Source organism: Paenibacillus vandeheii, from assembly GCF_030433635.1.
Taxonomy (GTDB): Bacteria; Bacillota; Bacilli; order Paenibacillales; family Paenibacillaceae; genus Paenibacillus; species Paenibacillus vandeheii.
Window position 1 is genome coordinate 403,700 of sequence record NZ_JAROCD010000004.1, and the last position, 106,325, is coordinate 510,024.

Below are 106,325 nucleotides of genomic sequence, written 5' to 3' on the forward strand. Positions count from 1 at the left end.
ACAGTGCAATCATATTATGAATGAGCCAGAAAATAATGATACTGCTGAAGAACAGCGCAATGCCGTACTTGCCGTTAACATACCGAATTACAGCCGCAATCGATAGCAGGAGCAGGAAGATATGCGGAAGTGCATATAACAGAGCAGACATCCATTTCCGACCGCTCGCTCTGCTTTTGTTCGTAACCTTGAATTTTTTCTCGCGAATACCCAGGGTTTCGAGGAGAACCGGCCAGATCAGATAAGGCATAAATATGGTATCTATGACCTGACTCCAGCGCTGATTCCGAATATTGCTGGACAGATAACGCATCGATACGCTGTAGAAGAAATAGGACGGAAGCCAGAATATAAGGATCTGCCAGAAGGTTGTGTTTACAATCTTAAAATCAAATAAGGCAAACAAAATTGGCGCCAAAATGAATATCAACCGGTTAAAGAAAGACCACCAGTATAAGAAACTGCTTATATAGGTCACCCTCGTCCAGAAAGGAAGCTTGTCGGATAGAGGAGCACGCGTATTCTGCAGGCTCTGAATAATACCCCTTGCCCAGCGAATTCGCTGCTTAATCATGCTCGGGACAGTTGTTGTCGTCTGTCCTGCAGCTTGAACCTCTTGAGTCGCATAGGTAATATAGCCTTCCTGCTGTAAACGAATGCTTGTCTCAAAGTCCTCGGTGATCGTATTCAATGGAAAACCGCCGATGTCTTTCATACCCTGCCGGGAAATAATCGTGTTGCTTCCTGTATAGGCTACCGCATTGGAGGCATTGCGCAGGATGTTAACTTCTCTGGAGAAGAAATCCTGTTCATTGGGAATTCCTTGCTCTGCATAGAGGTTGAACTGGAATAGATCCGGATTGTAGAAGCTCTGAGGGGTCTGTACCAGCCCCAGCTTGAACTTTTTGTCCATTTCATCCTCACGGCGAAGCCGCCATTGCCCGTTCTCTTCTATAAATGTGGAGAGCAGGAAATACGGGACGGTTTTCATTAGAAAGGTGTGTTGCGGAATCATATCGGCATCAAAGGTCGCAATGAGTGGGGAAGAGGTTTTGCTCAAGGCATTATTCAGGTTGCCTGATTTGGCATGCTTGTTACCGGGGAACCCCAGATATCCAACACCAAACTGTTTCGCAAGCTCCTCCACCTCAGGTCTTCCGCCATCGTCACATATATAGATATGGACCTTTTGCTTGTCCGGATAATCCATGAACGTACAGGCATTTACCGTTTTATACAACAGATCGACCGGCTCGTTATGCGTGGCAATGAACACATCCACATCCGGATAATATTCCGGAGGAACGATGGGAAAGTCGAGCTGCGTACGTTCCTTTTGCATCTTTTGAAAAAACAATTCAAAGGTGGTTAGTACGGTTACCGTCTCAGCCACAATTAAAAGGATACCGAAGATGACGTTTAATACACCTTCTCCCCATGGCAATGTAAAAAACATCCGCCATAACAAATAAATCGACATCAGGATCATGGTGATGACAAAGAAAATATGTTGCCTTTTTTCGTTTTGCACTACAGCTGCTTCCTCCTTGCTGCAAATACCCATCTTCGCTGCAATTGAAAACTGAGCAGGAACAGCAAGGCATCACAGACAAATTTCGCAATTTTCTCATCCACGAAGAAAATCGTATGGAACAAATATACCCCTGTACTGGAAAGCACAATCACCACTCCGCACAACGTCAAATAGCGCCATAGGCTGCCCTGACTATCTTCTTTGCGGAATACAAAATGCCTGTTCAGTACATAGTTGACGACAATGGAAATAACTCTCGCAATCACGGTTGCGAGCAAAATTCTTAGATAATCCTGCTGACCCAAGATGGGCCGCAAAAAGTCGATCAAAAACCATGCAATTCCCAAATCGACAACAGAACTCACAACTGACGAGGAAATAAAACGCAGGAAGTTGGAGAACAAGACACCCATTACCCGAGCACTGTCTTGAATCGCTTTGAAGTGGGTTCCGGCATTTCCATTTTCATAAATGACTTGAATCGGCACCGTATGAATCGGGATGCCGGATTGAATACACGAGATGAGCATCTGCAGCTCGTATTCAAACCGGGTGCCACGAACATCTTGCATAAACGCAAGCAGCCCGGGGCCAAAGGCACGAAGCCCAGTCTGGGTATCTGACAGTTTTTTCCCGTAAAGCATAGCAAAAATAAAGGACGTCATCCGATTGCCCAGCAAAGACTTCGGCGGTATTCCTCCCTCGCTGAAGTTCCTTACTCCGAAAAACAACGCATCAGGATCGCGCCTGGCTTCTTTGGCGAGCCTATATACATCCTCTGCAGCGTGCTGTCCATCTGAATCAGCAGTGACAATGAAGGAAGAGGACGCATCGAACTGCTGTCCGATATATTGAAATCCCGTCTTGAGTGCGGCACCCTTTCCCCGATTTTCCGTATGCCGCAGCAGGACACACCCGCTCTCACGCAGCTCATCGAAAATCGACTGGTATGCCTCGCCAGATCCGTCGTCCACAATAACAATATGGGTCAAACCATATTTTCGCAATTGCCGCACATAGGACAGAAGTCTCTCATCTGGCTCAAGCGATGGAATGAGGATAATCGTTTCGCCGTCCTTAGGTATATCCATAATCATCCTATTAAGCCTCAATTCGACATATTTTCACAAATTCCTTTTTGAATATTGTGAGTATAACACCGAAAGGGTAGACAGTAAACGAACAACTTGTATATATTTTGGTAAAAAAGTTGTATTCGCATTTGTGCTATTTTATAGGCGAATAATACTAGGAATAGGGCTGTAGTATACACAACGAAAAACTCGCCATAGTAATGACGAGCTAGTGTTAAATGAATCTATAGGATTACTAATCTATTCGAATTGCCTCGATATAAAGTTCGATGCTCACTTCATGTCCAACGACAATTCCACCCGTTTCCAGAGGCGAGTTGAAGCTCAAGCCATATTCATTACGATCGATACGGGCAGTCGAATGAAATCCCACACGTTCCCGGCCACGAGGGTCTTTGTTAAACCCTTCAAAAACGGTATGAAAAATGACGGGTTTTGTTACTCCATGCAGAGTTAGATTGCCCATTAGTTCATACTGCCGTTCGTTAGCAGGGACGCAACTGGTGCTTTGAAACGTAATGGCAGGATACTTGGCAGCATGAAAGAAGTCATCGCTCCTCAGGTGTTCATCTCGTTGCCGCTGGCGAGTTGTGATACTATTTGTGTCGATAGAAGCCTGAATACCCAGGGTTGTTACATCGTTAGGGTCGAAACTTAAGATCGCTTCGAATTGCTCAAATACTCCTTTGATTTGATTAATCATTAAATGCGTCACCGAAAACTCAACGGAGCTGTGATCCGGATCTACTTCCCAATTAACATTGCTCATGAAAATTCCACCTCAATAATAGATTTTGAAGAAAAGGTTTCCCTATCTCCAATGCACTGCGCTCTTCGCATGCTCCTAATATACAAAAACGCTACTGACAACGTAATGTCAGTAGCGTTTTGGGTTTCGCTAGACGTAGAATTAGCCCCTTCCATCTCAGGATGGCAAGGGGTTTTTGCTGTTTCTCGGCAAAGCTTGGAGCAATCGGAAGGCGTCGCGGGGAATCCCCCTCCGCCACTTGGGGTTCGAGTATCTTTTCAGTAGACCTCTGCCAATGAGGAATGCTAAGGAGGGTAAGCAGAAGCATGGGCCGCAAAAACATATCGAGAGGCTACCGCTATTCTCCGCCACGGATACGAACGGCTCAATGACTATGCCACTCTTGCCAGGACGTCGTGTCGGACGCGCGGCTCCGCTGATGCCGTGGCGTGGCTGCACACAGCCGCTGCACTGTGGGTGCTGACAGGCTCGGTGTCGTTCAAGCGTACTGCTCCGTATGGGGCCGGCTAAAAAAGACTTACAGATAGATATTGATTAATCAATTACTTTGATGCAAAAATAAATAACCTCGAACGGTTATTTACTTTCGTTGAACTCAAATAGCTCGGGAAGATCCAAAAAGTACGAAATGTTGCACATCATGCCCATGGCGATAAAAATCGTTGCGTTTCTTTCTGCATCGGGCATGCCTGCTGCTTTAAACTCTTTCAGGACATAAGTTCTGATGCGGGATAACCCCTCTTTGGTTGCCACCTGAATTGCTTCTTCGGTGATGCCAATACCGATCACCAGCAAAGCAATCTCATTGGGATATTGGGCCGACAATTCTTCATAAGCTTTGAGCATGTCGTTGTCCAACTGATCCGGACTCGACTCGACATTTTTAAACGTTTGGAGTATCCGGTCGAACGCCCGATTTAAAACGGTGATGAACAGTTCCTCCTTCGTCGGAAAGAAACGAAACACATAAGGCTGAGAGATCCCGGCCTTCTCTGCGATATGGGCAGTCGTGGTGTTATAGTATCCCCGTTGGGCAAATAACTCCAAGCCTGCCTCAAGGATTTCCTGCTTGCGATCCTGTCCTTTTGACCTAATCATAGCAAACCTCTTTCGTTAGTAATTGATCAATCACATTATATCCGTCATTTATCCCCGACGCAAGGGGAAGCCCTATACCCTGAATCGGTACGATGTCTTCTCCCTTGGAATCTGGAATCTGGAAAAGCTGCGTCTAATAGTCTTCAATCAAATCCTCGGGTCGCTGAATTAATGCTCTTTTTTCTTTCCCATTAAAATAGAAATCACTGTAAATACAGTCGCAAGTATGACGATTAAACCACCAACCCAGCCGATCGATGACAAGGTTAACCGCTCTACAACGACTCCGCCCAAGCCTGCACCTAGGGCAACACCAAGGTGGAAGGCGGATGAGTTCAAGCTCAATATAATTTCGGCTGATTTAGGAGCCATAGTTACCAGATAGAACTGTTGTGCAGGAGCAGTTGTCCAAGCTCCAAGCATCCAGAGTGCAAGAATAAACATGGCACCTCCAAAGGTAACTGCAGCCAACGGGAGGAAGAACAAGGCAATAGCATGAATCAACAGACTGACAATCAGTGTTCGAGCAATCCCCCATTTATCAGCGCCGTAGCCTCCAACACGCGCCCCAACAACAGCCATTAAACCCATGCCAAGCAAGACGAGACTAATTGTATTGCTATTGAGGCCAGCGTTTTCGCGTAGTAACGGCGCAATGTACGTGGAAACAACAGAGTAGCCGGTAATAAAGAATAAGGAAGCTAATATACCGCTGATTACTTTGAAATCTTTGAGAATAGCCAATTGCTTGGATAAAGGAATCGTTTCTTGCCCAGACATTTTAGGTATCGCTTTTACAATCGCAATAATAGGAATGATCGTGATTATTCCAAGAATTGCGAAGATCCAGCGCCACCCCATATATTCACCGATTAACGTTCCTAAAGGAAGGCCGACAACGAGCGCAAGACTCGTACCCATCAAGATCGTGCCAATCGCACTTCCTCTTTTCTCTGGAGGAGCAATTTGTGCTGCAATTCCCAGAGCCACTACTGCGAATACCCCAGCGCTCACACCCAAAATAACACGAGATATCATCAATATCGTAAAGTTAGGACTCAGAACAGCGATGATATTACCGATAATGAACGTAAGAAGTGCTATGAACAGCAGCTTTTTTCGATCCGTTTTTGAAGTAATCGCAATCAGAATTGGCGTTCCTACCGCGTAGGCTATAGAATACATGGACACCAATTGTCCAGCCAAGCCAATAGAGACATTTATATCCGTGGCAACCATGTCTAGAATACCTGTAATAATTGATTCGGCCGTACCGACCACGGTTGCACCTAATGCAAGCAAATATATAATCCATTTGTAGTTTTTCATGAAAAAATTGGTCCCCTAATCTATTGTTTTATTATTTGAAATAATACATTTTCTTCTTTTGGATCACTTCTAACCTATGGGAATCCATGCCTAAAACATCCGACCGCAAAAATGAATATCACCCCCTTCTTGTATATTTATCGAACGATCGATCAAAAACATTCAAAAAAATATATTGAACGATCGATCAATTTAGAGTAAAAAAAGAGCTGATTATACTTTGATAGCATCCCAGCTCATTTGAATCATTTTATCAATATTTGTTGGACTGAACTCATACGCCCCATTTAGATACTCTTTTCCCATTTCGACAAAAGGTAAACAGGAGTATGTAACCAACAGATTCGTTTCCAAATCCTTAAACAAACCTTCCTCAATTCCCCTTTCAAACAAAGGGTACATCGGCTTAAACACACCGCCATTTTGATCCTTACACTTTTTACGTATAAAGGGTGAGCCAATAAACTGTTCCATTAACAAAAAGCTGTCCTTATTATTCAAGATGTAATTTGAATAATTTCGCAGAATTTTCTCAAACCCGACTTTTACGGGTGTACTCTCTGTTACACCATGAAACATGAGCTGGTGCATTTGATCCTTGAGCAAAAAATACAACTTGATCAGCATATCCTCTTTGCTTTCAAAATAAAAATAAATGATCGAGGAAGAGATCTTCGCCCTTTTAGCAATTTTTGATATGGATATTTCAGAAAGGCCATTTTCATTGAGAAGTTCAATCGTAGCCTGATAAATAAGGTCCACTTTGCTTTCGGATTTAGTTTTCATACCCAAAATATAATCGAACGATCGATCAATGTCAATAAACGATTCGACTTTTGCAATCGCATCCTTAAACTCACGTTTATATAGGACACCACAATCACTCGTGATATCGCATAAGTTTTCAAGCAAACAATCCTCATCCTGTATCCTTTTCAGCCTAAAAACTTATGATTTGGATTTATTATATTTAACTCATCGTATCAGTTAAGCTCTGTGTCAACAATACTTCTACTTTTACGAAGCCCTCGAAAGTGTCTAGCGGCCTGGGGCTGTAAAACTCTGTGCCATTATCGTGCCCATTTCTTTTTTACTTTCATTCTATTCGTGACAACGATGATCCTTACCATCTCCATTCACAACAGTCATCCACTTGGCATGACAGTGTAATATAAAAAGCAAGACAAAAACCCCTTCTTGTGGAAAGGGGTACTCATAAAAACCACCGGATGTTATTCAAGTCAGTGCTCAGCAATTTTCACCCACGATCTCAGGAGGTTTCAGTTCAGGATTACTCCTTGTTCGCTATTTGCTCCTGAGCAAGACGGATCAATTCCCTAACCATGGAACCGCCAATTTTGCCGCCGACATGGCCTGCTGATTCCGTTGTCAATTGACCATTGTTGCCTGGGTGAAGAGGTACACCAAGCTCCTTCGCCACTTCGTATTTTACGTCGTCTGGTTGATTCGGATTTACGGCATATCCTTCGCGCTTCATTACCTCTGCTTTGAAAGCTTGCATTCCCTGTTCAACCCCTGGCACCGCATATTTTCTCCTTCTTCTTGCCATCATGCAACACTCCCCTCGATGTTATTCCCTAACATGCCCGGAAGCACAAAATTTCATCCCTATTCCCCGATCAAAGAACTTTTGATTTTTATACTAAAGACGAAGAAGCTGTTTTTGCTCTCAATTTAGCCAGGTTCTCCCCATGAAATCCCTTCACAATTAACCAGACTGCCAAGCTCATCTCGTAAACGCCCACAGGAAGCGCCATCAATACTTTTACCGCCGAATAGGGTCCGATGATCCCAAACATTTGCAGCAAACCCGCTAAAAATACCATAACCGCTGTAATCATTCCGAAAATCGCTAACGGTTTAGGCACATAGCCTGTTCGATAAAGCAAATAGACAATAAATATATTTGCTGATGGGCGCATGCTATACTTGCCTACAAAACTTGATATAAGGAGTAATTATGGACCATAACGAAGTCATCGAACGTGCTTTGATCCATATCGAGGGCCATTTACAACAGTCCTTAACCTTAGAATCCGTTGCCAATACCTTCAACATGTCTAAATACTATTTTCATCGGCTGTTTTCTGCTATGATGAGCTGTTCGTTAAACCAATACATTCTATCCCGAAGATTGAATGCATCTTTAACCTTTATTCAAAACAAAAACAGCTCTCTAACCGATATTGCTTATCAGCTCAACTTCGGTACGCAAGCCTCATTCACTCGTGCTTTCAAACGAAAATACGCGTAGCTCCAAGTTCTTTAAAAACAGGACTTACAACCATCCCCCCTGTCCCCATACCTACAGTGGTGAAGAGACCTTTTAAAAACATGAACGGTGATATCGTCACGGATTTCATCCTGACTGAGTTCAAGGAGAACCGAATCAGTGGGATCGCTTTTGAAGTGGATTTAGCCAATGATGATTACAAGGAGAAGATTCGCGCACATTCAGAAATGCTGTTGAGTCATATTGATGAAACCATAAATGGTCCCTGTTATGTCATTTATTCAAACTGTCAACCCGATTCAACTCGGTTTAAGGTGCTGTTTGGGATCCCAAGCAGCATTGAAATTGATAAACCTTATTTTTTCACGGTTGATGTGCCACAGATTTTTTGTGCAAGTTTCAACTATTGTGGCGAAATACTTGACATTGGAGATGTCCTGGAAAGCGACTATGCCAGATTTCTAAAGATTTCCAAACAGGAAACGGCAGAAACCGATATTGAACTCATTCAAGCTTTTGATGACGTCCATTATCTGGATTCGAACTACCATATCTATGCCCCTATCAAAAAACTCCCTACCGATTCTGATTTGTAAGATCGCGGCTTGCTTGTCATTCTGTCTGCTCCTTTCTTTACTCAAATTTGATCATTCCTTTTCTGCAAATAAAATAACATAACGGGTTTCGCTCGACTTTCCACATCTTGCTGTAATTAGGAACGAAAAAATGCATCTCTCTCGAGATGCACCCTGTTTTGGCTCTTGGATCTGTTGCTTTCGACATTGAGCCACGAATTTGAAAACGTTGGAACTCAGAATGGTTCGTGAATGGATTGGTATCCAATGAAATTGCCGAAGTTTATAAGAAATATTACATTGTTCCTAGGATGTTTTTATAAAGGACCCTTTGCAGCCGTTTGCCATATTTTTCGCCGTCACTTATGGTACGGTTCTCCGTATCACTCTAACGGTGAAAAATGGCACCCAGATGGTGCATTTAATAATGGAGCGATAAGGAGTAACTGCCTTCACTAATGAAAGAACGAACAACTTTCCATTCACTTCACCGTTAGCCAAAGCATGATTGTCACCTGCGACGATAACGTCAACAGGGGAATCTGCCGGCAAAGCTTTTGCTAAATCAGCCGCTTCTCCAGTGGTTACGCCTTCTTTGGTGGATGCTGGATCATGTGCTAAGACGATGATCGTTTCTACACCCTTATCTTGCAATTCTTTTGCATTTTATTAACTGCTTCAACTTCTTCTTCTGCGCTTAAGAAACGCACACCAGCTGTCCCAGATGGGGATACTTTGGCAGGTGTGGATTTAGTCACTAATCCGATGAATCCGATTTTCACTCCGCCAACTTCTTTAATTACATATGGCTTTATTAATGTTTTGCCAGTGGCAGTTTCAATGACGTTTGCATTGACATAATCAAATTTTGCACCAGCATGAGTAACTTTGCCTTCTTTTGGATCAAGACCACCAAAGATTTGTGCTTTTAATGCAGCGATACCTTGGTCGAATTCATGATTGCCAAGTGAAGCTACATCGAAGCCCATCATATTCATCCATTCCATCGTAGGCTCGTCACGATCCAGAGATGAAACTGGAGCAGATGCACCGACAGAGTCTCCATTATGGAAGAGTAGGGAGTGTTCATATTTTGCTTGAGCTTCTTTTAGATAGGTTGCTAGTATCGGAGCAGATCCCGCCTTTTTATCACTAACCATCGATGTCGTGTCTAACTGACCATGCAGGTCATTGATTCCGATCAAGTGTACTTCTACATCTGTGCCTGCGGCAGAAACAGAACTCCAATTTTAGATCCTGAAATATTTTACCATAGTTCAATTCATAAATATCGTAAAATATATAAAATGGATAAAATTGAAAGATTAATAGAGAAGGAACGCAGTTTCTTATCCTTAATATTCAATTTACAAGAGACATGCATTAAAAAAAGCCCCAAAAATCCAATTGGGGCTCTAGCGGATTTTCTTCGCTAGGTGACAGATTAGCTAGATCATACTCAGGTTGATTTGGTCCATATCGGGTTAATTTTTGGTGTATTTTTCTTACATTTGAATCGCCAAAAGCCTACGGAATGAATCCCGTAGGCTTTCGATTATATAAAAATTCAAGAAGGAAATGTAGAATTAGCTTAATGCTTTTACTAAAGCTTCTCCAAATTCTTTAGCGCCATCTGGACCATCACCAGTGATAATATCATCATGAGCAACAACATGTTTTTCAACATATGTTACTTTATTCGCTTTTAATTGGTCTTTTTGTACATCTACTGGATAGCAAGTAGCCTCTCTTCCGGTAAGTAAACCGGTTTTAGCTACAGTAACCGCACCTGCACAAATTCCTGTTACAAGAACTTTATCAGTGTACGCTTGTTTCAAGTAATCTTGTAATTCTTGATTCCCCCATAGATGATCGTTCGTACCAGATCCACCAATAACGGATACAACATCATAATCAGAAGCAATAACGTCTGAGAAAATGACCTCAGCAGTTGCTTTACCTTCATAATCCCCTATGATTTCACCTGTTTTTGTACTTGCAATTGTCACATCAATTCCGTTGCTTTCCAATTCGGCTTTTGGTTGAAATAATTCGTCCTCATTGAAACGTTCTGGTGGTATAATAAAGAGTGCTTTTTTACTCATTTGTAGTTCCTCCTAATTAGTGAAAAAGATTTGCCGGTAAGACGACTATTTCATTCTACTGCTTGTTTTCTTCACTGTGAAGAATGCACTTTTGTGTAAGAAGGTTACCGACAGGTTACAATTGATACGAATAAGGAGGTAAGAGCTTATGCCAGATACTTTTAGAGATGAAGTTAAAGAAAAGATCATAAATGGTGATTATAATTGTGAAAAAGAACTTACCTTATCCATTCTAAGTGGTAAATGGAAAATTGTTATTTTATGGCATTTGGGTGTAGAAGGACCCTATCGATTCAGTGATCTTCAAAGGCTTTTCCCAAAAATATCTCATAAAATATTAACGAATCAATTAAGAGAACTGATGGAAGATGGAATAGTTCATCGCGAGGTTTATCCAGAAGTTCCGCCCAAAGTGGAATATTCCATGACTGAATTGGGGATGACTTTACTTCCTATCGTTGAAATGATGTATGAATGGGGAAAAAATCGGATCGCAGAAATCATAAAAGAAATGGATATTCCGGAATCAAACAATTAAGCCTCTACTCTTCGACAGCTTCTTGAATACACTCTGAGACCTTTTGCTTCGTTACCACTGCTTTATGAGCAATCGTTCCTTCCTTTATAGGATCTCCGGCGCTACTTTTCAAATCAATTCGTTTAATTGGCCAATAGTAGATATATTCTTTTGTATTAGAACAGCAATCGAAATTTCATCCGAAATAATTTACTAATGACCTCTAGCAGTGAACTTAAGGTTATATCTTCTATACTATTAACACTTCATTCACCTCTATATTAAACTAAAATTCACTTACCTTAAGACCTTAAGGCTAATAGTGATCATTTCAATATAGTACTAATAAAGGGCATACTAATAAGGAAAGGATGTGGTTCATCATGACTACAATGAAGGCGGTAGGATTAACTCGTTACCTTCCAATAGACGATCCCCAAAGTCTGGTGGACGTAGTTGTAGAAAAACCAAAAGCAACGGGTCGTGACATTTTGGTCAAAGTTGCGGCCATATCGGTCAATCCTGTTGATACAAAGGTACGAGCTCCTAAGGAAAGAGTTGAGGAAGTTCCTAAAATTCTAGGTTGGGATGTAGCAGGAGTCGTCGAAGAGACAGGACCGGACTGTTCATTGTTTCGTCCGGGAGATGAAGTTTTTTATGCTGGCAGTATTGCACGACAAGGCGGAAATAGTGAATACCATCTGGTCGATGAACGAATCGTTGGGCGCAAACCTGTTTCCTTAAGTTTTGTGGAAGCCGCAGCTCTTCCCCTAACCTCCATTACAGCTTGGGAAGCGTTATTTACCCGAATGTCTATTTCCCAAGATCCGGGCTCCAACAAAGGAAAGGCTCTGCTGATCATTGGTGCAGCCGGGGGTGTAGGTTCCATTGCCACTCAGCTTGCAAAACAAGCGGGACTTACTGTAATCGGGACTGCTTCCAGATCGGAAACGGTTAGCTGGGTTAAATCAATGGGCGCCGACTATACCATTAATCACCATGACCCGTTCCTTCCACAACTTCAAGCAATTGGATTTACACACGTTCCGTACATTTTTTGCCTGAATGCTTTGGAAAAACACTGGGCCGGTATTAGCGAAGCTATTTCTCCGCAAGGAGTTGTATGCGCAATTGATGATCCAACCTCTCCGCTGGACCTCAAATTGCTTAAGCAAAAAAGCGTCACCTTCGTGTGGGAGTTTATGTTTACTCGCCCTGTTTACGAAACAGATGATATGATTGAGCAGCATCTATTGCTTAATCGTATTGCTGATGCTGTGGACCATCAAAAATTAAAGACAACGCTGGCCGAGGTCCTTGGACCCATCTCAGCAGAAAATCTCCGTCAAGCCCACGAATTTTTGGAGAGCAATAGGACGATTGGTAAAATTGTACTAGAAGGCTTTATTTAAAAACCTGTTTGCAGAGAGTATAAAAAACTGAGGTTTCCCGATAAACCGGTGATGCGATAATTGCAATTGGATATAAATATAAATCCGACTGCTGATCGCAGCCTGATTTATATACACAAAGAAACTTGCCGTTACTTATGATATGGTTCCCCTTATCACTCTAACAGCGAAAATCAAGTGATGCATAAAAATGACCCTGAACTCCACGTCTGTGGTGTCAGGGTCTTCTTCAGTCTGCAGAAATGGTTGGATTATTGAACCTCTTTAAACGTACTCGCAGCCTTCATGAACATGTCGCGTTTTTCGTCCATGCGGGTTTGAAGAGTCCAGAATAGCTATTGAGTAAAGTTGCCGTCCGTTTCTACAAGTCTTACCAGGTAGCTAATTTTAATTTTGTCGATTTCGCCGTTTAACTCGAATTGTACGGCTGGCTGTCCATTGATTTGAATTTTTTCAGGTTCTGTTTGGGTGGTATTGATTAAAGTTTGAGACATTGATTCATTAATCACGTTATAATAATCAGTCAAAGTGAAGGTTTCGCTAAAATCATCACGTGACGCGGGATTGGAATTACCTTCATAATTTACTTTCACGTGAATCTTTCCGTCTCTTCCGTCTCCTTTCTTGTTCTTAGGCGCTCCGGGGCTGTCGAAAATACATTACATCGAATGTATAATCCTCACTCTCCAATTCCATAATAGATACATTCGTGCAAATTCAAAGCATGTCATTACAGGAGGGCGATTATGAAGGCTGTAACATTCAATGGAATGAAGAACATGCAAGTGACGCAAGTCCCGGATCCGACGATTCAGAAAAAAGACGGGATTATCGTCAGGGTCACCTCGACCGCCATATGCGGTTCCGATCTTCATATATACCAGGGGGCGATTCAAGCCCAACCCGGATACGTGGTCGGACATGAGCCGATGGGCATTGTCGAAGAAGTGGGCCCCGAGGTGACAAAAGTCAAAAAAGGGGACCGGGTCGTGCTCCCGTTCAATATCTCGTGTGGGAGCTGTCATTACTGCCAGCATGAAATGGAGAGCCAATGCGACAACTCCAACCCCAATCCCCAAGTGGATACGGGAGCTTACTTTGGGTTTACCGAACGTTACGGGAATTATTCGGGCGGACAAGCCGAATTGCTGTACGTGCCGTACGGCAATTTCATGCCCTTCGTTATTCCGGAGTCATGCGAATTGGAGGATGAGAAGCTCCTCTTCCTATCCGACGTGCTGCCGACGGCCTATTGGAGCGTGGACAATGGCGGCGTGAAGCAGGGAGATACGGTGGTGGTGCTCGGCTGCGGCCCCGTCGGCTTGATGGCACAAAAATTCGCCTGGATGAAAGGGGCCAAACGGGTCATTGCGGTCGACAATCTTCCGTACCGGCTGAACCATGCCAAAAAAATGAATAACGTCGAAATTTTCAACTTTGAAGATTTCGAAGACATGGGGCTGCATATAAAAGAAATAACGAGCGGGGGTGCGGATGTCGTCATCGATTGCGTCGGAATGGACGGCAAGAAGACCCCATTGGAGGAGGAAGAGCAGAAGGCCAAGCTGGTTGGCGGAACGCTCAGCCCGATCAACATCGCGATGAATGCGGTACGGAAATTCGGCACGATTCAGATTACGGGGGTATACGGTTCTAAATACAACCAGTTTATGTTCGGAAACATTTGGGAACGAAACGTAAAGCTGACCATGGGACAGGCGCCCGTGATCCATTACATGCCGATGCTGTATCAAAAAATTGTGGCAGGCGAGTTCGATCCAACGGAGATCATCACGCATAAAGTGCCGCTCGATCAGGCGCATAATGCGTACAACACTTTCTATAACCATGCGGACGAGTGCATTAAATTCATCCTGAAGCCTTAAAAGATGGCATGAAAAGAGGGGCTGTTCCACGGGGCATTGTACTCTGATGGACAGCTCCACTTGTACTCATAACGGGTCTGTACCTTTCTTTATTGCTTGCCAAGAACGGCTCCTTGGAGACCGTTCTTTTTTTCTGATCTATAGATATCGCTGGACAACAATAGCTTATTCGGGATTATTTTTTACTTTAATTTGATCGTAAACTGCTATTATACGCCTCAATTTGGGGCTCTCCTTTTTTCCTTAACTTCCCTTCTTCTCTCAAATGTTGCAATACTTCAACATTTATTGACTTGAGAGCAATCAAACCTGAAACGTAATGCGGTTTGAAATGCAAATTGCCGGTTGTATAATTTTCCGATTACAGAGCAAGATAACACGACATGATTTCGATTACTTTAAGGAAGGAGAAGAAGACTATGGTAGAACAATACGACCCCCAAATGAAAAATCATCAAATGTCCACATGGCTTGATAAATTAAAAGAGAAATTAAACCATATGGATGATGCCGAAGTCGTTGAGCACAGAATGGGTCCGAGTGCTTCAGTCCATCTTTTATACATAAAAACGTTAATCAATCAAGAGCGTTTAAACGAGGCGATTATTCAGCCACTTCATCGATGTGCCGGCAATTCGCTTTCTTCATGCTTAACCAATTCCAAAGTTTCAGAAGTTATATCGATCGAAGATGCAGAACAAAAAATAATGCAAGGATTCATTCTTCTAAATGATTCAGTCAACGATCAATGGTTATGCGTCCAACTGGAAAACCCTCTTGGTCGGGCAGTTCAACCTTCCGAAACGGAAACGGTTATATATGGAGCGAAAGACAGCTTCAGCGAACAAATCGATAAAAACATTACAATGTTGCGCAGGCGTTTACCTATAACGACATTAAAAACCGAAAGCTTCACTATCGGTTCACTAAGTAAATCGAAAGTTGTGTTAATGTACATAGACGGATTAACTAATCCAGAATTTGTTTCCCTTGCAAGAAAGAAAATTAAAAGTGTGGATTTCGATCAATTTTTAGACTCCTCTCAGCTTGCAGCTTTTATTGAAGATCATAATCATACGGTCTTTCCGCAGTTTCTACAAACGGATCGGCCCGATTCCTGCGCCTACGCCTTAGGTGAGGGAAAGCTGACGCTATTGGTCTCCAATTCACCGTTTGCCTTAATTGCTCCCATTACTTTTTTTCATCTACTCCAATCGCCGGAAGACTACTTCCTTCGTTGGCCGGTAGCCAGTTTTTTACGTTTAATCCGGTATGGAAGTTTTATTGTTTCTTTGACGATGATTCCTTTTTATGTTGCGTTAACGACATTTCATTACCAAATGATTCCGCTGCCACTTCTTTTCGTATTATTGGAATCGAGAAGCAAATTGCCCTTTACTCCGTTTGCAGAAGGATTATTCATGATCGTAACGCTGGAAATCATCAAAGAAGCAAGTTTGCGAATGCCGACCAAAACCAGTCAAACGTTAGGGGTTATCGGTGGTATCGTCATTGGACAAGCGGCTGTAGAAGCAGGCTTTGCAAGTAAAGTATTGATTGTATTGATGGGTATATCCGCTATTGCTTTCTTTTTAGTTCCCAATTACCAAATGACAAAATCCATGGTGCTGACGCAAGTTCTTCTTCTTATCCTTGCATCGTTTCTTGGGTTGCCGGGAATCGTGATCGGGCTGATCGGGATTCTTGCACATCTCCATGGATTAACGTCATTAGGTCAACCTTATTTAGCGCCGATTGCTCCTTTTTATGGGAAGGATTGGATCGACCTCTTTATCCGCGGCCCTTTAATTTGGATGAAAACGCGTCCGAAATACCTAAAACCACTGCGGAAATCGCGGAAGGAGATGAAGAAGTGAAGAGTTTATCTTTATACAATCGAACTTCCACCCTTGGCGGCATCTATTTCCTTTTCTTAGTGAATCGCATGCAAATGCATTATTTTATTTTAATCATGCCGGTTTATTTGGTTCATTCGTATATGGTTTGGGGAATTGTCGTGATGGGGCTGCTGTCCCAACTTAATTTGATGATGATGTCCAAATGGTTTACTTCCAGTTATGCAGCGAAAGGCTATCAAGGATTTTTACAGCTTTTCGGGAAACGGGCGGTTCAAGTTTTCGCAATACTTGGTTTTTTGATAATATTGTTAAAAATTTCAATCATCACACTGGGATACGTTGAAATGCTCCATAGTTTTATTTATCCATCAATGAATAAAAAATGGCTGATCCTAATGATTCTTTTGATCAGCTTATTTGTGGCTTCACATGGAATGGAGAACACATTGCGTTTTGTCATCATCGCCTTTCTTTGCGGGGCTTGGATCGCAATCGTGTTTATTCCTTTTTTCTTTCCGTCGATTGCAAATTACCGCGATTTGTATCCTCTCATACCCACCGAATGGTCAGGACAATCATGGCAGGGTTTGTTGTTTATTTGGTCGGCATTTTCCGGTCCAGTATATTTGGTCTTTATGGTTCCATGGTTAAGCTCCAATAAAAAAATATCGAAATATCTGGTCATTGGAAACATGCTGACGATTTTGGAATATTCATTATTGTTCATTGCTTCGGTATTGTTTTACGGTTCGAACTTCTTAAGCAAGATCAACTTTCCGGTAGTATATATGGGAAGCTACCTTCAAATGAGCGGTTTAGAACGAATCGAATACATCCTTATCTCTTTCCATATGTTTAATTATGTATTTGACATTTCAATTCTTCTGTTGTGTTTTTATGGAGCCGGAAGAGTCTTTATGAGAAAAATGAACGAACGTACGACTCGGATCGGATTATTGTCGAGTTGGTTCGTTATTTTGATAAGCATCATCATAATGGATCAATGGTTATGGCAAACGGTTCCGGGTCAAAAGATGTTACTGAACATTCAAATCTGGCTCGGCGCATTCATTTATTTACTTGTTCCTACGATCCTTTTCACTGTGATTAAACGAAAGGAGAGTATGTAGGCATGGTACCATACAAGCATTATGGTTTATTGGCGATTGTAAGCCTTATGTGGATGGCCGGTTGTTCTTCTCCATATGTCGAGAACAATATGATCGAAGAGATCGCTCCGGTCGTTTTCTGGTCGGTTGACAAGGGGACGGAAGGAAAGTTTAAAATCAGCACTTTAGTACCACCACTCATCAAAGAAAAAAAACGCTTTCTCTCCAAGGAAGTTGATCTGTTAAAGCAGGGAGGCAAGGAGTTTAATTTAATTTATTATCGGGAATTAAAGCAGGGGCAGCTGCGAATGTTATTAATCAATGAGGAGCTGGCAAAAAAAGGAGGCATTGAAAAGCTGATCAATACGATATTGGTTGATCCCGATATTTCAATGCGTGTCTATTTATTGATTGTCAGAGGCGATTTTGATGAATACATAAAAAATCAATTGACGAAGCAAGAAAACCAAGATTATTTTCTTTATCGGATGTTAAAGCATTACGAGGAGCATAACCAAGGTGAAATGAGCATCGTCAATATTCATCAATTTATGAAGATGTTATATTCCCCTCTTAAGGATCCGATCCTGCCAGTTTTTCATGCGGATAAGAACAATTTCAATTACGTAGGAACGGCCCTCTTCCGAAATGATAAAGAAGTAATGGTCACTCAAGACGTAAGCGATGAAATTTTTCAACTTCTGGATAACGATCATTTCTTAAAAGTCTTGGCCATTCCAAAGTTATCTATCAGTTTAGGACGTATTCGATCCAATATTCGCATGAAACTATCGAGTGATTATTCATCCTTGTCTTTACATGTGGGATTGAAAGGAAGAATTGAGGAATACCAGGGAGAAAAGAATATTCAAAGCGAGGAACAATTGGAACATTTAATTCATGAGATTGAGGTCTACCTTGAGGAACAAACGTCAGAATTATTAAAAAGTATGCAACGGTTGAAAGTGGATCCCTTAGGGGTCGGAACACATTCGCTTAAGCCGTTTTCTAAACAAATAACGGAAGAGCAATGGTTGAAATATTGGGGAAATATGAAAATTAATGTTGACTACGACATCAAAATACATCCTTTAATAAAGGAGCGGTTGAAGTGAGGTAGCCGCCGATGCTACTAACCTTCTCCCCGCTACTTCGCAGTGTCTGGGAATGGAAAGAAGCTTTCACTGCTACACGGAATCGTAACCGCTCCAAAGACTGCATTCAGCACCGCCTGTTGCTCTAAATCGTCAAGCACTGATTTTAAGGTTGAGTCGTTTTTAGAGTCTTATTTTTACGCAATAGGAGTACCGTTGGGTATTTCAGTATCCGGCTTTAATAGAATAACATCTCCTTTTTCCGGGACTCCTCCCAAAACTAATACCTCCGATTTGAATCCCGCAATGCGCCGAGGAGGAAAATTGACGATTCCTATAATTTGCTTTCCTACAATCTCCTCAACCTTGTAACGCTTAGTTATTTGTGCACTTGAGGATTTCATCCCGATCTCCGGTCCAAAATCAATCTTAAGCTTTATCGCAGGGATCTTTGCTTCTTCAAAAAACTCCGCTTCCTTAATCGTTCCGACACGAATATCTAGTGCTGCAAAATCATCGATCGTTGCCACCGTTTTACCTCCTCCACTAAAGTCTTTAACTGCTCACGAAAATATTTCTCACGCTTTCCGGCAGAACTTAATGAGTTCCGCTCGGTGTTGCGTTTTACTGCGCTGGGCGGAACGGCTGCAGGAGTCGAATCCCTTCCTCAATGGATCCCTCCATCAGTTCTAAGAGCTTGGGCACCAGTTCCTGCATCCGGGGGGCGCTCAGGTGCCGATCGAGAGCATCCCGGTTTTCCCAGCGCTCGTAGATGATGAATGTTCCTGGCTGGCCTTCTACCTCGTGAGCCTCGTAGTCAATGTTGCCCAGGTCGTTGCGCGACGGGGTGACAGCAGCAGTCATGAATGCCTTCATCTCGGCTTCTCTCCCTGCCTTAGCTCTCGCCTCCCAGAGTACAGTAACGTAACGGTTCTTTGTATCGTTCATGCTAATTCCTCCTAATTTATAAATACTTCGTATTTTTTGTTTTACCGTCTTCTCAAATGGGCAAATTCCACGTTTATGCTTGAAATTCCAATGTATCAATGGCTTAGTTAAATGCTGTTATAATCGTCCAAAAGAACGATTAAAGCCTTGGCCCCCAAGAACATCTTGACGAACCACATCTAAACGACGTGTTTGGTATTCACCCAAAGCTTTTGTTATCGAATTCGGATAATGTTTAATGGCGTCCATAATGGCAACCGTATCATCAAGTGAGTCATTAAAGCCTGCTCCCGTCATCGGTGACATGGTATGAGCTGCGTCGCCGATGATGGCTATTCTTCCTTTTGTCAATACAGTAGGAAGGTATTCATTAACAGGTGCCCCGATTAAACTGCGGTCCCTAATTGCGATTTGCAAAATTGCATCATCTTCTTTATTCCAATTTGCTTGGCTGGTTTGTGATAGTTCTTCTAGCAGCGACTCCGGAATAGCTTCACCGTATAAGGAGTGCTGGGCAATCCCGCCCTTTAATACACCTAATTCAGACAGCAAATGATTATGCGAATGATCAAACCAGCAGAAGCCAATCCATCGCTGGCCAGGATTGGTTCCCCCCTCTCTACCTGGCATCACCGCAGTTGTCAATGTACCAGCAGCACTATTGTTGAAATAAGCGCTCGAAAGTTTCCGTTTTTTCCAGTCTTTCTTTGGCAGCAGTTCTTCGTCCACCTTCCCTACCCAAACCAGATAGCCAGCATAATCTGCAAATGGTTTATCAGGGTCTAAATAGCGGCGGACAATACTGCGATATCCATCTGCGCCAATCAAAAAGTCTCCTTTAAACGTCTGCTCCTCTTCACTGGTAGCCCAAGCAGATGATTCATTTTGCCCAACACTAACAATTCGTGTATGGTGCTGAAGGGTAATACCAGGTTCTTGAGCAACCGCATTGCGCAACCGTTCTTGAATGGCTGACCAGGCTTCAACATTGTTGTTACCATTGGATGCCAAGTGTCTTAATTCTCGTTCAATTTCACTATTACGATAAGGCTTTGTGTGTAAACGAATAAAAGCACCATTTCTTAATGATGAATCTGCACGTTCAAGAATGGTAACTGTATAACCAGAACGAGATAACGCAAGCCCCATCATTAGACCACCTAAAGATCCACCTACAATAATGGCATGTTCAAACTTGTTTTGTGGCATATTTCATTCCCCCATTTTAGCTTTCTGTCCAAGAGGATTCGTGAAACTGCCCATTACTGCAGCTTCATCTGGCTGCGGAGCATCCGGTCGAGGAGTTTGTCTGGGAGAATACGGACCAGTCGGGTCAGCAGTGCTGAATCACGACCGGCCGTATAGCGGGTGCGTGGCTTTCTTTCGTGGATTGCGCGTGAAATCACTGCTGCCACTTTCTCAGGGCGGATACCGTCCTTTGCCCACGTTTCAGCCTGAGCCTTCACGGCGTCAAAAAGACGATCATGGCGTCGGTGCTGGTCCGGCGTCATCAACTTGGCCAGCCGCTCCGCTGTCGTAATCCCTTGCTCCGACAGGCCAGTGCTGACACCACCCGGCGTGATCATGATTACCTTGAGGCCAAACGAGGCCATCTCCCTCCGGAGGCTGTCATTGATTGCTTCCATGGCAAACTTTGCTGCCGAATATATCCCGAAACCAGGCATGGAGACCTTGCCGCCAACGGAGCCGATATTAACTACGCGTCCGCCGCTGTTCAGCAAGGCCGGTGTGAGCGCCTGAATAACCGCGACCTGTCCGATCACGCTGACTTCGATCTGGCGGCGAAATTCATCGAGCGGAACCATCTCAAGAGGTGCATTAACTGCGATGCCGGCATTGTTGACCACTGCCCGCAAAGGGCGACCAAGCGGATCTTTCTCCACCCGTTCGGCCAGCGCCTTTAGTGTGTCGATATTGGTAACATCGACGATCACCGGCTCGATATTTGTGCGTTTGATTTTGTCGGCGTCTTCCTGACGACGAACCCCCGCCAAAACGTGAAATCCTTCAGCGGCGAGCTGCTCCGCGGTAGCCCTACCGATGCCGCTGGACGTACCTGTGACGACGACCAGTTCTTGAGTTTTGAATGACATAGTAACCCTCCTGAGTTTTGTAAAATATGGATCACTGTATAGCGCTGTTATACGGTTATTATAGCACCGCTATACAGAGCTGTCTATAGCGGTGCTATACATTTTGCAAAGTGTTGTCCTCCTGCGGCCTGGAAATCATTTTGGCGAGCGCTGCGTGATGTACTTCGGCGCTCACGAGATACCGTGGCGTGAGGAATGAGATCATCGAATCCCTCTGAAAATGAAAAAGATCGCCATCCTGCTTGGATAGGCGATCTCTCTTATTTGCCACTATTTGTGGACCTTCATCTTTACCATAAAACAAAACAAAGCCCACATTGGGGCCTTGTCTGGAGTCTCCAGGCTCTGTCATCGAATCCCTTATTTTGAATCGGCGTCCGGCCTTTGGATCAAAATGATCTGCATTACGCTTTCCCGAATGAGATCAACGACGTCGGGTTGGGGTGGGGGGGCTTTACGAATCTGGGCCGTCACGTACAGCCAGGAGGCCGTATTGGCGGAAGCCCAGACCAGATCTGCCGCAGCTTCGGCTGACACTGCCAATTTGCCTTCGGCAGCGACTCTCTGAATATTTTGTACCAGTGCTTGATACGACTGATTTGCCGCCTCAATATGGGCGCCCTCGAGCAACCGCCCCATCATTGCCGCATAAATCCGAGGACGGGCTGCCGCGAAGCGGACATAGTCATCCCACCCTTGACGAAGGGCCATCTCTGGAATGGTCGACTCCACTGCGGCAATCTTGCTTTCAAATAACTGTTTGAACGCTTCCACTATAGCTGCACTCAGAAGTCCATCGGCATTGCCGAAATGGTGGTAGAGCGTAGGAGCTGTAACCTGGGCGATCGCAGTTACGGCTCTCGTTGAAAATTGGGCTCCACCCCCCTCTTCGAGTACCTTAAGTGCAGCTGCCAATATTTTGTCATATGTGTTCATACGCCCATTATAGCAGTGCTATATGCGTATGTCCATGACGAAGGTTGTACACCTGTGTCCATAATCCCTGTAGCCAAAAAAGGTACTGAGCATTTTTCTTTCAGATTAACTTCCTCATTGTACAGAAGAGATGAAGCTACTGTCGTGGATATTTTAAGTTGGGCAGAGCCAAACCTAGTAGTGAAATCGCAATAAAATTGTTCGCCCTACTTGTGATACGGTTCACCGTATCATTCTAGAGGCGAAAGTCTTTAAAAAGTCTTCGGTGTTATCAGGCGGTGTTTGTCCAGTCCATCTCAATCGGGCTTGATAATACCAGAAGGCTCGCCTTTGAAGAGCGGAAGGGCTATTTTCCCATTTTCCCATGACTCCATCAACCTGTCCTCTGTCGGCGTGGCGAAGGAGATTGCTGTCCTCTATGTGGACTGATTGGTTGGGTTTACACGGTAGACTTCATTAAGAAAAAGAAGATTGTCAAGGAGAATAGAAATTCTCATCCTGTCGCCCTTGCAAAAACATGAATTGGTCAATGTGATTTTTAGGCTAACCAATTGGCTTTAATGAAGTAGTTTAGCCAGGTTCGTGTTATAATGGTGTTTACCTGATTAACATTCATCATTCTGCCGAGATGGCGATGATTAAGGAGATTGAACTTTGACGAACAACCATGATATTGGAGCAATTAACGAACTACCGGAAAACTTTGAAGAGCTCAAACGAGCGGCTAATCGGACGGCAAGCTGGAGAGAAAGACTGAATGCGGTGAACGAATTGGGGAACTGGGATACAGCCCCTACCATTAAGTTGCTGCAGCATATTTTGACAAGTGATCAAGTGTTCCAGGTTCGCGAAGCCGCATATTTCAAGCTGAAGCAGTTGGATGAAGATGTACAAATGCCTGCCAAAAACAAAGGTGAGCTGTTTAAAGGTCTTAACAAAATTTTGCTACGGATTAAAAAAAGCCTTCCTGAAGATCACACATTTGAGCAATTTAAGGAAAAACTGCAAAAGACACGTCTGGATATTTATGATACTTACGAGGGCGACAAAGATGCTGAATTCGACTCCTGGCTCAATGGAATTTGGGAGACACTAGGTAGAAAATAGCCGCCGTACAAGCTACAAAGTAGTCTTTGCACAGTCTCCATCGGGCTGATTTAACATTGTAACTTTAACTCGCCCCTTTGCTTTATCACGATCGCTATTATACCGTTCACCGTATAATAGCTGAGTACAAAGCCACTCCAAAAAATGGAGTGGCTTCTTTATTTCTTATTATTTTGATTGCCACCAGAGCAAAGTTAGAGCCTACATTCAATTTCACATGTACATTCCCTGTACGATGTCGAAGTTGTGTGCTATAAGATTTATTCTGGTATATAAGGAAGATCCAGTGTCTTCGGAACGTTGATGACATGCTTTTCTGTATAAGTGCGGATGCCTTCCGCGCCGTATTCACGGCCAATACCAGATTGCTTGAAGCCACCGAAAGGGAACCGAACATCGAGACCCTGCACAGCAGCTGTATTGATCATTGTCGTTCCAGCTTCGAGTTGACGTGCGACGGAGATGGCATCCTCTTCTTTCCCCCACACAGAACTCGTCAATCCATATATGCTTTCATTGTGTAGATTAATAACCTGCTCTTCATCGTCAAATGGCAGAATCGGAACCGTAGGACCAAACTGTTCCTCCACCACAATCGGATCATGAACATCGCAACCTAAAACAAGCGTAGGTTGTAGGTAGTAACCTTGGTCAAACAGCTTCTGATCAAGAATTTGGCCGAGAGGGATGACCTTAGCCCCGCGCTTTTGCGCATCTTCAACCAAACCAAGCACGTAATTTTTCTGCTTCAGGTTATTCACCGGACCTACCGTCGTATTTGAATCAAAGGGATCACCAATTCGAATCCAGCGATTTGCCGCCTCTATATATTTTTCCACAAACTCATCATAAATAGAACGGTGTACATACACACGTTTGGCAATCATACAGATCTGGCCTGCTGTCAAGAAATTAGAAATGACAATCCGGCGCATTGCTCGCTCATCATGAACATCAAAGCTTTCCAAGAAGATAGCTGCATCATTACCACCAAGCTCAAGCGTCATATCCTTAATCGTTTCCGAAGCAGCTTTGATAATATGCTTAGCTGTTGCGGTCCCACCTGTAAAGGCGATCTTCGTAACATGAGGATTCGTGGTCAGTTCAACGCCCACATCCGCATCACCATGAACGACATTGATTACACCAGCGGGGAACTCACTCGCGATAATCTCTGCCACCTTCGCTGCCGCCAGTGGCGCATATGGACTGGGTTTAAGCACAATCGTGTTGCCCGCAAGTAAGGCAGGAGCGATCTTAATCGTAGATAAAGCAATGGGATAGTTCCATGGACTAATCGCTGCCACCACACCAATTGGATCATAGGAAAGAATAGTTTTACCATTCTCATGCTCTTTGATCTCTTCCTGTAGTGCCGATTTGGCTTCATTACAAGCAAACTCCATCCACATTAACGAAACATAAATTTCACCGTGTGCATCATACAGGGGCTTGCCATGCTCTCTAGACAATAAATGGACAATTTCATTCTCAGCTGCTCTAATCTTCTCGATCGCCTTGCGCATCATAATAATGCGTTCATCAATGGAGGTCTGCTTCCATGTTTTAAAAGCTCCTGCCGCCGCTTCAATCGCCTCAACCGCTTGTTCTTTCGTAGTGACAGGGAAATAGCCTACGATCTCAGTTGGGTTTGTCGGATTCTCTTTTGCTAACTGCGAAAGGGATTTTACATTTTGACCATTAATGAACGCTTCAACTATAATTGTCTCTTGGTCTGCTTGTATCGTCATTTTACATCCCCTCCGTTAATTAGATTGATTAATTCCAAACTTCTTCTGCAATTTCCTTCACATAACGAAGTTTACGCCATTGTTGTTCTTCCGTTAAAATATTGCCTTCTTCTGTAGACGAAAAACCACATTGTGGGCTCAAACAAAGTTGCTCAAGTGGTACATAGGTTGCTGCCTCTGCAATCCGAGCTTTAATTTGTTCTTTATCCTCTAACTCGCCTGTTTTTGATGTGAGTAAACCAAGCACGATTTTCAAATCTTTTCGATTCACATATTTTAATGGCTCAAAACCACCTGAGCGCTCATCATCAAATTCTAAAAATAATCCATCTACGTTTAAGCCTCCAAAGATAACTTCAGAAGCGTAATCATAACCACCAGTTGAGAAATAATTCGATTTATAGTTACCACGACAAATATGCATCGTCACAACTAAATCCTCCGGTTTATGCGACAAGGATTCATTAATCATTCGCTGCATCGTTTTTAACTCTTTCGCCGGTTCCAGACCTTTAGCACGTAGCTTATCGTGACCAGCTTCTGAGAATAGGTCAGCCCAAGCTGTATCATCTAGTTGCAGGTATCGACATCCCGCATCATAGAAGGCTTGAATTGCTTTTTGATACGCCGCAATAGTATCCTGAAGGAATTGCTCTCGGTCCTTATAGATATTGGCGCCATTTTCCAATCGGTATAGAAGCATGTTAGGACTTGGAATGGTCTGTTTCGCCACTGCGTCACCTGCATGCTTTTTCAAAAACTCAAAATCCTCAACAAAGGGATGACTCGAGAAATCAACTTTACCAACAACACGAATCCCGCCCTTGCGCGTTTGCATATTATGGAATTTAGGTCCATCTATTTGCTCATACAACTCTACTCCATCTAAGCCACCCAGAAAATCAAAATGCCACCAGCTTCTGCGGAATTCACCATCCGTAACTGCCAATACGCCATTTTCCTTTTGCTTTTCAATAATTCGAATAATCTCTTTATCTTCCACAGCTCTTAATTCCTCATATGTGATGTTGCCTGATTTATATTGTTCACGTGCCTGACTTAAACTTGCAGGACGTAGAAAGCTACCTACATGATCATTACGAAATGGTATCATATATATTTCTCCTTCTAACTTTTTAGTCTAATGAGTATAGCATGATCAAAAGAAATGCTTGTTATATGAAAAAAGCATGGCTAGTCATAGCTTTTAACAATAGGCAAAAGACCAGGCATTATAGAAATTGCCCAGAAATATATAGAACAAGAACACAACGTATGGAACAATGGGTCTTATAGAAGCAGTTACGGAAGAGCAGATTAGAAGACAGTTTGAAGTGAACGTTTTTGGTCATCAGAATGACTAAGACCATGATGCCACACTTTAGATCCACTCAAGAAAGTCTGCTGATCAACATCCCTTCTATGGGTGGAAAAGTAACCTTTCCTACGATGTCCCTGTATCATTCATCCAAATTCGCGGTGGAGGGTTTTTCTGAGTCGGTATCTTATGAATTAGCATCACAAAACATCAAAGTAAAACTAATTGAACCGGGTGAGATGGAGAAACACCCGTCTTACGCCTCACCTCCAGATATGGTTGCCAAAACCATACGTATTAATAAAATGCCTCATTCATTTCAATATTTACTTCCTCCGCTTTACCACTATTTGTGATACGGTTCAACGTAACGGGGCTATCGGCGAAAAGGCGGCCCTGGGGCCGCCTTTCCTTTGAGCGTATTGAATTGAGAGCCGAATGTCACTTATAACCGCAACCAGGCCGACCGGTTATACAAGAGTACGAATAACATCGACCGCAGCCTTATGTTCTGCTCCGATCTCCGTTCTCCAGCATATCAAGCAGCAGGCTGGAAAGCGGGGCTGGAACTTGTGCATTTTGCGCCGCCGACAGCAAGAGGCCGACATCTTTCTGCGGAATTTTACTTTCGGATATGGATGACTTCTCGGCTATCATTTTGCCATAGTTTTGATAAATTGGGGCGGTAAACAGTGTGCTGGTAAGCATATTGACCGCTGCTGTGGGATCAACCCCGCCGCGCTCAGCTATTCCTAGTGCTTCTTCCAGTGAGCGTGCGGCGGAGACGATTAGGAAGTTACCGATCAGTTTGACGAGTACAGCCGAACCGGCTTCCTCGCCAAAATCAAAGATGTCTTTAGCTCCCATCGCTTCCAGCAGCGGCCGCACCCGCTCCTTTGCTTCCTGCGGACCCGCTATTGGAATCCACAATTGCCTGGCAGCGGCTGCCTCCGGCCGTCCAAAGATAGGCGCCTCAACATAGACGGAACCGTGCCGCGCGTGCAGATCCGCCAGCTTCCTACCCGTATCCGGCGACACCGTACTCATTGATACATGAATACCGCCTATGCCCAGGCGTTCTAAGAAATCTTCGCTTTTGACGATGTCTTCCAATGCTTCATCGTCCCATACCAAGGTGACGACTATACCACCGGTTGTCACGGCATCAGCTGGACGGACCGCCTGCAGCGCACCTTGGGCTACGAGCGGTTCCGCTTTTTCTGGGGTCCGGTTGTATACGGTCAACGCATATCCTGCTTGGAGCAGATTGGAAGCGACTGGCAGACCAAGCAGTCCGAGTCCGATAAATCCAATGTTTTCTCTCATGAATTTAACCTCCATAGAATACTAAACATAACGTTAACGTCATGTTTTAAGTAAAAAAATTAATCGCTTTCATTGGTCTCGAGCCATCGCTCGAAACGTTCTATATTCGACTGCAAATCGCTGCGGAACTGCCCGAGCGCTTCAAGCTTCTGGTCCGTGTCGGCCAGATGCTGGCGCAGTATGCCGAGGACTTTCTGTTTCGGCAGCACCCCGCTCGTATCCGTAAAGTAAAGCTCGATTACGTCCCGAATTTCCTCCAAACTTAGGCCAATCTTCTTCAACTGATCGATCTTATGCAGACGAGCAACCGTTTCTTCCGTGTAGTAATGATGACCATTGCCTTCGCGCTCGCCAGATGGAAGCAATCCAATGCTCTCGTAATAGCGAACCGTGCGCTGGGTTACCCCGGCTCGTTCTGTCAAATCGCCAATGCGCATGCGGTTCATGATGTATCACTCCTTCCAAGATATAACATGACGTTAACGTCATGTTTTCATGATAGCATTTGGATTGGAAAATGTAAAGGCACCTGAACTTCGCCCTATTTATGATACGGTTCACCGTGATGTATCTAAGCACAAAGTACAGTTTGACCACAAGATATACATATCAGTATAAAGTAGTATTTCTAACATATTTCATTCCAACTCTGAAACTGATTCGCCACTAATTATCGTACCGTTATTCTTACCTTCACAAATTTCTTTCATCGAGCCTGGTTTATCGAAGTTAAACACATGCATTGGCAGATTGTAGTCTCTTGCTAAAATGAAAGCTGATTGGTCCATTACCTTTAAGTTGTGTTTTAAAACGTCGTTGTAATGAAGCGAACGAAATTTCCTTGCATCTTTATCAAATTTAGGGTCTGCATTAAGAACACCATCAACACCTTGCTTTGCAACTAATAAAGCGTCACAATTAACCTCGATGGCTCTTTGTACTGAAGGATAGTCTGTTGTAACGTAAGGTTGACCGTTCCCCCCTGCAAAAATTACAATATAGCCTTTTTCTAGATGGTGGATTGCTCTTAGACGGATGTATGGTTCTGCAACTGAAGTAATAGGTATTGCCGTCATAACTCGTACTTCCTTTTTGGTCTTGGCTTTAAGAACTCCACGAAGCATTAAACTATTTACTACAGTCGCAAGCGTCCCAATGTTATCAGCTTCTGCCCTTTCTATCCCCCAGCTTTCCGCCATATTACCTCTGAAAATGTTACCCCCACCTATAACTAACGATACTTCAACGCCTAAATTTACTACTGACATAATTTCATCCGCAATATGGTCTAACCTTTCTGGCTCAAAACCAAATTCAGAGTTTCCTGCTACTGCTCCACCACTTAGTTTAACGAGAACCCTTTTGTACCTTGACAATTATTACACCCCCATAAAATAAAAACACTAAAGCAATAAATGCTTTAGTGTCTTAATGGAACGAGAATATGAAATTGTAACAGTCGACTGATTGTAAACCTTCCGTTTCCACCTCATATTCCCACCCCTTTCGAGTAATTTTTCATCAACTTATTCTATACTGTATGGAAGTAAAACACAACTATCGTAAGAGGTGGAATTCCAACCATATATTATAGGCTAAAACTGGAGAACAACGCGGGGAGCGAATTCCGTTTGGGCAGGCACCTTCCGTGGGATGTGACGAGGATGCTCCACTCAAAAAGCAATTGCCCTGGGTACTTTTTCAGCATATATATAAACCCAAGCCTCACAAAGAATACCACAAAAAAACTTGCCCTTATTTGTGGTATGGTTCACCGTAACAATACAAAAGCAAAAGAACTCTTCATGAGAAATAGCATGAAGAGTTCTTTCCATAGAATTGAACATATAAGAATTAGGCTTTGCATGATTAGCAGATGCACACCTTACTTGCGTCAAATTTATACGAATGGATGTGGAATATACAGTTCTTCTAAACGGGTAATTTCTTCAGAAGTCAATTTAACCGACAACGCCAAAACCGCATCTTCCAGATGGCTGATTTTGGTCGAACCCATAATCGGCGCTGTGACCTCTTCCTTTTGTAGCAACCATGCAAGTGCAATTTGTGCGCGCGAAACTCCCTGGTTAGCTGCAATTTCTACAACTCTTTCCGCGACTTTGCGATCAGCCTCTTCCGTTTTATTAAACAATGCCTTTGCTACCTGGTCCTTCTCTGATCGTGCGGTCTGCTCATTCCAATCCCGAGTTAACCGGCCTGCAGCCAAAGGCAGGTAAGGAGTGACGCCAACTCCCTCGTCTCTGCAAAGGGGGAGCATTTCTCGTTCTTCTTCCCGATAGAGCAGGTTTAATCTATTCTCCATGGAAACGAACCGCGTCCAGCCGTTGCGCTCTGCGACATGCTGAGCTTTCGCAAACTGCCATGCCAACATGGAGGATGCTCCGATGTATCTGACCTTGCCCGCCTTAACTAAATCGTGAAGAGCCTCCATGGTCTCCTCAATTGGCGTATTAGGATCCCACCGATGAATCTGGTACAAATCGACATAGTCTGTTCCGAGTCGTCTTAGACTGTTATCAATTTCGGTCATGATAGCTTTACGAGAAAGTCCCAAAGCATTCGGACCTTTGCGCATCGGAACAAATACCTTTGTTGCTATGACGACTTCGTCACGATGAGCAAAGTCCTTTAGAGCACGCCCGAGAATTTCTTCGCTTGTTCCGTCGGAATACATGTTGGCGGTACTAAAAAAGTTGATGCCCGATTCGAGTGCCTTCTTAATTATCGGTCTGCTTTGCTCCTCATCCAGAGACCATGGGGTATTGCCGCGTTCAGGTACTCCGAAGCTCATGGTTCCAAGACTTAACTTTGAGACCTCTAACCCGCTGCGTCCAAGTTTTACATATTCCATTTGATTGCACACTCCTTAAGGATATTGGGAAGGCACACGCCTTCAGGTTGTCTACACATATCTCGGTGAGCCAGTGCTACTCGAGACTACGTCACCACGGGAGTTGGCGTCTTTCGTTTGAGAATGTGCCCGTCGGACCGTCCTCGTTGAGGAGTGCAAGGCGCACGGGATGTCGCGCGGCTTGCTCGACGGTGCCCGTGCCCTCAAAGTTGTTGAGATCCGTTGCGGTGAAGCCCGGGCATACCGCATTGACCTTAATGCCTGTCGACTCGAGTTCAATGGCAAAGGCGAGCGTAATTGCATTGAGAGCCGTCTTGGAAGGGCTGTAAACGGCGCCGAACATCTCGCGATGTGAATTAGTCGGATTCGCGTTCAACGTCAGCGAGCCCGAACCGCTTGATACGTTGACGATACGCGCTGTCGGCGCTTCACGAAGGAGCGGCAGCATCGCTTGCGTGACGGCGATGACGCCGAACACGTTCGTCTCGAACACTGCTCGCACCTCTTCTAGAGAGGCTACGCTTGGGCGCCCCGACTTCCCAACCTCCTCAAGAGGCCTGCCCGTCGGACCTTGGTGCGATATGCCCGCATTGTTCACGAGCACATCGAGACGACCGAGCTCACTCCTGATGCGCTCTGCCGCGGCGGAGATAGAATCCTGATTTGTAACGTCGAGTTGGAGGGCATGGGCATCCGCTCCAACACTCTTCGCGGCTGTCTCCCCTTTCTCGAAATTGCGGGAGCCGACGAGCACAGTGAAGCCGCGAGCCGTGAGATCTTTGGCAATTTGAAGACCGATTCCTTTATTGGCTCCGGTGACCAAGGCCACGGGTTTATCCTGCATAAGAAACAACTCCTTTAGTGGGGATTTACTGCTCAATACAGGTTAATACATCAACTTGGTACTCGAGAGTTTTCTCAGGGGTTGACACATCAACTTGAATATAGGCTAACACCTTGTGGTTGACGTGTCAACTATGATATTATACTCGCATGGATATCAACAAAGTAAACGAAGATGAAATGCAAATATGGAATATGTGGAAAGGCTCCTTTAAACGAATCTTCGGTCGCGTTGTTAAGGAGCTTTCTGAACATACAGGACTATCAGAAGGAGACTTTGGAGTACTAGATCGGTTAATTCAATTCGGAGATGGGAAGCTTCGCCAACAGGAACTAGCCGACTCGATGAACTGGGATAAGAGCAGATTATCCCATCATTTGACGCGGATGGAAAAACGGGGCCTTGTTAAAAGGGGGCCATTAGACGCAGATCGTGGTGTCCAGGTCATCATTACTTCTGCCGGAAAAGCAGCTTTGGATGAGGCCCTGCCCATCGTCTCAATGGCAATACGCAAGTATTTTCTGGATCAATTAACCGATCAAGACATTGAATCGATTACGAAGCTTGCCGAAAGAACAAAAAGCGACCCTAGCCTCTAGTAAAGCCTCGTTAACTTGTTCGTTTCTCTGGGCACTGTTCATGCTGTATATTCGAAAACGACAAGGGACTGAACCGGTCTTTCCCTTTATCTGTACCTCCAAGAAACGCAGCAGCCCGTTTAATTCGGCTTTTCCGCCAGTCGTGGGTAGCTCACCCCCTTTTCGCCCTATTTGTGGTACGGTTCCCCGCGTTTGATCTTCAACTCTCCTGCCTGTTCGTATTATGAGATCAACCAGTTCTTTCTGGTTGATCCTTTTTTCATTTGCATAGAGGATTAAAGTAGCCTGGTCGAACGTACCTGCCCGTGGGACTTGATCCCGAGAGCTATAATGTTCACCCCTACTTGTCATGACCATGATTGAGGCTGGTTGGGACTTAAGATCCCGTATAACAAGCGATGCTATGGAGCGACAAGAAGATCAACCTTAGGGGATGCCGGTGAATCTACACTTACAAGGGGAGATGAAATGAATCCAATTATCGGTCTAGATATTTCTAAAGAAGAAAGCCATGGACAAGCCTTTCTAGAGCGCGGAAAGCCATTCCAAGGGATATTCCACTTCGAGCACACTCGAGATGGTTTAGCAAATTTCCTTCAAGTTTTAACAGAAGTTGAATTTGCATCTCAACAACGTCCTTTGCTTATTCTAGAAGCAACCGGTCATTATCAAAGTCCCGTAGTTCAGTTCCTAGAGGAACATCATTATATTTATATTGTTATTAATCCGCTCATCTCAAATCGGCTTAGGAAGTCTCAACTTCGTAAAGTAAAGACGGATGCTGCTGACGCTTACCTATTGTGAGAGCTGTACTACAAAGAAGAATTTGAACCGTTTAAGAAAAGAGGGGTGCAACTTCTCAATCTGCGCTATCTTACAAGACAATATGAGTCTCTTTCAAAGATGTGTGTACAAACTAAACTACAATTCCAAGCTGTTTTAGATCAGGTTTTCCCTGCTTACAAAGGTGTCTTTGGAGCTATGTATTCCGGTATTTCAATACAGTTTTTAAGTGAATTCCCAACCTCATATTCAGTATTACAGACGGATGAAAACACACTCAAATCTAAGATGAAAGAACTGCTTTCTTCAAAACGGGGGCGTTCAGAGGACTGGATTAACCAACGGGTGCAATGGCTGCTAGTTGCGGCAAAACAAAACCCATTTCAGCAAACCATGTATACAAGCCACTTAATCAATTTGAAAGTCCTTATTACCCTCATTCTTCAGTACCAAGAGCATCTTACCGGATTGGAACAGAACATAGAGCGATGCTTTTCTCTCCGCCTGTTCAATTATTGCAGTATTTCTGCTTTGTTAGTTATACGCCTTTTCCTTGCGTGAAGTAAAAAAACAAACGGCACGGGGCTCACCCATGCCGTTTTGAATTCCATTTTTATTCCCGTTCTTACCTTTGAGCTTAACTTAATGACATTGCCTGTTTGGGTGTCCTTATTGTTTTTCTAAGTTTTGCTTGCTAAGCGACTCTATTCAGCATCATTCTGCTCTTCCAGCCATCTCAAAATCGCTTGGTTTGTTTCTTCCGGCTTTTCTTGCTGGATCCAATGACCGCAATCCAGATTGACCACTTCCGCATTAGGCACGAACTTTGTCAGGTTTCAGACCTCTGGACCGTATCCCGGTCACCATAGATCATGAGGGTCGGCTGTACCATAAAAATGAAGGGGGTTGCGATTTTGGATGAGCTGTTTCATCCCTTCTTCATTTAGCGATTTGATTTATGCCTCGCATTTAAAACGTTCGGACTTTTGATGAGAATTAAACCCTAAATGATTGAGAAATACAGTAGCTCCTCTCTCCTAAAGATCAGGGAAACAATAGACCCAGATTTATGCAGTACCAAAAATCCTTTTAACGATTCTTTTGTTATTTATATTTCCTTATTCTGTAATATTTTTTTGCAATGTTGAAATTTTAGCCCTTCTTCAGATGAAGCGATCAATATTCCAAGCCTTCTGAATCGTGTTTCTTCTTTCTTGGCGCTCATTACCCACCAGATAGAATCTCTTTTATAGGATGGTGATAAATTAGTGAAGAATAGCCAGGCTGTTTGATTTGCCTTGATTTGTTCTTCATATTCTTTGGCAAGTTCCACGTTTCTTTGTTCAGAGGAATAGCCTTGTGCATCGGTTCTGTTGTTAAAGACGTGCATTCCTTCTGGTCTCATCTTTCCAAGCTGTATTAGTGCTTTTACCTTCTTTACGTTCACAGCACTCCATACACTATTTACTTTGCGCGGAGTAAAGCGAATCTTATAGCTTTGTTTATCAATGGTTTTTCGTATACCGTCAATCCACCCAAAACAAAGAGCGGCATCTACTGATGCAGACCAAGTAAGGCTTGCACGCCCTGTACTTATCCCAAAATAGCCCACCCAAATTTCACTAGCTTCAGCATGATGTTCTTCTAACCAATCGTTAAACTCTTCTTGGTTGTTGAAAAAAACTACATCTCCCATTGTTCCAGCCATTTTAAAATCGCTTGGTTTGTTTCTTCCGGCTTTTCTTCCTGGATCCAATGACCGCAATCCAGATTGACCACTTCCACATTGGGCACGAACTTTGTCAGGTTTTCAGACTTCGCAACCACATCCCGGTCGCCGTAGATCATGAGGGTCGGCTGCTGGATGATTGGGTTCACTTTCGCCAATAAGCGCCAGTTGCGGTCAAGGTTCCTGTACCAATTTATGCTGCCCGTGAACCCTGATGTTTCAAAAGCGGAGACGTAAACGGCCAGCTCGCTTTCGCTCAATACGGGCTCACCGAGCGGCGTTTCTGCTCTGGCGAGATTGATCAACGCCATACCTGGCTCAGGTGCTCTGAGAGGCTCGTTCTTCCGGTACAGGTTGCGAAGGAACCTGTATGTATTGTCTTCGAATACGGCGTCCGCGACGCCTGGCTGTCGATTGAAGTGGACGAAATAGAAATCGCCGCCAAGTATTTCTTCCATGAACTCGATCCAGGGTTTTTCTCCGCGCTCTTGGTAAGGCAAGCTCAGATTTATCACTTTATTGACGCGGTTTGGATGCAACAAGGTCAGTCCCCAAACGACGAATGCACCCCAGTCATGACCGACAAAGGTAGCGTCCTCGTATCCATAGTGATCGAGAAGCGCGATGAGATCACCCGACAAGTGTTCAATGTCATAGTCTGTTACTTCGGTCGGACGGGATGAGTTGCCGTAACCCCGCTGGTTGGGGACGATGACATGGTAGCCCGCTGCGGCAAGTGCGTCCATCTGATGGCGCCAAGAAAAGGCATGCTCTGGCCAGCCGTGGCAGAGTACAATAGGTTTTCCTGCGTTTTCTCGGCCTGCTTCAAACACTTCGAGTTCCACACCGTTGGCTGAAATAAGGGCGGGCTTGGGAAAATCGGTTGGATTAAACATAAATTAAAACCTCCTTCTTGTGATACTTGTAGTATAATGGATAAAAGGTGACATCTAGGTGTCACCGTTCTGAAATCATGTAAAAAAAGAGGGCAATTATGTACAAAGTGGAGAGACTCATTTCGATTATCATGATATTGCTGAAAAAAGAGGTTGTTTCTACAAGGGAATTCTCACAACTATTCAATGTCTCCAAAAGAACGATCCTTCGCGATATGGAAACATTGAGCTTATCGAACATCCCGATCTACTCTGTCAATGGGGTAAAAGGGGGCTACGGCATAATGGATGAATACAAGGTTGATAAACGCCTTTTAAGCAGCTCCGATTTACAGAATATATTAACTGCGCTCGGCGGATTGGAACAAATCCTCCGTACTGAAGAAGTTGAAAGAACGATAAAAAAAATAGAGGCAATGGTTAGTCCATTGTCTCTAAATCGTTCCATTCAACTGTCGTTTTATGATTGGGAAGGTCGGTCCGAGATTCTTGAAACCTTAAAGACATGTCAAGAATCCATTTCAAATAAGAGGCTGGTTTCGTTTGATTATACAGATAAGGACGGGGCTGTAACGAATAGAATGGTCGAGCCCTATGAGCTGCATTTTAGCGAATCGAGTTGGTACTTGAAAGGATTCTGTTTACATCGACAGGGATATCGAACTTTCAAGTTACCTCGGATCGATCATATTACTATGGATGAACGCGCGTTTCATCCTAGAGACGATTGGTCAGAGCAAGTACACGAAGCAAATTATCTACCTGAATTCGTCACGATTAAGGCATGGATATCGCCTAGCATAAAAGATCAAATCATCGAAAGGTATGGTCGAAGAAGTATTGAAGACCATAGTTCTGGATTTTTATTAGCAACCATTTATGTCCCACAAAATCGTATGGGATTTCAACTTTTAGCAAGCTTCGGCACTCATCTAAAAGTTGTAGAGCCCAAAACCTATGTTGAAGACTTTCGAAATTATTTATATCAAATGATGGAGAACTATTCCTGATATATTTAGCATTAAAGCTTCAACCTTCAACTCAACTTTTCGCCCTATTTATGGTACGGTTCACCGCGATTAATCTTCACCGCACGATAAATTTGCTCCACCAGCACCAGGCGCATCAGCTGATGCGGCAGGGTCATGCGCCCGAAGCTCAAGCGCTGCTTCGCGCGGCGCAGCACCTCATCGGAGAGCCCATGGCTTCCTCCGATGACAAACACGACATGGCTCGTCCCATACGTGCCGAGCTTGTCGATCTCCATAGCCAGCTCCTCGGAACTCCAGAGCTGGCCATCCAATGCGAGCGCGACAACGTGCGCCTCGCTCTTCACATGCGCGAGAATGCGTTCGCCCTCGCGCTCCTTTACCGCCCGGACCTCGGCTTCGCTCAGGGTGTCGGGCGCCTTTTCGTCTGCGACCTCGATCATCTGAAACTTGATGTACGGGGCGAGGCGCTTGGCATATTCCTGTATGCCGAGCGTCAAATATTTTTCCTTCAATTTGCCTACGCCAATAATCTGAATCAACATGAAGATCCATTCCTCCTAATCGTCTTGCGAAATAATCTATACGTAAGATGCCTCAACGCATCGTTTGTTCCAACAGTTAAAATTAACACCTTCTACAGTCGTCCCCTTACTTACCACACATTTACGTCGCCATCCCGTCTCATTCCCACAAGCTAACGAACCCCTCACACCTTATTCGGCGCTTTTTCGCTTCCTTTAAATTCTAAAGAATCTGAAACACGCTATTCCGCATAAAACGTGCTTTCCCCCCACTTTCGAGGCCATTTCAGTAATATAGCGTGTCTACGATTCGTTAGATTTCAAACAGGCGGTGTTTCTTCCGAATAAGGAGTCTCAGGTTGTTAGAGCTACTCGGCCCAACCACACCAATCTCCTACAAACGCAAAAAGAGCGCTCATCACGCTCTCCTTTGCTTCTTGCTGTGATGTTCATACCGGATGGAAAGCCCGCCAGAAGCACCGATCCAATCGCGCCTCCGGCCGTCCAATTCCTACAGTACGCTAAACGACGAGAAATTCCGCGTGCTGTTCGCACTCGGCGCACTTCGCAGGCGGGTCCCAATCGGCAAATTCCGTCTCCTTCAGATCAACGATATCTGGAGCGTCCTCATACTCATCAACAAACATGTCGATGGCAATGTCCACGTGTTCTTTGCATACAACGTACATCCGTTCAAGCATCCTTTCTGTATCCAGCTATGCTCCCGATTCACAACCGCTTATCCATACAGGATAGCCACTTCTCTGTTCTATCACACCTGCCGCGGAAAAGAAACCCCTAGCTCCCATTTATCGTGTCCAACTTCAACCAATCCTCTCATTTCAGCAAAATCCAACCCAAAAAAGCGTCACTTCTCGACACCCCGTGGGGATCCCAAAGTAACACTTCTCTATTTTCCATATTTGTTCGGATCATTCGCAACTATTCAGCTTTACCGCACAGCTGAAATCCATCCATTCGGATCCATCCTATTGGCCTCCAGCCCCAACGAAGATCAATCTTATTCCAGCCCCGACTGCGCCTTCGTCAACAGCTTGCCTCCCTGGATTGCGATTACTGCGTTGGCTCCCGAACTTCCGATGCCCTTATAGTTATAAACCACCATATTATCTGCTTCGCTTAGTGCCTCGCCTTCACCGCCAAGGATATCGATAACTTCGTCAACCGACATGCCAACCTCTAGCTTTTCATACTGGGCAAATGTAATCAGCACCCCATCGCCCTTCCCGGCCGATCCGTTGCTTCCTAGGGCAGCAGACGCTTTGCCACCAGCCTCATTTACCGCGATCACGGTAGTATTCAGTTCCTCCAACTTTTTCTCAAGTTCGGCGATCTTCTTGTTCTGCTCACTATTCTTCTCACTCTGGTCCGCAAGCTTCTTCTCCAGACCTGTAATCTTCTTCTGTAAACCACTAACATCAGCAGACCCTGATGGAGGCACTTCGGAAGTACATGCAGACAAAACAAAAAGTGCAGATACTAGACCTGTTCCCCCCAGCATGGTTTTCGTCAAACGTTTCATTAAAATAACCCCTTCCACTCCAGATTGAGAATTCAGATCGACAAACAGATGTTACTCGCATAACCCGACATCACCAACACATTCCCAACAGTGTATCATAACCGGAATCCTCTATAACAGAGACTTTGGCTCTGGTCCCAACTGATCATGGGGAAACGACAAAATATCCCCTGTAACCTCATGAATCTGGTTTATATGTAAATGAAGATTAGTGCAATAAAAAAGAGCTGATCAACGAGTTGATCGACTCTCTTGTATTACCCTGTTTTTGTGTGCCATGCACCTGCGGCCAGATCCCTTTACTCCGGTTTATCCGTCAACTTCACCGACACCTTCTCGGCGTTGCCGTCCCGGTAAAAGGTAATCTCAATTGTATCGCCGATCTTCTTCTTATCGTACAGATATTTCCGCAGATCAAGCGTAGAGGTAATTTTTTGCCCATCAAATTCCGTTATGACGTCATTCAGCTTCATGCCCGCATCGGATGCCGGACCGGACGCTTCCAGAACAACCACACCGCTATCTACGTGGGATGGAAGCTTTAGATCCTTACGCTGCTCATCATCCAGTGGGGCATACGGATTGCTGAGATCGACAGTATACACGCCCAGATATGGACGTGACACCTTGCCGTTCAGCAGCAGGGAATCGACCGTTTTCATCACTTCGTTAATCGCCGCATCCGTCTGAATTACGTTTTGTTCCCAGTCGTACACACCATCCTGATTAATGGATACCGGCAGAATCCGATCCGTGTAACTGACAATACCGGATGTCAGCGTGCCGCCCAGGCCGAGCGGATTCCCGATCGCCAGCACCGTTTGACCCCGTTGAAGTTTGCTGGAATCGCCAAGCTCTGCGGCGGGACCGATGCCCTTTTCATCTTGTACGGACAATACGGCAATGTCACTCACCCGGTCTTTGCCCACCAGCTTCGCCTTGTGCGTTTCCCCGTCCACGGTCACAATCTCCAGATCACTCGCACCTTCTACTACGTGATGGTTGGTCATGATGTAGGCTTTGCCATCTTCCTTCTTGAAAATGACTCCTGATCCCAGCGCGGAATCCTCCATCGACAGACTGCTGCCCGTCTTATGGTTCACAATGCTCACCACGGAAGGTCGAACCTTCGCTGCTGCCTGAATAATCCGGTCGTACGGATCTGCAGCCTGCGCTGTCTGTGTACTGCCTCCGCCGTTCCCTGCAGCGTTCGCCAGAGGTAACGCTGAGGGCTGCATAATAAAGCTGAACAGCGTAACGGTCACGATGGAGCTAATTACCGAACTGATCACGGCTACCTTGACCGTGGAGCTAAAGCCCGAGCGTGACTTGCGTGGATTCTGCCAGCGGTCACGACCCCTGCCCCTGCCTCCAGGGCGAATGATCTGAAGTTTACCTTTCTGTTCAGGTTCGGCGCGTCTTGATACTTTGGTTGAATAAAAATCGTCTCCAAACAATCCCATCGTGATCCTCTCCCCTTCGTTGTCACGCATCAAGACCCTGACCTGCCGCCTGATCGTTGTCGCATGGCCAACGATGGTGTTCTCACATAGCCCACTCCGCCGGCAGACGAACCTTCCGATCGCTATTACTCACAAATTTTCTTGATTACCCTCTAATAAGGTAAAAATTTGTTCATAGCGCATGCTCCCGAAGCAGCTTTCTTTCAGAAAGCTTTTAGGCGAGCACTCCGTTTCTTCAGGTTCCTTCTGCCGTCTTTCGTTACGTGAAGACCCCAACAGTTTCCATGCGTTCCTGCATAAAAAATCGTTTTGCATATCGCTGCATCCCCGCTAACTCGAAATGAAGCGTCTATGTACAACAGAACGAACATCCCATCCTGTCTGTGACTCTATCAGAAATGCTCTCGCATTCTACGACATGCCTTTTCGCACACAAATCAGTCTCTTTATATAAAGCTCCTTATATACTAAACACGCCAAATCCCAAAAAGTTGCATAATTACGAAGATTAACGGAAATTTCCGCTATAACGCGCTTAACAATAAAGGTCCCTAGTATCTATCACCACAAAATCCGGTTCGCTAAGCGCAATTTTGCCTATTTCCGTGAACTTTTTCAACTTCTTAAGCAAAAAGCGGCCCCTGGTTCAGCATACACGTCCCTTACGTGTAATTATAGCGGCAAAAAGAGGAATGTTTTCCACTCAGCCTGACTACAATAATAGTAAAAGACAATTCAAAGCTTCATAGAAGGAGGATTCACACTATGGATCGCACGCGTACACTCACAGCCATGGATGAAGTTCATATGGCGGCCAAGCTGGCCGATCTCAAGGAAGAACACTATCGCAACACCCTTGCTCTAAGCACGATTATTGAACTGCTCATCGACAAAGGCATTCTGACTCGTGAGGAAGTGGAGCGCAAAGCCACCGAACTCGACAGCTTTATGGCTCACCCACCCTATCCCATGGCGTAGGCCGGTCGTAATACGTATCACAGAGCTTGAACTCATGATCTCGATAAAAGCATCCACGGCTCTCCATCGCATCACGCACGGTCATTTTCGCCAAATCCATCATATTATGATCCCGGCTCAAATGTGCCAGATACGTGCGCTTGATGCGTCCGTTCATCAATTCACTCAGTGCAGCTCCCGCCGCTTCGTTCGACAAATGGCCAATGTCGCTCAGAATGCGGCGCTTGGTGTTCCATGGATACCGTCCCATGCGCAGCAATTCGACATCATGATTCGCCTCCAGCACGAGTACATCCGAATCCGAGATTGCATCGCGGACCTTATCGCTCATATACCCGAGATCCGTCGCAACGGACAGCTTCTCACTGCCATCATCGAACGTGTACCCTACCGGTTCCGCCGCATCATGGGAGATGCCGAAGGATTCTACGCGCAGGGAGCCAAAATCATGCTTTTCACCCGTCTCAAATACCCTCCGGTTTTCCTCTGGGATCGCCCCAACGGACTTCTCCAGTGCCGCCCACGTACTCGTATTTGCATAGATTGGTAAATTATATTTCCGAGACATCGCGCCTAGTCCTTTAATGTGATCGGAATGTTCATGTGTAACCAGAATCCCGTCCAGCTCCGTTCCCGAAATCTCCCGTTCCAGGAACAAGGCCTCCAGCCGCTTCGCACTGAGACCTGCATCAATCATGAGGGACGTGCCCCCATGCTGTATAACCGTGGCATTCCCTGTCGAACCGCTGGATAACACGGTAAAATAAATCCCCATAACGCATTACTCCCCTGGTTTGTCTGTCTTGGGACTGAATACATCCCCGCTGATGCCCTGCACATACAACACTTCGCCACTTTCCAGCACGAACCGCCATGCCGGCATCGCCACTTGCATATCTGAATTGAACAACTGGCCGTAATAGCCCAGCTGAATATCTTTGACAATCGCATCATTTGGCAAAAAGTTCTCGATCAGCGTACCCAGCGCCTTCGACGCCGGAAGCACCTGCTGATCGCTCTCCTCTGCTGTCGTAATCCGCACCGGAGTCTGACGGTAACCCGTAATTTTCTGGTCGCTGTAGAATAGCTCCAGACTAACATTGAAGAGCGGCCATTTGCCATCCACCAACGGATGAAGTACAAATGCCCCATCCTCCGCCATCAGCTGATCCCATCGATACGTACCGATCTGGGGAATCTCGTCTTGCAGTGCATCCTCCAGCTCGCTTTGCGAGAAGATCAGCTTGCTGTCCACAGGTTTTTCCAGTCCAACCTCAATACCTGCCTTGTTATCTTCGATAAACTCATACGACAGCTTCGGTAACTTCGGCGTTTCATTCGGAATAGGAGCCAGCACCTGAATGCCTTTCTCCTCCATCGCCTGCTGTGTATTATCCGCCAGCGAGGTGAAGTCCAGATTGGCTCCGGCCGTCTCCCGCGCATCCATCCAAATCTGGTATCCCAGCACCAGATTGAGCAGCAGGAAGGCATAGATCAATACATTTTTCGCCCGTCCCCAATCCAAAACATTCACCTCCTCCATTTGATAAAAACGACTATTATCACACTTTTCACTCCGCAGTCAGAACAACCTTCCGATCGCTGTTATCCCCAGATTTCTTGATTCCCTTTTCCTAAGGGAGAAATCCGGTGATAAAGGCGAGCGCTTCGCTTCTTCAGGTTTTTTCTGCCCCTCCGTTAACGTGTGATCTTAAACCTCGCCCGAATATCAAATGACTTCATATCCTATAGCCTCTCAAGAAACGGTGGTTTCCTCACCATTTCCAAAACGAATTACCCATACCGGGATCAGCTTCAGCCCGTCCTCAATGCTGGATGGACGATATGCCGGATACACGTCTACAACCTTACGGTTGGTACCCGCCACCTTCTGGATGAGAGCCTTCAGCTTGTCCCCACCGGGCAGCTTGACCGATTTCTTCGTCTCCGCACCTTCGTTCAGATATTCAAGCGAACGTTCATAGCTGGATACCGTCTCCTGCTGCATTTCCATGCTGATCGTGCCGAACCGGAACTGCATCGAGTCCATAATCGGGAAGCTGCTGTAATATTGCTGAAATTGGAGCTTTGTCTTCGTATCAGTCGTATCCAGCATCATGCGTGATCGACCTTTCCAGCCGCCATGCTGATTAACAAAATCAACCGCGGACAACGCATCCTTCGCTGCATCAATCTGTCCCGCAGGCGGTGCCGCCGGATCGGTGTAGCTAATCCAGCGCTGTTCCTGTTTCACTTGCAGACTGCGTTTGCTATCCGTATAGATCTCCGAACCGTCTTTTTCCCGAATGTTTCGGGTCATGCTTGGATCAAAGAACAGGCTGCGCTGCATCTGCTCAACAGTGAACTGACCTGTGGGCACGTCAGCCTCAATCGTTTCCAGTGCCTCCGCCGGGATATAATATCCGCCCTCCATCAGCGTATAAGGTGTCCAGTTGCTGCCAAAGTCGACGTGCTGCTGTACGTCCTGTACCGTCAAATCCGCCTGCGTCGCCTCGTAGACCACATCGCCTTTGGCACTGAAGAACAGTGCATGAGCCTTCGTTTCATTTTTGGCTGTATATATCGAGATTCGGTTAATCGTCTCCCCCTGAAAGAGAGAGTCTGTCCCCAGCCGCATCACACGCTGTAGCAAAGCTACCGGGATGCCTTCCTTGAACGACAGCTCAAAGCCGGGATTCTCCTTACGAATCTGATCCCAGTTGATGGACTGTACGCTGCGGCGCTGGAAATCATCAAATGTACGACCCTGCAACCGTGAGTAAATCAACTGGTAGAACGTATTGCCTGGATAAAAAACCGTATGTTTGTCCTCTCCCAGATGAATAACCATCTGATCAGGGAAAATCAACTCTTCAATATTGCGCTCCTGACCCATATTCTCGGTCTTTACATAGTTCGTCTCTGACGTCACAATCGAATCACCCCCACCGGGCAAACGATAGATCAGGAAGTAACTTTGTACCAAGCTGGCAACGACGAGGGAAGCAAGCACCAGAGATTTAATCCGCTCTTTCAAGGTGCTCACCCCCTTCCTCACGCATCGGAAGTGTGAACGTTACCGTCGTCCCCACGTCCACCTCGGACTCCAGTGAGATATGACCATCATGGGCCTTCACAATTTCCCGGGCAATGGACAATCCGAGCCCTGTACCGCCCATACTGCGGGACCGCGCCTTGTCAACGCGATAAAACCGTTCAAAAATGCGATCCAGATCCCGCTGCGGTATCCCCATTCCCGTATCGGTCACCGATATGGCGAGAGTATGATCATCATTACGTCTAGCTGCAATGGTAATCGTGCCACCTTCGAGCGTGTATTTCAGCGCGTTGGACACGACATTATCGAGCACCTGATCAATTTGGTCCCGATCCAGCGGAACGGCTGGAATCCCGTTCTCCACAGAAAGCACAGGTTGAATATCCTTCTGATGCATCTGGAATGAAAAACGGTCTGACACTTCTTCCAACATCTCCATGATGTCCGTTGGCTGTTTACGCAGCAAAGCTTCCTTGGAATCCAGACGTGACAAGTGCAGCAGATCCGTAACCAATCGAATCATGCGCTCCGTCTCATTCTGAATGACCCCAACGAATCGTCCAGCGAGCTGCGGATCTTCTAGAGCGCCATCATCCAGCGCTTCTGCGTAGCTCTTAATGGTAGTCAGCGGTGTACGCAGCTCATGGGATACATTCGCCACGAATTCACGCCGCGACGCTTCCAGTTCTTCCTGCTCCGTAACGTCTTGAAGCACAGCAATCGTACCCGTAATGCCTAGCTCACGGCGATGAACCGGTGTAAACGTCATACGGATGACAACGGGATCTTCCTGTCCAGCAGGCGCAATCTGGAGAAGCGTCGAACCCGTGAAGCCACTGGCTAACGCTTCAGCATCTTCCGGATCAATGCCGAGCAGTACGGCAAAGTGTCGCCCTTCAATATCCGCCGGACGCATGCCCAGAATGCTGCTGGCACGGCGGTTCACCAGAATGACTTTGCCATATTCGTCTGTTGCGACCACACCATCGCTCATATTGGTCAGAATGGACGTCAGCTTCTCCTTCTCCTCTTCATTCTGAGAGAGTGCATCCCGCAATCTGCTGGTCATATAGTTAAACGCCCGACTGAGCTGTCCAATCTCATCCGTTCCGAATACAGGGGTCTGCTGGTCGAAGTTGCCTTCCGCAACCGCCGTCGCCCTTCGGGTGACTTCCTTGATCGGCTGCGTAATCGTATGTGACAGAATGACACCGAGCACCGCTGTTAATACCAAGGCAATCAAAATGCCGGAGATAAAAATCTTGTTAATGCCCTCCATGGTGGCATATAACTCATTCATCGAGGCGGCGATGTACACCGCGCCGATAATCTTGCCGCCGGACAGCACCGGCTTGGCAACGACCTTTTTGCGAACATTATCCTCGTCTACGATATATTCCTCATTGTCCCGAATGCCTTGCAGCGCACGGCTGACAACGGTCTGGGTATTTTTGCGCCCAACATAGTCCGAATGGGAACTTAGCGAAGTGGTCAGCACTTTGCCGCTGGCATCCAGCACCTGAATCTCGGCCCCGTTAATGTTGAACAGATTGTTTACCAACACACGCAGATTTTCCGTTTTGTCCTCGCCAGCCTCGGCTTCTCCACCAGCCATCGTCTCTCCCACAAGCACAGACAGCATTTCAGCCCGCGCCTGCAAATCCTCCGTGAAGTTGCTGGTCAGCGAGTTCTTCATCGCACTGACAAAATAAACGCCGATCAACTGCATCGCAATCAGAATCAGCAGTACATAGATAATAATCAGTTTCGCCTGAATCGTTCGAAAGAACGAAAATCGCGAGAATCGCCCCATTATATCCCCACGCTTTTGGGACTGCGCACGAGATAACCCAGCCCGCGGCGAGTCAGAATCGTTTCCGGTTTGCTCGGGTTCTCCTCAATCTTCTCACGCAGACGACGAATCGTAACATCCACGGTACGTACATCCCCGAAATATTCATATCCCCATACAGCCTGCAGCAGATGTTCACGGGTCATGACCTTACCCGAATGCTTCGCCATGTAATAGAGAAGCTCATACTCACGGTGAGTCAGATCCAGCGGTTCTCCACCTTTGTAAGCTGTATACATGTCCATATCGAATGCCAGGTCAAATAAACGCATGACCTGCTTCTCCTCGTCTTCCGGCGCCTCAGCCGTGATAGCAAGCTTCTGCCGTCTGCGCATCTGTGCTTTCACCCGTGCGAGCAGCTCGCGTGTACTGAAAGGTTTTGTCACGTAATCATCCGCACCCAGCTCCAGACCGAGCACCTTGTCAATCTCGCCATCCTTGGCGGTCAGCATAATGATCGGCATCTCTAGGTGGGCACGCACCTCGCGGCACACATCCATACCGTCCTTACCCGGCAGCATCAGATCCAGCAGCATCAGATCCGGCTTCTCGGATAACGCCAGTTCAACCGCACGAATGCCATCAAAAGCGCAGATGACCTCGTACCCCTCTTTTTCCAAATTAAATTTCAGAATGTCCGCAATGGGCTGTTCATCGTCCACCACCAAAATCTTCCCCTGCATCGGCTGTCTTCACCCCTATATCCTGCTTGATCCGCATGAGCGGTCTATCTCTCTTATATTTAGCTTGTATCAAAGCCTCGTTGAACTTGTTTCTAGCTCATTCTTTGACTATCGTCCATATCATATGGCTTGTTGCCTATAGTCTATAGTTTACCATACCTGAAGCACCGTCACATCCCGTTCAGGGCCAATGTGTACTCCAAAATGAAAAAATTTTACAGCAGCAAAAAACAAGGCCAGCATCAACTGCCAACCTTGCTTTGGATTGCGATATAACTAGTTCAAGTATGTCATCGGATTTTCAACCGTTCCGTTCTTGATAATCTCAAAATGCAGATGCGTTCCGGTCGAACGACCCGTGTTGCCCATTACGCCGATGCTCTCGCCTTTTTCGACGACTTGTCCAACCTTGACGCCGATGCTGTTCAAGTGTCCATAAAGTGTTTCGTACCCATTACGATGGTTAATAATAATAACATTGCCATAGCCACTCTTCTGTCCTGCAAAAGTAATCACGCCTTCATCAGACGCTTTCACATCACGGTTGCCAACCAGATCGACACCTTTGTGCTGACGACCCCAGCGTTGTCCAAAGCTGCTGCTCATCGTAGCGTTAGATACCGGCCAGGCAAATTCGCCTGAACCTTCACCGACTACTTTGGTTCCACTCAGGACCACTTCAGTAACCGCTGCCTTGATGACTTCCTGGCCAAGCCATTCTTCCTGAACGACTTCACCGTTTTCCTTCGTTATCCGATATTGCATGCTTTTCAGACCGCTTTGACCTGGACGCACCACTTTCGTTATGCCTGCTTTGAGCTCAGCACTTTTGCGTACTTCTACCTGTGGTTTAATCTCGATCTGTTCAACAACCTGTTCCACCGATTTAACGGTAACCGCTGGCTTTGGCACCGTCAGCGTAAGCTCGTCCCCAATTTGCAGCGACGTTTCCTTGATGCCCGGATTATGTTTGCGAATCTCGCTTTGTGTAATTTCGTATTTCGCAGCGATGGAAGAGATCGTATCTCCTTCACGCACGACATAGGTTACAGGCGCGTCTTTACCAACGGTTAAAGCTTTAACCGCCTCAGACACATCCCATAATTTGTTTGGATCAGCCTTCACCACATCTGTTGCCACATCTTCCTTGATGCCAACGGACTTCAGCGTTGTGCTTGGCCCTTCTGCTTTCTTCGATGAGTTTGCCGATACCGACTTCGTCTTGAGCGAACTGCGCACAGCCGATGCCGATATGTACTTGTTCTGCACTTGTTCCAGAATCGCATCTGCTGTTGCCTGATCCTTCACAATGCCGATCACTTCACCGTCTACCTTGAGCTCTACACCCTTGGCATAGGCAGTCAGCATGTCACCGAGCTTATCCAGCGTCTCATCGCTGTTCACTACGGGCTTGTATGCTTTAATGGTTTCGGTCGTGATGCCGTCTGTGTTCAGTACCATTTCCGCTTCTGGATATTTATTTTGGAATTCCTCAGTTTTGTCTGCAAATAATTTCTGTAATTGCGCCTCATCCGTTATGGTGCCAATCTCATTGCCTTTGACCATCACTTTGTAATATGGAACGGTGTTTGCAGCAACGTATTGTTTGCCTGCGAATCCGATCGATGCAGCGATGAATAAACCGCATGCTGCTGTAATGATCCATTTGCGCGAGGCCAGAACGCGCTTTTTGTTGCCACTGAAGTTGGACATGCTCATGTTGTTTTTGTCTTCGGCCGTCCGGTGTTCCCCGGATTGTTCGTGTTCCCGGTTCTTGCCCGGTTGGCGTATGCCTCTGAAACCTTTCATGATTCTCTCCTTTTCAGCACTTCTTAGTTCGCATTTCTGTCAAGACATCACCCATTGTGTCTGTCCCATGCTTGTCGATATTTGTATTCGGGTGTCCGCAAATCAGGACTTTAGCTGCGCACATAAAAGTGTCAAAATTTTAACCTTTTATCACACCCGTATACTTTAACACAGGTTTTACACTCATTTCAACTGTACACATCACAGCGCAAAGCCGCGCCACGCACGGTTTTCCTGTATTATCCATAAGATGGCAGATAGGTTTTGCTCCCCATAATGCCCCTTCTTCAGGTACACGCTGTACTTTTGATCGTTTTTTAAGACTAGGTTCTAAGACCCACTATAATGTGATTTCTTTTTCATAAAAATACAAGCGGAAAATCCCTTGCCAGATCATCTCTGGTAAGGGATTTCATGAAAGTCATCCTATAGGATGCCTCGAATTGGTAGGATTATATGCTAACCATTTTTTAGCATTTTATTACTAGAAACCAAATTTGCTTCAGCCTCAATTCCCCGAATTCGATCTGTTCGGTTTTTATGGAATATATATCTAGCAAGGGATTGCCGAACTGCTCCAACAACCCTTTGGTTTATTCTGCCTGAAGGACTTCCATCAGGTTATCGTATTCCTCACTGGTCAGATACTTGGAAATCACCTGCTCAATATCACGCAGCTCCTGTTCGGTCAGGCCACCTTCCATGGCACTTGAAATCTGCTGCATTTCTTTCTGAGGCAGCTTGTTCATCAGCAGACTGAAAATCTTTTCTTTTTCCTCCAACGGGAGCTTATCCTTCTTGCCTGTAATGTCATCCGGGGATACTACAATATCATCATTCCCTGAAGAAGGCGTGCCATCGGAACTCGTACCTGTTCCGTTTCCTAATGCTGTACTATTGCCAGCTGTTGTTCCTGAATCGGTGCCCGTATTTGTGCCAGTATCTGCGTCTGTTCCCGTACCAGAGCCGCCCCCTGAGCTAGACCCGATAGCGGAAGAGTCTGTCCCTGAACCTGTCCCTTGATCCCCGTCTGAGCCTGTATCCTGTCCTGTGCTGTTGTTGCCTGTGCTGGCGCCGGCCTCTCCGCTTCCTGTCCCATTGCCCATGACAGATATCGCATCTTCCGGAACATGTTCCTCTTCCGCTCCTGCCGGCTGGTCTGTCGTGCCCGTTCCCGGCTTCTTCTCTTCAACGGCTTTACCTCCCAGTGCCCCCTGAAACATAGCCGTTAAGCCCATGGGCTGGCCTTCCCACTGAATATTAAAACTCGCCAGCAGCGATTTTACATATGACTGAACAATTAATCCGGTTGTCAGCAAAGTCAACGAACTGACCAGCATCACGGTAAGTACAACTTTAATAAACCATTGAAGCAACTTCATTCCGTTCTCTCCCTCCGTTTTCCGACCCCATATCACATTTAATATTCAGGATCTATGAGTCTACTGTTACCCAGTATTGACGGAAATTCGGGGATTATATCAGGAAGGCACGCGAAAAACCCCAGCCATCGCTAAAATCAAGCGATAACTGGGGCTCTATGGTGCCCGTTTGGCAAATTAATTAATAAATGTCTACCTTAGCGTTGCCGGGTTAGCCTAACTGCTTATTCGTAGATAGGAAGAACCTGATTCGTTTGTTCACGATTACGGCCTACAGAGAAGATCGCAATTGGAATACCTGTCAATTCGGAAACACGTTTCACATAGTTCTGTGTGTTCACAGGCAGATCTTCCAGCTTCTTCGCCGTAGTGATATCTTCACTCCAGCCTGGAAGCTCTTCGTATACTGCTTCACATTCTGCCAGCATTTTCAGGCTTGCTGGATAGTGAGTGATAACCTCGCCGCGGAATTTGTATCCTGTGCAGATTTTCACCGTTTCCAGACCTGTCATTACATCCAGGGAATTCAGGGAAAGACCTGTAATGCCACTAACACGACGTGCGTGACGAACAACGACACTGTCGAACCAGCCGACACGACGCGGACGTCCCGTTACCGTTCCGTACTCATGTCCCGTCTCACGGATTTGGTCACCAATCGCATCATGCAGCTCTGTCGGGAAAGGACCATCTCCTACACGTGTTGTGTAGGCTTTAGCCACACCGATAACTTGCTGAATACGAGCTGGGCCAACGCCAGAGCCGATACATACCCCGCCTGCGGACGGATTGGATGAAGTAACAAATGGATAAGTTCCTTGATCAAGATCCAACATAACGCCTTGAGCACCTTCGAACAATACTTTTTTGTCCTCATCAATGTATTCATTGAGCACTACTGATGTATCACGAACATAAGGACGCAGAATATCGGCATATCCGAGGTAATCTTTCAGAATTTCTTCTACATCTACAGGCTCGCCGCCATAAACTTGCTCGATTACGCGGTTCTTTTCTTTAACCAAATGACGCAGTTTCAGCTCGAACTCTTCCGCATCAAGCAGATCAACCATACGAATACCGATACGAGCTGATTTGTCCATGTAACATGGGCCAATTCCTTTGCCTGTTGTACCGATTTTGTTCGGGCCTTTGCTCTCTTCTTCCAATGCATCTAGTACCATGTGATATGGCAGGATGATGTGCGCGCGTTCGCTGATAGACAGGTTTTTCGTAGTAAAGTCATTGTCATGAATATAGTTAATTTCTTCAATGAGTGCTTTCGGGTTGATAACCATACCGTTACCAATTACACATGCTTTATCCGTGTAGAAGATACCCGATGGGATCATCGTCAATTTATATTTTTTGTTATCGATCAGAATCGTGTGTCCTGCATTGTTACCGCCTTGGTAACGAGCAACCACATCTGCGGATTCCGCCAAATAATCCGTAATCTTGCCTTTACCTTCGTCTCCCCATTGCGTTCCCACTACAACTACCGTTGACATAGTACATACCTCCGTGGGTGCCTTGCGCACCTTTGTATTGGTCTGTCCGTCCTCTATCTCGGCAGGAATTTGAAGTGAAATTACCAGCGGAGAAGCGTGCTAACGGACAGTGAAAATCCCCCTCTATTTACATCCAAGGGAAGGTTTTCGCTGCTTTAACGCAGCAGTACTAGTGTACCAGTCCCTTTTTTCAAAGTCAAATCAAATGGCGAACAATTAGATATAGTCACACCCTAATGTTCGGAATTGACTCGATATTCCGCCACAAAAAACCGGCGAAGCCAGTCAAACCTTGCTTGACGGCTAACCCCGGTATACAATACGTATTCCCATCCAACGCTATATATCGTATTCACAACGTATTTATGAGTTCTTAGGATCTAATGGTTGATGTCGGGACAGACGATTTCACTTCCCTATCGAAGCAGTCTGTGCCTGTCCCCTACATGGCAAAGGCATCATTATGTGCCCGCTCGTAGTTAACGAATTTATTAAAGTTCTTCAGGAAGACCAGTTCTACCGTACCTACCGGACCATTACGCTGTTTGGCGATAATAATCTCGATAATGTTTTTCTTCTCGGTCTCCTGGTTATAGTAGTCATCCCGGTACAGGAACGCTACGATGTCAGCATCTTGCTCGATCGATCCCGATTCCCGCAAGTCACTCATCATCGGACGTTTATCCTGACGTTGCTCTACACCCCGGCTCAGCTGAGACAAGGCAATAACCGGAACTTCCAATTCCCGGCCAATCTGTTTCAGTGTACGTGAAATCTCGGATACCTCTTGTTGACGGTTCTCCCCGGCTTTACCGCGTCCACTAATCAGTTGAAGGTAGTCGATCAGAATCATGCCAAGGCCTTTCTCTTTCTTGAGACGACGGCATTTGGCACGAATATCAGCTACGGTAATCCCTGGCGTATCATCGATGTAGATGTTAGCTTCGTTCAAAGCTGCAATGCCCATCGTGAGCTTCTGCCAATCTTCATCACCTTTGAAATCACCCATACGCATGACACCCGCATCCAGATTGGCCTCTGCACAGATCATACGCTGCACGAGCTGTGCGGCTGACATCTCCAGACTGAATATAGCAACCGTCTCCTGCGCCCGAATGGCTACATTCTGAGCGATATTCAAGGCAAAGGCGGTCTTACCTACAGATGGACGTGCCGCTACAATGATCAAGTCACTCCGTTGGAATCCGGCGGTCATCTTGTCCAGATCGATAAACCCGGACGGAATACCCGTTGTGGTGCCCTTGTTCTGATGCAGCGTCTCCACACGATCGAATACTTCCATCAGTACATCCTGAATGGCTATAAAACCACTGCTGGAACGTCGGTTGGAAATTTCCAGAATGCGCCGCTCTGCTTCTCCAAGCATAGCCGCAACATCCTCGCCGCCCGTGTATCCTTCACTTACAATCTGCGTAGCCGTACGAATCAGGCGACGCAGCATGGATTTCTCTTCAATAATCTGAGCGTAATAATCCACGTTCGCGGCAGTCGGTACACCATGAGCCAGCTTCGCCAGATAACTGACGCCGCCAATGTCCTCAAGCTCGCCTTTATCCTTCAGAAGCGAAGTCAGAGTCACGAGGTCAATCGGTTGATTTCCCTCGCCAAGCTGGATCATCGCTTCAAAGATTAATTGATGGGGTTTATCATAGAAATCCTCGGTTTGCACCCGTTCCATCGCTGTAATCAGGGCCTCGCCCTGCAACAGGATTGCACCCAGCACGGCCTGTTCGGCTTCCAGGTTCTGTGGGGGAATCCGGTCGAATAACATTTCGCCGCCCATCTTACTCCTCCGTTACCTGTACCTTCAAGGTAGCCTTCACTTCAGGGTGAACCTTGACGGTGACTTGCGTTACGCCGAGTGTGCGAATAGGCTCGTCCAGTTCGATTTTGCGTTTGTCGACTTTCAGACCTTTCGCTGCCAGAGCTTCAGCGATTTGTTTGCTCGTGATTGCACCGAACAGACGGCCGCCTTCGCCGGATTTTGCTTTTAGTTCAGTCACTTCAGCTTCCAGCTTTTTAGCCAGAGCTTCCGCTTCTGCTTTCTCTTCCTGTTTACGTCTGTCTTCCGCTGCCTTCTGGTTGTCCAGTGTTTTCATGTTTCCGTCTGTTGCTGGACGTGCGATTCCCCGTGGCAGAAGGAAGTTTTGTGCGTATCCCTCGGATACTTCCTTCACTTGCCCTTTTTTCCCTTGACCCTTCATATCTTTTATAAAAATGACTTTCATTCGAACAGCCCCTCTTCCTTTTCGATTTCAGCCAGTACGTTCGTCAGCCGTTTTTCTGCCTCTCCAAGCGTTCCTTCAAGCTGAACGGCAGCATTCGTCAAATGTCCGCCACCGCCCAGTCGTTCCATAACCACCTGAACATTCATGCGCCCCAGCGATCTCGCGCTGATGCCAATCAGTCCATCCGGACGCTCACTAATGACAAATGAAGCGACCACGTCGGTCATATTTAGCAATGTGTCCGCCACTTGAGCGATCATCATCTGTGGAATCTTGTTGCCAGGGTCCGTGACCGCCAGCGCAATGTTCCCGTATACCATTTTAGCATGCTTTATGATTTCTGCCTTAGCAATATATTCTGACAGATCTTCCTTCATGAGCCGCTGAATCATGATCGTGTCTGCACCACTACGACGCAGGAAGCCTGCCGCTTCAAACGTTCTCGAACCTGTGTGGAGTGCAAAATGCTTCGTATCCACTGTAATTCCGGCTAATAACGCCGTCGCTTCCAGCGGAGTGAATTGTACCTTGTCATGAATATACTGAAGAAGCTCAGTCACCAGTTCCGCAGCCGAGGAAGCATATGGCTCAAGATAGATTAGCACTGCATCGTTAATGAATTCTTCACCCCGACGGTGGTGATCCACAACCACGACACGTGTAGCGGATTGGACCAGCTTCGGCTCCATGGTCATGGATGCCTTATGCGTATCCACTACAACAAGCAGCGTATGTTCTGTCATCATCTGAGTAGCCTGTTCCGGTAACACAAAAGCTTTGGACAATTTCTCATCCTTGTTCACTTGTTCCATCATGCGTTCAATGGATGGGTTGGGCCCGTCCAGCACAATTCGTGCCTCTACATTGTAAAGACTCGCCGCTTTCCATACCCCAATAGACGCGCCAATCGCATCCATGTCAGGCATTTTGTGGCCCATGATAATTACCCGGTCGCTCTCCTGCATCAGATCACGTAATGCATGGGCGATAACCCGAGCTCTTACCCGTGTTCGTTTCTCCACCGCGTTGGACTTTCCACCGTAAAAGGACAACCGTTGTCCAGATTTTACGGCAGCCTGATCGCCACCACGACCAAGTGCCATATCCAGACTGGACTGAGCCAGTTCTCCCATCTCACTGATGGTATCCGAACCAAATGCCAGTCCAACACTTAGCGTCATCGGTACTTTAAGATCAGCGGTCATCTCCCGGACTTCATCCAGAATGACGAATCGGCTCTGCTCCAACTCCTGCAAAGACTTATAATTCAGCATCATGAGATAACGATCAGAGGAGAGGCGGCGCAGGTAAACCTCATACCGTTTCGCCCAGGACGTAATCTCACTGGTTACACGAGCAATCAGCGCAGTCCGCTGTTGGTCGTCCATGCCTTGAGAAGCCTCGTCCAGGTTATCGAGAACCAGAATGCCCAGTGCAATGCGTTCATTCTCATATTTATCACGTAGAATGGCTAGCTCCGTAATTTCGTAGACATATACATACCGCTCCTGCGGATTATGAATGACTCCATAATAACGGTCATCCAGTTGGAACTCGTCATGAAGTTCCTTGGACGACTCCTTGTTCCCATCCTTCTTCTCCTTCGGTTGAGGAAGTTTGGGAAACAAATTTTGCAGCGGATTGCCCACCATCGTCTTTTCCTGGAACATGTCCGCGACGAAGCGGTTATGCCACTCTACCGTACGATCCTCACTGTACAGCACAATACCGAATGGAAGCATGCTGACCGCTTCCCCCTCCATCCGCTTAATCCGAATGGACAGGCCATTAATGTAGTCGTTAAGGTCACGACGGAACGCGAGCTCCGCCTTAATCATGACGATTCCCAGCGCCGAAGCCAGTATCAGACTAATCAAACCAAGCGCCCAGTTATAGATGGTCACGGACATAACAAGCAGAAGCAGCAGTATGAACGCCCATACGGTATAGTAGCCGTGCCAGCGTTTCTTCAGAAATTTAGGCATGACTCATCACCCTATCGTTTTGGTTTCGATATTGCCTCGCGAAGCGGGAACGCCAGATCGATAATCCCGATAATCCGCAGCGGTCCAATGAAGAAGACTGCCGCCGCCAGCAAATACGGTACAACCGGATTCCATTTCTTTGCATGTGAGAGAAAGAAGAAGAAGCCGATAGCTTGAATCATGAAGCCCAGATTGATCAGAGGCGACAGGTTCATGGCAATCATGGTCCAGTACGTTCCATCACTTTGTCTGGATATCACCTCGAACAACAATGCCAGGAAGTAATACCAGATTAGTGCACGCGGCATACGCCATTCTCGCGCAGGTGGAAATTTCGGTACAACCACGCCCATAACGTTCAGAATCGGACGTGCAATGAGATGTGTAATTAGAGCCATGACCAGAGACGTGACCACCAGGGCGAACGGAATCATAAGCTGCGTCTGCCTAGCAACATCCTGAGTCATTTCAGGTGTCCATACAAACCCGTTTACCATCTGACTGGATGTATTCGTCAATGGTTCAATCGTCAATCTGACCACATCATCAATATAACTCGACAAATCAAATTGGAAGATTACACTACCAATCAACAAAAGCAACAGATATTCGGCCAGCATGGTTCCACTTCCAACCATTAGGGCGAACAGGGCCGATTTCTTTTTCTTATACGCATTACCCATAACGATCGCGGGCAGGGTGAACAAAAGCAGTAATAACAGATAAATCGGACTAAATACGACCAAAATAATCGCCACTGGGACGAGATGCCATATAAATGATTTTACCGGTAATGAAGCAAACAAAATAACTCCTGGTATCATCATGAAAAATATGGCCAAAACCGATAAAGGAGTTAACAGCGAAAGTAGCAAGAGCAGATAGACTACGCTCCAGACAGCTGATTTAAAGCTAAATTTCAACAAATTCACCTCTTACGCATGTGATCTTCTAGCGCGGAAATATCCTGGTACCAGTCTTCCAACTGGTGACCTTCCTGTTTATGCTTTTTCAATTTCTCAACAAGTAGTGCATCCAGATCCTTGAAAGGAATACCGAGCCTGCGGCCCAATATGTAACTACTCATCATCAAACTGGCGAGACTGTCCCCGATTCGGGTTGTGCTGCCTTCCCATAACGCTTTGAACAATCGGGATACCTGATCAAGCACTTCGGTTTTAAGCCATTCAATCACTTTAGCGCGTTTGGCTACATCCAGTTCTTTAGGCATATTGGCGAAAGTCACTCTCCCCGAAAAAGCTTTATTCTCCATTATAGCATAAAAAGGGGGGCCGCAAAATTACCCCAAAAAGCGGAGAAGTCCTCCGAAACTCATTTTAGGAACTTTACGGGGACCCCATACAACGAATTCGCATTTCAACTTGTAGAAAATTCATTTAAGTTCGATCTTGTTCAACTCTTCTTAAGTTTAACATGATACCGGACGGCTGTGATTATCCACGCTGTTGCAACAATATTGAAATTTGTTTTCGGCTTACTTCACTTTCATGGATTCCTTCGCTACAATGCCCTCGCAATATTCAATAATCTGACTCCGTCTTACGATCCCAATGAAGCGCTCCATATCATCGACCACCGGCACAAAGTTCTGAACCTTGGCCAGATTAATCAAGTCCTCCATATTGGCTTCAATGGATACGGGCTTGATATCCAGGCGAAGTGGGACGTCTTTGAGCAAAAATTTTGAAGCGTTTTCAAATGAGATCTTTCCCTCGGAGTTCTTCATATACCACAACAGGTCACCCTCAGTTACCGTGCCAATATACTTGCCTTCCTTATTCAAAATGGGCACCGCCGTGAACCGATGATATTCCATTCGTTCCAGCGTTTGCCGCAGAGTAGAATCCGATGTTACACATGTAACTTCCTGTTTGGGCAGCAAAAAAAATGCGATGTTCATACCCGTACGTATCCTCCTTGTGAATTTCATCATTCAGCTTATCTCACTCAACTTATATCATACGAATCAGAACGCCAGATGTTCCAAAAGGACAACATTCAATTCCTTCTACAAAGAAAAAAAACAGCAGTCCGCCAATAAACGCACTGCTGATCATTCTCTGAAACATAACGTCTGTATGGAATTGGTTATTCGATCTTCTGCCGGTCAGGAATCATCACTTCACCGGCTGGGGTCGATTCATCCATCCAGTTGTTAATCAGCTCTTTGGCATATTGGACGTCTTTCTCATCTGCCTTGCCGTAATAAATTCCGTCTTTCCGCATCCCTTCGCCCAAGATAGTGAAGCTTGAGATTTGCGGTTTTTCCTGCGTCAGTACCTGTTTGGCCAGATCAATAATGAAGGAAGGCTGCATATCCGTCTGGAAGCTGTCTCCCATAATCTGAATCAATTCCGGAATTTTGCTGATGGCATTCAGATTAAGCATCTCATTCGCCATCGCATTCAGGAAAATTTGCTGCCGCTTGGTCCGATTAAAATCGCTATCCTCGCGGTATCTTACATAGTAAAGTGCTTCCTGTCCGTCATAGATCGGCTTGCCGCCTTCTATCGTGAACTGCACATGATCCGGGTTCTTGTTCACAATGTCCTCATCGATCGGCAGCTTCACGCCACCAAGTGCATCAACGACTTTCTTGATCCCGTCAAAGTTAATCGTTGCATAGTAGCCTACATCCGCATCGAGAAACTTCTCCACCGTATTGATAGACATATTCTCCCCACCGAAGGCGTAGGCATGCGCAAGCTTGTCATAATCATCCTCGCCATCCTTGTTGGCATCACGTCCAACAATCTGAACATAGGTATCGCGCGGAATGGATACCAGAAGTACACGGGATTCTTTCGGACGAACAACGGCATAGATGACCGTGTCAGAGCGTCCACGTGTTTTCTCATAAGCACGTTTGTCCGAACCCAGCAGCAGCACTGAGAACGGTTCTTTGCGATATACGGTTGGATCTGGCGTATTGTTACCCTCCTGGGGAACATAGGAACGGGACAACTGATCTTCAACTGAACCAGCGAGAAACAGATCGAAGGCTGCTACAGCAAGCTGCTGACGAAACAAATAGCCCCCGATTAACAAAACAACGAGCGAAACGAGCGTTATATATAGACCTTTTCTTCTTTTCTTCTTCTTATCTTTAGTTCTGCTTTTCATCCATCGATTCCTTCTTCACTGTCAAAATGAAATTCGATACTGCCTGCTATATAAGCTGAATATAACTTGTCCTGACCCCGCAATGGTCCAGTTTTAATTATTCGTTCAACTTATATAATTACCATTAAACGTGCGGAATGGCTTGTGACACGGTGTTCTCTGAAGTTTTCTCTATCTGAAAAGAAAGCGCCGCTCACGCTCGTTCTATTGTAATCATTGCTGGATGATGAAAAGTTACAATACGGTTAAATTGAAAAGAACAGCCCTCCTTTTTTACTGGCAAAAAGAGCACTGTTCTCTTGATGTGGAATGTCCAACCATTCAGTTTGTTGATGCGGTCTCTACAAGATTCCGTTTCTCTTTATGACGCTGACGTCCTGTAATAAGCGCAGCCACCAGCGTGAGCACACTGAAAATGACCGCAGACCAGAACAGCCCACTATACCCCTCACCGGTTGTCTGATGCAGAGCCTGTAGCAGCACATCTCGAATGCCCGAATCCGGAATTTGAGAGAGTCCTTCGGTTATGCTGGAAATATCGCTTCCTGAAGCTGCACTGCCACCAGATGCATATTGTTGAAGCGCTTCGGGTGGCACCTGAATGCCCTGATCTGCGAGTTCTTGTTGAATGTTGGATCCCAGGTTGGAGAAGGAACGAGCAAGAAAGCCGGCAAAAATGGTTGGCGCGATTGCCATAGCCATCTGACGGAACAAGGAACTGGTCGCCACCGCAATACCTTTGTTGTTCTCACCCGCCTGTTCGGTAACGAGCACGTTCACCGGAGCTCCCAGCATCATACCGAAGCCGATCCCCACGAGCACACTCGCAATCACGAATTGCCAGATATGCTCTACCCACAGCGGGAAGAGCAGGAAGCCGATAGCCGACAGCACTCCTGCCACGGATAAGGTCCAGATTGGCCCTTTGCGGTCAACCAGATAACCCCCACCCCCTGCACCAATTCCTGAAGCCAGTGCAAGCGGCGTAAACCAGTAGCCGGAGGCTGTGTTGGATACCCCCAGGTATTGCTCAACAAAGCCTGGAATGAAGATCACGGATGCCAGAATGGCTCCGGAGAAAAAGGCAATCAGCAGCGTCCAACGAAAGGACGCAATGCCCAGAAGCTGTGTAGAAACAACAGGTTCACGTTGTGATCCTTCAAGCCTTTTTTCAAGAAAGTAGAAGAGGACCAGAATGACCACACCTGCCAGAAAAAAGCCATAGAACATCGGCGAGCCAAGACTTTGCAGCATATTTACGCCATCCAGATTGCTGAAGCTGTACATCAGACAGAGCACACCCAGCGTCAGGACCGCGATACCACTCCAGTCCACCGCCTTACGGCTCAACTCCTGTTCTTCATGAATATAACGAATACCTGCAATAAACAGCAAAATGGCGATCGGTACATTGATCAAGAATAACCAATGCCAATTCCCCGTGATGTCGAGGATAAAGGCACCAATATTGGGCCCAAGAATCGCGGCAACCCCGTTCATACCTCCCAGAAGACCCAAGGCTGTACCCTGACGCTCCGTTGGAAACTTGCTTAATACGTAAGAGCTCGCAATGATAAAAATCCCGCCACCACCCAACGCTTGGATGACACGAGCCATCAGGAAGAAGGTAAACGATGTGCTTAGCGCAACGAGTAAAGACCCGATTCCGAACAAAGCTACTTCAATCAGAAACAGCTTCTTGCGGCCATAACGGTCGGAGAGCTTGCCTGCAATCGGCACACTCACCGCGAGTCCAAGCGTATAGAGCGTAATTGTCCATGCTCCCCACGTCGGCGACACGCCAAACGATGCATTTAGAGTGGTTAGGGACGAGGTGATAATTCCGTTATCCAGCGCAGCCATAAACACACCGATAGCAAATAGGATAAGCGGCCATTTCATTTGTTTTTGCATCACATGTTTCCTCCCCGATCAGATTGCAATCCAGTAGTGTAAGGCTGTAATGATACATATATATTAAACTAAACCGAACAATAATGACTCACTGGTCATTTTAAAACAAAATCATTTAATATGTCAATTTGTTTATATGTTTGGAAACCATCTTGGGCACCACGTTCATTCAACACCCTACTCCACAACAAAAAGCCGTCCCTCGGGTTAATTAGAACCTGTGGGACGGCCTTCTTGCTGAACTAAACTACGATTGCTGCATCAGGTGGCGGTTCAGGAATTTCTCAATCGCACGATATAAATCCAATTGATTTTCAACATTGCCGAAGCCATGTCCTTCATTTGCTTTTAACATATAAGGCACATCCACGCCACGCTTGCGCAGAGCCTCCACGATCTGATCAGACTCGGCCTGTTTGACACGCGGATCATTTGCGCCCTGAACCACGAACAATGGGGCTTTCATCTGATCAATATGGAACAATGGTGAAACAGCTGTCAGCAGCTCCTTGTCTTTCACCGGATCACCCATCCGTTCATAGAACATGTTGCGCTCCGATTCCCAGTAAGGTGGCAGTGAATCCAGCAGCGTGAACAGATTGGAAGGTCCCACATAGCTAATTCCTGCCGCATACACTTCCGGTGTAAATGCCAATCCTGCCAGAGCTGCATAACCACCATAAGATCCACCATAGATGGCTACACGCTTCGCATCAACCGTTCCCTCTTCTACCAGCCAATTCACGCCGTCTGTGAGGTCGTTCTGCATCGCTTTACCCCACTCTTTGTTCCCAGCATCCAGGAATTCCTTGCCGTATCCAGTAGACCCGCGGAAATTCACCTGTAGTACCGCGTAGCCCCGGCTTGCGAGAAATTGAATTTCCGGATTAAAGCCCCACGAGTCGCGGGCCCAAGGTCCGCCATGTGGAACAACAACCAGTGGCAATTGGGCAGCCTCGGCCCCTTGGGGAAGCGTCAGATAACCATGAAGCGTTAAGCCATCACGAGATTTATACGTAATGGGTTTTACATCCGACATTTTACTCTCATCAATCCAAGGTGCCGCGTCAGCTAATTTATCGAGCTTACCCGTCTTGGAATCATAGAAGTAATACGTACCCATCGATTTATCGCTATACGCAACGAACAGAACCTGGCCTTCTTCACTTATGTTTGAAATGCTTACCTCTTTACCCGGAACCTTTGCCTGAATATCCTGCATCAATTTTTTAAAATCATTGTCGAAGTATTCATAGTTAACCTTGTCCGTCTCATAGACAGCTGCAAGGATTGTGCCTTTTTCTTTAGAAGGAACGAAACTGGATACATCTACGTCTTTGTTTTGATAGATGGTTTTCGTTACTTTTTTGCTGCTTGGGCTGTATTCTACGATAGCTGTTTTATCCCGTTCCAGATTGGATACAGCATAGATATTTTTGTTATCATACGTGAACATCACCGGAGCAAATGTTTCTCCGAGCTTGGTGGTCATCAAATTCTCAAATGGTTTATCTTCCGATTCACGATACATCAACGAAGAGACATTACCATCACTGGATATGGCCACACGGATTTTACCCTCATGGTCCGTAAGCCAGCCCGTGACATTGCCCGGGTTCTCCGCAGCAAGCACCGCCTCACCTGTCTTGATGTTAATCCGGTACACGTCAAAGATCCGAGGATCACGTTTGTTCATGCCCACTAGAATCTCATCCGGGATATTCTCTAGAGAGTCTACCAGGATCGCTCTTGTATTCGGATAGGGCGTCAGATCCTTACTGTTCTTACCATCCATATCCGTTACATAAATATGATAGTTCTCATCCCCCGCCTCATCCTTTACATACAGCATCTTATCCTTTGTCGCCCATACGAATGCGGCTATACTGCGCTCAGTCTCACTCGTGATACGTACCGACTTGTCCTGACCATTTTCTTTCACCACAATATTCATTCGGTTGTTCCAAGGCTCCATGTAGGCCAGATGTTTACCATCCGGAGACATTTGGAATCCTGCTTGAGCCGGCTGTTTGAAGAAGTCTTCCAGCGGTGTAAGACCTTCTGACTGCACATCAAGTCCAAGAGCAAGGTACAGCGCATCTGCAAACTCACCATGGGTTACCGAATTTTTGGCGTTAAACACGCTGCCTTCGATTATAAAATGCTGCTTTAGACGAATGGCATCCTTTGTGTGTACCTTCGGAATCTGCGCCATATCACTGTATACAACCTGAATGCCATTATCTTTCAGTTCGAACGCCCGAGTAAACAACGATGCCATCTGCGCTCTTGTTAGTGGTGCATCTGGTGCGTATCCTTTGGCTTGTCCTTGTATAAGACCACTTTGCTTCAGTGCGTAAATGGCAGGAGCAGCTTCATCCTTAGCCAATACATCTGCGAAACCTGTAAGAGTCGCTGGAGCATCCAGTTGAAGTACACGCTGCAGGATGACAGCCGCTTGAGCACGAGTAATTGGCGTTTGTGACTCTTTCATTCCATCTGTTATGCCATCTATGTATCCCAGTTGCTGTAGGGTCTGTGCTGCCTTCGAAGCAATGGATTCAGCGACTGACGCCGTAGGCTTCACCGCTTCTGCTGCCTGGACCGCTGGTTGAATCAATGCGATTGACATCGCCATGCTAAGGGCGAGAGCATATACCTTTTTACTTATTGCTTTCAAATCATTTCCCCCTTTAAAGTAAATTACATAATAATTTGGAACTATACGTAAATTATTTTACCATGATCAACCATAGGTTAACAGCGTAGCCCTCCTAAGTTCCATTCCCCTTACTTCGAACCGGAAAATCCATAATTGAACAGCTTTCGTGTCTCGATAAAACGTCCCTCACGACTATCTGAACCTAATACAACGGAAATCAGTCGCTTGCCATTTCGCTCAGCCGTACCCACGAAGTGATAGCCGGAATCCTCATCATATCCGGTCTTCAATCCATCGTTTCCGTCGTAGGCGTATGACCCGCCGATCGAGGATAACATCCAGTTGGTGTTGCTCATGTACATTCCTTTTTGGTGGATCGACACCTGCATTTGGCTGGAAACTCTCAATATTTCGGGATAGTTATTCAGCAAATAACGTGCAAGCTTGCATGCATCTACAGCAGTCATTACAGTCTGCCCTTGTATGTCCTTCGGACGATTCGGACCAAGTAGTTTTTCGCTTAAACCTGTTGCATTGGTAAACACCGTCTTGTCAGACAGTCCAATCTCGGTAGCCTTCTGATTCATCTTTTGTGCAAAAGTCTGCTCTGTCCCACTAATATGTTCAGCCAGAGCTATAGCAGCGTCATTTGCGGAATAGACGGCTACAATCTGGAATAGCTCCTGTACTGTAAATTGCTCCCCTTGTTTCAAACCCAGATGGCTGCCACCTACTGAACTTGCATACAGGCTGATATTAACAGGGTCATCCCAGCGTAATTCTCCGTTAATGACAGCTTCCATGACCAACAGTTCTGTCATCAATTTACTGATCCCTGCAGGGGCAATTTCCTCTGAACCATTAAAATTGATCAAAATCTGTTCCGAGTTCATATCCATTAATACAGCAGACTCAGCTTTAATTCCCGGTTTACCCACCAGCATGTCCGGTTTTAAACCCAAATATATAATGACCAGTAGAGCCAGCAGCATTCCTGCCCGTTTCCACCATCTTTTCATCAAAAATCACCTCTTACAGATATAGACGAAGTGAAGAGGCATTTTGTCTGCAATTTTTATAAAAAAAGTTAAATTTTTTTTATTTATTTGTTACCAAAAAAAACATGAACCCCATACCCCCATGCCAGGGTGTACGGAATCCATGTTTTTGAAGCATTTTTTTATTCATCCCTAGAAGAATCTTATCAATTAAATTTAGCAACCGAACGCTTTAAAGGACCCCAATCCTTATTGCTGCTAATGCTTTTATTACTCTGCTACAGCAGCTTTATCTGCATTAACTTGAATGTCATTCAGATATAAACCTGTTCCGTCACCAATCGCATAGTTCATTACACGTTTGTTAACTGGTACTACTTCTGCACGGTACAGTGTCGGGAATACAGGAACTTCATCAACCATGTACTGCTGCCATTGATTGTAGATCTCTTTACGTTTTTCTACGTCAAATGCTTCAGCAGATACACCTTGTGCCAGCAATTTGTCGTTTTCTTCGCTGGAGAATCTGGAGAAGTTATACAGTGCATCTCGGCCATACAGACCTGCTGGATCTACGTCAATACCAACGCCCCAAGCAGCTTGATACACATCAATATTCGGATCATCTTTACCTGTGTTACCTACGCGATCATAGAAATTGTTGAACTCAACCATTTCCAGGTTTACTTTCAGACCAATTGCTGCCCAGGATTGAACGTAATAACGTGCCAGTGGTTCAGCGGTGTCGCCACCTGTCATGGATACGAAGTTGATTTCAAGTGGGGAACCGTCCGGTTTCGTACGGAATTCTCCATCCAGTTTGTAACCTGCTTCGTCGAGCAACTTCTTCGCTGCTTCTGGATCATAAGTTACACCCGGATTGTTGGAATCATGGAATTCTGGGTGAGACGGTGGAATCAGGGTTGTTGCATTCCAACGCAGACCGTTATAGAAACGTTTACCAACTTGGTCGTTATCTACAGCCTGCCACATTGCTTTACGCAGGATTTTGTCAGCCATTTTTGCATCTGGGTTTGTTACAACTTTGCCGTTGTCAGCGTCCCATGTGCCCAGTTTGAAACCGATGTAGGTGTAAGCACGATCGATTGCACCCAGGAACTCAACGTTGGACATATTGGCATTGTCTTTATATTGATCTGTCGGGAATGAATCCACGAGGTCTACCCCGCCAGATTTCAATTCTTGAACAACCGTTGTTGGGTTGATTACTTTCAAAGTCACTTTGTCCAGTTTTGGAGCTCCACGCCAGTAGTCATCATTTTTAACGAAAGTTACAGACTCACCTGGAGTGATTGTTTCCACTTTGAATGGCCCGAAACCGATCGGTTTCTCACGTACTTCTTTGGAAGAAGACATTTTTGCTACATCCATATCACCGAAGATATGTTTAGCCAGCGGATATGTCCATACGCCACCTGTCAGCAGGGAAGGTGTAGATTCCTTGTACGTAATGCTGATTTGTTTTTCGCTAAGAACCTTGATCCCAGAGATCGTTTTTGCTTTTCCAGCGTGATAATCATCCATACCTACTACACTTGTAAAGTTGGAATCATAGCGTGGGCCATCATAAGCCTTGTTACCGATCACTTCATAAGCAAACTGTAAATCTTCAGCCGTTACCGGCTTACCATCATGCCAGTTAACATTATCATGAATGGTCAGTGTGAACGTTTTGCCATCTTCCGATGTTTCATACGTTGCTGCACCATCGTTAGTATATACATAGTCTTTATCCCAAGTCAGCAAACCTTCATCAAACCATTGCAGAACCATTGCATCCGGATTACCGGAGTAGAAGTTAAAGTTCAAAGTTCCTTCAAATGCAGTATCGGATACAAGTCCGTATGTTATGGATCCACCCTCAATTGCAGTGCCTTCATTCGTTTTGACATTGTTAAAATCTTCGATCGAGTAAACGCCCTCTTCTTTAGTAGGCTTCTCCTCTGTCTTTGTTTCCCCTGTGTTCGTAGAAGGCGTTGGTGTTGCCGCCTCTTTCTCCGAGCACGCCGCAAGCGCCAGTACAAAGACCAACATCATCGTGAAAAATAGTCCCCGTGAAAATAATCCCTTTTTCATGAATCTTTCCTCCCTTTTTTTAACCTCTTCTTTGTCTTGCATCAGTCGCACGCTTCAGGGCCTGTCCGACATTATTTATACTCAACATCAATAACAGAATTAGTATTGACGCAGGTAGCCATATCCACCATCTGAATTCCAGTGTTTGCGGATTACGAGCATAGCTTACGAGTGTTCCAAGACTGGGTGTACTTTCCGGAAATCCAAATCCCAGGAAGGACAGTCCCGATTCGAGGCCAATGTTGGCAGCGAGATTCAACGTCATCGTGACGATGATGATGGAGCTGAGATTAGGAAGTACCTGTGAGAGCATAATCTTCAGATGGGATGATCCCAACGTTTTTGAAGCATTGACATAATCGAGTTCACGCTCCTGCAATGCCTTGGAACGAATCAGTCTGGCGATTCCCATCCAGAGAAAGGCTGTCATGATTAAAGAGAACGAGATGATATTATATTTGGGTACTGCTGTAACAAATGCGATTACGATCATCAAGAACGGAAGAATCATAAAGAAATCAACAACGCGCATAAACAAGTTATCGATCATTCCACCGAAGTAACCGGATAACAAACCCACCAGGATACCTATACAACCAGTCATTAGCGTGACGATAATACCAATGGTTAGAGAGTTACGCGTACCGATGATCAGTTGTCCGAACACATCACGACCGCCGTAATCAGTTCCCAGCCAATACTGCGCGGAGGGTGGTTCATACAAGGCGAACAAATCTACCTTTACAATCTCAGCTTGATCCAGGATCAAAGAAGTACCGTAAACCAGCAATATGATCAGTCCCAAAAATATGAGCGAGATTAGTGCCACCTTATCTCTGACAAGCTCCCGCCATAAAATACTCAAGCTGGAGGGGCTCTTATCAATCTTCTGTGAAGTTATAACGACATCATTGGTCTTGCTCATCTTATTTTCACCCCGAAATCTTCAAGTTCTTACTTGATCCGTATACGCGGATCAACAATACCCAGAATAATGTCAGACAGTAACGATCCCAGGATTGTAGCTATTCCATATAACAAGACGAGCGCAGTTACTACACTGAAATCCCGAAGAGAAATAGAATTCAGGAACAACTGTCCCATACCTGGATAACTGAATATACTCTCAATGAAGATGGTACCTCCGATAAGTCCCGTAATCTCATAACCGAAAAATGCGGCGATCGGCAACAGGGAATTTCTTAAAATATGCCTGTTGTAGATTCGAGATTCCGAGGCGCCCTTGGCTCTCGCAGTAAGAACGAATTCCTTGTGCTTGATATCGATAATTTCACTACGCAAGTATTGGACGGTAGATACCGTTGCAATTAATGCCATGGATAGTGATGGTAATAACAGATGATAGAACTTGCTTGTTATATAGCTGAATGTACCTGGTGTAAGTCCAGGTTCCACGCTGCCCCCGGTTGGGAACCAGCCAAAATGAAATCCAAATATCCATAACATCACCAGTGCGAAGATAAACAACGGGGCTGCAAAGCCCAAGTAGGTATAACCTGTGATCAACCGATCAGACCAAGTATCGTTGTAACGACCACTGATAATGCCAAGTGGAATGGCAATCAGATACGTAAAGATGAGTGTTGCCAGTGCAAGCCAAAATGTATTAGAAACTCGCTGACCAATCAAATCGGATACAGGCATTTTGAATCGGAAAGATTGTCCGAAATCGCCTTGTGCAGCATTTTTGATCCAATCCCAATACTGTACATACCATGGATTGTTTAATCCCAGTCGTTCACGCTGTTCCTCCAACGCTTTTGGATCAATACTCGGATCGAGTAATCCGGTGAGTGCATCCCCAGGCATCGCCTTAGCCATTAGAAAAACCAACAGGCTGAGCAAAAAGATCTGAGGGATCATTATGATAATTCTGCGTACTATCGTTTTCCACATATGGTCTTCAACCTTTCTGAGGTAGAGCTACTCGGTGAGTATCGGAAATGGATTGGAGCGAGTATGCCAGCCCTTCCTCATCAAAGAAATTTCGGTATGAATGTTCATACTCGGATTTGACCTGCTGACGGAAGGCTACCATTTCTTCACGTTTGGTTGGGTCCATATCCGGAATGGCTGCAAGTAAACGCTTGGTATAGATATGTTGTGGATTCTCAAAAATATCATCCGTTGTGCCTTGCTCCACATACCGGCCTTTATACATAATTCCGATCTGATCACACATATGACGGATAATGCCGAGATCGTGACTGATGAACAGATAAGTCAGATTCAACTCTTTTTGTATTTCCTGCATGAAGTTGAGCACCTGAGCTTGTACGGATACGTCGAGTGCGGATACTGGCTCATCTGCGATGATCAGCTTAGGCTTTAGTGCAATCGCACGAGCGATGCCAATCCGTTGCCGCTGTCCTCCGGAAAACTCATGAGGGTACTTATAGATCGACTCTGGACTCAAACCGACCTTCTCCAGAAGGTCTCGGACCTGACGTTTCTCTTCTGTAGCCGTCAGTCGTTCATAATTGCGAAATGGTTCAGCAATGATGTCGATAACCCGTTTCTTGGGGTTCAACGAAGAGTACGGATCTTGGAAGATCATTTGCACATCGCGCTGAAGTTGTCGGTCTTTACGCCGCTCTGTAGCCAGATTTTTTCCATTGAAAAGAACTTTACCAGCCGTCACATGGTTGAGACCAATAATGGCTCGCCCCGTTGTCGTTTTGCCTGAGCCTGACTCCCCTACAAGTCCGTACGTTTTCCCTTGCTCAATGGAGAAGCTCACATCATCAACCGCTTTGATGTTGCCAATCTCACGCTTGAGCAGCCCTCCGCGAATCGGAAAGTGTATTTTTAGTCCTTCTACTTCGAGTAATGCCATTATGTTATTCCTCCTCAGCTTGATCAGGGAAATGAAAGTGCTGATAACAGGTACACCTTACAAAGTGACCTGGTGCAATTTCATGCATCTGTGGGTTTTCTTCATGAGCCGAATCACTTATCCATGGAATTCGAGCCTTGAATCGGCACCCTTGGCGAGGAAGATTTTTCAGTGAAGGAACTATGCCTTGAATGACATGAAGCTTCGATTTTTCTTCAGAAATGGTAGGAATAGAGTTTAGTAGAGACCGTGTATATGGATGCTTGGCATTCGTCATTAGAGTATAGATATCTGCGATCTCAACAATTTCACCTGCATACATAACTGCCACGCGATCAGCCATCTCGGCAACGACTCCCAGATCATGCGTGATCAGGATGATTCCTGCGTTAATCTCGTTCTTCAATTCGCGGATAAGCTCCAGAATTTGCAGTTGGATCGTAACGTCAAGCGCTGTCGTTGGTTCATCGGCAATCAGCAATTCAGGTTTATTGGCAATCGCAATCGCGATAACAACTCTCTGTCTCATACCACCCGATAGTTCGTGAGGATATTGCTTGTATAATTGTTCGGGACGTGGAATCCCTACTTGGTTGAGTAAATCAATTACTTTGTCTTTCTTTTCTTTCGAAGATAGCTTGGGTTGATGCAGTGTCAGAATCTCTTCGATCTGTTCACCGATCACCATCAGAGGATTTAGTGCGGAAAGTGGGTCCTGAAAGATCATTCCCATTTCTTTACCGCGGAGTTTGTTTAATCTGTTGGGAGATATATTCGCTATATTCTGCCCTTTGTACAAAATCTCACCATCAATTTTGGCTTTGTTATGCAGTCCCATAATTGAAAATGCAAAGGCACTTTTGCCTGAGCCCGACTCTCCCACAATAGCCAATACTTCATTTTTTTTAACCGTTAGGTTAACGTGATCAACTGCTGCATAATAGTCATCTTCAATTCTGAATGATGTAGTTAGATTTCTGACTTCCAATAGCTCTGTATTCAAATCAATCACCCTAACCCCATAATTTCTGTAGACTGTATTCTGTATAGAAGAATGCATCCACTGTATATTTCCATGTTCTTGAAGATAACGAACGAAAGTGTATACAAAATACCAAATCATTAGGAGAATCCAATTTTTATACTGCTATTTAGACCGATGGTCAATTAATGCTGATAATTCCTAGCGGAATAATAAAGCCAAATAATTAATGTAATCATACGTGTAAATTTAGATGACGTCAATGTTTATTTTGAGTTTTATGGTATAAATGTTTTTTATACTACAGTTTTGGGTATTAGTTATACTTTAAAGGGAATGTATCAACGGATTTTAGAGCCGAATGGATACTTTGAATGGTAGAGTTAAAATTTCAGAGAAACCGAATATCCAAATATGTGACATTAATATTACACGTTATGTGTAGTTAAATGTTAGAAATATAGATATAACCAACTATTATGTTAGGTTTGAGGGATTTGTAGAGGAAATCTTCAGTTTGGAAGTGAAATTAATTTCTAACCATAATTTGTACGGTTAGAGGCATAATTTAGATATTGCTATAGGATTGAAGTTAAAATTCTAGTTATTATAGTATAGTTTCATTTATTCGCTTATGTAAAGAACAAATTGTCATCTTTTATCATTTATTTTACAAAAGCAAGCAAAAAGCCCTGCAAAATGCAAGGCTTTTCTAATAATTATACATATAGATGTATATATAATACCGTATTTATTGTGTTTCTGGAGGCCTTTTACCACGCTTCAAATCGTTGATGCTTAACCCAAAGTCCATCTGCAGATGAGGGTAATCCGGAAAGTTAGCCCAGTCTCCGCCCCAAGTGAACCCTAGTTCTTTGGCAAGCTCTACAACTTCCAGCCAGTCCGCCTGCCCATTGCCGTTATCATCACGTTCCATATCCCAGACCACATCTCCTTCAGGCGTCCGCAAAGCAAAATCAATGGCCAAACCGTAATTGTGATAGGACTCTCCCCCTTGGGCATTGGTCACAATATTACCGGCAATCGAACGTCCTTGATCAAACAGAGCATCCTGTTCTTCATTGCTGCGAAAACCATGCGTAATCACGATTTCAATCCCTCGTCTAGCCGCCTTTCGAACCAACAGCTTCTCACTTTCAGCTACTACCGGGTGAAGCCCTGTAATCGGCACCAATTCTTGCACGTTCGTTCGTGGCCATATATCATAGGTGTCTCCTTTTTGCTGTAACCACACATATATAATGGATAGCAACAACGTAGCTACGATCCAAAATCTCAGATTACTCTTTCGTCTCTGTTTTACTTTACGTTTGGATGTATTCATGCTCTCTCCTGATGGTGGAATCTATATTCATTTATATTTACGCTACCTGAGATACCAGCAATATAATAGACTCTATTATAAATCATTTACGCCTTAATTGCTTCCATCGTTGCAGCACATTATTATACCCAAGCACCAGGGAGAGGCAACTCTAATATTTTTTTGAATGCAAAAAAGCAGCCGACTAGAAGCCGACTGCTTTGTATCCATGCTGAGTAAGACTACTCAGTTGTGTATGGCAGTAATGCGATTTGACGGGAGCGTTTGATGGCAATCGTCAGCATGCGTTGATATTTAGCGCTAGTACCTGTTACACGGCGTGGCAAAATTTTTCCACGTTCGCTGATAAATTTACGAAGCAAGTCCGTATCTTTATAATCGATGTGAGTAATTTTGTTGGCTGTGAAGAAGCACACTTTACGACGTTTATTACGGCCGCCACGACGTGCCGGTCTTTTATCGTTGTCTCCGCCTTCTCTTTGCTTGAAGCCCATGCTTTTCAGTCCTTTCCTATCGTTTAACCAATCACTCTAAGAGTGTCGGTTCACGTTAAAATGGCAAATCATCATCCGATATATCAATCGGTTTTCCGTCATCGGAAAAAGGATCCTGATTGTTGCTACGCGAATTATTGTTATTGTTCGCGCGCCCGCCGCCTCCGTAAGAAGGCTCTTCACGCATCGGTTGCCCACCGCCGCCACCGTTATTATCACGGTTAGCTGACTCCAAGAAACGGACGTTATCGGCAATGACTTCGGTCACGTATACACGTTTTCCTTCGTTATTTTCGTAGTTCCGTACTTGAATGCGTCCTTCGACTGCAGCTAGGCGTCCTTTGCGCAAATAGTTTGCACAAGTCTCAGCAAGCTGTCTCCAGGTTACGACCGGAATGAAATCCGCTTCCCGTTCTCCCCCTTGGCTTGTAAACGGTCTGTCCACTGCCAAAGTAAATTGCGTAACTGCTACTCCAGCTGGAGTATAACGCAACTCAGGATCCCGGGTTAACCGGCCGATCAGAATGACACGGTTCAACAATGTAATCCCCTCCTTCAGAGCGTATTGGTGCGTTGATCACGAGTCGTCTTAAGCAGACTTAACGTCGTTTGTAATGAGATAACGAATGACTTCGTCAGAAATCTTCATGAGACGCTCAAGCTCAGTAACTACTGCTGGTTCAGCAGTGAAGTGTACCAGAACATAAACACCATCACGGAATTTCTTGATCTCATACGCAAGACGGCGTTTACCCATAACGTCGTGAGCTGTAACTTCACCACCGCCGTTGGAGATGATGCCTTGGAATTTATCGACTGTAGCTTGAACAACTTCTTGCTCAACATCAGGACGAATAATGTACATCACTTCATATTTGCGCATAATTTTCACCTCCTTATGGACTCTGGCCCTCAATCTACGTTGAGAGCAAGGAACGAGCACAAACTCGAACTATATTAATATAACAAAAATGACGTCTCAATGCAAGCAAACGTTCCCTCTTCTTATTACACATGATCATTACTCCAATGGAGCACACTACAGAAGCAACATTGAAATCCATTATGCCAAGGAGGTCTTATCATGGGTGAAAAAACCGAGTTTGAACCAGGAGACAAAGCTCCAAACGATGGTGAATACACCGAAGTTGGTGAGAAAAGCTTTCATACGGAGATTAACAACCCGAAACGAGTAACCCTGCAAAAGGGCGAAGCTTTCCCTGAAACAAGCAACCAGAATCGTAAGTGGAAGAAGCTTACCAAGGCCCGCGTTCACTAATCGTAAAGATTTTTTCAGACTGCTGTATATAAAACGAACTAATGCACATAATACAATCAGGCGATGCACGAGAGAGGTGTGGTTCCGTTGGACAACGAAGCCGAACATTTAATGTTGGAGATTCATCACGTAATTTAAGAAGCACGATGGTTGTGTGTAAGGCCTTTGTCTGAAGCACGAGTATTGTTAATCGCAATACGCCTGGTTTCTGATCGTTACGACCGATTGTTTCCTAACAAACCGAATGCATCGCCGAATGGAGAGCCCTTAGGGGCTCTTTGTTTTTTTCAATAACAAATGATTGTTCGACAACAACATCGAAAATGAAAAGACCTTCCAGGTTGGAAGGTCTTTTTGCATGTATAGAACTCAACACACGTTGAGTAAATTGTTAATTTCATTAATTAAGCAAGATCTGTGAGTGGCGGAAAGGGTGGGATTCGAACCCACGCACGCTGTGACACGCCTAACTGATTTCGAGTCAGCCCCCTTGGGCCTCTTGGGTACCTTTCCGCAGCAATAATGATTATAGCATGATCATTTACAGAACGCAATACCCAAGCCACACCTACATGTAAACGGTGTTACAGGCAAGAAAACAAGTAAAAATGGCACTGTTATTGCATTAGGATTCAGTCGAATCCTCTGTTGAACGAAGTACTTTTTTCATGTTTTTCTCGAATTTTGCTCTGGGAATTAGTACGCTGTGTTTACACCCTACACACTTGATGCGAATATCCATGCCCATTCGGATAATCTCCATCTCATTGCTGCCACATGGATGCTGCTTCTTCATCTGCACAACGTCCCCAAGCTGGAAAATTTTACGCTCCACCTGTGCCATCCCCCTCATCCTTCTCCTGAGCTGCTGCTTGCTCTAACGCTGCCTGATTGCTCATCTCATGATACTCCAGTGTTTTCTTCACATCACCCTGAATTTGACGCTCTACAGAGGCTCTGGAGTTCGGCAGGCACTCGGCAACAATGCGAACCACATATTCCGAGGTAGACATCGACTGTATACCAAGCACGTCAGGTATTTTAACGATGTTCAGATCGCGATCCTCAATCCCAGCCAACGCTCGTTTCACCAAGTGTACAGACTCGTCCAGGCTCTGTTCACCCTTCATGGGAATGTCCACTACCGCAAGGGAATTCGACATCGAGAAATTGGTGACACTTGCAATCGTACCATTTGGAATAATGTGCACCTCACCCTGCCAGCTAACCAGCTTGGTCGTTCTCAGGCCAATGACCTCAACCGTTCCTTTATAGGTACCTGTTTGAATAACATCGCCTACTGCGAACTGATCCTCCAATATAATGAAGAAACCGGTAATAACATCCTTCACCAAGCCTTGGGCACCAAAACCGATCGCCAGTCCGAGCACACCCGCACTTGCTAGCAATGGTCCGACTTTTACATTGATCTCAGATAACAGTAACAGAATCATAATGAAATTACATGTTATGGAGGTCGCATTTTTCATCAACTCTCCTACCGTTATAAATCGCCGCGGATTGACGCGGATCTTGCCTTCCTGCTTTCGTGCCATCGTGCGATCTATAATACGTGATACAATCTTGATCACAATACGCGTAATAATGAAAATAATAACGATGCGGATCGAGCTAAACAGAATATTAACCCACATGTCTGCATCGGCGATTTTATTCCATAATTGGTCTGTCCAGCGAACTGCACTATTTACGATTTCCTTCGGAGACTCATTGTCTGTTGTCGTAACAAACTTAAATGGCAACATAGATCAAACCTCCTCTACATGGGTATATTATCATAGCTGTCAGCGGTTTTGAAATAGAGGCCACGGATCTCCACAAATTCGTTACGAATGATCTGTTTTACTCTCTCCAGATCTTCTTTTGGAAACTGAATACATAGAGCACAGCCCGCTGTGATCTCTTTCGGGGTAGGAAATAAATCAATCTCAATCTCGGCAAACTCCAGCAGCATTTCTGCCCGCAGCGCCTGCTGGGTGGAATCAAAAGCAATCAGCATCCAATCATCTATCCACTCGTCCATGTGCGGCTCCTTTCACGATACATTCATCCCTTTGAAAAAGCTTGTCCCCACGAAGTATAAAACGTTCTATCCTTCCATATACTGTTACTACTATTCCAAGGGAAAGGATAGATCCTATGAATCCCATTTCGCATTCCTTCTCATCTCAAGACATGGCCAGCCTGAAAATCCCACATACAGATCCAGGCATTCACTCTGCCATCATTCATCGTTTAATGTTCCATCTCTATAAAGCCCACTCTTTGCAAAATGTAGTTGTCGTCTGTATCGGTACAGATCGCTCTACCGGAGACTGCCTTGGCCCGCTCGTAGGCTCGTCACTTGCTAAGTGGGACAGCCCTCTATTTCATCTCTATGGCACGTTGGATGAACCCGTACACGCAATGAACCTGCAGGACACTCTTCACAAAATACATACCACACATCACAACCCTTATGTGATCGGGATTGATGCCTGTCTCGGACAGTCTTCAAGTGTTGGATGTATTCAGGTCGTGAATGGACCGCTCAAACCAGGAGCAGGTGTAAATAAAGAATTACCGCCGGTCGGCGATATCCATCTTACAGGTATCGTTAACGTCGGCGGTTTTATGGAATACTTTGTTTTGCAAAACACACGTCTCAGTCTCGTCATGCGCATGTCCGAGATTATATCCAGCAGTCTCTATTCCGCCATTCGCGAATGGCATACCCGCTCTACTCTGCTTGCTGTGCCAGAGTAATGGCTTCTTTTTCCTCAGGGGAAAGTGTATACGTGGACTCTCCCCCTTTAAGAGGTTTAGCATATACATAGGAACCATCACGGTTATAAATGCCCGTAAGCACCATACCGTCCTGGCTATCGTTAACCATCGCCATCGAGAAGCTCAGGTCGCTGCCATTTTCTCCGTAGGCGTTATACCTTTTCACACCCACTTTACCCTGAATGCGGGTCAGCTTCTGCATCACAATCTGTAACTGATTCGTTTGCAGCATGTGTTCATCCTCGATGCTGTCCATCTGGATTTTCAGATTGATCAACAGCGACTCCAGATCCTCCACTCCACTGCCAGCCATCATGGCCTCATATTTCCGTTTAAACTTCCGTAGCTTTGCGCCTTGAGCAATACTTATAATAAGCAAAATCACCATAAGTACTGCCATGCCGCCAATAATCCATATCAGCTGTTCCAGAATCAGCTCATTTAATTCAGTCATGTAGTGCAACTACCCCTCTGTTGGTTTGTTCAGGTTAACGTTTGTAGCATCAAGCGTGTTCCAAATCATCGATCCATTCTGCCAAGTTAAGCCACCCAACGTACTAATGTAGCCCTGAAGCTTACTCCTATTATTCACCAGATAACCCTTAGGGCTAATCATTCGTTTGGGCTACTTGCCTCTTTTACATTTTGCTTATTCAAGCGATTATAATTCATGTTTTATCAGGGATGCTTCATAATACAGAATTGGACGCTGTTAATTCGCTGTTAATTCAATAACTGCTTCGATCAGGGCACTAACATCATTTATGGATGTGTTATATCCCACGCTCGCTCTAACAGCCCCACTTGCCGTTGTCCCAGCCGACTCATGGGCAAGAGGTGTGCAATGAAAGCCCGAACGCACAGCGATGCCATAATTTCGGTCTAATTGAAAAGCGAGCTGTGCCGAATCATATCCTTCAACAGTAAAAGATAACAATCCGGTACGCGGCTGTCCAATTTCAGGACCAAGCATTCGAATCCCCTGTACTGATGATAACCCATCCATCATATGCTGAGTCAAATCCCACTCTTGTTTATATATGATTTCAGGTGTCAGTTCAAGCACATGCTGTACTCCGGCAGCCAGACCTGCTATACCCACTGTATTTGGCGTACCCGCTTCATAGCGATCAGGCCGAACATGCGGCTGTTCAATCGCCTCAGACTGGCTTCCTGTCCCTCCGTGAAGCAAGGGCTGTACATCCAGTTCAGGAGCGATGTAGAGACCACCCGTTCCCTGCGGACCCAACAATCCTTTATGTCCTGGGAAGGCAAGCATATCAATGCCGAGCTGCTTCACATCCACAGGCAGAATCCCAGCACTTTGAGCAGCATCAACAAGCAAAGTCACCTGATGTTTTTGACACATCAGTGCAATTTCACCAATGGGCAGAATACTGCCCAACAGGTTCGAACTATGCGTGCAGACAACTAATCTTGTATTGGAACGAAACAACCGTGCGAATTGGGCCAGATCGATCTGCCCGGCAGCATTAACAGCCACATAATCAACCTCTACATAACGAGATCGACGCATGTACTCCAGGGGCCGTCTTACTGAATTATGTTCAGCCATTGTAGCAATAACGTGATCGCCTTCTCTTAACCATCCTTGAATAGCCAAATTCAAAGCTTCTGTCGTATTCGACCCCAAAGCGATATCGTTGGCATTACGAACACCCAACAGAGTGGATATCGCTTTTCTGGCACCAAATAAAACTCGGCTTGCCTGTACAGCCATCCGATGACTACCTCTGCCTGGGTTGGCCCCTGCAACATCCATAGCCTTCATCATGGCTTCCCCGACAGCAGGTGGTTTAGGCCAAGATGTCGCTGCATGATCCAGATAGATAACTCCCTCCACCTTATAACCACCTCTGTCCTAATTAATTGTTTTACTTGGATAGGTTCCCTATAAACAAACAATGACATATCGTTTCTCCATGGTACAGAGGCGATATGTCATCACATGAAAAAGCCCCGCATGTTGTTCATCAATCATGGAATCACAACTGTTATTGCAACAGTTCCAACAGTCGCTCCAGATCTTGTTTGCTGTAGTAGTTGAGCTCGATTTTGCCTTTATCTTTGTTATGCTTAATTTTTACCGTTGTTTTGAATCGTTCACGCAAAGACTCTTCCAATGTATCAATGAATGGATCTTTTTTCTTCAACTTGGATTTGGCTTTCGCTTCACCCGTTTTGGAACGATCCAATTGTTGAACAGCCTCTTCCAGCTCACGTACACTCCATTGCTGATCAATGGTTTGTTTTGCCAGCTGCTTCACAAGACTCTCATCTTTAACACCGACGATAGCACGTGCATGCCCCATTGACAATGTTCCACGTGAAACATGATCCTTCACTTCTTCCGGCAATGATAACAACCGCAGGAAGTTTGCGATGTGAGAACGTGATTTGCCCACTTTTACGGACAGCTCTTCCTGTGTTAATCCGAATTGATCCATCAGCCCCTGATAAGCAACTGCAACCTCCATCGCATTCAGATTCTCCCGCTGCAGGTTCTCGATTAAGGCAATCTCCATAACCTGCTGATCACTGAAATTACGAACTACGGCAGGAACAGTGGCATTACCGCAATATTGGGAAGCTCTGAAACGCCGTTCACCAGCGATGATCTCATACCCTCTCAAAACAGGACGTACAATAATAGGCTGAATGACACCATGTTGGCGAATTGATTCGGCTAGTTCATGTATTGCATCCTCATCAAATACTTTACGAGGTTGGTAAGGGTTCGCCCGCAGCTGATTAACCGGGATTTCTACGACTTTATCATCGTCATTAATTGAAAGCGAAGGAATGAGGGCATCAAGACCTTTTCCAAGCCGCTTACTCATAAGAAATCACTTCCTTTGCGAGCTCTAAATACACTTCAGCCCCTCGGGATCGAGGATCATACGTAATGATGGACTGACCATGTGATGGTGCTTCACTAAGCCGCACATTGCGCGGAATAATCGTTTGATACACCTTTTGTTGAAAATACTTCTTCACTTCTTCAATCACTTGAATGCCCAGATTTGTACGTGCATCAAACATCGTCAATAACACCCCTTCAATCTGCAACGAGGTATTCAGATGTTTCTGCACCAAACGAACCGTGTTGAGCAATTGGCTCAATCCTTCGAGCGCATAATACTCACACTGAATCGGAATGATCACCGAATCGGAAGCTGTCAACGAGTTGATCGTCAACATACCAAGGGAGGGTGGGCAATCGATCAGTATGTAGTCATAGTTTTTTTTCACCATGGCGAGTGATTTTTTCAGGCGAACTTCCCGTGATATCGTGGATACCAGCTCAATCTCGGCTCCGGCAAGCTGAATCGTTGCAGGTATGATATGAAGGCCTTCAATCTGAGTTTCAACAATGGCTTCCTGTGGAGGAACCTCGTTAATGATGACATCATATATACAATTGGCCACGTCTGCTTTGTTGATTCCGACTCCGCTGGTTGTGTTCCCCTGGGGGTCAATATCGACAAGCAATACTCTTTTCCCGAGCGAAGCCAGTCCTGCACCCAAGTTAACAGATGTCGTCGTTTTCCCCACACCGCCCTTTTGATTTGCTACGGCCATAATCTTAGACAATACCTTCACCTCAAATAAAATAGGAGTCTTTTCTTGTAGGTTGTGAGCTACAGTTAACAAAAAGCAGGGGGCTACCATCCACAAAACCTCAACTACCGTTCCTTCTTATGCTGCTAGATTCTACGCTGTTCATGCCACACTCAACTTTATAGACAGAAAAAGCGGCCCATTGCCGCCTGAAGCTTCAATTATTTGCGTTTCGGAATATGGATAACGATCTCGTAATGGTCCTCATGGTCTGCTTCCTTGGTTTTGATGTCCAGACCGGAGCCCGATACCATATCAATGGATTGACGAATCGTATTAAGTGCGAGTCTGACATCCTTCGTGAATGAGATACGTTTGGATTTTTTGATCTTCGAGGATTCCTTGTAAAAGGCAACTCTCGCTTCCGTTTGTTTTACATTCAACTCTTTATCAATAATCTCGCCGAGCAATTTCATTTGCAACTCTTCCGTATCCAATGAAAGTAACGCTCTGGCATGGCGCTCTGAAATTTTACGTTCCATCAGCGCTGTCTTAATACCATCCGGAAGCTGTAACAACCGGATTTTGTTGGCGATCGTCGATTGGCTTTTGCCTAATCGCTGCGCAAGACTTTCCTGTGTAAGTTGGTGCAGGTCAATCAATTTCTGATAAGCAACGGCCTCTTCAATTGAAGTGAGTCCCTCACGCTGTAGGTTTTCAATCAATGCGATGGACGCTGCCTGAGAATCGTTAAATTCACGTACAATGGCCGGAATATGATCCAAGCCAAGTTTCCGAACTGCACGCCAGCGACGTTCCCCGGCGATAATCTCATATGATCCATTTCGTACGCGGACGACAATCGGTTGAATAACTCCATGTGTCTTGATCGTCTGCAACAACTCATCAATTTTATCATCATCAAAGATAGTACGGGGTTGATATGGGCTGCTCACAATTTCGTTGACCGGAATTTGTTTAATCTCATCTCCGTTATTGCGCTCCGCCAAACCAAACAACTTCGAAAATTGTTCTTTCATTCCGTATATTACCACCTAGTTTCGTAATAGCTCCCGCAGAGTTGCAGGTGCTTCTTATTCAATATGCGACCCTTTCAAATGCTGTCGTTCTTCGAATAAGTTTTGCCTTTCATGACGCTTTCTGTACCCTAGTCCGTATTGCTAGATAATCTATCTATACATATAATCTATGATCTCTGTAATCCAGGATCGGCTACTTCTATTCTATCATCTTTTCTTCCATAATCCTATGTTTACCTATTCTTTAAACTCTTCTAATTTTCCTGCTTTTTCTTCATGAACATTAGCGATATGACTGCTTATACACAATAAGATATGGAAGTTCTCGACCCACAGCACCTGCTCCTAGTAGCTACAATTGTGTACTGGTTTAGTACCACTTGAAATTGAATTTCACAAGATAGCGTCCGTGTTCCGTGGCAGAACAAATTTGCGCTTGTTTGACACCCCTGTAAAATCCTCTGCCGTTCTCCTACAATCAGCACTTTATCCAACAAAGAATATCTTTAACTAGAAAACAGCAATAACAAAATAGCTTTCAAACCCAAAATGAATCTTTATTTACTTTTGTCTAATTATGTAATGGAAATGGAGAGGGAGAAACGATCTATTCAAAGATTAATAAATCAAAACACAAAAAGAGGATGTTTCACGTGAAACATCCTCTTTCTCTTATTCTAAATTCTTCGTTGAGAAACCGAGCAAATATCATCTACCTTTTACACACAAACGATGTTGCATAAAGAACATTTCCAACTAAAAACAGTTAAAAATACAACAAAACTATACCAAAGGTGTTTTTAGTGGTGTTCCTGGTTTACGCGGATATTTAAATGGTGTCTTATCAAACTTCTGAATCAGAATGATATGACGTGCCGATTCTTCAACGGGTAGCTGGAACGGATGAACTGCTTTCACCCGTCCTTTCAGCTGGTTAAAGCTGAACTCGGCTTCCTTCATTTCTTCGCGCGGGTCTCCACCCTTCATAGCAGCGAATAATCCGCTTTTTCGAACAAATGGCAGACAGAATTCGTTAAGCACCGCTAGCTTAGCAACTGCACGAGCAGTTACGAGGTCGTAGCTGTCACGATATCCTTCTTTGCGACCAAGCTCCTCCGCACGCCCGTGAATCAATTCCACATCCGTTAAGCCGAGCGTATCCACAACATGCTGCAGAAAGCCAATACGTTTATTCAACGAATCAATGATGGTTAGCTTGATATGCGGAAAACAAATTTTAAGCGGTAGTCCAGGGAACCCCGCCCCTGAACCAATGTCTGCAAGTTTGTTTACCTTTGACATATCTGTATAAAACGCCAGCGATACCGAATCATAGAAATGCTTGGTGTATACTTGCTCACGTTCGGTAATCCCGGTTAGATTCATCTTTTCATTCCAAGCTACCAGCTCCTGAAAATACAACTCGAATTGCTCCAGCTGGCGTTCATCCAGCTCCAATCCATGTTTCTTCAGGCGGCGTTGTAGCTGCTGTTGAATATCGTCCATTATTGTCCCCTTGCTGCGGTTACACGGTTATAATGCTCCAGGTAAACCAGCAGAATGGAGATATCCGCAGGAGTAACCCCGGCAATACGGGATGCCTGTCCGATCGAGATTGGACGAATTGTAGCGAGCTTCTGCTTTGCTTCCATCGCAAGGCCATGAATTTCGTCATATATAATCGTATCCGGAATTTTCTTTTTCTCCATTTTTTGCAAACGTTCCACGTGGATCAATTGTTTCTCAATATAACCCGCATATTTAATTTGAATTTCCACTTGCTCTTTCATGTCAGCAGTCAGCTCCACCTCAGACGGTGAGATCTGCTCAATCCAGTCATACCCGATCTCTGGGCGACGCATCAATGTCAGAAGTGTACTGCCATCCTGAATCGGTGTAGAGCCGATCTCTTCCAGCTTCGGATTTACTTCGACAGGACGAACTTTGGCTGCCTTCAGACGAGCCACTTCCTGCTCTACCTTTGCTTTTTTATCGAGGAATTTGGCGTAACGCTCTTCAGGAATTAATCCAATATCGTGGCCTATTTCCGTCAAACGCATATCTGCATTATCATGACGAAGCAACAAACGGTATTCTGCACGGGAAGTCAGCAGACGATAAGGTTCATTCGTACCTTTGGTTACGAGATCGTCAATCAGTACACCAATGTACCCTTGGGAGCGATCAAGTACGACAGGCTCTTTACCCTGAACTTTACGTGCAGCATTGATACCGGCCATTACGCCTTGTCCTGCCGCTTCTTCATACCCGGAGGTACCATTAATTTGCCCTGCTGTAAACAGACCTGGCAGACGTTTTGTTTCCAGTGAAGGCCACAGCTGTGTAGGCACCATCGCATCATATTCAATGGCGTAACCGTTACGCATCATTTCTACTTTTTCCATACCCGGGATAGAACGCAAAACCGCCAATTGAACATCCTCAGGCAGACTGGTGGACAGACCCTGTACATAGTATTCCGATGTGTTTTTGCCTTCTGGCTCCAAGAAAATCTGATGCTTCGGCTTATCGCTAAAACGCACAATTTTATCTTCGATCGATGGACAATAACGTGGTCCGGTACCTTCAATAACCCCCGAAAACATAGGTGCACGGTGAAGGTTATCGTTAATGATTTGGTGTGTTTCCACAGACGTATATGTCAACCAGCAAGGCAGCTGCTCATTATCGGAAGATTCCGTTTCATAGGAAAAGAATTTTGGCTTGTCATCGCCAGGCTGAATTTCCGTTTTGCTAAAATCAATCGTATCCTTATGCACACGTGGTGGAGTACCTGTTTTAAAACGAACCAGGTCGAAACCAAGCTCACGCAGATGTTCGGATAACTTAAGTGAAGGCTGTTGATTGTTCGGACCACTCTCGTACATCAACTCACCCATAATTACTTTACCGCGCAAATACGTTCCTGTTGTCAGAACAACAGCTTTGGCCCGATACTCTGTACCCGTCTGAGTAACTACACCTACGCACTGCCCGTCTTCAACGATCAGGCGATCGACCATACCTTGACGCATTGTCAGGTTGCGTTCATTCTCCATCGTTTCTTTCATCGTATGTTGGTAAGAGAATTTATCGGCCTGAGCACGAAGCGCATGAACAGCAGGTCCTTTACCTGTGTTGAGCATTCGCATCTGAATAAAGGTCTTATCAATATTCCGTCCCATCTCTCCACCAAGTGCATCAATCTCACGTACCACATGTCCTTTTGCCGGTCCCCCAATAGATGGGTTACAAGGCATGAAGGCCACCATATCCAGATTGATTGTAATCATCAGCGTTTTAGAGCCCATACGAGCTGCAGCCAGTGCCGATTCCACACCAGCATGTCCTGCCCCAACGACGATTACATCATAACTTCCGCCATCAAAAGCCATTCCAGTTTACCTCCTTTTTGCCGCTGCACGCCTAAATTCATGCATACGATCAATTTTTTGTAAAAATCACGAAACACGATCCATACCCGACGGAATGCATTTCGATCTATATTAAGCCATCAAGTCTATACGTACTTCAGACATTTTCGCGGATTCTTTGACCACCCACAGATGGACTTTATTATCATACTACTTTTCAGAGCCAGTATGTTTACCCCAGGTTATTTTCCAAGGCAGAATTGAGAGAAAATCTGATCAATTAATGCATCATGCGCTGTATCGCCCACGATTTCACCCAACTGCTCCCATGCCAGACGAACATCAATCTGAATCATATCAATGGGTATCAGCTGCTCTGCCGCCTCATAAGCATCAATGAGCGACTGCTTCGCTTTTTTGAGCAAAGCAATATGACGAACATTGCTGACATACGTGAGGTCGGCTGACTCCAGCTTGCCACTGAAGAACAACGTTGAGATGGCATCTTCCAATCGATCCACGCCCAGATCATCTTTCACCGACATCGGAACAATTCGTTCCTCGGGGATGTAACGAAGCAGCACATCGCGGTCCGCCTGCGGCGCTAAGTCCATTTTATTCATAATAATAATGGATTGTCTACCGCGTATTTGTTCCAATAATTCAATCTCGTCTGGGTGCAGCGGCTCGGCAGCATTGATAACCATCAATAACAGATCCGCCTCGTTCACAGCAGACCGGGAACGCTCCACGCCGATCTTCTCCACGACATCCATCGTTTCCCGAATACCTGCCGTATCGAGCAGCTTGAGCGGTATATTGTTAATGGTAACAAACTCCTCAATAACGTCACGCGTGGTACCTGGAATATCCGTTACTATTGCGCGATTGTCCTGGGCCAACGTATTGAGCAAAGAAGATTTCCCTACGTTTGGACGGCCTACGATAGCGGTTGTAATCCCTTCCCGCAGTATCTTACCTTGCTCTGCAGTTACCAGCAATTTATCAATTTCAGTCATCACCTGACTGGATTTTTCTTTAATAAATTCAGATGTTAGTGACTCTACATCATGCTCGGGATAGTCGATATTGACTTCAATGTGAGCAAGCGTCTCGACTAATGTGTATCTTAGATCACGCAGCTTGGATGACAATTTGCCCTCCACTTGCTTGAGTGCAACCGAGAAGGCTCGATCGGATTTGGAACGAATGAGATCCATGACCCCTTCCGCCTGGGATAGATCAATCCGTCCATTGAGAAAAGCACGCTTCGTGAACTCGCCGGGTTCAGCAAGACGAATATCGAGCTGCAACAACAGATCCATGACACGCTTAACCGAAACCACTCCGCCATGGGCGCTAATCTCCACGACATCTTCAGTTGTGAAAGAACGTGGCGCCCGCATCACCGTAACCAATACTTCCTCAATCTTCTCGCTGGTGCCTGGATCTATAATATGACCGTAATGAACCGTGTGGGATGCTGCCTGCGTTAGTGGGGTTTTGCTGCGAAAAATCTTCTCCGTCTCCGTCACTGCATCCGGGCCGCTTACCCGGATTACAGCGATACCCGCTTCTCCGACAGCTGTTGATATCGCTGTAATCGTATCACTAATCATCGTTATCTCTCCTTGCTCTATTTTAAAATTGCGCCCCTCGGGACGCCATATTAATTTCAATATAAGTTCAGTTCACAATGCTTCTAACCGCATCATTCAATCTTTAAATGACTTTATTAAAAACCGCTTTTTGGTTCTGTAAAATATACTTCTGTACGAAAAAAGCAATGGCTTCTGCACCGAGCAGGAAGCCATTGCGTCTTCAATTTCGTGTTATTTCGTCGTAATGACCACGCGCCGATTGGGCTCCTCGCCCTTGCTGTATGTCTTAATCTGCGAGTGATTTTGCAGTTTCGCATGAATGACTTTGCGTTCGAGCGGGGGCATAGGCTCCAGCACAACTTCCTTGCCGGTGCGAATCGCCTGTCCAGCCAAACGTTCAGCCAGATCCTCCAGCGTCTTGCGTCGACGTTGGCGGAAGTTCTCTGCATCGAGAACGATCCGAACGAAGCTTTCCGAATAACGGTTGGCTACAATGTTCGTTAAATATTGAAGGGCATCCAGCGTCTGTCCACGTCTGCCAATGATCATGCCCAGGTCTTCACCGGCAATATTGAAGATATGTCCATCACGCTGTTTTTTGATATGCACTTCAACATCAAGTCCCATACCTGCTGCCACTTCTTTTAAGAAAGCAGCCGCTTCCTCATAGGGATTTTTAGCAGCCACACCCTCAAGTGTTGCCTCAACCTGAGGTACCTGTGCGGCCGGCTTGATCGGCTGTGGAACAGGTTCAGGCACAGACAGAAGTTTCACTTCCACTTTAGCGGCCTTTACCCCGATCAAACCCAGGAATCCTTTTGACGGCTGCTCTAACACTTGTATCTCGACCTTGTCCCGGCTCACGCCAAGCTCAGCCAATCCTTGGTTTACAGCATCTTCAACGGTTTTTCCTGACGCAATGACTTTGGTCATTTCGATTTTTTGGCCCCTTTCGACCCTTTTCCAGAGACAGTTGCTTTGCCACCGTTTTTGCGTTTAGCTCCATTTCCATTTTTGGAAGTGCTGCTCTGCTTCACGTTGACCTCAGCCACGACTTTATCATTATTCCGGTAAAGGAAATAGTTTTGCACGATCGTGTAGATGTTACTGTAGAACCAGTACAACGGCAATGCAGCCGGGAACTGATAAGACATTACGAAGATCAATATCGGATAAACCCACAGCATGAACTGCATTGGTCCAACTTGCTGTGCAGGATTCATGCGCATCATCATCCACGTTTGCACGAATGTTGTGATGGCAGCCAGCACTGGCAAAATAAACAGGTGATCCGGCGATCCGAGTTGAAGCCACAAGAAATCATGCGTTCTCAGACTCGAGTTTCCGTAAATTGAGTTATAAAGTGCGATGTAAATCGGCATCTGAATCAGAAGTGGTAAGCAACCCGCCATCGGATTAACTTTGTTCTCCTGAAACAACTTCATTGTTTCTTGCTGAACTTTCTCAGGTGTATCTTTATACTTGGCTTGAATTTCTTTCAATTTCGGTTGAATAGCCTGCATCGCCTTGGAACTGCGTACCTGCTTCATTGTCAGCGGCAAGATTAACGTACGTACAATCAACACCATCACAAGGACGGCTAGTCCATATTCACCGTTAAACCAGTTGGCAAATGTATCGAGCGCCAGGGAGAACCAGTAAATAACATTGCTTTGCCAGAATGATCCGTTTCTTAGATCTTCCGTAGTGACCCCGGCCCCTTGCGGAGTACATCCGGCGAGCACGGTGACCATTGCAATGACTGCAATGAGGAGAATCCACTTCCCCTTTGATGTCTTCAATCGCGACACTTCATAACCCCTCTCTTAACCATTCCATTCCACCGTAAATCATACCATAATTAGGAGGACAAATAAACCGAAGCTTACCGCTTGCCCGACTTCAAAAGAGAGCCCTTGCGCATCGCATGCAACAGGCTTTTTTCCATATCCTTATAGGACATGTCCAATGCACCTTTTCTGACGATAAAGATCAGATCCATCTGCGTGACAATCTCTTTCTCATGGTGACGTACAATTTCCTTAATCATGCGTCTCATCCGGTTGCGCACGACAGCGTTTCCGATTTTCTTGCTGCAGGATACACCCACTCGGAATTGTTCTGTATCTTTACGACGACAGCCATACACCACAAACTGATGATTGGCAAACGATTTCCCATACCGGTATACGCGGCTAAAGTCCGCCCGGTTTCGTAAACGCAGTCTTTTATACACGGCGCTTCTCCTTGCTGTTTTCCACCAACATTATTGACGAAGGCCTCATTACTGATTTAGTATAGGCTTTCTTGAATAACGATAAACCGTCTTGGCGGCAACTTCATTATATAAGGAACGTTTTCGAAAAAACGGACATCTCATTCATTGAGCATCAATATGCACTTATGCTTTTGCGCAGCCAATTCAGACCTGACCTATACCAGCATCCAGTCTGAAATGACCTATTTAAGAAAAAAAAGACCACCTCGGTGGTCTTCACATGCATTAAGCACTCAGGACTTTACGGCCTTTAAGGCGACGTGCAGCCAGAACTTTACGTCCGTTGCTCGTGCTCATTCTTTTCCGGAAACCATGAACTTTTTTACGTTTGCTAACGTTCGGTTTGAATGTAGGTCTCAATGTATTGCACCTCCTTACAAGGAAATACTTATGTGATGAATCACTTTCATCTTCACAGAAAACACCTTTATACATTTAACCACGAACAACTGGAAAAGTCAACTGTGAGCCTCTTGCCTCCTTTCTCCTTTTAATGCCTATACCACCCAGTTTTAACGGCCATGGATACGTCCCCCTGTTTACAACCTTCTTACAGCAGCATGTAGAAGCTTCAAAAGTTATCCCCAAGTCCCGTTTCATTCACCAAAAATCAATTTATACTGTTATCCACACCCTTTAATCCCCTTCATTCTAAGTTTGATTATCATTTCCAAGTTATTCACATGTGGATAAGGAATATTTGCCGATTCACAGGTTGGGTTCACTGGCTCTACTTTCGGTTAATATAGATACGTTTCTAAAAGACTGTAGTAGTCAGCTATAGATAGTTATAACTTAAGAGCCCAATGAATTATGGCTATTGAAAATGATATTCTTAAAATTTAATGTATCCGCTTTATTATTATGGTTTACAAGTTTTCGAGAAAGGTGTAGGATAAAAAAATCACATCTTGTATACAAGTATACTCATCCAAAATGAAGTGAATATCTAGCCTTATCTAAGGGAATACATTACGTCCTCAAGCTCTTTGAAAAATCCCATTGGAAACAGTATGAAGTTCCTATAATTCTGCACGCGCACAGAGAAGCTGCCATTTATTCTCGTTATAAGGATTGATTCATTATGCTCAATCCACAAAATAGTTGTGCTATGATCAGTATTGAACTGATTACTTATAATAGGAGCGTTAGCCATTATGCTGTTTCCATCATCCTGGCTTCAGGGAGCTTCCCGCGGGGAAGCCATTGCCTGCGAATTAAGGCTGCGGATCATTAGCGGAACCCTTCGTCCTGGCGAAATTTTGTCAGAAAATCGTATTGCCGCCGATTTTGACAGCAGTCGATCGCCTGTACGTGAAGCATTAAGAACATTGTCGAATGAAGGACTTATTCGGCTGGAGCGTATGGGTGTCGTTGTCATTGGATTGAAAATTAAAGATGTCGAGGAATTGTATGACGTCCGTTTCCTGATTGAAAGTTTTGTACAGCAGCGACTTGCCGGAGATGTGCCAGAACAATTGATTACCCAGCTTCGTAATGTAATAGACAAAATGGATTTGGCTGGACGCCACCAAGATGCGGTTGAATTCGCTTATCAGGATTTGGTCTTTCACGAGACCATTATTGAAGCCGCCCAGCATTCCCGTATTTTACATCTATGGAGAAGCATTCGTTATGTTGTCATGACAGTCATGCTGCTCACCACCCGCAGGGTATTTATTCAGGGCGAGCAGAAAGTAAGCGCTGTTATTGATAAACACCGTCTGCTCATTGAGGCCCTTGAATCAGGCGACCAGGCACGGATTCAATCTGGAGTCCGCACGTATTTCCAGGATTCAGGCCAGACGCTGCACGAAAGCTTTGATTCCTAATGACACGGTGGTGAAATTTCATTCACTTGATGGCATATCGTGCAGGGAGTTTGCAATCATATCCATTGTGAATGATTGCTCTCCAACTTGTCGACAAGTATACAAAATGCGATTTGTTTCAATTTTTTGGGGCATATTAAGGAGGATTTAAGCAGCCCACGCTACATGAAACGTAGAGCAAATTCCCTCCACCTGATCCTAGATCAGTTGTAAGCGCTATATATCATAAAAAAAGGAGCAAACCTCATGAGCACTCTTTTTGGGCTATCCCACAATGCAACATTATTGGTCTGGACATTGATTGCAATTGTATTTCTAATCGTATTGATCTCCAAATATAAATGGAATCCTTTCATTACTCTTTTGTTATCAGCATTAATGCTTGGTTTACTCGCGGGTATGAAGCCTGCCGATGTAATTACTTCTATTACTGGCGGACTTGGCGGCACACTTGGAACGATCGCCATCGTTATCGGTCTGGGCACCATGCTTGGTAAGATGATGGCTGAATCCGGCGGAGCCGAACGTATAGCTACCACACTTGTGGATCGTTTCGGTGTGAAACGTGTGCACTGGGCGATGATGATTGTCGGTTTTATCGTCGGTATTCCTGTATTCTTCGAAGTCGGCGTCATTCTGCTGATCCCGATCATTTTCACCGTTGCACGTAAAACCAATATGTCGCTGCTGCAGATCGGTATTCCGATTTTGGCAGGTCTCTCTACTGTACATGGTCTGGTTCCACCTCATCCGGCACCCATGATTGCCATCGAAGCGTTCAGCGCCGATTTGGGTAAAACGATCTTGTACTCTCTTATTGTAGGTATCCCTACCGCCATTATTGCTGGCCCCCTGTTTGGTAAATTTATCGGTAAAAGAATACATACCGAACCGCCTGCAGAGTTGGCTGAACAATTCGCTACGAAAAAAAGTAACGACCTGCCTGGTTTCGGAATAACCTTGTTTACCATCTTGCTGCCGGTCATTCTAATGCTCATTGGCTCTATCGCCAATATCGTAGACCCGGACGCCACAAGCGGATTTACCGTTTTCTGTGAATTTATCGGCCATGAAATTATAGCTTTGCTGATCTCTGTCGTGTTTGCCCTCTTTTCACTCGGATTCTCACGCGGGTTCAACAAACATGACATCTCCCGCTTCACCAGTGAATGTCTGGCGCCTACGGCGACCATCATTCTCATTATTGGCGGAGGCGGTGCGTTCAAACAGGTGTTGATTAACAGTGGTGTAGGTAATGCCATTGCTGAGGTCGCCACACATGCCAATATTAATGTAATCCTGTTCGCCTGGCTTGTAGCCGCACTCATTCGGGTTGCTACCGGTTCAGCGACTGTTGCGATGACGACAGCTGCTGGTATTGTAGCTCCGGTTCTTGCACTAACACCAGGTGCCAATATTGAGTTGGTTGTACTCGCTACCGGTGCAGGTTCACTTGTTCTCTCCCACGTGAATGACGCAGGATTCTGGATGATCAAGGAATTCTTCAATATGAGCGTCTCACAGACGTTGAAGACGTGGACCGTTATGGAAACACTACTATCTGTCGTTGGACTGATCTTTATTTTGCTGCTAAATACAGTCCTATAAATTCAATATCTATATAGAAGAAGAATTTAAATTCACACACTTAGGGGTTTAATTTTACGGGTTCAAAAGAAAGAAGGTTTATGTAATATGAACAACTATATGATTGGTATGGATATTGGTACAACCAGTACCAAATCCGTACTATTTACGGAGCAGGGTGAAGTGGTAAGCACATCAACTCAGGAATATCCTTTATACACCCCAGCTCCGGATGTGGCTGAGCAGGATCCAGAACAAATTGTGCAAGCTGCCCTTCGCTCCGTACGCGGTGTGATGGATAATAGTGGCGTAGCTGCGGAACAAATTATGTTCGTGTCCTGCAGCTCTGCCATGCACAGTGTCATTGCGATGGGGAAGGATAATATCCCCCTCACCCGCTGCATCACTTGGGCTGATAACCGGAGTGCAGCTTGGGCTGCCAAGCTGCAGGAGAATGGACTGGGACATCGGATCTATTCGCGAACAGGTACACCGATTCATCCCATGTCGCCACTGACCAAATTAATGTGGCTGCGCCATGACGAACCTGAACTTTTTCAACGCACGGCCAAATTTATTTCTATTAAAGAATATTTGTTCTTCCGACTGTTTGGTCAATATGTCGTGGATCACTCCATCGCCTCCTGTACCGGCCTGCTCAATCTGGAACAACTGGATTGGGATGCCGAAGCCCTTGAGGTTGCAGGCATTACAGCTGACCATCTATCGGAACTCGTCCCGACCACACATACTATAGAAGGAATGGATCGGAGATGGGCTGAACAAATGGCTCTCTCCCCCTCTACACCCTTCGTCATCGGTGCAAGTGACGGGGTTTTGTCCAATCTGGGCGTGAATGCCATTGAGCCTGGCGTTGTGGCAGCAACGATCGGCACCAGCGGTGCCATCCGCACCGTTGTGGACCGTCCCGTTACCGATCCGAAAGGCAGAACCTTTTGTTACGCCCTCACCGAGAATCTTTGGGTCATCGGAGGACCTGTGAATAACGGTGGCATGCTTTTCCGCTGGGTACGAGACGAATTCGCTGCCTCGGAAGTGGAAACAGCCAAACGGCTCGGCATCAATTCCTATGATGTACTCACCAAAATTGCTGAACGCGTCAGCCCCGGTTCGGAAGGACTTCTATTCCATCCGTACCTTTCAGGGGAACGTGCCCCTTTATGGAATCCGGACGCCCGAGGTTCTTTCTTTGGTTTGACCCTTCACCATCAGAAAGAGCATATGATCCGTGCTGTGCTGGAAGGGGTTATTTTCAACCTGTATACGGTACTGCTGGCCATGGAAGAACAGATCGGACAACCAACCTCCATTCAGGCAACCGGTGGTTTCGCTCGTTCCCCACTCTGGCGTCAGATGATGTCCGATATATTCAACCAGGAAGTCATTGTGCCCGAGAGCTTCGAGAGTTCCTGTCTGGGGGCCGTTGTGCTCGGTCTCTATGCTACAGGGCGAATTAAGTCGCTTCATGCCGTTTCATCTATGGTAGGTACAACGCACAAGCATACCCCTATCAAAGAACATGCATCGATCTACCAGGAGCTGCTCCCCATCTTTATTCGCATTTCGCGAAAATTGGAAGAAGAATATGCAGACATCGCGGAATTCCAGCGTAAATTTTCTGCTCATATCGAGTAAATCCTCCTCTTATAACCACCAAAAAGAGGTTGTTCTCTTTGACCACCATTCGGTCTTAAAGAACAACCTCTTTTTGGCATAAACAACTCTGCTGCAATGGAGTCACATCCATCTTCAATGTTTGCGCATATATCCATCCTACCTCTTTTAGGTATAAATTCTTCATTCAGATCATACAAATCAGTAAACGCTCCTCACGTACTATCAGGCCTCTCCTTGATCTCCCATACCATTCATTTTGTCGTTCCTCCATTCCGCTTTTCGAAAATAAGGAAAACGAGCATGAAGAGGCAACCTCCTGTAAATCGCCAATACGGCCATTTTCACTTTACGGTTATCCACAGAGAGGTTATTCACAAACCGATAATACTTTTACACACAATTCAGCATTATTTGACGAATAACCTGTGTATAAAATAATTTGGGTTTTTGGGTCATCTTGTCGAAAGTTAAACAATTTATAAACAATATATTGTGTTGTGATTAAAAATTATACACAAGTTATTGAATTTGTGGATAAAATCACGTGATACATTGAAATGCCGGGCTTCTTTTGCTATGATTGTATTACTTTTGGATGTGAATATGTGATCTGACCCATAATATTATCAACAGCCTGTGGATAAAGTTGTGAACAATTTTCCGTTGTTCATTCTTTTTTTGTTTTCGACCTGCGGGGGTTTGGGGATAAATTCAACAATATATCTCGTATTTCGACACTGCATCATGGCTTAAGCCACACTTGGAACATGTAAAAGGAGTGACAGTCTGTGGACAGCCATACTTCTGATTTATGGCAGCAAATTTTATCAATTATACAAAACAAGCTCAGCAAACCCAGCTTTGACACTTGGTTCAAAGCAACCAAAGCAACCAAGCTGAATGATCGTTCGATCGTCATATCCGCACCAACCACGTTTGCCGTCGAATGGCTGGAGAGCCGTTACACCAAACTGGTCGGATCGACGGTATATGAGCTGCTTGGCAAACAGGTCGATGTGAAATTTGTCATCGAGGAGAACAAGCCTGCTGAACCGGATCCTCAACTGCCAGCGCCAACGCCTACAGTTGTTCAGGAAGAAGCGGTACTCAGCATGCTGAATCCGAAATATACATTCGATACATTTGTCATTGGGCCGGGCAACCGTTTTGCCCACGCCGCATCGCTGGCGGTCGCTGAAGCGCCCGCCAAAGCATACAATCCTCTGTTTCTCTATGGAGGGGTAGGTCTCGGCAAAACTCACTTGATGCATGCAATCGGGCATTACGTCCTGGAGCATGATCCGGGCAGCAAAGTTGTTTATTTGTCATCTGAGAAATTCACGAACGAATTCATTAACTCAATCCGTGACAACCGCGGGGAGAGCTTCCGTAACAAATACCGTAGTGTCGATATTCTGCTCATTGATGATATTCAGTTCTTGGCGGGAAAAGAATCGACGCAAGAGGAATTTTTCCATACGTTTAATGCGCTGCATGAGGAACGGAAACAGATCATCATCTCCAGCGACAGACCGCCGAAGGAAATTCCGACCCTGGAAGAACGGCTTCGTTCCCGTTTTGAATGGGGGTTAATTACGGATATCCAGCCTCCAGATCTGGAGACACGGATTGCGATTTTGCGTAAAAAAGCGCGTGCGGAAAATCTGGATATTCCGAATGAGGCGATGATGTACATCGCCAACCAGATTGATACCAATATTCGCGAACTGGAAGGTGCCCTGATTCGGGTTGTTGCCTATTCTTCGTTGACGAATCAAGATGTAACCACTCATCTGGCAGCTGAAGCACTGAAGGATATTATTCCTTCCAGTCGTCCGAAAATGATCACTATTCACGACATCCAACAAAAGGTCGGCGAGTATTACAGCCTTAAGCTTGAAGATTTCAAAGCACGGAAGCGGACCAAGGCTGTTGCCTTTCCAAGACAGATCGCCATGTATCTCTCTCGTGAGCTAACTGACTTCTCTCTACCCAAGATTGGAGAAGCATTCGGAGGCCGAGATCACACCACGGTCATACATGCGCATGAAAAGATCTCCCAAGCGATTAAAGTCGATCAGGATCTCTATAAAGTTATCAACAACTTAACCGAAAAAATCAAGAATCCAACCTGAATAAGTCCCAAGCCTGTGCACAACGTATACACATGTGGATAGGCTTGGGCTTATGGGTTTATACCCACTTATCCACATATTCAGTGCCCCTATTACTATTATTACTATAAAGATCTAAAAGATATCATCTCCAAATAAGCGATTTTGAAGCTCGGCCTCCGGCCTTTTGAAAAACACATTTCAACACCTCAACACCCAAAAAACCCGCTAGGAGTGAAACCATGAAAATCAGCATAATGAAAAGCTACTTGAACGAATCCATCCAGCAAGTTTCCAAAGCCATCTCAAGCCGTACGACAATTCCGATTCTGAGCGGTATCAAATTCGACGTTAATCATCAAGGTGTGACGTTGACAGCAAGCGACACCGATATTTCAATTCAATCCTTCATCCCGCTTGAAGATGGAGATAAAAGTGTGGTTCAGGTAGAACAACCAGGTAGTGTTGTACTGCCAGCCAAGTTTTTTGTCGAGATCATCAAAAAGCTGCCTTCGCAAGAAGTGCATATGGAGGTAAAAGAAAACTTCAACACCTTTATCTCCGCAGGAGCTACCGAAATTCAACTGGTTGGTCTTGATCCGGAAGAATTCCCAGTATTGCCAAGCATCGAAGAAAACCAAACCGTCTCCATCCCAGGAGATTTGCTCAAAAATATGATTAAACAAACCGTATTCTCCATTTCCACCCATGAAACCACGCCGATTCTGACAGGTGTACTCTGGAGTTTGGGTGACAATGAACTGAAATTTGTGGCAACGGACCGTCACCGTCTTGCTACTCGTTCAGCAATGCTGGATAATGCAGAAGGTGTGCGATTCAACAATGTCGTGATCTCGGGTAAAACGCTGAACGAACTCAGCAAAATTGTGCCGGATCAAAATACACTTGTGGATATCGTTGTCGCTGACAATCAAGTCCTGTTCAAAATCGACCGTGTTCTGTTCTATTCGCGTATTTTGGACGGAACTTATCCGGATACTTCTAGAATTATTCCGACTTCGTACAAAACAGAACTTGTTTTGGATACCAGAAAATTAAGCGAATCTATCGACCGGGCTTATTTGCTGTCGCGTGAAGAAAAAACAAACATTGTGCGGATGCAAACGATGGATTCCGGATCGATCGAAATTTCATCAAGCTCTTCCGAGTTGGGAAAAGTAAGAGAAGAGATCGAACCTGCCGACTTTAACGGCGAACCGCTGAAAATCTCGTTCAACTCCAAATATATGCTGGATGTGCTGAAAGTGGTGGAGAGTGAGCAGCTGATGATCGCTTTTACTGGCGTCATGAGCCCGATCATCCTGAAACCGCTGGACGACAGTCACAGCTTGTACGTCATATTGCCTTACCGGACGACCAACTAACGAGAGGAAGATCATAGTGAACCAAGTAGCGATACGTACGGAATATATTAAGCTTGACCAATTTTTGAAACTGGCCGATTGCATCCCAACCGGAGGTATGGCCAAAGCTCTGCTTCAGGACGGACTTGTACGTGTGAATAAAGAGCCTGAGGAACGCCGGGGACGCAAGTTATACCCTGGGGATATCGTTGAGGTGGACGGAGAAGGTTCGTTCGAAGTTGTCGCACAATAAGAAGACCAGTTAGATCCTGCTGCCTCCTGACGGACGGGATAAAAGGGAGGTTACCGCGTGTTTGTGAACAGCATAGATCTGCAGCAATTCCGCAATTATGAACATCTGAGACTGGATTCTTTTGGTCCTGTGAATCTATTAATCGGGCAAAATGCCCAAGGCAAGACCAATCTTGCAGAAGCCATTTTTGTGCTTGCACTCACCAAGAGCCACCGTACATCCCGCGACAAGGAACTGATTCGTTTCGGTGAAGAACGTGCCAGGCTTGCAGCAGAGGTCGACAAAAAGTACGGATCAGTCAAGCTCGAGCTATCTTTGTCGCAACAAGGCAAAAAAGCAAAAATCAACGGACTGGAGCAGCGCAAGCTGAGTGATTTTGTCGGAGCGCTCAATGTGGTGATGTTTGCACCGGAAGATCTTGAGATTGTCAAAGGCACACCGGGGGTCCGCCGTCGGTTTCTTGACATGGAGATTGGTCAGGTGGCTCCGGGCTACCTGTATCATTTGCAGCAATATCAAAAAGTGCTCGTCCAGCGTAACAATCTGCTCAAGCAATTATGGGGACAGAATGCTTCAGCCCAGACCATGCTTGAGGTGTGGAATGAACAGCTGGTGGAGCACGGTGTTAAAATCGTCAAAAAAAGGAAACAATTCATAAAGAAACTTCAAAAGTGGGCCGAAACGATTCATCAGGGCATCACCGGAGGCGGAGAAGTCCTGCGCCTGGCCTACCTTCCTTCCTTCAGCGAAGCCGCTGAGGAAGATGAAGCTGTCTTAATGGACCAATTTATGATAAAATTATCACAAATGAAAGAGCAGGAGATTCGCCGAGGCACAACGCTTAGTGGGCCGCATCGGGATGACCTGTCCTTTTTCATTAACGATCGGGAAGTACAAACGTATGGCTCGCAGGGGCAGCAGCGCACAACGGCGTTGTCCCTTAAACTTGCGGAAATTGAACTGATTCACGAAGAAATCGGAGAATATCCGGTCCTGCTGCTGGACGATGTACTGTCTGAACTGGATCCTTTTCGTCAGACGCAGCTGATCGAAACGTTCCAGAGCAAGGTGCAAACCTTTATTACGGCTACCGGTATCGAGAGTCTGAACGTTGACAAACTCAAAGATGCCAGTATTTATCACGTTCATGCCGGACAGGTTGAACGCTAAGGAGTGAGGGCTTATGTACATTCATCTGGGCGGTGAGAAGATCATCCGTTCTTCCGAATTGGTTGCTATTTTTGATATATCGATTGAAAAATCCTCAAAAATCTCCAAGCAGTATGTCACGCATGCCGAGCAGGAAAAAACAGTGGAGTATATCGGTGAAGAGGAAGCCAAGTCCATTGTTGTGACCAAAAACATTGTGTACTACTCGCCTATTTCCTCAGCTACGCTCAAGAAGCGAGCTCACATTTTTCCTGATCTCTAGCCTATCGGCGGTACGAGTTATTGTACCTTTTGCTGCTTGTTTTTATTTAGATTGCTTACTGGAATTAAGGGGATTTGTTCGTTTCAGCATGCATTCTTAGTTAACGCATATTTACGATATTGAATCTATAGAAGTAGGTGAAAGGCATGTCTATGAATCAACCGTCATATGGTGCAGATGAAATTCAGGTACTTGAAGGGCTGGAAGCCGTACGTAAACGACCGGGGATGTATATTGGTTCCACCAGTGCCAAAGGTCTGCATCATCTCGTTTGGGAAGTAGTGGACAACAGTATTGACGAAGCACTCGCAGGTTATTGTGATCATATCGAAGTTACTATTCATGAAGATAACAGCGTCACTGTAGTCGATAATGGGCGGGGAATTCCTGTCGGCGAACATGCCAAAATGAAACGTCCTGCGCTTGAGGTTGTAATGACTGTTCTGCATGCGGGCGGTAAATTTGGCGGTGGCGGGTACAAAGTATCCGGTGGTCTACATGGGGTGGGTGTATCCGTCGTCAATGCTCTATCAGCAAAAGTTGTTGTTACAGTTAAGGTTGACGGCCATGTGTATCAACAGGAATACCGTCGCGGTGCTCCTCAGTACGATCTGAAAACGATCGGTACAACGGAGGAAACGGGAACAACAGTTACGTTCCATCCGGATCCGGAGATTTTCACTGAAACAAGAGTGTATGACTATGAAATTTTGCTGACTCGTATTCGTGAGCTCGCGTTCCTGAACAAGGGAATTGGCATGACTTTAACCGATGAACGTACAGGTGTAACCAACTCTTTCCTGTATGAGGGCGGTATTATCGAGTATGTCTCCTTCCTGAACCAGAAGCGTGAAGTGATGCACGAAAACCCGATTTACGTGGAAGGATCAAGAGACAACATCCAAGTGGAAGTGGCGTTGCAATACAATGACAGCTACACCGAGAATATTTATTCTTTTGCGAACAACATCAACACACATGAGGGCGGAACGCATGAATCTGGCTTCAAGAGCGCTCTTACCCGGATTATCAATGATTATGCGCGCAAAGCGGGCGTAATCAAAGACAGCACAGGCAACCTGTCCGGGGATGATGTACGTGAAGGTCTAACAGCGATCATCTCAGTCAAGATCCCTGAACCGCAATTTGAGGGACAGACGAAGACCAAGTTGGGTAACAGTGAAGTGCGCGGAATTGTCGAATCCCTGTTTGCTGAGAAGCTGCAGGAATTCCTGGAAGAGAACCCTTCCGTTTCCCGTCGCATTTTGGAAAAAGGACTGCAAGCTGCCCGTGCACGTGAAGCAGCACGTAAAGCCCGTGAACTGACACGTCGTAAAGGTGCACTCGAAGTCAGCTCTTTGCCAGGTAAATTGGCCGACTGTTCATCCAAGGATGCTTCAATCAGTGAATTGTACATCGTCGAGGGTGACTCCGCCGGTGGATCAGCGAAGCAAGGACGAGATCGTCACTTCCAGGCGATTTTGCCGCTGCGTGGTAAGATTCTGAACGTGGAAAAAGCACGTCTTGACCGGATTTTGGGCAATGCGGAGATCAGAGCGATCATTACCGCAATGGGTACCGGAATTGGTGATGACTTCGATATTGCCAAAGCACGTTATCACAAAATTATTTTGATGACGGATGCCGACGTCGATGGCGCCCACATCCGGACATTGCTTCTGACATTCCTCTATCGCTATATGCGCAAAATCATTGAGGCAGGTTATGTATACATTGCCCAACCGCCATTGTTCAAGATTGAGCGCAATAAAGTGATTCGTTATGCTGGCTCCGAGAAGGAACGCGATGAAATCATTGCAACGCTCGGCGAAAATGCGAAGTTTAACATCCAGCGTTATAAAGGTCTCGGTGAGATGAATGCCGGACAATTGTGGGAAACGACCATGGACCCTGAGAGCCGGACGATGCTACAAGTATCCATCAGCGATGCGATGCTGGCCGATGCCATGTTCGATACCCTGATGGGAGATAATGTTGAACCTCGTCGTGACTTTATTCAGGAAAATGCAAAATACGTGAAAAACCTCGACATCTAACGATATTCGATAAGGCGCCTGCGAGGGCGCCTTTTTACATTATGGGATCATAATCTAGAGAATTGTAGTCTGGACATTGGCGTGGCTGTTATCGGTGTATACGGCTTTTGGCAGAGGGGGCCTGGGCTTTGGGGGAGGTACGAAATGTCTTCCCTTTTTTGGAGGGTAATCTGCCGTAAGCCCTCGCGTAACGTTTGATCTTCCGGTACGTTTCCTTGTCAGGCAACAGGCCAAAAGCATAGATGCCTGGCAAGGTGTTGACTTCAATAATCCATGGCCGTCCATCTTCATCCAGTGCAATATCAATCCCGATCTCTTTGAGCCTAGGAAATGACTTCTGCAGCTGTACCGCTGTATGAATGCCTAAACGATATAGCTCACTGCGCAGTTGCTGGAACCGATCCTTGTCAAAATGAGGGCGTACCAACTCATCAAAGGTGGCCAATCGTCCGCCGCCATGAATGTTGGTAATGATCTTGCCTGGTGCAGCAATCCTTCCCAAAATGCCTGTCGTTTCCCAGTTGTGCTGTAGATTTTTCTGGGTTAATACCCGCAGGTCAAAAGGCAATTCATCATGCTTCATCAGTGGAATGCCTTGTTGAATGATGTAGTCACGCTTCTGAATACGTTTAGTGAGCGCCAAGTCCAGTTCATCTAGGGAATGGAAGTATCTCTCGTCGGTCCCATATCGAAGCTCATATGTTGTCATGGGGATCGCAGCAGAGATTTCAGCGCTAATTTCAGCGCTGGAAGCAGATAATTGCTCGTCAACGTTTTCGGATCGTGTTTCCTCGATAATGGATACGGCTGAAGGGATTGCCAGTGGAAATTTACGGATTTTTTTTACCCGCATGACGCCATTGCCATAAGTTCCCCGATCCGGTTTGATATAGTTCGACTCAAATAGTTCAGTCATTCGTTCCAGGGCTTGGCGGCTATACTGTCGTGTTACCGGTATATATCCATTCACATTACGGCTGCGTTGTAACACAGCTGTCTTGGTCCATTTGCTGGAGACACGCTGGATACCCAAGAGCCATCAGTCCTTTCCTGTTATGATGGGGTTTCTAAGAGTGACAGACGCGGAGAAATCAAAGGACAAGAGATGATTTCAGTGGTATAATAGAGAAATATGGCGTTTTGTGCGGTTTTGTTGCACAGATGTAGTTTGATCGTAGAACGGGAACAGCTTCAGCCTGAATATACACAGTACATTTGCCGCTTTTTTTAGCATTGTATGTGCAAATGGAGAGGAAGGCAGGGCGAACCCCCAGACTCTCTGAAGTTCCCGGAAGAAAGGCTATTGCCCAGCGGACGTTTAATTGTTTACCTTTTGTGAAAGTAATATAATAAAGAGTAGCGTCCTTGTGCGGTTTTAGCCTTGTTAGGCTCTTCACATATAATCGATTTTTGAATGACCGAATGGAATGTTTGTTGAAGGACAAGAAGGAGGTCCAGCATGGCGGAAGAAATGAACTCGCAGATTAAAGATCGGGATATTGGCGTCGAGATGCGTGAATCGTTTATGGATTATGCGATGAGCATTATTGTGAGCCGTGCCTTACCTGACGTGCGTGACGGATTGAAGCCGGTTCACCGGCGTATTCTGTACGCAATGTCCGAGCTAGGCATGACACCCGATAAACCACATAAAAAATCAGCCAGAATCGTCGGCGAAGTTATCGGTAAGTATCACCCACACGGTGACTCTGCTGTATACGAAACAATGGTACGGATGGCACAGGATTTCTCCCTGCGCTACATGCACGTAGATGGACATGGTAACTTTGGATCGGTGGATGGCGATATGGCAGCAGCCATGCGTTATACGGAAGCTCGGTTGTCCAAGATTGCAATGGAAATGCTCAGAGACATCAACAAGGATACAATTGACTTCCAGCCGAACTATGACGGTGAAGAAAGTGAACCTATCGTTCTTCCAGCTCGTTTTCCTAACTTGCTTGTCAATGGTGTTGGCGGGATTGCGGTAGGTATGGCGACAAATATTCCTCCTCATAACTTGGGAGAGGTAATCGACGGCGTACAGGCCATGATCAAAAATCCGGACATCACATCCATGGAATTGATGGATTACATTCAGGGACCAGACTTCCCTACCTCCGGTTACATTTTGGGACGCTCCGGAATACGTCAAGCGTATCAAACCGGACGTGGTTCAGTAACGATGCGGGCCAAAACCAACATCGAAGAGAACAACAACAAGGCACGGATTATCGTTACGGAACTTCCTTATCAGGTGAACAAGGCAAGACTCGTTGAGAAAATTGCTGAGTTGGTACGTGATAAAAAGATTGATGGCATTACGGATCTTCGTGATGAGTCTGACCGTAACGGTATGCGGGTTGTGATTGAGCTTCGCAGAGACGTGAATCCGGGTGTTGTGCTGAATAACCTGTACAAGCATACAGCGATGCAGTCCACCTTTGGGATTAACATGCTCGCGATTGTAAATAAAGAACCTAAAATTCTGAACCTGCGTGAAGTGTTGTATCACTACTTGCAGCATCAGATTGAGGTTATTCGTAGACGTACGCAGTTTGAACTGAAAAAAGCCGAGGCACGCGCACACATTCTGGAAGGCTTGCGTATTGCACTGGATCATATCGACGAGATTATTGCGTTGATTCGTTCTTCCAGCAATACCGATGCAGCCAGAGAAGGTCTGATCGAGCGTTTCTCACTCAGTCATGATCAGGCTCAAGCTATTCTCGATATGCGTCTGCAACGCCTTACAGGTCTGGAACGCGAACGTATCGAAAATGAGTACAACGAACTGATGGTCAAAATTAAGGAATATCGTGAAATTCTGGCCAACGAGCACCTCGTGCTTGAAATTATCAGCACGGAGCTGCAAGAAATCCGTGATCGCTTCAGCGATGATCGTCGTACCGAGATTACTGTAGGTGAAGAGAGCATTCTGGACGAGGATCTCATTCCACGTGAAGAGGTTATCATCACCATTACCCATACAGGCTATGTGAAACGTCTGCCGGTATCCACATACCGCAGTCAGAAGCGTGGCGGACGTGGGGTTGTGGGCATGGACACCAAAGATACCGACTTTGTTGAGCATCTATTTGTGACCAACTCTCACAATTACCTCATGTTCTTTACCGACAAGGGTAAAGTGTACCGTCTCAAAGCTTATGAGATTCCAGAACTTGGACGTACAGCACGGGGAACACCGATTATCAACCTGATTCAGATTGAGCAGGGTGAATCGGTCAATGCCGTGATTCCAGTTCAGGAATTCGAAAGTGACAAGTATCTCTTCTTTGCTACCCGTCAAGGGGTTGTGAAGAAAACACCACTTGAGGATTACACCAATATTCGCAAAGGCGGTCTGATCGGGATTTCCCTGCGTGATGATGATGCCCTCATTGATGTTAAGCTGACAGACGGACAGCAAGAGATCATTATGGGTACAGCTCACGGGATGTCCATCCGTTTCTCGGAAGGAAATGTCCGTTCCATGGGACGGAGTGCAACCGGGGTTAAAGGGATCACATTGGATGACCAGGATGTCGTAATCGGCATGGACGTTGTGGATCAGGAGCTGGATGTTCTGATTGTTACAACCAAAGGTTACGGTAAACGTACCCCTGTCAGCGATTATCGGATGCAGACTCGTGGCGGTAAAGGGATTAAAACCATTAACGTCACAGATAAAAATGGTGCGGTAGTCAGCCTGAAAATGGTTAAGACGGAAGAGGATCTGATGATCATCACTTCCAGCGGTACGCTAATTCGAATGAGTATGGAAGGCATATCCACCATGGGTCGATACACGCAAGGTGTGAAGCTGATTCATATTCGCGATGAAGATTCCGTAGCTACAGTCAGCCGAATTGACAAGAATGAGGAAGAACCTGAAGACGAAGAATGGATTGAAGGTGCGGAATCCTCTGATTCTGAAGGTCAAGAGTCAACTCTGGATGAGGGCTCGGTTTCCGATGTTGAAGTTGAGGACGATGATTCAGGTTCCGAAGCATAGGATCCATTTTTCTATAACGAAAATCATTTCATGATTGCAATGAAGTTGGAGGGCTCCCATATGGGGGCCCTTTGTTATTTTCACAGCTTCAGGACCTCTCTCCTGGAAATATAGGATGTACAGCCTGATTCTTGAGTAATATAATGGGAATTAACGTGAAAAACCGGGACTATGGTCTTGTTTCATCATAGAAGAACGAGGAGTAGGGGGAATTTATATGGGATTAATCACCCTGTCAGAAGTCAAACCAGGACTTAAACTGGGAAATGACGTGCAAACGCTTCGTGGAAATGTTTTGTTTCAGAAAGGCAAAGTCATTTTGCCCAAAGATGTGGAAGTGCTCAGAGCTTTTATGATTCATCAAGTAGACATCGAGCAAGAGAGAACGGGGACAAGCAGTACAGGTTCCAAGGCTTCATCCACGTCTTCAGGCCATGCAGGTAATGAGAAGAACGGAGAACGGGCAGGCAAAGGCGGCAGCGCAGTCTCAACCCCGGTATTACCGTCCCTGCACGAAGAGTATGAAAAGATGGTTGGATTGACCAAAAAGGCCTTTCTGTCCTCCCTGGCGGCTGAATTACCTGTATATGAGCTGCGTACACAGCTTGAGGCATTGTTTGTTCATCTCAAACAGTATAATGTGCTTACTTTTAGTCCACGAGTTATTCAAGAACATGATTATGTATATCACCACGCCGTATTGAGTGCCATGACATCCTATCAATTGGCCCAGTGGATGGATTTGCCGTCTAAGGACTGGATGCAGGTAGCTTTTGCAGGATTGTTCCATGATATCGGTAATAGCAAAGTGGACCCACAGATCCTCCATAAACCATCAACCTTAACGGCCTCAGAGCAGGCAGAGATCCGGCAGCATACGAAATATGGCTATCAGGTGCTGAAACAGGCGAAGGCCATCAATGAAGGAGCCAGACTCGCAGCGTTGCAGCATCATGAAAAAGTGGATGGATCAGGTTACCCGCTGCAGCTCAGCGGCACGCAAATTCATATCTATGCCAAGATTGTAGCCATCGCTGATATCTTTCACGCCATGACTCTGGAGAAGATCTATCGTAAGGCGCAGTCACCATACCTAGTTCTGGAACAAATTAAGAGTGAGGCATTTGGCAAATTGGACCCTGCTATCGTGAATGTATTTATTCAGCGTTCTACACAGATCCATAATGGTATACGAGTGAAGCTTAGCAATAATCAAATTGGAGAGATCATATTCTCGGATCGGGATCATCCTACAAGACCAATGGTATCGGTAGAGGGAACGATTATTAATTTGATGCAGCAAAGACAGCTCCACATCCAGGAAGTCATCGGCTAATCTATTGGTCAGCTCATATATGAGAAAAAGCCTTTCCGAATAGGATTGGCTTTTTTAATGGTTGTCCATAAGTAAAGTATGAGAAGCAAGCGGATAGCAGGAATTAGAAGGGGAAAGATTTTCAATCTTGATATAAGGATCTAGTTAATATAGAGATGAATAACCATATAGGGGCATCTATATTAAATAGAGCGTAGAAGAAATAAATTAATTGAAAATAAAGCTTGCGTTCCGAATCTGTACATGGTATATTCTAAGTCCGGCCAAGAAAACACGAGAAACACGGTGCGGCAAGCGAAACAAATAAGCTTCGAAAGAAACTTAAAAAAAGAGCTTGCAAAGTTGGTTCGGATGTGATAAGATATAAAAGTTGCTGAGA

Annotated in this window: 103 protein-coding genes, 1 tRNA gene and 2 pseudogenes (1 of these 106 cut by a window edge); 28 read left to right on the forward strand and 78 right to left on the reverse strand. The window is 45.5% G+C overall.

Annotated features, from left to right (window positions below; translation table 11 throughout):
- From P5G61_RS09800 to P5G61_RS09835, 8 genes are all read right to left on the reverse strand, one after another.
- On the reverse strand, window positions 1-1,531 hold the 5' portion of the coding sequence (locus P5G61_RS09800) for a glycosyltransferase family 2 protein (protein WP_301246274.1). Its footprint begins 761 nt before the window's first position; the window shows 1,531 of its 2,292 coding nt (coding positions 1-1,531); its start codon is at window positions 1,529-1,531; the stop codon falls past the left edge of the window.
- Complete coding sequence (locus P5G61_RS09805; RefSeq protein WP_301246275.1) at window positions 1,531-2,625, reverse strand: bifunctional glycosyltransferase family 2/GtrA family protein; 1,095 nt, start codon at window positions 2,623-2,625, stop codon at window positions 1,531-1,533. Before P5G61_RS09805 ends, P5G61_RS09800 begins: the two co-directional genes overlap by 1 nt.
- Before the next feature lie 238 nt (window positions 2,626-2,863).
- Entirely contained in the window at window positions 2,864-3,397 is a 534-nt protein-coding gene (locus P5G61_RS09810; RefSeq protein ID WP_301246276.1) for a YceI family protein, read from the reverse strand.
- A 576-nt stretch (window positions 3,398-3,973) separates the two neighbouring features.
- Window positions 3,974-4,495, reverse strand: coding sequence for a TetR/AcrR family transcriptional regulator (locus tag P5G61_RS09815; protein ID WP_301246277.1), 522 nt, complete (start codon window positions 4,493-4,495; stop codon window positions 3,974-3,976).
- Between the two features lie 168 nt (window positions 4,496-4,663).
- Entirely contained in the window at window positions 4,664-5,824 is a 1,161-nt protein-coding gene (locus P5G61_RS09820; protein ID WP_024629584.1) for an MFS transporter, read from the reverse strand.
- 213 nt (window positions 5,825-6,037) lie between these two features.
- Entirely contained in the window at window positions 6,038-6,736 is a 699-nt protein-coding gene (locus P5G61_RS09825; protein WP_301246278.1) for a TetR/AcrR family transcriptional regulator, read from the reverse strand.
- A gap of 379 nt (window positions 6,737-7,115) precedes the next feature.
- Window positions 7,116-7,397, reverse strand: a complete 282-nt coding sequence (locus P5G61_RS09830; protein ID WP_435874112.1) for an alpha/beta-type small acid-soluble spore protein — start codon at window positions 7,395-7,397, stop codon at window positions 7,116-7,118.
- Between the two features lie 85 nt (window positions 7,398-7,482).
- Window positions 7,483-7,767, reverse strand: coding sequence for a DUF4386 domain-containing protein (locus P5G61_RS09835; RefSeq protein WP_301246280.1), 285 nt, complete (start codon window positions 7,765-7,767; stop codon window positions 7,483-7,485).
- A 134-nt stretch (window positions 7,768-7,901) separates the two neighbouring features.
- Between P5G61_RS09835 and P5G61_RS09840 the strand changes: the two genes are divergently transcribed.
- Both P5G61_RS09840 and P5G61_RS09845 read left to right on the forward strand, forming a co-directional pair.
- Window positions 7,902-8,099: a helix-turn-helix domain-containing protein gene (locus tag P5G61_RS09840; RefSeq protein ID WP_301246346.1), complete on the forward strand. Its 198-nt coding sequence runs from the start codon at window positions 7,902-7,904 to the stop codon at window positions 8,097-8,099.
- 80 nt (window positions 8,100-8,179) lie between these two features.
- Entirely contained in the window at window positions 8,180-8,674 is a 495-nt protein-coding gene (locus P5G61_RS09845; protein WP_301246281.1) for a hypothetical protein, read from the forward strand.
- A gap of 342 nt (window positions 8,675-9,016) precedes the next feature.
- Here P5G61_RS09845 and P5G61_RS09850 read toward each other — a convergent pair whose 3' ends face one another.
- The 3 genes from P5G61_RS09850 to P5G61_RS09860 all read right to left on the reverse strand — a co-directional run bounded on the left by P5G61_RS09850 (window position 9,017) and on the right by P5G61_RS09860 (window position 10,758).
- The gene (locus P5G61_RS09850; protein ID WP_301246282.1) at window positions 9,017-9,307 is read right to left on the reverse strand and encodes a metallophosphoesterase family protein; all 291 of its coding nucleotides are present in this window, start codon (window positions 9,305-9,307) and stop codon (window positions 9,017-9,019) included.
- A complete protein-coding gene (locus P5G61_RS09855; RefSeq protein ID WP_301246283.1) occupies window positions 9,289-9,858 on the reverse strand; it encodes a metallophosphoesterase in 570 nt (189 codons plus the stop codon). The genes P5G61_RS09850 and P5G61_RS09855 overlap by 19 nt, the downstream gene beginning before the upstream one ends.
- A gap of 381 nt (window positions 9,859-10,239) precedes the next feature.
- On the reverse strand, window positions 10,240-10,758 hold the full coding sequence (locus P5G61_RS09860; RefSeq protein WP_301246284.1) for a DJ-1/PfpI family protein: 519 nt from the start codon (window positions 10,756-10,758) through the stop codon (window positions 10,240-10,242).
- 148 nt (window positions 10,759-10,906) lie between these two features.
- Between P5G61_RS09860 and P5G61_RS09865 the strand changes: the two genes are divergently transcribed.
- Window positions 10,907-11,296: a winged helix-turn-helix transcriptional regulator gene (locus tag P5G61_RS09865; RefSeq protein WP_301246285.1), complete on the forward strand. Its 390-nt coding sequence runs from the start codon at window positions 10,907-10,909 to the stop codon at window positions 11,294-11,296.
- Window positions 11,297-11,309: 13 nt separating this feature from the next.
- Here the strand turns inward: P5G61_RS09865 and P5G61_RS09870 are convergent.
- Window positions 11,310-11,529 (reverse strand): annotated as a pseudogene (locus P5G61_RS09870) (LytTR family transcriptional regulator); the annotation flags it as partial.
- A 129-nt stretch (window positions 11,530-11,658) separates the two neighbouring features.
- Here P5G61_RS09870 and P5G61_RS09875 point away from each other — a divergent pair.
- A complete protein-coding gene (locus P5G61_RS09875; protein WP_301246286.1) occupies window positions 11,659-12,687 on the forward strand; it encodes a zinc-binding alcohol dehydrogenase family protein in 1,029 nt (342 codons plus the stop codon).
- Window positions 12,688-13,022: 335 nt separating this feature from the next.
- On the opposite strand, the gene P5G61_RS09880 is transcribed toward P5G61_RS09875, so the two are convergent.
- A complete protein-coding gene (locus P5G61_RS09880) occupies window positions 13,023-13,280 on the reverse strand; it encodes a hypothetical protein (protein ID WP_301246287.1) in 258 nt (85 codons plus the stop codon).
- 153 nt (window positions 13,281-13,433) lie between these two features.
- On the opposite strand from P5G61_RS09880, the gene P5G61_RS09885 reads away from it, so the two are divergent.
- From P5G61_RS09885 to P5G61_RS09900, 4 genes are all read left to right on the forward strand, one after another.
- Window positions 13,434-14,573 carry a zinc-dependent alcohol dehydrogenase gene (locus P5G61_RS09885; protein WP_301246288.1) on the forward strand — a complete coding sequence of 380 codons (1,140 nt, stop codon included), beginning with the start codon at window positions 13,434-13,436 and terminating at the stop codon, window positions 14,571-14,573.
- A 419-nt stretch (window positions 14,574-14,992) separates the two neighbouring features.
- Window positions 14,993-16,450 (forward strand): spore germination protein, encoded by a 1,458-nt coding sequence (locus tag P5G61_RS09890; protein WP_301246289.1) that lies wholly within the window; start codon window positions 14,993-14,995, stop codon window positions 16,448-16,450.
- Window positions 16,384-17,562, forward strand: a complete 1,179-nt coding sequence (locus P5G61_RS09895) for a GerAB/ArcD/ProY family transporter (RefSeq protein WP_301246290.1) — start codon at window positions 16,384-16,386, stop codon at window positions 17,560-17,562. The genes P5G61_RS09890 and P5G61_RS09895 overlap by 67 nt, the downstream gene beginning before the upstream one ends.
- A 2-nt stretch (window positions 17,563-17,564) precedes the next feature.
- Window positions 17,565-18,656 carry a Ger(x)C family spore germination protein gene (locus P5G61_RS09900; protein ID WP_301246291.1) on the forward strand — a complete coding sequence of 364 codons (1,092 nt, stop codon included), beginning with the start codon at window positions 17,565-17,567 and terminating at the stop codon, window positions 18,654-18,656.
- Between the two features lie 176 nt (window positions 18,657-18,832).
- On the opposite strand, the gene csaA is transcribed toward P5G61_RS09900, so the two are convergent.
- The 7 genes and pseudogenes from csaA to P5G61_RS09935 all read right to left on the reverse strand — a co-directional run.
- Window positions 18,833-19,165, reverse strand: coding sequence for a chaperone CsaA (gene csaA, locus P5G61_RS09905; protein WP_063211748.1), 333 nt, complete (start codon window positions 19,163-19,165; stop codon window positions 18,833-18,835).
- 94 nt (window positions 19,166-19,259) lie between these two features.
- A complete protein-coding gene (locus P5G61_RS09910) occupies window positions 19,260-19,583 on the reverse strand; it encodes a putative quinol monooxygenase (RefSeq protein ID WP_301246292.1) in 324 nt (107 codons plus the stop codon).
- Window positions 19,584-19,700: 117 nt separating this feature from the next.
- Window positions 19,701-20,792: an FAD-dependent monooxygenase gene (locus tag P5G61_RS09915; RefSeq protein ID WP_301246293.1), complete on the reverse strand. Its 1,092-nt coding sequence runs from the start codon at window positions 20,790-20,792 to the stop codon at window positions 19,701-19,703.
- A 53-nt stretch (window positions 20,793-20,845) separates the two neighbouring features.
- The gene (locus P5G61_RS09920) at window positions 20,846-21,697 is read right to left on the reverse strand and encodes an SDR family oxidoreductase (RefSeq protein WP_301246294.1); all 852 of its coding nucleotides are present in this window, start codon (window positions 21,695-21,697) and stop codon (window positions 20,846-20,848) included.
- A gap of 94 nt (window positions 21,698-21,791) precedes the next feature.
- Entirely contained in the window at window positions 21,792-22,049 is a 258-nt protein-coding gene (locus P5G61_RS09925; protein ID WP_301246295.1) for a hypothetical protein, read from the reverse strand.
- 8 nt (window positions 22,050-22,057) lie between these two features.
- Window positions 22,058-22,633: a TetR/AcrR family transcriptional regulator gene (locus P5G61_RS09930; protein WP_301246296.1), complete on the reverse strand. Its 576-nt coding sequence runs from the start codon at window positions 22,631-22,633 to the stop codon at window positions 22,058-22,060.
- A 231-nt stretch (window positions 22,634-22,864) separates the two neighbouring features.
- A pseudogene (locus tag P5G61_RS09935) lies at window positions 22,865-23,002 on the reverse strand (DNA alkylation repair protein); the annotation flags it as partial.
- Window positions 23,003-23,287: 285 nt separating this feature from the next.
- Between P5G61_RS09935 and P5G61_RS09940 the strand changes: the two are divergent.
- Entirely contained in the window at window positions 23,288-23,740 is a 453-nt protein-coding gene (locus P5G61_RS09940) for a HEAT repeat domain-containing protein (RefSeq protein WP_301246297.1), read from the forward strand.
- 260 nt (window positions 23,741-24,000) lie between these two features.
- On the opposite strand, the gene P5G61_RS09945 is transcribed toward P5G61_RS09940, so the two are convergent.
- Window positions 24,001-25,491 carry an aldehyde dehydrogenase family protein gene (locus tag P5G61_RS09945; protein ID WP_301246298.1) on the reverse strand — a complete coding sequence of 497 codons (1,491 nt, stop codon included), beginning with the start codon at window positions 25,489-25,491 and terminating at the stop codon, window positions 24,001-24,003.
- A gap of 28 nt (window positions 25,492-25,519) precedes the next feature.
- Complete coding sequence (locus P5G61_RS09950) at window positions 25,520-26,605, reverse strand: 5-methyltetrahydropteroyltriglutamate--homocysteine S-methyltransferase (protein ID WP_079348396.1); 1,086 nt, start codon at window positions 26,603-26,605, stop codon at window positions 25,520-25,522.
- A gap of 242 nt (window positions 26,606-26,847) precedes the next feature.
- On the opposite strand from P5G61_RS09950, the gene P5G61_RS09955 reads away from it, so the two are divergent.
- Window positions 26,848-27,165, forward strand: a complete 318-nt coding sequence (locus P5G61_RS09955) for an SDR family NAD(P)-dependent oxidoreductase (protein WP_301246299.1) — start codon at window positions 26,848-26,850, stop codon at window positions 27,163-27,165.
- A 148-nt stretch (window positions 27,166-27,313) separates the two neighbouring features.
- Here the strand turns inward: P5G61_RS09955 and P5G61_RS09960 are convergent, their stop codons facing one another.
- From P5G61_RS09960 to P5G61_RS09980, 5 genes are all read right to left on the reverse strand, one after another.
- Complete coding sequence (locus P5G61_RS09960; protein ID WP_301246300.1) at window positions 27,314-28,135, reverse strand: NAD(P)-dependent oxidoreductase; 822 nt, start codon at window positions 28,133-28,135, stop codon at window positions 27,314-27,316.
- 59 nt (window positions 28,136-28,194) lie between these two features.
- Complete coding sequence (locus P5G61_RS09965; protein ID WP_301246301.1) at window positions 28,195-28,581, reverse strand: MerR family transcriptional regulator; 387 nt, start codon at window positions 28,579-28,581, stop codon at window positions 28,195-28,197.
- 192 nt (window positions 28,582-28,773) lie between these two features.
- A complete protein-coding gene (gene pyrH / locus P5G61_RS09970; RefSeq protein WP_076290102.1) occupies window positions 28,774-29,511 on the reverse strand; it encodes a UMP kinase in 738 nt (245 codons plus the stop codon).
- 524 nt (window positions 29,512-30,035) lie between these two features.
- Complete coding sequence (locus tag P5G61_RS09975; RefSeq protein WP_301246347.1) at window positions 30,036-31,007, reverse strand: aldo/keto reductase; 972 nt, start codon at window positions 31,005-31,007, stop codon at window positions 30,036-30,038.
- 91 nt (window positions 31,008-31,098) lie between these two features.
- Window positions 31,099-31,851, reverse strand: a complete 753-nt coding sequence (locus P5G61_RS09980) for an SDR family oxidoreductase (protein WP_301246302.1) — start codon at window positions 31,849-31,851, stop codon at window positions 31,099-31,101.
- Window positions 31,852-32,000: 149 nt separating this feature from the next.
- On the opposite strand from P5G61_RS09980, the gene P5G61_RS09985 reads away from it, so the two are divergent.
- The 3 genes from P5G61_RS09985 (at window position 32,001) to P5G61_RS31910 (ending at window position 33,794) form a co-directional block, all read left to right on the forward strand.
- Window positions 32,001-32,450: a MarR family winged helix-turn-helix transcriptional regulator gene (locus tag P5G61_RS09985; protein WP_301246303.1), complete on the forward strand. Its 450-nt coding sequence runs from the start codon at window positions 32,001-32,003 to the stop codon at window positions 32,448-32,450.
- 468 nt (window positions 32,451-32,918) lie between these two features.
- The gene (locus tag P5G61_RS31905) at window positions 32,919-33,254 is read left to right on the forward strand and encodes an IS110 family transposase (RefSeq protein WP_363325735.1); all 336 of its coding nucleotides are present in this window, start codon (window positions 32,919-32,921) and stop codon (window positions 33,252-33,254) included.
- Window positions 33,255-33,299: 45 nt separating this feature from the next.
- Complete coding sequence (locus P5G61_RS31910) at window positions 33,300-33,794, forward strand: hypothetical protein (RefSeq protein WP_363325736.1); 495 nt, start codon at window positions 33,300-33,302, stop codon at window positions 33,792-33,794.
- A 143-nt stretch (window positions 33,795-33,937) separates the two neighbouring features.
- Here P5G61_RS31910 and P5G61_RS09995 read toward each other — a convergent pair whose 3' ends face one another.
- From P5G61_RS09995 to P5G61_RS10005, 3 genes are all read right to left on the reverse strand, one after another.
- The gene (locus P5G61_RS09995; RefSeq protein WP_218640665.1) at window positions 33,938-34,054 is read right to left on the reverse strand and encodes an alpha/beta fold hydrolase; all 117 of its coding nucleotides are present in this window, start codon (window positions 34,052-34,054) and stop codon (window positions 33,938-33,940) included.
- A gap of 287 nt (window positions 34,055-34,341) precedes the next feature.
- Window positions 34,342-34,941, reverse strand: a complete 600-nt coding sequence (locus tag P5G61_RS10000; protein ID WP_301246304.1) for a YdeI/OmpD-associated family protein — start codon at window positions 34,939-34,941, stop codon at window positions 34,342-34,344.
- A complete protein-coding gene (locus tag P5G61_RS10005; RefSeq protein WP_301246305.1) occupies window positions 34,917-35,858 on the reverse strand; it encodes an alpha/beta fold hydrolase in 942 nt (313 codons plus the stop codon). The genes P5G61_RS10000 and P5G61_RS10005 overlap by 25 nt, the downstream gene beginning before the upstream one ends.
- Before the next feature lie 98 nt (window positions 35,859-35,956).
- Between P5G61_RS10005 and P5G61_RS10010 the strand changes: the two genes are divergently transcribed.
- Complete coding sequence (locus P5G61_RS10010) at window positions 35,957-36,868, forward strand: helix-turn-helix transcriptional regulator (protein ID WP_301246306.1); 912 nt, start codon at window positions 35,957-35,959, stop codon at window positions 36,866-36,868.
- A 44-nt stretch (window positions 36,869-36,912) separates the two neighbouring features.
- Here P5G61_RS10010 and rlmH read toward each other — a convergent pair whose 3' ends face one another.
- The 4 genes from rlmH to P5G61_RS10030 form a co-directional block, all read right to left on the reverse strand.
- A complete protein-coding gene (rlmH, locus tag P5G61_RS10015; protein ID WP_062327777.1) occupies window positions 36,913-37,392 on the reverse strand; it encodes a 23S rRNA (pseudouridine(1915)-N(3))-methyltransferase RlmH in 480 nt (159 codons plus the stop codon).
- A 500-nt stretch (window positions 37,393-37,892) separates the two neighbouring features.
- Window positions 37,893-38,060: a CxxH/CxxC protein gene (locus tag P5G61_RS10020; RefSeq protein WP_017691462.1), complete on the reverse strand. Its 168-nt coding sequence runs from the start codon at window positions 38,058-38,060 to the stop codon at window positions 37,893-37,895.
- A gap of 332 nt (window positions 38,061-38,392) precedes the next feature.
- Window positions 38,393-38,914 (reverse strand): hypothetical protein, encoded by a 522-nt coding sequence (locus tag P5G61_RS10025; protein ID WP_301246307.1) that lies wholly within the window; start codon window positions 38,912-38,914, stop codon window positions 38,393-38,395.
- A 299-nt stretch (window positions 38,915-39,213) separates the two neighbouring features.
- Complete coding sequence (locus P5G61_RS10030; protein WP_301246308.1) at window positions 39,214-40,377, reverse strand: S1C family serine protease; 1,164 nt, start codon at window positions 40,375-40,377, stop codon at window positions 39,214-39,216.
- Window positions 40,378-41,142: 765 nt separating this feature from the next.
- Between P5G61_RS10030 and P5G61_RS10035 the strand changes: the two genes are divergently transcribed.
- Window positions 41,143-41,355, forward strand: a complete 213-nt coding sequence (locus tag P5G61_RS10035; RefSeq protein ID WP_079348410.1) for a hypothetical protein — start codon at window positions 41,143-41,145, stop codon at window positions 41,353-41,355.
- Here P5G61_RS10035 and P5G61_RS10040 read toward each other — a convergent pair.
- The 27 genes from P5G61_RS10040 to rpsF form a co-directional block, all read right to left on the reverse strand.
- Window positions 41,324-42,130, reverse strand: coding sequence for an MBL fold metallo-hydrolase (locus P5G61_RS10040; RefSeq protein WP_053781977.1), 807 nt, complete (start codon window positions 42,128-42,130; stop codon window positions 41,324-41,326). The two genes, P5G61_RS10035 and P5G61_RS10040, sit on opposite strands and share 32 nt — an antisense overlap.
- 6 nt (window positions 42,131-42,136) lie before the next feature.
- The gene (yycI, locus tag P5G61_RS10045; protein ID WP_024629558.1) at window positions 42,137-42,880 is read right to left on the reverse strand and encodes a two-component system regulatory protein YycI; all 744 of its coding nucleotides are present in this window, start codon (window positions 42,878-42,880) and stop codon (window positions 42,137-42,139) included.
- 231 nt (window positions 42,881-43,111) lie between these two features.
- Entirely contained in the window at window positions 43,112-44,392 is a 1,281-nt protein-coding gene (locus P5G61_RS10050) for a YycH family regulatory protein (RefSeq protein WP_301246309.1), read from the reverse strand.
- The gene (gene walK, locus P5G61_RS10055; RefSeq protein WP_024629556.1) at window positions 44,376-46,226 is read right to left on the reverse strand and encodes a cell wall metabolism sensor histidine kinase WalK; all 1,851 of its coding nucleotides are present in this window, start codon (window positions 46,224-46,226) and stop codon (window positions 44,376-44,378) included. The genes P5G61_RS10050 and walK overlap by 17 nt, the downstream gene beginning before the upstream one ends.
- Window positions 46,226-46,948: a response regulator YycF gene (yycF, locus tag P5G61_RS10060; protein WP_024629555.1), complete on the reverse strand. Its 723-nt coding sequence runs from the start codon at window positions 46,946-46,948 to the stop codon at window positions 46,226-46,228. Before yycF ends, walK begins: the two co-directional genes overlap by 1 nt.
- 276 nt (window positions 46,949-47,224) lie before the next feature.
- A complete protein-coding gene (locus tag P5G61_RS10065; RefSeq protein ID WP_301246310.1) occupies window positions 47,225-48,757 on the reverse strand; it encodes a peptidoglycan DD-metalloendopeptidase family protein in 1,533 nt (510 codons plus the stop codon).
- Window positions 48,758-49,350: 593 nt separating this feature from the next.
- Window positions 49,351-50,139 carry a hypothetical protein gene (locus P5G61_RS10070; RefSeq protein ID WP_301246311.1) on the reverse strand — a complete coding sequence of 263 codons (789 nt, stop codon included), beginning with the start codon at window positions 50,137-50,139 and terminating at the stop codon, window positions 49,351-49,353.
- Window positions 50,140-50,363: 224 nt separating this feature from the next.
- The gene (locus P5G61_RS10075; RefSeq protein WP_301246312.1) at window positions 50,364-51,650 is read right to left on the reverse strand and encodes an adenylosuccinate synthase; all 1,287 of its coding nucleotides are present in this window, start codon (window positions 51,648-51,650) and stop codon (window positions 50,364-50,366) included.
- A 442-nt stretch (window positions 51,651-52,092) separates the two neighbouring features.
- The gene (dnaB, locus tag P5G61_RS10080; protein WP_024629551.1) at window positions 52,093-53,454 is read right to left on the reverse strand and encodes a replicative DNA helicase; all 1,362 of its coding nucleotides are present in this window, start codon (window positions 53,452-53,454) and stop codon (window positions 52,093-52,095) included.
- A 1-nt stretch (window position 53,455) separates the two neighbouring features.
- The gene (gene rplI, locus P5G61_RS10085) at window positions 53,456-53,899 is read right to left on the reverse strand and encodes a 50S ribosomal protein L9 (protein WP_024629550.1); all 444 of its coding nucleotides are present in this window, start codon (window positions 53,897-53,899) and stop codon (window positions 53,456-53,458) included.
- A complete protein-coding gene (locus P5G61_RS10090; RefSeq protein ID WP_301246313.1) occupies window positions 53,896-55,884 on the reverse strand; it encodes a DHH family phosphoesterase in 1,989 nt (662 codons plus the stop codon). Before P5G61_RS10090 ends, rplI begins: the two co-directional genes overlap by 4 nt.
- Before the next feature lie 11 nt (window positions 55,885-55,895).
- Window positions 55,896-56,807, reverse strand: coding sequence for a DUF2232 domain-containing protein (locus P5G61_RS10095; protein ID WP_079348522.1), 912 nt, complete (start codon window positions 56,805-56,807; stop codon window positions 55,896-55,898).
- A gap of 5 nt (window positions 56,808-56,812) precedes the next feature.
- The gene (locus P5G61_RS10100) at window positions 56,813-57,115 is read right to left on the reverse strand and encodes a MazG-like family protein (protein ID WP_024629547.1); all 303 of its coding nucleotides are present in this window, start codon (window positions 57,113-57,115) and stop codon (window positions 56,813-56,815) included.
- Between the two features lie 264 nt (window positions 57,116-57,379).
- Entirely contained in the window at window positions 57,380-57,805 is a 426-nt protein-coding gene (locus P5G61_RS10105; RefSeq protein WP_024629546.1) for a CBS domain-containing protein, read from the reverse strand.
- 188 nt (window positions 57,806-57,993) lie between these two features.
- The gene (locus P5G61_RS10110) at window positions 57,994-59,028 is read right to left on the reverse strand and encodes an LCP family protein (RefSeq protein ID WP_285076385.1); all 1,035 of its coding nucleotides are present in this window, start codon (window positions 59,026-59,028) and stop codon (window positions 57,994-57,996) included.
- A gap of 321 nt (window positions 59,029-59,349) precedes the next feature.
- Window positions 59,350-60,942 carry an MFS transporter gene (locus P5G61_RS10115; RefSeq protein WP_301246314.1) on the reverse strand — a complete coding sequence of 531 codons (1,593 nt, stop codon included), beginning with the start codon at window positions 60,940-60,942 and terminating at the stop codon, window positions 59,350-59,352.
- Window positions 60,943-61,189: 247 nt separating this feature from the next.
- Window positions 61,190-63,622: a S9 family peptidase gene (locus P5G61_RS10120; RefSeq protein WP_301246315.1), complete on the reverse strand. Its 2,433-nt coding sequence runs from the start codon at window positions 63,620-63,622 to the stop codon at window positions 61,190-61,192.
- 110 nt (window positions 63,623-63,732) lie between these two features.
- Window positions 63,733-64,623 (reverse strand): D-alanyl-D-alanine carboxypeptidase family protein, encoded by an 891-nt coding sequence (locus P5G61_RS10125; protein WP_301246316.1) that lies wholly within the window; start codon window positions 64,621-64,623, stop codon window positions 63,733-63,735.
- 249 nt (window positions 64,624-64,872) lie between these two features.
- Window positions 64,873-66,699: an oligopeptide ABC transporter substrate-binding protein gene (locus tag P5G61_RS10130; protein ID WP_301246317.1), complete on the reverse strand. Its 1,827-nt coding sequence runs from the start codon at window positions 66,697-66,699 to the stop codon at window positions 64,873-64,875.
- Between the two features lie 19 nt (window positions 66,700-66,718).
- Window positions 66,719-67,624, reverse strand: a complete 906-nt coding sequence (locus tag P5G61_RS10135) for an ABC transporter permease (protein ID WP_079348424.1) — start codon at window positions 67,622-67,624, stop codon at window positions 66,719-66,721.
- Window positions 67,625-67,653: 29 nt separating this feature from the next.
- On the reverse strand, window positions 67,654-68,616 hold the full coding sequence (gene opp4B, locus P5G61_RS10140; RefSeq protein ID WP_301246318.1) for an oligopeptide ABC transporter permease: 963 nt from the start codon (window positions 68,614-68,616) through the stop codon (window positions 67,654-67,656).
- A gap of 7 nt (window positions 68,617-68,623) precedes the next feature.
- Window positions 68,624-69,556 (reverse strand): ABC transporter ATP-binding protein, encoded by a 933-nt coding sequence (locus P5G61_RS10145; RefSeq protein WP_301246319.1) that lies wholly within the window; start codon window positions 69,554-69,556, stop codon window positions 68,624-68,626.
- A gap of 4 nt (window positions 69,557-69,560) precedes the next feature.
- Entirely contained in the window at window positions 69,561-70,559 is a 999-nt protein-coding gene (locus P5G61_RS10150) for an ABC transporter ATP-binding protein (RefSeq protein ID WP_301246320.1), read from the reverse strand.
- Between the two features lie 730 nt (window positions 70,560-71,289).
- On the reverse strand, window positions 71,290-71,883 hold the full coding sequence (locus P5G61_RS10155; protein ID WP_301246321.1) for a M15 family metallopeptidase: 594 nt from the start codon (window positions 71,881-71,883) through the stop codon (window positions 71,290-71,292).
- Window positions 71,884-72,104: 221 nt separating this feature from the next.
- Window positions 72,105-72,377 carry a 30S ribosomal protein S18 gene (rpsR, locus tag P5G61_RS10160; protein ID WP_017691433.1) on the reverse strand — a complete coding sequence of 91 codons (273 nt, stop codon included), beginning with the start codon at window positions 72,375-72,377 and terminating at the stop codon, window positions 72,105-72,107.
- Window positions 72,378-72,432: 55 nt separating this feature from the next.
- Complete coding sequence (gene ssb / locus P5G61_RS10165) at window positions 72,433-72,918, reverse strand: single-stranded DNA-binding protein (protein WP_024629535.1); 486 nt, start codon at window positions 72,916-72,918, stop codon at window positions 72,433-72,435.
- 48 nt (window positions 72,919-72,966) lie between these two features.
- Complete coding sequence (rpsF, locus tag P5G61_RS10170) at window positions 72,967-73,260, reverse strand: 30S ribosomal protein S6 (RefSeq protein WP_024629534.1); 294 nt, start codon at window positions 73,258-73,260, stop codon at window positions 72,967-72,969.
- A gap of 201 nt (window positions 73,261-73,461) precedes the next feature.
- Here rpsF and P5G61_RS10175 point away from each other — a divergent pair, with 201 nt between their 5' ends.
- A complete protein-coding gene (locus tag P5G61_RS10175; RefSeq protein ID WP_024629533.1) occupies window positions 73,462-73,656 on the forward strand; it encodes a YjzC family protein in 195 nt (64 codons plus the stop codon).
- 422 nt (window positions 73,657-74,078) lie between these two features.
- Here the strand turns inward: P5G61_RS10175 and P5G61_RS10180 are convergent.
- From P5G61_RS10180 to P5G61_RS10195, 4 genes are all read right to left on the reverse strand, one after another.
- Window positions 74,079-74,169: transfer RNA gene (locus P5G61_RS10180), tRNA-Ser, on the reverse strand.
- Between the two features lie 112 nt (window positions 74,170-74,281).
- A complete protein-coding gene (locus P5G61_RS10185) occupies window positions 74,282-74,491 on the reverse strand; it encodes a DUF951 domain-containing protein (RefSeq protein ID WP_079348526.1) in 210 nt (69 codons plus the stop codon).
- A complete protein-coding gene (locus P5G61_RS10190) occupies window positions 74,481-75,422 on the reverse strand; it encodes a mechanosensitive ion channel family protein (protein ID WP_301246322.1) in 942 nt (313 codons plus the stop codon). The genes P5G61_RS10185 and P5G61_RS10190 overlap by 11 nt, the downstream gene beginning before the upstream one ends.
- 14 nt (window positions 75,423-75,436) lie before the next feature.
- Complete coding sequence (locus P5G61_RS10195; RefSeq protein ID WP_029880815.1) at window positions 75,437-75,700, reverse strand: putative Se/S carrier protein; 264 nt, start codon at window positions 75,698-75,700, stop codon at window positions 75,437-75,439.
- 116 nt (window positions 75,701-75,816) lie between these two features.
- On the opposite strand from P5G61_RS10195, the gene yyaC reads away from it, so the two are divergent.
- The gene (gene yyaC, locus P5G61_RS10200) at window positions 75,817-76,422 is read left to right on the forward strand and encodes a spore protease YyaC (RefSeq protein ID WP_024629529.1); all 606 of its coding nucleotides are present in this window, start codon (window positions 75,817-75,819) and stop codon (window positions 76,420-76,422) included.
- On the opposite strand, the gene P5G61_RS10205 is transcribed toward yyaC, so the two are convergent.
- From P5G61_RS10205 to rpmH, 12 genes are all read right to left on the reverse strand, one after another.
- Complete coding sequence (locus tag P5G61_RS10205; RefSeq protein WP_301246323.1) at window positions 76,397-76,897, reverse strand: DUF4446 family protein; 501 nt, start codon at window positions 76,895-76,897, stop codon at window positions 76,397-76,399. The genes yyaC and P5G61_RS10205 overlap by 26 nt on opposite strands.
- Window positions 76,898-77,155: 258 nt before the next feature.
- Window positions 77,156-78,307 (reverse strand): aminotransferase class V-fold PLP-dependent enzyme, encoded by a 1,152-nt coding sequence (locus P5G61_RS10210; RefSeq protein ID WP_301246324.1) that lies wholly within the window; start codon window positions 78,305-78,307, stop codon window positions 77,156-77,158.
- A 151-nt stretch (window positions 78,308-78,458) separates the two neighbouring features.
- A complete protein-coding gene (locus P5G61_RS10215; RefSeq protein WP_301246325.1) occupies window positions 78,459-79,304 on the reverse strand; it encodes a ParB/RepB/Spo0J family partition protein in 846 nt (281 codons plus the stop codon).
- The gene (locus tag P5G61_RS10220) at window positions 79,297-80,058 is read right to left on the reverse strand and encodes a ParA family protein (RefSeq protein ID WP_024629525.1); all 762 of its coding nucleotides are present in this window, start codon (window positions 80,056-80,058) and stop codon (window positions 79,297-79,299) included. The genes P5G61_RS10215 and P5G61_RS10220 overlap by 8 nt, the downstream gene beginning before the upstream one ends.
- Before the next feature lie 188 nt (window positions 80,059-80,246).
- Window positions 80,247-81,065, reverse strand: a complete 819-nt coding sequence (gene noc / locus P5G61_RS10225; protein ID WP_024629524.1) for a nucleoid occlusion protein — start codon at window positions 81,063-81,065, stop codon at window positions 80,247-80,249.
- 783 nt (window positions 81,066-81,848) lie between these two features.
- Entirely contained in the window at window positions 81,849-82,571 is a 723-nt protein-coding gene (gene rsmG, locus P5G61_RS10230) for a 16S rRNA (guanine(527)-N(7))-methyltransferase RsmG (RefSeq protein ID WP_076287179.1), read from the reverse strand.
- Window positions 82,571-84,460 carry a tRNA uridine-5-carboxymethylaminomethyl(34) synthesis enzyme MnmG gene (gene mnmG / locus P5G61_RS10235; RefSeq protein ID WP_301246326.1) on the reverse strand — a complete coding sequence of 630 codons (1,890 nt, stop codon included), beginning with the start codon at window positions 84,458-84,460 and terminating at the stop codon, window positions 82,571-82,573. The genes rsmG and mnmG overlap by 1 nt, the downstream gene beginning before the upstream one ends.
- A 221-nt stretch (window positions 84,461-84,681) precedes the next feature.
- Window positions 84,682-86,058 carry a tRNA uridine-5-carboxymethylaminomethyl(34) synthesis GTPase MnmE gene (gene mnmE / locus P5G61_RS10240; RefSeq protein WP_079348440.1) on the reverse strand — a complete coding sequence of 459 codons (1,377 nt, stop codon included), beginning with the start codon at window positions 86,056-86,058 and terminating at the stop codon, window positions 84,682-84,684.
- 213 nt (window positions 86,059-86,271) lie between these two features.
- Window positions 86,272-86,973 carry an RNA-binding cell elongation regulator Jag/EloR gene (gene jag, locus P5G61_RS10245; protein ID WP_024629520.1) on the reverse strand — a complete coding sequence of 234 codons (702 nt, stop codon included), beginning with the start codon at window positions 86,971-86,973 and terminating at the stop codon, window positions 86,272-86,274.
- Window positions 86,970-87,851: a YidC/Oxa1 family membrane protein insertase gene (locus tag P5G61_RS10250; RefSeq protein WP_024629519.1), complete on the reverse strand. Its 882-nt coding sequence runs from the start codon at window positions 87,849-87,851 to the stop codon at window positions 86,970-86,972. The genes jag and P5G61_RS10250 overlap by 4 nt, the downstream gene beginning before the upstream one ends.
- A 74-nt stretch (window positions 87,852-87,925) precedes the next feature.
- Window positions 87,926-88,276 (reverse strand): ribonuclease P protein component, encoded by a 351-nt coding sequence (gene rnpA / locus P5G61_RS10255; RefSeq protein ID WP_024629518.1) that lies wholly within the window; start codon window positions 88,274-88,276, stop codon window positions 87,926-87,928.
- Window positions 88,277-88,543: 267 nt separating this feature from the next.
- Entirely contained in the window at window positions 88,544-88,678 is a 135-nt protein-coding gene (gene rpmH / locus P5G61_RS10260; protein WP_024629517.1) for a 50S ribosomal protein L34, read from the reverse strand.
- Window positions 88,679-89,475: 797 nt separating this feature from the next.
- Between rpmH and P5G61_RS10265 the strand changes: the two genes are divergently transcribed.
- The 9 genes from P5G61_RS10265 to gyrB all read left to right on the forward strand — a co-directional run bounded on the left by P5G61_RS10265 (window position 89,476) and on the right by gyrB (window position 100,595).
- Window positions 89,476-90,150 (forward strand): GntR family transcriptional regulator, encoded by a 675-nt coding sequence (locus P5G61_RS10265; protein WP_285076431.1) that lies wholly within the window; start codon window positions 89,476-89,478, stop codon window positions 90,148-90,150.
- Between the two features lie 246 nt (window positions 90,151-90,396).
- The gene (locus P5G61_RS10270; protein WP_024629515.1) at window positions 90,397-91,758 is read left to right on the forward strand and encodes a GntP family permease; all 1,362 of its coding nucleotides are present in this window, start codon (window positions 90,397-90,399) and stop codon (window positions 91,756-91,758) included.
- Window positions 91,759-91,845: 87 nt separating this feature from the next.
- Window positions 91,846-93,393: a gluconokinase gene (gene gntK, locus P5G61_RS10275; RefSeq protein ID WP_301246327.1), complete on the forward strand. Its 1,548-nt coding sequence runs from the start codon at window positions 91,846-91,848 to the stop codon at window positions 93,391-93,393.
- Between the two features lie 770 nt (window positions 93,394-94,163).
- Complete coding sequence (gene dnaA / locus P5G61_RS10280; RefSeq protein ID WP_024629513.1) at window positions 94,164-95,510, forward strand: chromosomal replication initiator protein DnaA; 1,347 nt, start codon at window positions 94,164-94,166, stop codon at window positions 95,508-95,510.
- Between the two features lie 221 nt (window positions 95,511-95,731).
- Entirely contained in the window at window positions 95,732-96,874 is a 1,143-nt protein-coding gene (dnaN, locus tag P5G61_RS10285; RefSeq protein WP_024629512.1) for a DNA polymerase III subunit beta, read from the forward strand.
- 16 nt (window positions 96,875-96,890) lie between these two features.
- Window positions 96,891-97,106, forward strand: a complete 216-nt coding sequence (gene yaaA, locus P5G61_RS10290; RefSeq protein ID WP_024629511.1) for a S4 domain-containing protein YaaA — start codon at window positions 96,891-96,893, stop codon at window positions 97,104-97,106.
- A 57-nt stretch (window positions 97,107-97,163) separates the two neighbouring features.
- Entirely contained in the window at window positions 97,164-98,276 is a 1,113-nt protein-coding gene (gene recF, locus P5G61_RS10295) for a DNA replication/repair protein RecF (RefSeq protein ID WP_024629510.1), read from the forward strand.
- A 13-nt stretch (window positions 98,277-98,289) separates the two neighbouring features.
- Entirely contained in the window at window positions 98,290-98,538 is a 249-nt protein-coding gene (remB, locus tag P5G61_RS10300) for an extracellular matrix regulator RemB (RefSeq protein ID WP_301246328.1), read from the forward strand.
- 146 nt (window positions 98,539-98,684) lie between these two features.
- Window positions 98,685-100,595, forward strand: a complete 1,911-nt coding sequence (gene gyrB, locus P5G61_RS10305) for a DNA topoisomerase (ATP-hydrolyzing) subunit B (protein ID WP_024629509.1) — start codon at window positions 98,685-98,687, stop codon at window positions 100,593-100,595.
- Window positions 100,596-100,683: 88 nt separating this feature from the next.
- On the opposite strand, the gene P5G61_RS10310 is transcribed toward gyrB, so the two are convergent.
- Window positions 100,684-101,628, reverse strand: a complete 945-nt coding sequence (locus P5G61_RS10310; protein WP_301246329.1) for a YheC/YheD family protein — start codon at window positions 101,626-101,628, stop codon at window positions 100,684-100,686.
- A 426-nt stretch (window positions 101,629-102,054) separates the two neighbouring features.
- Between P5G61_RS10310 and gyrA the strand changes: the two genes are divergently transcribed.
- Both gyrA and P5G61_RS10320 read left to right on the forward strand, forming a co-directional pair.
- Window positions 102,055-104,610, forward strand: a complete 2,556-nt coding sequence (gyrA, locus tag P5G61_RS10315) for a DNA gyrase subunit A (RefSeq protein WP_301246330.1) — start codon at window positions 102,055-102,057, stop codon at window positions 104,608-104,610.
- 217 nt (window positions 104,611-104,827) lie between these two features.
- The gene (locus P5G61_RS10320; protein WP_301246331.1) at window positions 104,828-105,946 is read left to right on the forward strand and encodes an HD-GYP domain-containing protein; all 1,119 of its coding nucleotides are present in this window, start codon (window positions 104,828-104,830) and stop codon (window positions 105,944-105,946) included.
- Window positions 105,947-106,325: the final 379 nt, after the last annotated feature.

Excerpts from the sequence above, each read along its gene's own strand:
- P5G61_RS09805 (WP_301246275.1), bottom strand. The coding sequence starts at position 2,625 with ATGGATATACCTAAGGACGGCGAAACGATTATCCTCATTCCATCGCTT.
- P5G61_RS09810 (WP_301246276.1), bottom strand. The coding sequence starts at position 3,397 with ATGAGCAATGTTAATTGGGAAGTAGATCCGGATCACAGCTCCGTTGAG.
- P5G61_RS09815 (WP_301246277.1), bottom strand. The coding sequence starts at position 4,495 with ATGATTAGGTCAAAAGGACAGGATCGCAAGCAGGAAATCCTTGAGGCA.
- P5G61_RS09820 (WP_024629584.1), bottom strand. The coding sequence starts at position 5,824 with ATGAAAAACTACAAATGGATTATATATTTGCTTGCATTAGGTGCAACC.
- P5G61_RS09830 (WP_435874112.1), bottom strand. The coding sequence starts at position 7,397 with ATGATGGCAAGAAGAAGGAGAAAATATGCGGTGCCAGGGGTTGAACAG.
- P5G61_RS09835 (WP_301246280.1), bottom strand. The coding sequence starts at position 7,767 with ATGCGCCCATCAGCAAATATATTTATTGTCTATTTGCTTTATCGAACA.
- P5G61_RS09840 (WP_301246346.1), top strand. The coding sequence starts at position 7,902 with ATGTCTAAATACTATTTTCATCGGCTGTTTTCTGCTATGATGAGCTGT.
- P5G61_RS09845 (WP_301246281.1), top strand. The coding sequence starts at position 8,180 with ATGAACGGTGATATCGTCACGGATTTCATCCTGACTGAGTTCAAGGAG.
- P5G61_RS09860 (WP_301246284.1), bottom strand. The coding sequence starts at position 10,758 with ATGAGTAAAAAAGCACTCTTTATTATACCACCAGAACGTTTCAATGAG.
- P5G61_RS09865 (WP_301246285.1), top strand. The coding sequence starts at position 10,907 with ATGCCAGATACTTTTAGAGATGAAGTTAAAGAAAAGATCATAAATGGT.
- P5G61_RS09875 (WP_301246286.1), top strand. The coding sequence starts at position 11,659 with ATGACTACAATGAAGGCGGTAGGATTAACTCGTTACCTTCCAATAGAC.
- P5G61_RS09885 (WP_301246288.1), top strand. The coding sequence starts at position 13,434 with ATGAAGGCTGTAACATTCAATGGAATGAAGAACATGCAAGTGACGCAA.
- P5G61_RS09890 (WP_301246289.1), top strand. The coding sequence starts at position 14,993 with ATGGTAGAACAATACGACCCCCAAATGAAAAATCATCAAATGTCCACA.
- P5G61_RS09900 (WP_301246291.1), top strand. The coding sequence starts at position 17,565 with ATGGTACCATACAAGCATTATGGTTTATTGGCGATTGTAAGCCTTATG.
- P5G61_RS09910 (WP_301246292.1), bottom strand. The coding sequence starts at position 19,583 with ATGAACGATACAAAGAACCGTTACGTTACTGTACTCTGGGAGGCGAGA.
- P5G61_RS09915 (WP_301246293.1), bottom strand. The coding sequence starts at position 20,792 with ATGCCACAAAACAAGTTTGAACATGCCATTATTGTAGGTGGATCTTTA.
- P5G61_RS09920 (WP_301246294.1), bottom strand. The coding sequence starts at position 21,697 with ATGTCATTCAAAACTCAAGAACTGGTCGTCGTCACAGGTACGTCCAGC.
- P5G61_RS09925 (WP_301246295.1), bottom strand. The coding sequence starts at position 22,049 with ATGACAGAGCCTGGAGACTCCAGACAAGGCCCCAATGTGGGCTTTGTT.
- P5G61_RS09930 (WP_301246296.1), bottom strand. The coding sequence starts at position 22,633 with ATGAACACATATGACAAAATATTGGCAGCTGCACTTAAGGTACTCGAA.
- P5G61_RS09945 (WP_301246298.1), bottom strand. The coding sequence starts at position 25,491 with ATGACGATACAAGCAGACCAAGAGACAATTATAGTTGAAGCGTTCATT.
- P5G61_RS09950 (WP_079348396.1), bottom strand. The coding sequence starts at position 26,605 with ATGATACCATTTCGTAATGATCATGTAGGTAGCTTTCTACGTCCTGCA.
- P5G61_RS09955 (WP_301246299.1), top strand. The coding sequence starts at position 26,848 with ATGACTAAGACCATGATGCCACACTTTAGATCCACTCAAGAAAGTCTG.
- P5G61_RS09960 (WP_301246300.1), bottom strand. The coding sequence starts at position 28,135 with ATGAGAGAAAACATTGGATTTATCGGACTCGGACTGCTTGGTCTGCCA.
- P5G61_RS09965 (WP_301246301.1), bottom strand. The coding sequence starts at position 28,581 with ATGAACCGCATGCGCATTGGCGATTTGACAGAACGAGCCGGGGTAACC.
- P5G61_RS09975 (WP_301246347.1), bottom strand. The coding sequence starts at position 31,007 with ATGGAATATGTAAAACTTGGACGCAGCGGGTTAGAGGTCTCAAAGTTA.
- P5G61_RS09980 (WP_301246302.1), bottom strand. The coding sequence starts at position 31,851 with ATGCAGGATAAACCCGTGGCCTTGGTCACCGGAGCCAATAAAGGAATC.
- P5G61_RS09985 (WP_301246303.1), top strand. The coding sequence starts at position 32,001 with ATGGATATCAACAAAGTAAACGAAGATGAAATGCAAATATGGAATATG.
- P5G61_RS31905 (WP_363325735.1), top strand. The coding sequence starts at position 32,919 with ATGAATCCAATTATCGGTCTAGATATTTCTAAAGAAGAAAGCCATGGA.
- P5G61_RS10000 (WP_301246304.1), bottom strand. The coding sequence starts at position 34,941 with ATGGCTGGAACAATGGGAGATGTAGTTTTTTTCAACAACCAAGAAGAG.
- P5G61_RS10005 (WP_301246305.1), bottom strand. The coding sequence starts at position 35,858 with ATGTTTAATCCAACCGATTTTCCCAAGCCCGCCCTTATTTCAGCCAAC.
- P5G61_RS10010 (WP_301246306.1), top strand. The coding sequence starts at position 35,957 with ATGTACAAAGTGGAGAGACTCATTTCGATTATCATGATATTGCTGAAA.
- rlmH (WP_062327777.1), bottom strand. The coding sequence starts at position 37,392 with ATGTTGATTCAGATTATTGGCGTAGGCAAATTGAAGGAAAAATATTTG.
- P5G61_RS10020 (WP_017691462.1), bottom strand. The coding sequence starts at position 38,060 with ATGTACGTTGTATGCAAAGAACACGTGGACATTGCCATCGACATGTTT.
- P5G61_RS10025 (WP_301246307.1), bottom strand. The coding sequence starts at position 38,914 with ATGAAACGTTTGACGAAAACCATGCTGGGGGGAACAGGTCTAGTATCT.
- P5G61_RS10030 (WP_301246308.1), bottom strand. The coding sequence starts at position 40,377 with ATGGGATTGTTTGGAGACGATTTTTATTCAACCAAAGTATCAAGACGC.
- P5G61_RS10035 (WP_079348410.1), top strand. The coding sequence starts at position 41,143 with ATGGATCGCACGCGTACACTCACAGCCATGGATGAAGTTCATATGGCG.
- P5G61_RS10040 (WP_053781977.1), bottom strand. The coding sequence starts at position 42,130 with ATGGGGATTTATTTTACCGTGTTATCCAGCGGTTCGACAGGGAATGCC.
- walK (WP_024629556.1), bottom strand. The coding sequence starts at position 46,226 with ATGGGGCGATTCTCGCGATTTTCGTTCTTTCGAACGATTCAGGCGAAA.
- yycF (WP_024629555.1), bottom strand. The coding sequence starts at position 46,948 with ATGCAGGGGAAGATTTTGGTGGTGGACGATGAACAGCCCATTGCGGAC.
- P5G61_RS10065 (WP_301246310.1), bottom strand. The coding sequence starts at position 48,757 with ATGAAAGGTTTCAGAGGCATACGCCAACCGGGCAAGAACCGGGAACAC.
- P5G61_RS10070 (WP_301246311.1), bottom strand. The coding sequence starts at position 50,139 with ATGAAGTTGCTTCAATGGTTTATTAAAGTTGTACTTACCGTGATGCTG.
- P5G61_RS10075 (WP_301246312.1), bottom strand. The coding sequence starts at position 51,650 with ATGTCAACGGTAGTTGTAGTGGGAACGCAATGGGGAGACGAAGGTAAA.
- dnaB (WP_024629551.1), bottom strand. The coding sequence starts at position 53,454 with ATGGGCGGCGAAATGTTATTCGACCGGATTCCCCCACAGAACCTGGAA.
- rplI (WP_024629550.1), bottom strand. The coding sequence starts at position 53,899 with ATGAAAGTCATTTTTATAAAAGATATGAAGGGTCAAGGGAAAAAAGGG.
- P5G61_RS10090 (WP_301246313.1), bottom strand. The coding sequence starts at position 55,884 with ATGCCTAAATTTCTGAAGAAACGCTGGCACGGCTACTATACCGTATGG.
- P5G61_RS10100 (WP_024629547.1), bottom strand. The coding sequence starts at position 57,115 with ATGCCTAAAGAACTGGATGTAGCCAAACGCGCTAAAGTGATTGAATGG.
- P5G61_RS10105 (WP_024629546.1), bottom strand. The coding sequence starts at position 57,805 with ATGAACATCGCATTTTTTTTGCTGCCCAAACAGGAAGTTACATGTGTA.
- P5G61_RS10110 (WP_285076385.1), bottom strand. The coding sequence starts at position 59,028 with ATGAAAAGCAGAACTAAAGATAAGAAGAAGAAAAGAAGAAAAGGTCTA.
- P5G61_RS10115 (WP_301246314.1), bottom strand. The coding sequence starts at position 60,942 with ATGCAAAAACAAATGAAATGGCCGCTTATCCTATTTGCTATCGGTGTG.
- P5G61_RS10125 (WP_301246316.1), bottom strand. The coding sequence starts at position 64,623 with ATGAAAAGATGGTGGAAACGGGCAGGAATGCTGCTGGCTCTACTGGTC.
- P5G61_RS10130 (WP_301246317.1), bottom strand. The coding sequence starts at position 66,699 with ATGAAAAAGGGATTATTTTCACGGGGACTATTTTTCACGATGATGTTG.
- P5G61_RS10135 (WP_079348424.1), bottom strand. The coding sequence starts at position 67,624 with ATGAGCAAGACCAATGATGTCGTTATAACTTCACAGAAGATTGATAAG.
- opp4B (WP_301246318.1), bottom strand. The coding sequence starts at position 68,616 with ATGTGGAAAACGATAGTACGCAGAATTATCATAATGATCCCTCAGATC.
- P5G61_RS10145 (WP_301246319.1), bottom strand. The coding sequence starts at position 69,556 with ATGGCATTACTCGAAGTAGAAGGACTAAAAATACACTTTCCGATTCGC.
- P5G61_RS10155 (WP_301246321.1), bottom strand. The coding sequence starts at position 71,883 with ATGAATACATCCAAACGTAAAGTAAAACAGAGACGAAAGAGTAATCTG.
- rpsR (WP_017691433.1), bottom strand. The coding sequence starts at position 72,377 with ATGGGCTTCAAGCAAAGAGAAGGCGGAGACAACGATAAAAGACCGGCA.
- rpsF (WP_024629534.1), bottom strand. The coding sequence starts at position 73,260 with ATGCGCAAATATGAAGTGATGTACATTATTCGTCCTGATGTTGAGCAA.
- P5G61_RS10175 (WP_024629533.1), top strand. The coding sequence starts at position 73,462 with ATGGGTGAAAAAACCGAGTTTGAACCAGGAGACAAAGCTCCAAACGAT.
- P5G61_RS10190 (WP_301246322.1), bottom strand. The coding sequence starts at position 75,422 with ATGTTGCCATTTAAGTTTGTTACGACAACAGACAATGAGTCTCCGAAG.
- P5G61_RS10195 (WP_029880815.1), bottom strand. The coding sequence starts at position 75,700 with ATGGACGAGTGGATAGATGATTGGATGCTGATTGCTTTTGATTCCACC.
- yyaC (WP_024629529.1), top strand. The coding sequence starts at position 75,817 with ATGAATCCCATTTCGCATTCCTTCTCATCTCAAGACATGGCCAGCCTG.
- P5G61_RS10205 (WP_301246323.1), bottom strand. The coding sequence starts at position 76,897 with ATGACTGAATTAAATGAGCTGATTCTGGAACAGCTGATATGGATTATT.
- P5G61_RS10215 (WP_301246325.1), bottom strand. The coding sequence starts at position 79,304 with ATGAGTAAGCGGCTTGGAAAAGGTCTTGATGCCCTCATTCCTTCGCTT.
- noc (WP_024629524.1), bottom strand. The coding sequence starts at position 81,065 with ATGAAAGAACAATTTTCGAAGTTGTTTGGTTTGGCGGAGCGCAATAAC.
- rsmG (WP_076287179.1), bottom strand. The coding sequence starts at position 82,571 with ATGGACGATATTCAACAGCAGCTACAACGCCGCCTGAAGAAACATGGA.
- mnmG (WP_301246326.1), bottom strand. The coding sequence starts at position 84,460 with ATGGCTTTTGATGGCGGAAGTTATGATGTAATCGTCGTTGGGGCAGGA.
- mnmE (WP_079348440.1), bottom strand. The coding sequence starts at position 86,058 with ATGATTAGTGATACGATTACAGCGATATCAACAGCTGTCGGAGAAGCG.
- jag (WP_024629520.1), bottom strand. The coding sequence starts at position 86,973 with ATGACCAAAGTCATTGCGTCAGGAAAAACCGTTGAAGATGCTGTAAAC.
- P5G61_RS10265 (WP_285076431.1), top strand. The coding sequence starts at position 89,476 with ATGCTGTTTCCATCATCCTGGCTTCAGGGAGCTTCCCGCGGGGAAGCC.
- P5G61_RS10270 (WP_024629515.1), top strand. The coding sequence starts at position 90,397 with ATGAGCACTCTTTTTGGGCTATCCCACAATGCAACATTATTGGTCTGG.
- gntK (WP_301246327.1), top strand. The coding sequence starts at position 91,846 with ATGAACAACTATATGATTGGTATGGATATTGGTACAACCAGTACCAAA.
- dnaN (WP_024629512.1), top strand. The coding sequence starts at position 95,732 with ATGAAAATCAGCATAATGAAAAGCTACTTGAACGAATCCATCCAGCAA.
- remB (WP_301246328.1), top strand. The coding sequence starts at position 98,290 with ATGTACATTCATCTGGGCGGTGAGAAGATCATCCGTTCTTCCGAATTG.
- gyrB (WP_024629509.1), top strand. The coding sequence starts at position 98,685 with ATGTCTATGAATCAACCGTCATATGGTGCAGATGAAATTCAGGTACTT.
- gyrA (WP_301246330.1), top strand. The coding sequence starts at position 102,055 with ATGGCGGAAGAAATGAACTCGCAGATTAAAGATCGGGATATTGGCGTC.
- P5G61_RS10320 (WP_301246331.1), top strand. The coding sequence starts at position 104,828 with ATGGGATTAATCACCCTGTCAGAAGTCAAACCAGGACTTAAACTGGGA.